The 111,693-nt window shown below is 65.3% G+C and carries 109 protein-coding genes, 1 tRNA gene, 1 other RNA gene, 4 pseudogenes and 1 riboswitch (2 of these 116 cut by a window edge); of the genes and pseudogenes, 74 read left to right on the top strand and 41 right to left on the bottom strand.

Going from position 1 to position 111,693, the window contains the following annotated elements:
• The 3 genes in view from AC1ROK_RS09140 to AC1ROK_RS09130 are tightly spaced (at most 24 nt apart) and all read right to left on the bottom strand, a layout consistent with a single transcriptional unit that may run on beyond the window.
• Positions 1–1,231: the 5' portion of a hypothetical protein gene (locus tag AC1ROK_RS09140; protein WP_492845996.1), read on the bottom strand. It extends 323 nt beyond the left edge of the window; the window shows 1,231 of its 1,554 coding nt (coding positions 1–1,231); the start codon lies at positions 1,229–1,231; the stop codon falls past the left edge of the window.
• Positions 1,232–1,235: 4 nt separating this feature from the next.
• Positions 1,236–2,177 (bottom strand): DUF6384 family protein, encoded by a 942-nt coding sequence (locus AC1ROK_RS09135; protein ID WP_492845994.1) that lies wholly within the window; start codon positions 2,175–2,177, stop codon positions 1,236–1,238.
• A 24-nt stretch (positions 2,178–2,201) separates the two neighbouring features.
• Positions 2,202–3,389, bottom strand: coding sequence for a cell surface protein (locus AC1ROK_RS09130; protein ID WP_492845992.1), 1,188 nt, complete (start codon positions 3,387–3,389; stop codon positions 2,202–2,204).
• Between the two features lie 237 nt (positions 3,390–3,626).
• Here AC1ROK_RS09130 and AC1ROK_RS09125 point away from each other — a divergent pair, with 237 nt between their 5' ends.
• The 10 genes and pseudogenes from AC1ROK_RS09125 to AC1ROK_RS09080 all read left to right on the top strand — a co-directional run.
• Positions 3,627–4,088: an SRPBCC family protein gene (locus AC1ROK_RS09125; protein ID WP_492845990.1), complete on the top strand. Its 462-nt coding sequence runs from the start codon at positions 3,627–3,629 to the stop codon at positions 4,086–4,088.
• A 203-nt stretch (positions 4,089–4,291) separates the two neighbouring features.
• Positions 4,292–5,284 (top strand): BMP family lipoprotein, encoded by a 993-nt coding sequence (locus tag AC1ROK_RS09120; RefSeq protein WP_492845989.1) that lies wholly within the window; start codon positions 4,292–4,294, stop codon positions 5,282–5,284.
• A gap of 73 nt (positions 5,285–5,357) precedes the next feature.
• A complete protein-coding gene (locus AC1ROK_RS09115) occupies positions 5,358–6,932 on the top strand; it encodes an ABC transporter ATP-binding protein (RefSeq protein ID WP_492845987.1) in 1,575 nt (524 codons plus the stop codon).
• A complete protein-coding gene (locus tag AC1ROK_RS09110; RefSeq protein ID WP_492845985.1) occupies positions 6,929–8,065 on the top strand; it encodes an ABC transporter permease in 1,137 nt (378 codons plus the stop codon). Before AC1ROK_RS09115 ends, AC1ROK_RS09110 begins: the two co-directional genes overlap by 4 nt.
• Before the next feature lie 3 nt (positions 8,066–8,068).
• A complete protein-coding gene (locus tag AC1ROK_RS09105) occupies positions 8,069–9,034 on the top strand; it encodes an ABC transporter permease (protein ID WP_492845983.1) in 966 nt (321 codons plus the stop codon).
• Positions 9,035–9,192: 158 nt separating this feature from the next.
• The gene (locus AC1ROK_RS09100) at positions 9,193–9,600 is read left to right on the top strand and encodes a cytidine deaminase (RefSeq protein ID WP_492845981.1); all 408 of its coding nucleotides are present in this window, start codon (positions 9,193–9,195) and stop codon (positions 9,598–9,600) included.
• Positions 9,601–9,659: 59 nt separating this feature from the next.
• Complete coding sequence (gene deoC / locus AC1ROK_RS09095; RefSeq protein ID WP_492845979.1) at positions 9,660–10,697, top strand: deoxyribose-phosphate aldolase; 1,038 nt, start codon at positions 9,660–9,662, stop codon at positions 10,695–10,697.
• Between the two features lie 30 nt (positions 10,698–10,727).
• Positions 10,728–11,165, top strand: coding sequence for a hypothetical protein (locus tag AC1ROK_RS09090; protein WP_492845977.1), 438 nt, complete (start codon positions 10,728–10,730; stop codon positions 11,163–11,165).
• Positions 11,162–13,534 carry an aldehyde dehydrogenase family protein gene (locus tag AC1ROK_RS09085; protein ID WP_492845975.1) on the top strand — a complete coding sequence of 791 codons (2,373 nt, stop codon included), beginning with the start codon at positions 11,162–11,164 and terminating at the stop codon, positions 13,532–13,534. The genes AC1ROK_RS09090 and AC1ROK_RS09085 overlap by 4 nt, the downstream gene beginning before the upstream one ends.
• A gap of 107 nt (positions 13,535–13,641) precedes the next feature.
• A pseudogene (locus AC1ROK_RS09080) lies at positions 13,642–13,950 on the top strand (endonuclease domain-containing protein); the annotation flags it as partial.
• Between the two features lie 172 nt (positions 13,951–14,122).
• Here the strand turns inward: AC1ROK_RS09080 and AC1ROK_RS09075 are convergent.
• Positions 14,123–15,166, bottom strand: a complete 1,044-nt coding sequence (locus AC1ROK_RS09075) for an FUSC family protein (RefSeq protein WP_492845973.1) — start codon at positions 15,164–15,166, stop codon at positions 14,123–14,125.
• A 28-nt stretch (positions 15,167–15,194) separates the two neighbouring features.
• Positions 15,195–16,454: an HlyD family secretion protein gene (locus AC1ROK_RS09070; protein WP_492845971.1), complete on the bottom strand. Its 1,260-nt coding sequence runs from the start codon at positions 16,452–16,454 to the stop codon at positions 15,195–15,197.
• A 109-nt stretch (positions 16,455–16,563) separates the two neighbouring features.
• Between AC1ROK_RS09070 and AC1ROK_RS09065 the strand changes: the two genes are divergently transcribed.
• The gene (locus tag AC1ROK_RS09065) at positions 16,564–17,043 is read left to right on the top strand and encodes a MarR family winged helix-turn-helix transcriptional regulator (protein WP_492845969.1); all 480 of its coding nucleotides are present in this window, start codon (positions 16,564–16,566) and stop codon (positions 17,041–17,043) included.
• A 26-nt stretch (positions 17,044–17,069) separates the two neighbouring features.
• On the opposite strand, the gene AC1ROK_RS09060 is transcribed toward AC1ROK_RS09065, so the two are convergent.
• Together AC1ROK_RS09060 and AC1ROK_RS09055 are read right to left on the bottom strand one after the other, a co-directional pair.
• Positions 17,070–17,465, bottom strand: a complete 396-nt coding sequence (locus AC1ROK_RS09060; RefSeq protein ID WP_492845967.1) for an SRPBCC family protein — start codon at positions 17,463–17,465, stop codon at positions 17,070–17,072.
• Positions 17,466–17,597: 132 nt separating this feature from the next.
• Positions 17,598–18,029: a VOC family protein gene (locus AC1ROK_RS09055; RefSeq protein ID WP_492845965.1), complete on the bottom strand. Its 432-nt coding sequence runs from the start codon at positions 18,027–18,029 to the stop codon at positions 17,598–17,600.
• 38 nt (positions 18,030–18,067) lie between these two features.
• Here AC1ROK_RS09055 and AC1ROK_RS09050 point away from each other — a divergent pair, with 38 nt between their 5' ends.
• The 4 genes from AC1ROK_RS09050 (at position 18,068) to upp (ending at position 22,217) form a co-directional block, all read left to right on the top strand.
• Positions 18,068–18,934: a DUF6597 domain-containing transcriptional factor gene (locus AC1ROK_RS09050; protein WP_492845963.1), complete on the top strand. Its 867-nt coding sequence runs from the start codon at positions 18,068–18,070 to the stop codon at positions 18,932–18,934.
• A 143-nt stretch (positions 18,935–19,077) separates the two neighbouring features.
• Positions 19,078–20,391 carry a thymidine phosphorylase gene (gene deoA / locus AC1ROK_RS09045; protein WP_492846387.1) on the top strand — a complete coding sequence of 438 codons (1,314 nt, stop codon included), beginning with the start codon at positions 19,078–19,080 and terminating at the stop codon, positions 20,389–20,391.
• A 3-nt stretch (positions 20,392–20,394) separates the two neighbouring features.
• Positions 20,395–21,573 (top strand): phosphopentomutase, encoded by a 1,179-nt coding sequence (locus AC1ROK_RS09040; protein WP_492845961.1) that lies wholly within the window; start codon positions 20,395–20,397, stop codon positions 21,571–21,573.
• A gap of 14 nt (positions 21,574–21,587) precedes the next feature.
• The gene (gene upp / locus AC1ROK_RS09035) at positions 21,588–22,217 is read left to right on the top strand and encodes a uracil phosphoribosyltransferase (RefSeq protein WP_055877166.1); all 630 of its coding nucleotides are present in this window, start codon (positions 21,588–21,590) and stop codon (positions 22,215–22,217) included.
• 104 nt (positions 22,218–22,321) lie between these two features.
• Here the strand turns inward: upp and AC1ROK_RS09030 are convergent, their stop codons facing one another.
• The 4 genes from AC1ROK_RS09030 to AC1ROK_RS09015 all read right to left on the bottom strand — a co-directional run bounded on the left by AC1ROK_RS09030 (position 22,322) and on the right by AC1ROK_RS09015 (position 24,845).
• Positions 22,322–22,942, bottom strand: a complete 621-nt coding sequence (locus AC1ROK_RS09030; RefSeq protein WP_492845959.1) for an HAD family hydrolase — start codon at positions 22,940–22,942, stop codon at positions 22,322–22,324.
• Between the two features lie 190 nt (positions 22,943–23,132).
• Entirely contained in the window at positions 23,133–23,684 is a 552-nt protein-coding gene (locus AC1ROK_RS09025; protein WP_492845958.1) for a TadE/TadG family type IV pilus assembly protein, read from the bottom strand.
• Complete coding sequence (locus AC1ROK_RS09020) at positions 23,681–24,289, bottom strand: TadE/TadG family type IV pilus assembly protein (protein WP_492845957.1); 609 nt, start codon at positions 24,287–24,289, stop codon at positions 23,681–23,683. The genes AC1ROK_RS09025 and AC1ROK_RS09020 overlap by 4 nt, the downstream gene beginning before the upstream one ends.
• A gap of 109 nt (positions 24,290–24,398) precedes the next feature.
• Positions 24,399–24,845, bottom strand: a complete 447-nt coding sequence (locus tag AC1ROK_RS09015) for a pilus assembly protein N-terminal domain-containing protein (protein WP_492845956.1) — start codon at positions 24,843–24,845, stop codon at positions 24,399–24,401.
• A 357-nt stretch (positions 24,846–25,202) separates the two neighbouring features.
• Between AC1ROK_RS09015 and AC1ROK_RS09010 the strand changes: the two are divergent.
• The 8 genes and pseudogenes from AC1ROK_RS09010 to AC1ROK_RS08975 all read left to right on the top strand — a co-directional run.
• Positions 25,203–25,382: pseudogene (locus AC1ROK_RS09010) on the top strand (Flp family type IVb pilin); the annotation flags it as partial.
• Positions 25,383–25,574: 192 nt separating this feature from the next.
• Complete coding sequence (locus tag AC1ROK_RS09005; protein WP_492845954.1) at positions 25,575–26,087, top strand: A24 family peptidase; 513 nt, start codon at positions 25,575–25,577, stop codon at positions 26,085–26,087.
• Positions 26,088–26,214: 127 nt separating this feature from the next.
• The gene (cpaB, locus tag AC1ROK_RS09000) at positions 26,215–27,066 is read left to right on the top strand and encodes a Flp pilus assembly protein CpaB (RefSeq protein WP_492845952.1); all 852 of its coding nucleotides are present in this window, start codon (positions 26,215–26,217) and stop codon (positions 27,064–27,066) included.
• Positions 27,067–27,083: 17 nt separating this feature from the next.
• Positions 27,084–28,574 (top strand): type II and III secretion system protein family protein, encoded by a 1,491-nt coding sequence (locus tag AC1ROK_RS08995; protein WP_492845950.1) that lies wholly within the window; start codon positions 27,084–27,086, stop codon positions 28,572–28,574.
• 13 nt (positions 28,575–28,587) lie between these two features.
• A complete protein-coding gene (locus tag AC1ROK_RS08990) occupies positions 28,588–29,862 on the top strand; it encodes a CpaE/TadZ family protein (RefSeq protein ID WP_492845948.1) in 1,275 nt (424 codons plus the stop codon).
• A gap of 14 nt (positions 29,863–29,876) precedes the next feature.
• Entirely contained in the window at positions 29,877–31,358 is a 1,482-nt protein-coding gene (locus AC1ROK_RS08985) for a TadA family conjugal transfer-associated ATPase (RefSeq protein ID WP_492845946.1), read from the top strand.
• Between the two features lie 9 nt (positions 31,359–31,367).
• Entirely contained in the window at positions 31,368–32,345 is a 978-nt protein-coding gene (locus tag AC1ROK_RS08980) for a type II secretion system F family protein (RefSeq protein ID WP_492845944.1), read from the top strand.
• A 9-nt stretch (positions 32,346–32,354) separates the two neighbouring features.
• Positions 32,355–33,368, top strand: a complete 1,014-nt coding sequence (locus AC1ROK_RS08975; protein WP_492845942.1) for a type II secretion system F family protein — start codon at positions 32,355–32,357, stop codon at positions 33,366–33,368.
• A 74-nt stretch (positions 33,369–33,442) separates the two neighbouring features.
• Here AC1ROK_RS08975 and AC1ROK_RS08970 read toward each other — a convergent pair whose 3' ends face one another.
• Complete coding sequence (locus tag AC1ROK_RS08970) at positions 33,443–34,228, bottom strand: tetratricopeptide repeat protein (RefSeq protein WP_492845940.1); 786 nt, start codon at positions 34,226–34,228, stop codon at positions 33,443–33,445.
• Between the two features lie 161 nt (positions 34,229–34,389).
• Here AC1ROK_RS08970 and AC1ROK_RS08965 point away from each other — a divergent pair, with 161 nt between their 5' ends.
• Together AC1ROK_RS08965 and AC1ROK_RS08960 are read left to right on the top strand one after the other, a co-directional pair.
• Positions 34,390–35,733, top strand: coding sequence for a leucyl aminopeptidase family protein (locus tag AC1ROK_RS08965; RefSeq protein ID WP_492845938.1), 1,344 nt, complete (start codon positions 34,390–34,392; stop codon positions 35,731–35,733).
• 44 nt (positions 35,734–35,777) lie between these two features.
• Positions 35,778–36,683, top strand: coding sequence for a GNAT family N-acetyltransferase (locus AC1ROK_RS08960; protein WP_492845936.1), 906 nt, complete (start codon positions 35,778–35,780; stop codon positions 36,681–36,683).
• Positions 36,684–36,835: 152 nt separating this feature from the next.
• Here AC1ROK_RS08960 and AC1ROK_RS08955 read toward each other — a convergent pair whose 3' ends face one another.
• Positions 36,836–37,783, bottom strand: a complete 948-nt coding sequence (locus AC1ROK_RS08955) for a 2-hydroxyacid dehydrogenase (RefSeq protein ID WP_492845934.1) — start codon at positions 37,781–37,783, stop codon at positions 36,836–36,838.
• A gap of 72 nt (positions 37,784–37,855) precedes the next feature.
• Positions 37,856–38,563 (bottom strand): c-type cytochrome, encoded by a 708-nt coding sequence (locus tag AC1ROK_RS08950; protein WP_492845932.1) that lies wholly within the window; start codon positions 38,561–38,563, stop codon positions 37,856–37,858.
• Between the two features lie 347 nt (positions 38,564–38,910).
• Here AC1ROK_RS08950 and AC1ROK_RS08945 point away from each other — a divergent pair, with 347 nt between their 5' ends.
• Positions 38,911–39,741 carry a prephenate dehydratase gene (locus AC1ROK_RS08945; RefSeq protein ID WP_492845930.1) on the top strand — a complete coding sequence of 277 codons (831 nt, stop codon included), beginning with the start codon at positions 38,911–38,913 and terminating at the stop codon, positions 39,739–39,741.
• A gap of 24 nt (positions 39,742–39,765) precedes the next feature.
• On the opposite strand, the gene AC1ROK_RS08940 is transcribed toward AC1ROK_RS08945, so the two are convergent.
• Both AC1ROK_RS08940 and AC1ROK_RS08935 read right to left on the bottom strand, forming a co-directional pair.
• Entirely contained in the window at positions 39,766–39,987 is a 222-nt protein-coding gene (locus AC1ROK_RS08940) for a hypothetical protein (RefSeq protein WP_492845928.1), read from the bottom strand.
• Positions 39,988–40,131: 144 nt separating this feature from the next.
• The gene (locus tag AC1ROK_RS08935) at positions 40,132–40,527 is read right to left on the bottom strand and encodes a hypothetical protein (RefSeq protein ID WP_492845926.1); all 396 of its coding nucleotides are present in this window, start codon (positions 40,525–40,527) and stop codon (positions 40,132–40,134) included.
• 212 nt (positions 40,528–40,739) lie between these two features.
• Here AC1ROK_RS08935 and AC1ROK_RS08930 point away from each other — a divergent pair, with 212 nt between their 5' ends.
• From AC1ROK_RS08930 to recR, 5 genes are all read left to right on the top strand, one after another.
• Entirely contained in the window at positions 40,740–40,976 is a 237-nt protein-coding gene (locus AC1ROK_RS08930; RefSeq protein WP_492845924.1) for a hypothetical protein, read from the top strand.
• Positions 40,977–41,029: 53 nt separating this feature from the next.
• Positions 41,030–41,127: signal recognition particle sRNA small type (gene ffs / locus AC1ROK_RS08925), an RNA gene on the top strand.
• 82 nt (positions 41,128–41,209) lie between these two features.
• Positions 41,210–43,027: a DNA polymerase III subunit gamma/tau gene (locus AC1ROK_RS08920; RefSeq protein WP_492845922.1), complete on the top strand. Its 1,818-nt coding sequence runs from the start codon at positions 41,210–41,212 to the stop codon at positions 43,025–43,027.
• Positions 43,024–43,344 (top strand): YbaB/EbfC family nucleoid-associated protein, encoded by a 321-nt coding sequence (locus AC1ROK_RS08915; protein WP_492845920.1) that lies wholly within the window; start codon positions 43,024–43,026, stop codon positions 43,342–43,344. The genes AC1ROK_RS08920 and AC1ROK_RS08915 overlap by 4 nt, the downstream gene beginning before the upstream one ends.
• A 194-nt stretch (positions 43,345–43,538) precedes the next feature.
• Positions 43,539–44,132, top strand: a complete 594-nt coding sequence (gene recR, locus AC1ROK_RS08910; RefSeq protein ID WP_055877232.1) for a recombination mediator RecR — start codon at positions 43,539–43,541, stop codon at positions 44,130–44,132.
• On the opposite strand, the gene AC1ROK_RS08905 is transcribed toward recR, so the two are convergent.
• A complete protein-coding gene (locus tag AC1ROK_RS08905) occupies positions 44,129–44,587 on the bottom strand; it encodes a hypothetical protein (RefSeq protein ID WP_492845917.1) in 459 nt (152 codons plus the stop codon). The genes recR and AC1ROK_RS08905 overlap by 4 nt on opposite strands.
• A gap of 184 nt (positions 44,588–44,771) precedes the next feature.
• On the opposite strand from AC1ROK_RS08905, the gene AC1ROK_RS08900 reads away from it, so the two are divergent.
• The gene (locus AC1ROK_RS08900) at positions 44,772–47,174 is read left to right on the top strand and encodes a bifunctional diguanylate cyclase/phosphodiesterase (RefSeq protein WP_492845915.1); all 2,403 of its coding nucleotides are present in this window, start codon (positions 44,772–44,774) and stop codon (positions 47,172–47,174) included.
• Between the two features lie 76 nt (positions 47,175–47,250).
• Here the strand turns inward: AC1ROK_RS08900 and AC1ROK_RS08895 are convergent, their stop codons facing one another.
• Positions 47,251–48,429, bottom strand: a complete 1,179-nt coding sequence (locus AC1ROK_RS08895) for a DNA recombination protein RmuC (protein ID WP_492845913.1) — start codon at positions 48,427–48,429, stop codon at positions 47,251–47,253.
• 150 nt (positions 48,430–48,579) lie between these two features.
• Here AC1ROK_RS08895 and def point away from each other — a divergent pair, with 150 nt between their 5' ends.
• From def to truA, 3 genes are all read left to right on the top strand, one after another.
• Positions 48,580–49,101 carry a peptide deformylase gene (gene def, locus AC1ROK_RS08890; RefSeq protein WP_492845911.1) on the top strand — a complete coding sequence of 174 codons (522 nt, stop codon included), beginning with the start codon at positions 48,580–48,582 and terminating at the stop codon, positions 49,099–49,101.
• Between the two features lie 150 nt (positions 49,102–49,251).
• Positions 49,252–50,172: a methionyl-tRNA formyltransferase gene (gene fmt / locus AC1ROK_RS08885; RefSeq protein WP_492846385.1), complete on the top strand. Its 921-nt coding sequence runs from the start codon at positions 49,252–49,254 to the stop codon at positions 50,170–50,172.
• Positions 50,173–50,306: 134 nt separating this feature from the next.
• A complete protein-coding gene (gene truA / locus AC1ROK_RS08880; protein ID WP_492845909.1) occupies positions 50,307–51,044 on the top strand; it encodes a tRNA pseudouridine(38-40) synthase TruA in 738 nt (245 codons plus the stop codon).
• Between the two features lie 72 nt (positions 51,045–51,116).
• Here truA and AC1ROK_RS08875 read toward each other — a convergent pair whose 3' ends face one another.
• The 5 genes from AC1ROK_RS08875 to dapD are packed head-to-tail and all read right to left on the bottom strand — an operon-like array spanning position 51,117 to position 54,817.
• Positions 51,117–51,722 (bottom strand): hypothetical protein, encoded by a 606-nt coding sequence (locus tag AC1ROK_RS08875; protein WP_492845907.1) that lies wholly within the window; start codon positions 51,720–51,722, stop codon positions 51,117–51,119.
• Positions 51,722–52,261: a hypothetical protein gene (locus AC1ROK_RS08870; RefSeq protein ID WP_492845905.1), complete on the bottom strand. Its 540-nt coding sequence runs from the start codon at positions 52,259–52,261 to the stop codon at positions 51,722–51,724. Before AC1ROK_RS08870 ends, AC1ROK_RS08875 begins: the two co-directional genes overlap by 1 nt.
• The gene (locus AC1ROK_RS08865; protein ID WP_492845903.1) at positions 52,258–52,809 is read right to left on the bottom strand and encodes a hypothetical protein; all 552 of its coding nucleotides are present in this window, start codon (positions 52,807–52,809) and stop codon (positions 52,258–52,260) included. The genes AC1ROK_RS08870 and AC1ROK_RS08865 overlap by 4 nt, the downstream gene beginning before the upstream one ends.
• Positions 52,806–53,960 (bottom strand): succinyl-diaminopimelate desuccinylase, encoded by a 1,155-nt coding sequence (gene dapE / locus AC1ROK_RS08860; RefSeq protein WP_492845901.1) that lies wholly within the window; start codon positions 53,958–53,960, stop codon positions 52,806–52,808. The genes AC1ROK_RS08865 and dapE overlap by 4 nt, the downstream gene beginning before the upstream one ends.
• Before the next feature lie 17 nt (positions 53,961–53,977).
• On the bottom strand, positions 53,978–54,817 hold the full coding sequence (dapD, locus tag AC1ROK_RS08855) for a 2,3,4,5-tetrahydropyridine-2,6-dicarboxylate N-succinyltransferase (protein ID WP_492845898.1): 840 nt from the start codon (positions 54,815–54,817) through the stop codon (positions 53,978–53,980).
• 121 nt (positions 54,818–54,938) lie between these two features.
• On the opposite strand from dapD, the gene AC1ROK_RS08850 reads away from it, so the two are divergent.
• Positions 54,939–55,790, top strand: a complete 852-nt coding sequence (locus AC1ROK_RS08850) for an LOG family protein (RefSeq protein ID WP_492845896.1) — start codon at positions 54,939–54,941, stop codon at positions 55,788–55,790.
• A gap of 153 nt (positions 55,791–55,943) precedes the next feature.
• Here AC1ROK_RS08850 and AC1ROK_RS08845 read toward each other — a convergent pair whose 3' ends face one another.
• Positions 55,944–56,648, bottom strand: coding sequence for a pyrimidine 5'-nucleotidase (locus tag AC1ROK_RS08845; RefSeq protein ID WP_492845894.1), 705 nt, complete (start codon positions 56,646–56,648; stop codon positions 55,944–55,946).
• A gap of 338 nt (positions 56,649–56,986) precedes the next feature.
• Here AC1ROK_RS08845 and AC1ROK_RS08840 point away from each other — a divergent pair, with 338 nt between their 5' ends.
• From AC1ROK_RS08840 to AC1ROK_RS08825, 4 genes are all read left to right on the top strand, one after another.
• Positions 56,987–57,601 (top strand): TetR/AcrR family transcriptional regulator, encoded by a 615-nt coding sequence (locus AC1ROK_RS08840; RefSeq protein ID WP_492845892.1) that lies wholly within the window; start codon positions 56,987–56,989, stop codon positions 57,599–57,601.
• Between the two features lie 3 nt (positions 57,602–57,604).
• Positions 57,605–59,116, top strand: coding sequence for an MFS transporter (locus AC1ROK_RS08835; RefSeq protein WP_492845890.1), 1,512 nt, complete (start codon positions 57,605–57,607; stop codon positions 59,114–59,116).
• Positions 59,117–59,256: 140 nt separating this feature from the next.
• Positions 59,257–59,628: a YciI family protein gene (locus AC1ROK_RS08830; RefSeq protein ID WP_492845888.1), complete on the top strand. Its 372-nt coding sequence runs from the start codon at positions 59,257–59,259 to the stop codon at positions 59,626–59,628.
• Positions 59,629–59,777: 149 nt separating this feature from the next.
• A complete protein-coding gene (locus AC1ROK_RS08825) occupies positions 59,778–60,743 on the top strand; it encodes a hypothetical protein (RefSeq protein WP_492845886.1) in 966 nt (321 codons plus the stop codon).
• Positions 60,744–61,147: 404 nt separating this feature from the next.
• Here AC1ROK_RS08825 and argB read toward each other — a convergent pair whose 3' ends face one another.
• Positions 61,148–62,056: an acetylglutamate kinase gene (gene argB / locus AC1ROK_RS08820; RefSeq protein WP_492845884.1), complete on the bottom strand. Its 909-nt coding sequence runs from the start codon at positions 62,054–62,056 to the stop codon at positions 61,148–61,150.
• 199 nt (positions 62,057–62,255) lie between these two features.
• On the opposite strand from argB, the gene AC1ROK_RS08815 reads away from it, so the two are divergent.
• The 5 genes from AC1ROK_RS08815 (at position 62,256) to AC1ROK_RS08795 (ending at position 65,813) form a co-directional block, all read left to right on the top strand.
• Positions 62,256–62,804 carry a sigma-70 family RNA polymerase sigma factor gene (locus tag AC1ROK_RS08815; RefSeq protein ID WP_492845882.1) on the top strand — a complete coding sequence of 183 codons (549 nt, stop codon included), beginning with the start codon at positions 62,256–62,258 and terminating at the stop codon, positions 62,802–62,804.
• Positions 62,801–63,517 (top strand): anti-sigma factor, encoded by a 717-nt coding sequence (locus AC1ROK_RS08810; protein ID WP_492845880.1) that lies wholly within the window; start codon positions 62,801–62,803, stop codon positions 63,515–63,517. Before AC1ROK_RS08815 ends, AC1ROK_RS08810 begins: the two co-directional genes overlap by 4 nt.
• A gap of 236 nt (positions 63,518–63,753) precedes the next feature.
• The gene (locus tag AC1ROK_RS08805) at positions 63,754–64,317 is read left to right on the top strand and encodes a fasciclin domain-containing protein (protein ID WP_492845878.1); all 564 of its coding nucleotides are present in this window, start codon (positions 63,754–63,756) and stop codon (positions 64,315–64,317) included.
• A gap of 138 nt (positions 64,318–64,455) precedes the next feature.
• On the top strand, positions 64,456–64,953 hold the full coding sequence (gene msrB / locus AC1ROK_RS08800; RefSeq protein WP_492845876.1) for a peptide-methionine (R)-S-oxide reductase MsrB: 498 nt from the start codon (positions 64,456–64,458) through the stop codon (positions 64,951–64,953).
• A gap of 155 nt (positions 64,954–65,108) precedes the next feature.
• Positions 65,109–65,813, top strand: coding sequence for a glutamine amidotransferase-related protein (locus tag AC1ROK_RS08795; RefSeq protein WP_492845874.1), 705 nt, complete (start codon positions 65,109–65,111; stop codon positions 65,811–65,813).
• A gap of 21 nt (positions 65,814–65,834) precedes the next feature.
• Here AC1ROK_RS08795 and yihA read toward each other — a convergent pair whose 3' ends face one another.
• The 5 genes from yihA to rpmH form a co-directional block, all read right to left on the bottom strand.
• Entirely contained in the window at positions 65,835–66,485 is a 651-nt protein-coding gene (yihA, locus tag AC1ROK_RS08790; protein WP_492845872.1) for a ribosome biogenesis GTP-binding protein YihA/YsxC, read from the bottom strand.
• Between the two features lie 202 nt (positions 66,486–66,687).
• Positions 66,688–67,389: a sulfotransferase family protein gene (locus AC1ROK_RS08785; protein ID WP_492845870.1), complete on the bottom strand. Its 702-nt coding sequence runs from the start codon at positions 67,387–67,389 to the stop codon at positions 66,688–66,690.
• A gap of 16 nt (positions 67,390–67,405) precedes the next feature.
• Entirely contained in the window at positions 67,406–69,265 is a 1,860-nt protein-coding gene (gene yidC / locus AC1ROK_RS08780; protein WP_492845868.1) for a membrane protein insertase YidC, read from the bottom strand.
• Positions 69,265–69,624, bottom strand: coding sequence for a ribonuclease P protein component (gene rnpA / locus AC1ROK_RS08775; protein ID WP_492845866.1), 360 nt, complete (start codon positions 69,622–69,624; stop codon positions 69,265–69,267). The genes yidC and rnpA overlap by 1 nt, the downstream gene beginning before the upstream one ends.
• Before the next feature lie 10 nt (positions 69,625–69,634).
• Entirely contained in the window at positions 69,635–69,772 is a 138-nt protein-coding gene (rpmH, locus tag AC1ROK_RS08770; protein WP_055886015.1) for a 50S ribosomal protein L34, read from the bottom strand.
• A 266-nt stretch (positions 69,773–70,038) separates the two neighbouring features.
• On the opposite strand from rpmH, the gene AC1ROK_RS08765 reads away from it, so the two are divergent.
• The 3 genes from AC1ROK_RS08765 (at position 70,039) to AC1ROK_RS08755 (ending at position 73,140) form a co-directional block, all read left to right on the top strand.
• The gene (locus AC1ROK_RS08765) at positions 70,039–71,472 is read left to right on the top strand and encodes a dihydrolipoyl dehydrogenase family protein (RefSeq protein ID WP_492845864.1); all 1,434 of its coding nucleotides are present in this window, start codon (positions 70,039–70,041) and stop codon (positions 71,470–71,472) included.
• Between the two features lie 59 nt (positions 71,473–71,531).
• Complete coding sequence (locus AC1ROK_RS08760) at positions 71,532–72,962, top strand: sensor histidine kinase (protein WP_492845862.1); 1,431 nt, start codon at positions 71,532–71,534, stop codon at positions 72,960–72,962.
• A gap of 101 nt (positions 72,963–73,063) precedes the next feature.
• Positions 73,064–73,140, top strand: a tRNA-Arg gene (locus AC1ROK_RS08755).
• A 147-nt stretch (positions 73,141–73,287) separates the two neighbouring features.
• Here the strand turns inward: AC1ROK_RS08755 and AC1ROK_RS08750 are convergent.
• From AC1ROK_RS08750 to AC1ROK_RS08740, 3 genes are all read right to left on the bottom strand, one after another.
• Positions 73,288–74,376: a BMP family ABC transporter substrate-binding protein gene (locus AC1ROK_RS08750; protein WP_492846383.1), complete on the bottom strand. Its 1,089-nt coding sequence runs from the start codon at positions 74,374–74,376 to the stop codon at positions 73,288–73,290.
• Between the two features lie 129 nt (positions 74,377–74,505).
• The gene (locus AC1ROK_RS08745) at positions 74,506–75,177 is read right to left on the bottom strand and encodes a flavin reductase family protein (RefSeq protein ID WP_492845860.1); all 672 of its coding nucleotides are present in this window, start codon (positions 75,175–75,177) and stop codon (positions 74,506–74,508) included.
• Positions 75,174–75,911 carry a GntR family transcriptional regulator gene (locus AC1ROK_RS08740; protein ID WP_492845858.1) on the bottom strand — a complete coding sequence of 246 codons (738 nt, stop codon included), beginning with the start codon at positions 75,909–75,911 and terminating at the stop codon, positions 75,174–75,176. The genes AC1ROK_RS08745 and AC1ROK_RS08740 overlap by 4 nt, the downstream gene beginning before the upstream one ends.
• 207 nt (positions 75,912–76,118) lie before the next feature.
• Here AC1ROK_RS08740 and AC1ROK_RS08735 point away from each other — a divergent pair, with 207 nt between their 5' ends.
• The 9 genes and pseudogenes from AC1ROK_RS08735 to AC1ROK_RS08695 all read left to right on the top strand — a co-directional run.
• On the top strand, positions 76,119–76,262 hold the full coding sequence (locus tag AC1ROK_RS08735; protein ID WP_492845856.1) for a hypothetical protein: 144 nt from the start codon (positions 76,119–76,121) through the stop codon (positions 76,260–76,262).
• A 5-nt stretch (positions 76,263–76,267) separates the two neighbouring features.
• Entirely contained in the window at positions 76,268–77,182 is a 915-nt protein-coding gene (locus AC1ROK_RS08730; protein WP_492845854.1) for a DUF1989 domain-containing protein, read from the top strand.
• Positions 77,183–77,335: 153 nt separating this feature from the next.
• A riboswitch (guanidine-I (ykkC/yxkD leader) is annotated at positions 77,336–77,447 on the top strand.
• A 74-nt stretch (positions 77,448–77,521) separates the two neighbouring features.
• The gene (locus AC1ROK_RS08725; protein ID WP_492845852.1) at positions 77,522–78,589 is read left to right on the top strand and encodes a putative urea ABC transporter substrate-binding protein; all 1,068 of its coding nucleotides are present in this window, start codon (positions 77,522–77,524) and stop codon (positions 78,587–78,589) included.
• Positions 78,590–78,680: 91 nt separating this feature from the next.
• Positions 78,681–79,499: an ABC transporter permease gene (locus tag AC1ROK_RS08720; RefSeq protein WP_492845850.1), complete on the top strand. Its 819-nt coding sequence runs from the start codon at positions 78,681–78,683 to the stop codon at positions 79,497–79,499.
• The gene (locus tag AC1ROK_RS08715) at positions 79,496–80,332 is read left to right on the top strand and encodes an ABC transporter ATP-binding protein (protein WP_492845848.1); all 837 of its coding nucleotides are present in this window, start codon (positions 79,496–79,498) and stop codon (positions 80,330–80,332) included. The genes AC1ROK_RS08720 and AC1ROK_RS08715 overlap by 4 nt, the downstream gene beginning before the upstream one ends.
• Positions 80,329–81,144, top strand: coding sequence for an urea amidolyase associated protein UAAP1 (locus AC1ROK_RS08710; RefSeq protein WP_492845846.1), 816 nt, complete (start codon positions 80,329–80,331; stop codon positions 81,142–81,144). Before AC1ROK_RS08715 ends, AC1ROK_RS08710 begins: the two co-directional genes overlap by 4 nt.
• A gap of 1 nt (position 81,145) precedes the next feature.
• Positions 81,146–81,766, top strand: coding sequence for an urea amidolyase associated protein UAAP2 (locus AC1ROK_RS08705; protein WP_492845845.1), 621 nt, complete (start codon positions 81,146–81,148; stop codon positions 81,764–81,766).
• Positions 81,766–85,299: an urea carboxylase gene (gene uca, locus AC1ROK_RS08700; protein WP_492845843.1), complete on the top strand. Its 3,534-nt coding sequence runs from the start codon at positions 81,766–81,768 to the stop codon at positions 85,297–85,299. Before AC1ROK_RS08705 ends, uca begins: the two co-directional genes overlap by 1 nt.
• A 29-nt stretch (positions 85,300–85,328) precedes the next feature.
• Positions 85,329–85,718, top strand: a pseudogene (locus AC1ROK_RS08695) (allophanate hydrolase-related protein); the annotation flags it as partial.
• Between the two features lie 166 nt (positions 85,719–85,884).
• Here the strand turns inward: AC1ROK_RS08695 and AC1ROK_RS08690 are convergent.
• Positions 85,885–86,613, bottom strand: coding sequence for a GntR family transcriptional regulator (locus tag AC1ROK_RS08690; protein ID WP_492845841.1), 729 nt, complete (start codon positions 86,611–86,613; stop codon positions 85,885–85,887).
• Positions 86,614–86,877: 264 nt separating this feature from the next.
• Between AC1ROK_RS08690 and AC1ROK_RS08685 the strand changes: the two genes are divergently transcribed.
• The 5 genes from AC1ROK_RS08685 (at position 86,878) to AC1ROK_RS08665 (ending at position 92,169) form a co-directional block, all read left to right on the top strand.
• Positions 86,878–87,963 carry an ABC transporter ATP-binding protein gene (locus AC1ROK_RS08685; protein WP_492845839.1) on the top strand — a complete coding sequence of 362 codons (1,086 nt, stop codon included), beginning with the start codon at positions 86,878–86,880 and terminating at the stop codon, positions 87,961–87,963.
• A 28-nt stretch (positions 87,964–87,991) separates the two neighbouring features.
• The gene (locus AC1ROK_RS08680) at positions 87,992–89,287 is read left to right on the top strand and encodes an ABC transporter substrate-binding protein (RefSeq protein WP_492845837.1); all 1,296 of its coding nucleotides are present in this window, start codon (positions 87,992–87,994) and stop codon (positions 89,285–89,287) included.
• A gap of 230 nt (positions 89,288–89,517) precedes the next feature.
• Entirely contained in the window at positions 89,518–90,375 is an 858-nt protein-coding gene (locus tag AC1ROK_RS08675) for an ABC transporter permease (protein WP_492846381.1), read from the top strand.
• Between the two features lies 1 nt (position 90,376).
• Positions 90,377–91,198: an ABC transporter permease gene (locus AC1ROK_RS08670; protein WP_492845835.1), complete on the top strand. Its 822-nt coding sequence runs from the start codon at positions 90,377–90,379 to the stop codon at positions 91,196–91,198.
• Between the two features lie 149 nt (positions 91,199–91,347).
• Positions 91,348–92,169, top strand: coding sequence for a GNAT family N-acetyltransferase (locus AC1ROK_RS08665; protein WP_492845833.1), 822 nt, complete (start codon positions 91,348–91,350; stop codon positions 92,167–92,169).
• Positions 92,170–92,221: 52 nt separating this feature from the next.
• Here the strand turns inward: AC1ROK_RS08665 and AC1ROK_RS08660 are convergent, their stop codons facing one another.
• The 7 genes and pseudogenes from AC1ROK_RS08660 to AC1ROK_RS08630 all read right to left on the bottom strand — a co-directional run bounded on the left by AC1ROK_RS08660 (position 92,222) and on the right by AC1ROK_RS08630 (position 99,351).
• Positions 92,222–92,422, bottom strand: a complete 201-nt coding sequence (locus AC1ROK_RS08660; protein WP_492845831.1) for a hypothetical protein — start codon at positions 92,420–92,422, stop codon at positions 92,222–92,224.
• A 260-nt stretch (positions 92,423–92,682) separates the two neighbouring features.
• Positions 92,683–94,161: a mannitol dehydrogenase family protein gene (locus AC1ROK_RS08655; protein ID WP_492845829.1), complete on the bottom strand. Its 1,479-nt coding sequence runs from the start codon at positions 94,159–94,161 to the stop codon at positions 92,683–92,685.
• A 47-nt stretch (positions 94,162–94,208) separates the two neighbouring features.
• Positions 94,209–94,340: pseudogene (locus AC1ROK_RS08650) on the bottom strand (ATP-binding cassette domain-containing protein); the annotation flags it as partial.
• 39 nt (positions 94,341–94,379) lie between these two features.
• A complete protein-coding gene (locus tag AC1ROK_RS08645; protein ID WP_492845827.1) occupies positions 94,380–97,055 on the bottom strand; it encodes an ATP-binding protein in 2,676 nt (891 codons plus the stop codon).
• Complete coding sequence (locus AC1ROK_RS08640; protein WP_492845825.1) at positions 97,055–97,288, bottom strand: hypothetical protein; 234 nt, start codon at positions 97,286–97,288, stop codon at positions 97,055–97,057. The genes AC1ROK_RS08645 and AC1ROK_RS08640 overlap by 1 nt, the downstream gene beginning before the upstream one ends.
• A gap of 3 nt (positions 97,289–97,291) precedes the next feature.
• Positions 97,292–97,675 (bottom strand): response regulator transcription factor, encoded by a 384-nt coding sequence (locus AC1ROK_RS08635; protein WP_492845823.1) that lies wholly within the window; start codon positions 97,673–97,675, stop codon positions 97,292–97,294.
• A 53-nt stretch (positions 97,676–97,728) separates the two neighbouring features.
• Positions 97,729–99,351, bottom strand: coding sequence for a helix-turn-helix domain-containing protein (locus AC1ROK_RS08630; protein ID WP_492845821.1), 1,623 nt, complete (start codon positions 99,349–99,351; stop codon positions 97,729–97,731).
• Positions 99,352–99,531: 180 nt separating this feature from the next.
• Between AC1ROK_RS08630 and AC1ROK_RS08625 the strand changes: the two genes are divergently transcribed.
• The 12 genes from AC1ROK_RS08625 to AC1ROK_RS08570 form a co-directional block, all read left to right on the top strand.
• On the top strand, positions 99,532–100,881 hold the full coding sequence (locus AC1ROK_RS08625) for a substrate-binding protein (protein WP_492845819.1): 1,350 nt from the start codon (positions 99,532–99,534) through the stop codon (positions 100,879–100,881).
• A gap of 74 nt (positions 100,882–100,955) precedes the next feature.
• On the top strand, positions 100,956–101,984 hold the full coding sequence (locus AC1ROK_RS08620) for a branched-chain amino acid ABC transporter permease (RefSeq protein WP_492845817.1): 1,029 nt from the start codon (positions 100,956–100,958) through the stop codon (positions 101,982–101,984).
• 2 nt (positions 101,985–101,986) lie between these two features.
• Positions 101,987–103,132, top strand: coding sequence for a branched-chain amino acid ABC transporter permease (locus tag AC1ROK_RS08615; RefSeq protein WP_492845816.1), 1,146 nt, complete (start codon positions 101,987–101,989; stop codon positions 103,130–103,132).
• 6 nt (positions 103,133–103,138) lie between these two features.
• Positions 103,139–103,927, top strand: coding sequence for an ABC transporter ATP-binding protein (locus tag AC1ROK_RS08610; RefSeq protein WP_492845814.1), 789 nt, complete (start codon positions 103,139–103,141; stop codon positions 103,925–103,927).
• Positions 103,927–104,703: an ABC transporter ATP-binding protein gene (locus AC1ROK_RS08605; RefSeq protein ID WP_492845812.1), complete on the top strand. Its 777-nt coding sequence runs from the start codon at positions 103,927–103,929 to the stop codon at positions 104,701–104,703. Before AC1ROK_RS08610 ends, AC1ROK_RS08605 begins: the two co-directional genes overlap by 1 nt.
• Before the next feature lie 132 nt (positions 104,704–104,835).
• Positions 104,836–105,330 (top strand): GAF domain-containing protein, encoded by a 495-nt coding sequence (locus tag AC1ROK_RS08600; protein ID WP_492845810.1) that lies wholly within the window; start codon positions 104,836–104,838, stop codon positions 105,328–105,330.
• 91 nt (positions 105,331–105,421) lie between these two features.
• Complete coding sequence (locus AC1ROK_RS08595; protein WP_492845808.1) at positions 105,422–106,351, top strand: ABC transporter permease; 930 nt, start codon at positions 105,422–105,424, stop codon at positions 106,349–106,351.
• Positions 106,348–107,523 (top strand): ABC transporter permease, encoded by a 1,176-nt coding sequence (locus AC1ROK_RS08590; protein ID WP_492845806.1) that lies wholly within the window; start codon positions 106,348–106,350, stop codon positions 107,521–107,523. Before AC1ROK_RS08595 ends, AC1ROK_RS08590 begins: the two co-directional genes overlap by 4 nt.
• A complete protein-coding gene (locus AC1ROK_RS08585; RefSeq protein WP_492845804.1) occupies positions 107,520–108,536 on the top strand; it encodes an ABC transporter ATP-binding protein in 1,017 nt (338 codons plus the stop codon). The genes AC1ROK_RS08590 and AC1ROK_RS08585 overlap by 4 nt, the downstream gene beginning before the upstream one ends.
• Positions 108,533–109,534: an ABC transporter ATP-binding protein gene (locus tag AC1ROK_RS08580; RefSeq protein ID WP_492845802.1), complete on the top strand. Its 1,002-nt coding sequence runs from the start codon at positions 108,533–108,535 to the stop codon at positions 109,532–109,534. The genes AC1ROK_RS08585 and AC1ROK_RS08580 overlap by 4 nt, the downstream gene beginning before the upstream one ends.
• Positions 109,535–109,592: 58 nt before the next feature.
• Positions 109,593–111,179: a peptide ABC transporter substrate-binding protein gene (locus AC1ROK_RS08575; RefSeq protein ID WP_492845800.1), complete on the top strand. Its 1,587-nt coding sequence runs from the start codon at positions 109,593–109,595 to the stop codon at positions 111,177–111,179.
• A gap of 283 nt (positions 111,180–111,462) precedes the next feature.
• Positions 111,463–111,693, top strand: the beginning of a protein-coding gene (locus tag AC1ROK_RS08570) for an ABC transporter substrate-binding protein (protein ID WP_492845798.1). It continues 693 nt past the right edge of the window; only the first 231 of its 924 coding nucleotides appear in the window; it begins with the start codon at positions 111,463–111,465; its stop codon lies beyond the right edge, outside the window.

Below are 111,693 nucleotides of genomic sequence, written 5' to 3'. Positions count from 1 at the left end.
TGCCGCCGCGCAGGAAATCATTCAGCAGGTCGCCGACCAGCTTGTCCTCGCGGAAGGTCGAACGCGGGTTGTCGAAATTCTGCTTCTTGAACTCGTACTGGATGTCCTCGAGCTCGCGCCGCCGCGCCGCCAGCGTCTTCAGCCGGGCCTTTTGCTCGCGGCTGTCGCCGTCTTCCTCGGCGGCTCGCTGCCGCGACTCGTCGATCTGCTTGACGATGGTGTCGTCCTGCCCGGTCTCGGTGGCGCGCGCTTCGGCCAGCAGCGTCTGGATGTCCTCACGGCCCAGCGCTTCGGCCAGCCCGCTCACCGCGGCGCTGAACGCCGGATCGCTCCCTTGCGCCAGTTCACGCTGCGCCCGGGCGCGCTCGTCGCGCTTGTCCTCGGCCCCGACCATCTCCTGGTCGATTGCCGCGATACGCGCCTCCGCCTTCTCCAGCAGCTCCCGCGTCGGCCGCCCGCCGGCTGCGTCCACCGCCGCCTTTTCGAGCTTGGTCACTTCCTGCTGCGCCGCCACCGCGATCTGCTCCTGGCGGTCGGCATGCTCGCGCAGCCTGAGCGGGATCTCGTTCAGCATGGCGAAGTTCACCCGCGCCTCGGGGAAGCCGACCAGCCCGGCGATCAGGCCGTCGAAATACTGGATCAGGTTGTTTTCGCGGTAGTTCTTGGTGCCGAAGCCGCGCTCCCACAGGTACATGAACAGCGGGTCGTCGCGGTAGGGCTTGCCCTTCTGCTCGCGGTCCGCCTCGGCCTGCTGGGTCTTGCGCAGGCTCTCCTCGGCGACGTGCGCCAGTTGCTCGGCGGTCCTGCGCTTGGCCGCATACTCGGGATTCTTCACCGCTTCCACGGCTACCCGGTCCGCCAGCGCCTTCAGCTCCGCCTGCGCCTTGTCGGCTGCGGCCGCCTGCTCGGTCCGCTCCTTGGCGAGCGCCGCGATCTGCTGGTCGAGCCCCCTGAGCTCATCCTCCGCGGCGCTGAGTTCGGCGCCGTGCCGGCTCAGCATCTCGCGCGCCTTCACCTCGGCCTGGCTCAGCCGGCCGGCCAGCGCGGCCTGCGACGCCGGGTCGAGCCGCACTTCGGCCAGCTGGCGCAGCAGCTCGCTCTCGGTTTCCTTGAACTTGGTGACGAGTTCGGCCGAGCGCGCCAGGCGCTTGGCGATCTCATCCTCCTCGCGGCGGATGTCGCGCAGCGCCTCGTCGAGGGAACGCAGGGCTTCCGGGCCTGACAGGCTCATGCTGCTACCACCGCGTTACCGCCCCGCCCAGAACGGGCATGACATAGTCGACGTCAAGGAAGCCGTATTCCTTCAATCCCAGGATGTTGCGCTGCAGGATGCCGTCATCCTTCTTGTCGTTCTCTACCGAGCGGTAGGTGCTTTCCGGCACCCGCACGCCCCAGATGGCGACGTTCTCGGTCTCGCCGTTTTCCTCGTTGGTGACCGGCAGCGTCAGCGGCTTGCCGTCATCGCCGATCGCCTCGACTACCACGTAGTAGTTGGTCGCCGCGGTATTGATCTCGGGGAAGGTCCAGAACCCGGTTTTCTGCCCCTCGCGGTTGACGATCCGCAACTGGTATTCCTGCCGGATCTGGTCGCGCAGCCCGGTGAGCGAGGCGATCGCCTGCTCGGCCCCGGTGCGGTCGCCTTCGGCCGCGGCGGTCTTGCCGCGCGTCCGCACCTGCTCGGCCTCGGTCACCGCCTGCTGCACCTTGGTCTCTTCGAAGATCGACTGGTACAGCGCATCCATCTGGGCCGGCAGCTTCTCGCTGAGCTCGACCCGGGCCCCTTCGACCTGTGCCTGTTGGTATGGCCGGTAGGCGAAGAAATACCCACCCAGCCCCACCACCAGGATCAGCGCGATCGCCAGCGCTGCCGGGCCCCATTTCTTGCGGCCGACATAGAGCTTGGCGAGGCTGACGCCGAGGCTCGGCTTGGGCGGCGTGTAGACGAAGCGGCTCTCGTCGAGCGCCTTCACGCCCTCCATCAGCACCGCATCGGTCACTTCGATGCCCTGCTGCTGATAGATTTCACGCAGCTTTTCGATCAGCTGCTTCTCGCGGGCATCGCCCGCGAGTTCGCGTTCGACCAGGTCCTGCCGGTGACGGAGCGTGTCGACCACGTCCATCGCCAGCATTACCTCGTCCAGCGGGGCCTTCTCGGCGGTCGCCGTCGTCGTGCTCATGTTCGAGCCCGTTCGCGCTCCAAATCAGGCCTTCTTTTCTTCGAGGATCAGCGCGTTGCCATCGGCAGCCAACTGGGCAAGACGGCGCTTCCCGTCCTCGACCGCGTCGCGGATCTCGGCCGAGTTCTTGGTCGCCGCTTCGCGCATCTCGTTGATGATGACGCGCGACTTCTCCTGGAAGGTCACCACCGAGTCGACCAGCTTCTTGACCGCGTCGGCGCGGATGGTCGGGCCGTAACCGGCCTTCACCGCGGCTTCGCCCACCCGGTCGCCGATCTCCGAAAGCGTCTCGAGGCTCTTGGACATGCCTTCCTTCATCGCGTTCAGCGTCTCGGTCGATTCATGCAGGCCGAACAGTCCGGTGAACGAAGCGCTGAGCGCGGTGAACACCGTCTCATTGGTCGAAAAGAACGAGATCGCCTGCTGGTAGACCCGCTCCTTGGCCTGCGTCGTCTGCATCAGCCGCGCCATCACCACCTCCGACGTGGAGTAGGAGATGGTCAGGTTGTCGCTCAGATCCTTGGCGATCTGGTAGCGGCGTTCCTCGTTCTGCAGGTCGCGCAGCTTCTCGTCGCGGTCCATCTCGAGTTTGGCGCGGTCGGCCGGGGTGCCGGTGGTAAACGCTGCAAGCGCATCGCCCGCCGCCTTCAGGATCGCCTTCTTGTCGTCGAGCTTCTTGGTTGCGACGTCGAGCAGCTCGAGCGCCATCACTTCGGATTGCTTCAGCGCCCCGCGGAAATCGCGGTAGGCCTCGAGGATGGTGTGCTCGCGGTCGACCTGGTTCTTGGTCTCCTTGGAGACGTCGAGATAGATGTTGCGGATCTTGTCGAAGCGCGAGGCGATGTCGCCGCGGCTGACCTTCATCCAGACGTTGGAAACCCGCTCCATCAGGTCGAGCTTGCCGTCGTCGAGCTGGTCGACCATGCCCTTGGCATCGTCGCGGATCGAGTTGAAGCCGTTGGTGATGTCTTCGTAGCGCTCGCCGACATTCATCGCCGCGACCTGGCTGCGCACCACTTCATTGAAGGCGCTCGCCTGGGTCAGCGTGCGGCCGATCAGGATGACCTTGTTCTCGTCGAGTCCGGTGATCTCGTTCAACAGGCCGGTAATCGGCTGCTCACCGGCCTGCTCGGGCCAAATGCCGAGCTGCTTGATCGCCCCCATCGCCTTGTCGAGATACTGCAGGGGCTTTTCCATCACTTCAGTGGCCATTTGGATGCGTTTCCCTCTATCGGTCACCTTGGGGTGACATGATTCACGTTCTCGGCGTCAGTTGCCAATCTTGCTTATATCGGCCCCGCCTGTTTTGCGCGATATGGTGCTTAAAAGCCTCACGAAAAGAGCATTGCGAGAAGTTTGCGGCAACCGTTGCAGCGCTGCCGCGGTTGTCCATCCGGATCCCGCGCACTAGCTTGGTTTGAGACGGCACAATGGCGAGGAAATGACGGCATGGAATTCGGCGGCAGGTACCTCGTCTCGGCGCCCCGGCAGCGGGTCTGGCAGGCGCTCAACGACACCCAGGTGCTCAAGGCCATCATTCCGGGCTGCCGCCGCATCGACTGGACCGGCGAAACCACGCTCGAGCTGGAGATCGAGGTCAATCTCGGCCTGATGCAGCCGGTGTTTTCCGGTGATCTGGAGCTGCGCGACGTCGTCCCGGCCGAAAGCTACACCCTCGCCGGCAAGGGCCGCGGCGGCCTGCTCGGCAAGGCCGAAGCCGCCGCCGACATCGTGCTTTCCGATGCCGGCCCGCATACCCAACTGGTGTTCACCGCCAATGGCGGCGCTGATGGCGGCATCATGAAGCTCGGCAAATCCCTGATCGGCAACTCCGCCCAGAAGCTCATCGACGGCTTTTTCAAGCGCTTCGGCGAAGCCATGGGCGTCGAGGTGAAGCCGATCGCCGGTTGATCTCCCGCAGGCAAGCGCTTGGGCTGCGGCGGCCGCCAGTTCCTGCCGAGATAAACCTTCCCGCACGAATTTTGCCCACTTGGTCAAAATTTGCGCAGCGCCCTCTTGCAGAGCGCCGGTTTGCAGGATTGTATTCCTCCCAACGCGCCGGGCTGTCAGGGCGGCATGTGCCGTTGCCGGACGCGATACAGGGAGACTGATCCATGAACTATTTCACCAAGCGCATTTCTGCGCTCGCGGCTGGCGTGGCGCTGTCGGTGCTCGCCGCTGGTGTTGCGCTCGCCGATCCGGCGGTCATCTATGACCTGGGCGGCAAGTTCGACAAATCCTTCAACGAGGCGGCCTATAACGGCGCCGAGGCCTGGAAGAAGGAAACCGGTGGCAGCTTCACCGATCTCGAGCTGCAGAACGATGCGCAGCGCGAGCAGGCGCTCCGCCGCTTCGCCTCGCAGGGCGCCAACCCGATCGTGATGGCCGGCTTCTCCTGGGGCACCGCGCTCGCCACTGTCGCCGCCGAGTTCCCCGATACCCATTTCGTGGTGATCGACGCCGTTGTCGATGCGCCGAATGTGCAGTCGATCATCTTCGACGAGCACACCGGCTCGTTCCTTGTCGGCGCCATCGCCGCGCTGAAGTCGCAGACCGGCACCGTGGGCTTCGTGGGCGGCATGGACGTGCCGATCATCCACAAGTTCTACTGTGGTTACCAGCAGGGCGCCAAGGCTGCCAAACCCGACGTGAAGGTCATCGAAAACTACACCGGCACCACCCCGGCCGCCTGGAATGATCCGGTCACCGCCGGTGAACTGACCAAGGCGCAGTTCGATGCCGGCGCCGACGTGGTCTTCGCCGCCGCCGGCGGTTCGGGCCTCGGCGTGCTGCAGGCCGCTGCTGACGCTGGCAAGTTCTCGATCGGCGTCGACAGCAACCAGAACTACCTGCACCCCGGCTCCGTGCTGACCTCGATGCAAAAGCGTGTCGACGTCGCGGTGCAGAACGCCCTGACCGACGCGAACTTCAAGCCGGGCCTCACCGTCCTCGGCCTCAAGGAAAACGGCGTCGGCTATGCGCTGGACGACAACAACAAGGCGCTGATCACCGACGACATCAAGACGGCGGTCGACAAGTTCTCGGCTGACATCCAGTCGGGCGCGATCACCGTCCACGACTACACCGCCGACAACACCTGCCCGTAAGGTCCCCCGCGTGACCGAACCCGTGCAGAACGGCGACAATCAGCAGCGGTCCCAAGGGGCCGCTGCATCCGATTTGGCCCAGTCTGATCTGGCGATCGAGCTGATCGGCATCAACAAGCGCTTCGGCGCCGTGCATGCCAACAAGGACATCGACCTCAAGGTCCGTCGCGGCACGGTGCACGGCATCGTCGGCGAGAACGGCGCCGGCAAGTCGACGCTGATGTCGATCCTTTATGGCTTCTACACTGCCGATAGCGGCGAGATCCGCGTCAACGGCACTCCCCATGCCATCACCGACAGCCGCCACGCGCTGGCGCTCGGCATCGGCATGGTGCACCAGCACTTCATGCTGGTCGACAATTTCTCGATCCTCGAGAACGTCGTGCTCGGCGCCGAGGATAGCGCCCTGCTGGGCCCCAGCCTCGATCGCGCCAGGAAGGAACTGACGCGCCTCGCCAAGGAATATCGGCTCGACGTCAATCCCGATGCCATCATCGAGGATGTTTCCGTCGGCACCCAGCAGCGCGTCGAAATCCTTAAGGCGCTGTATCGTGGCGCCGATGTGCTGATCCTCGATGAACCGACGGGCGTGCTCACCCCGGCCGAGGCGGACGATCTGTTCCGCGTGCTCCGCACCCTGCGTGACCAGGGCAAGACCATCATCCTCATCACCCACAAGCTGCGCGAGATCATGGCCATTACCGACTACGTGTCGGTGATGCGTCAGGGCGCCATGGTGGATACGCTCAAGACCTCGGAGACCAACCCCGAGCAGCTCGCCGAGCTGATGGTCGGCCGCCATGTGCTGCTGCGCGTCGAAAAGTCCGCCGCCAAGCCGGGTGACACCTTCCTGTCGGTCGAGAATCTGGTGGTCAAGGACGACCTCGGCGTTACCCGGGTCAAGGATGTGAGTTTCACCGTGCGAGCCGGCGAGATCGTCGGCATCGCCGGCGTCGCGGGCAACGGGCAGTCCGAACTGCTCGAATCCATTTCCGGCATGCGCGACCAGACGAGCGGCATTGTCCGTTTGAAGGGCACGCCACTCTCGCTCGAAGGCGATGACGGCGCGCATCGCGCCCGTAAGGCCGGCCTCGCCCACGTGCCGGAAGACCGGCAACGCATGGGCCTGATCACCGCCTTCGAGGAGTGGGAAAACGCCATGCTCGGCTACGAGGACGATCCCGTCTACGGCAAGGGCGTCCTGCTCGACATTCCCGCTGCGCGGGCGAAGGCCCGCGAGCGAATCCAGCAGTTCGACATCCGCCCCGCCAACGAGCGGCTGAAGACCGCCAACTTCTCCGGCGGTAACCAGCAGAAGATCGTGCTGGCGCGCGAGATGTCGTCGGATCCCGAGGTGCTGATCGTCGGCCAGCCGACCCGCGGCGTCGATATCGGCGCGATCGAGTTCATCCACAATCAGATCATCAAGATGCGTGATGCCGGCAAGGCGATCCTTGTCGTCTCGGTCGAACTCGACGAAATCCGCTCGCTCGCCGACCGCATCCTCGTGATGTTCGATGGCCACATCGTCGGCGAAGCCGACCCCGCCACCGCCACCGAAGGCGAGCTTGGCCTGATGATGGCCGGCGTTACCGACAAGAAGGCGGCACCCCAGGCGCGCGTCGCGGCCGAAGGACAAGTGCCATGAGTAGCGCCATCCTCAAACCGCTGCCGCGCTGGGCCGACGTGGTCCTGTTGCCGCTCCTCAATCTGGCGCTCGCTTTCATCGTTTCGGGCCTTGTCGTTCTTGCCATCGGGCAGGATCCGCTGGCGGCGCTCAATGCCATCGTCACCGGCGCCTTCGGCAACGGCTACAATTTCGGCTACACGCTCTACTACTCGACCAACTTCATCTTCACCGGCCTCGCCGTGGCGGTCGCCGCGCATGCTGGGCTGTTCAACATCGGCGGCAACGGCCAGGCCTATATCGCCGGCCTCGGCGTCATCGCGGTGGCGCTGCCGCTGCAGTTCCTGCCCTGGTGGATTACCTTCCCGATCGCCATCGTCGCCGGTGCGGCAGTGGGTGGGCTGTGGGGCTTCATCCCGGGCTGGCTGCAGGCCAAGCGCGGTTCGCACGTCGTCATCACCACCATCATGTTCAACTTCATCGCCGCGGCGATCATGGTCTACATGGTGGTGAACGTGTTGAAGCCGGCCGGTATCCTCGCGCCCGAATCCGCGATGATCGCCCCCGAGGGGCGCATGCCGAAACTCGGCGCCTTCATCCCGTGGTTCAAGAATACCGATGTCAATTTCACGCTGCTTCTGGCGCTCGTCTGCCTCGTCGGCGCCTACATCCTGATCTGGCATACCCGCTTCGGCTTCGCCATGCGGGCGTTGGGGCAGAACTCGACCGCCACCCGCTATGCCGGCATGTCGAACAGCCGCATCATCATGATCGTCATGACCATGTCCGGCGCGCTCGCCGGCATGGTGGCGGTCAACCAGGTGGTCGGCGTACAGTACCGGCTGGTGCTCGATTACGTCGCCGATGCCGGTTTCGTCGGGATCGCCGTGGCACTGATGGGCCGCAATCACCCGATCGGCATCCTCCTCGCCGCGGTGCTGTTCGGTGCGCTCTACCAGGGCGGCAACGAGCTGCAATATGTCATCCCGGGGTTATCGAAGGAAATGGTCGTCGTCATCCAGGCGCTGGTCATCCTGTTCACCGGCGCCATGGAAGGGCTGTTCCGCCCCGGCCTGCAGCGCATCTTCATGACGTTGTCGCCACGCCAAAGGGCGGCCGCCATCGAAGCCAACAGCGTCAAGTCGGGGAGCTGAGCCATGGACCTTGGTCTCATCCTCTCCACCCTCGACGCGACGCTCCGGCTGTCGACGCCGCTGCTGCTCGCCTGTCTCGCCGGGCTCTACTCCGAGCGGGCCGGCGTGTTCGATATCGGCCTTGAGGGCAAGATGTTGGCCTCGGCTTTCGCTGCGGCTGCGGTCGCGGCGGTCACCGCCAATGTCTGGCTGGGCCTGCTCGCCGGCCTTGCCGTCTCGATCACCACGGCGGGCCTCCAGGGCGCCGCTGCCATCACGCTCAAGGGCAACCAACTGATCGCCGGTGTCGCCATCAACATGCTGGCCGCCGGCCTCACCACCTTCCTCGGCATCCAGTGGTTCGGGCAGGGCGGGCGCACCCCCCAGCTCAAGGCCGGCGAACGCTTCACGGACATCACGCTGCCGTTCGCCGACGAACTGCAGGGTATCCCCGTGCTCGGCCCGATCTACCACGACCTGATCTCCGGCCATAACCTGCTCGTCTACATCGCCTTCCTTGCCGTGCCGATCACCTGGTTCGTGCTGTTCCGCACCCGCTTCGGCCTCCGCCTTCGCGCTGTTGGCGAGAACCCCAAAGCGGTCGACACCGCTGGCATCTCGGTCACCAAGCTGCGCTATCAGGCGGTGCTGATCACCGGGTTCCTCTGCGGCCTCGCCGGGGCGTTCTTCTCGATCGCCCAGGGTTCCGGCTTCGGCAACAACATGACCGCCGGCAAGGGCTTTATCGCGCTCGCCGCGCTGATCTTCGCCAAGTGGAAACCGGTGCCGGCAATGTTCACCTGCCTGCTGTTCGGTTTCCTCGATGCGCTGCAGATCCGCCTGCAGGGCGCCGAGATTTTCGGCGTCGGCGTACCCGTCCAGGCCATTCAGGCGCTGCCTTACCTGCTGACGGTGATCCTCCTGGCCGGCTTCATCGGCAAGGCCGTCGGCCCCAAGGCCGGTGGCGTCGCCTACACCAAGGAACGCTGAGTTGGGCTCCGTCTCGCACCGGGCACCGGCCCCCACCTCCCCCTCGACGGGGGAGGCAAGCGAAGCTTGTGAGCAGAGCGAACTAGCGCAGCTCGGAGGGGGTGCGCGGAGCCAGCGTGCCTGCGTCGCACACAGAAGCCCTCAGCAGAAGATCGACCATGCCGCACCCTAAGGACACCGAACTCCTCGCTGCCGCCGAAGCCGTTCGCGCCAAGGCCTACGCGCCCTACTCGAACTTCCACGTCGGCACCGCCATCCTTGCCGATGACGGCAGGATCTATGTCGGCTGCAATGTCGAGAACGCCGCCTATCCGATCGGCAACTGCGCCGAGCCCTCGGCCATTGCCGCCATGCTCGCCGGCGGCGCCAAGCGCATCAAGCGCGTCTACACCACCGGCCCGGGCACAACGCCCGTCACCCCGTGCGGCGGCTGCCGCCAGCGCATCCGCGAGTTCGCCGATCAGGATGTCGTCGTCGTCTCGCACGGCATCGACGGCACGCCGCTCGAGCAGACCATCGCACAGCTTCTCCCGCACTCTTTCGGCCCCGAGTTTTTGGGCCGATAATGGCAGTCAGCAAAGTGCCGCAAAATCCCGCTAAGGGTCCGCGGCAAGGAGGCCATCCCATGGAATTGCGCGTCGTCGATCAACCGGCTGGGACCAAGCCGGCAGCCGCAGCCAAATCGAAAGACCCCGCTGGGTCGCCCGCTGGCTCCCATCGCCGCAATCCCGGCTTCCCGCTCGATCTCGATTGGGTCGAACGCGTGCGCATGAACCGTTCGGCGCTCGAGCGTCGCGCGTCGACGCTGCCGGCCCGCCGTACGGTGAAGAAGGACTGGCAGGCCGCCTGGCTGTTGAAGGCCATCACCCTGATGGACCTGACGACGCTCAATTCCGACGATACCCCCGGCCGCGTCGAGCGGCTCTGCGCGAAGGCCCGCCACCCGGTCCGGCAGGACATCATCGATGGCCTGGGCGTCGCCGACCTCCAGGTGAAACCGGCAGCCGTTTGCGTCTACCACTCCTTCGTCAAGACCGCCGTCGAGGCGCTGAAGGGCACCGGCATCAATGTCGCGGCAGTCTCCACGGCGTTCCCGCACGGCCTCGCGCCGCTGAGCACGCGCCTCGCCGAGATCGAAGCCTCGGTGGCTGACGGCGCCAGCGAGATCGATATCGTCATCGAGCGCGGCATGGTGCTGCGCGGCGATTGGCAGGCGCTCTATGACGAGGTCCGCGCCATGCGCAAGGCCTGCGGCGATGCCCACATCAAGACAATCCTCGGCACCGGCGAACTGGCGACGCAGACCAATGTCGCCAAGGCCTCGCTGGTGTGCATGCTGGCCGGCGCCGATTTCATAAAAACCTCGACCGGCAAGGAAAAGGTCAACGCCAACCTGCAGACCTCGCTGTCGATGGTGCGGATGATCCGCTGGTTCCACGAGGAAACCGGCATCGAGATCGGCTACAAGCCGGCCGGCGGCATCGCCACGGCGAAGCTGTCGCTCGATTACATGGCGCTGATCAAGGAAGAGCTCGGCACCCACTGGCTGCGGCCCCACCTGTTCAGGTTCGGCGCGTCGAGCCTGCTCACGGACATCGAGCGGCAGCTTGAACACACGCTGACCGGCCACTATGCCGCCGATTACCGGATGCCGATGGTCTAGCCATCTCTTGCGAACTGAGGGGCAGTTGCGATGATGCGTGCTGTTGCGTACGCGGCTACACTCTGGCTCTCCTCGCTGGTGAGTTCCCTGGCGTGCCAGATCGACGCCGACTATCGGCCGCCGCCCTGGGAAGCGCAGATCGACAAGGCGTCCGTCGTCTTCATCGGACATGTGACGGCGATAAGGCCGAACGCGAAGCCAGGAGGTTGGCCAGACCGGGTGTTCTTCAGCGTTGAAACACCCGTTAGCGGTCAGCTAGGCCCGTCCTTCGAGGCTACGCAGGCAGGTGACGGCAATTGCGGCATCACGTTTCAAGTCGGAGATTGGGTCATTTTCGCCGGAGATTACGAGCTAGACCCGACGGTCTTCCTGGCTGATCCGCTTACAAGAGATCAGAAGATGAAGTTAGGCTACCTGAAAAAAATGCTCGCCAGGGCGGCGCACGATGCCGAGGGAAGAACGAAATGAACAAGATCGCTGAAATCTTCACCTCCCTCGACTATGGCCCGGCTCCCGAGTCCGCCGATGTGGCGCTGGCCTGGCTGAGCGCGCACGACAACACGTTCGGCCACTTCATCAACGGCGCCTGGACCAAGCCGGGCAAGACCTTTGCCTCTGAGAACCCCGCCAACGGCAAGAAGCTCGCCGACGTCACCGATGGCACCGCCGCCGACGTCGATGCGGCGGTGAAAGCCGCGCGTGCCGCGTTCCCGAAATGGTCGGCCCTCTCCGGCTACCAGCGCGGCAAGTACCTCTATGCCATCGCCCGGCTGATCCAGAAGCACAGCCGCCTGTTCGCGGTGCTCGAGACCATGGACAACGGCAAGCCGATCCGTGAGAGCCGCGACGTCGATATCCCGCTGGTGGCCCGGCATTTCTACCACCACGCCGGTTGGGCCCAGCACCTCGAGCGTGAGTTCCCCGATCACGTGCCCTATGGCGTCTGCGGCCAGATCATCCCGTGGAACTTCCCGCTGCTGATGCTGGCCTGGAAGATCGCCCCGGCACTCGCCGCCGGCAACACCGTGGTGCTGAAGCCGGCCGAGTTCACCTCGCTCACCGCGCTGCTGTTCGCCGAAATCTGCGACAAGGCGCACCTGCCCAAGGGCGTCGTCAACATCGTCACCGGCGAGGGCGATACCGGCGCCGCCATCACCGGCCACCCCGATATCGACAAGATCGCCTTCACCGGCTCGACCGAGGTGGGGAAGATCATTCGCCGCGCCACGGCCGGCACCGGCAAGGGCCTGTCGCTCGAGCTTGGCGGCAAGTCGCCCTACATCGTCTTCGACGATGCCGATATCGACAGCGCCATCGAGGGCCTCGTCGATACCATCTGGTTCAACCAGGGCCAGGTCTGCTGCGCCGGCTCGCGCCTCTTGGTCCAGGAATCGATCGAAGAACGCTTCATCGAAAAGCTGAAGAAGCGCATGTCGACCCTGCGGGTCGGCGATCCGCTCGACAAGGCGGTGGATATCGGCGCGCTGGTCGCTCCGGTGCAGGTCGAACGGGTCCGCGACCTGGTCAAGAAGGGCGTCGCCGAAGGCGGCCAGCTCTACGAGCCCGATATCGACGTGCCGGGCGGCGGCTGCTTCATCAAGCCGACACTGATCACCAATGTGTCGACCGCCAACATCGTCGCCAACGAGGAGATCTTCGGGCCGGTGCTGGTCGAGATGAGCTTCCGCACCCCCGAGGAGGCGGTAGCGCTGGCCAACAACACCCGCTACGGCCTCGCCGCCACGATCTGGACCGAGAACGTCAACCTCGCCCTCGACATCGCGCCCAAGCTCAAGGCCGGCGTGGTGTGGATCAACTCCACCAACAATTTCGACGCCGCCGTCGGTTTCGGTGGCTACAAGGAATCTGGCTTCGGCCGCGAAGGCGGCCGGGAAGGCATGGCCTTCTACCTCAAGGCGAAGTGGGAGAAGGAACTGAAGCCCTTCGTCGCCGCGACGCCCAAGCCAGCCAAGTCGGCCAATCCGCTCGACGATGCCGGCGGCATTGATCAGACCGCCAAGATGTATATCGCCGGCAAGCAGGCCCGTCCGGATTCCGGCTACTCGCGTCCGGTTCATGGACCCTCTGGCGCGCTGGTCGGCGAAGTCGGCGACGGCAATCGCAAGGATATCCGCAACGCCGTGGAAGCTGCGCGCGCCGCGCTCGGCTGGGCCACGACCTCAGCGCACAACCGCGCACAGATCCTCTATTTCCTCGCCGAGAACCTCGAGTACCGGGCCGACGAATTCGCTGCCCGCATCAAGGCGCAGACCGGTGAGGATGGCGCCGCCGAAGTTGCCGCCAGCGTCGAGCGCCTGTTTGCCTTCGCCGGCTGGGCCGACAAATATGATGGCGCGGTACACAACCCGCCGCAGCGCATGGTAGCGACAGCCATGGTCGAGGCGCTCGGCGCCATGGCTATCCTCGCCCCCCCGTCGCGGCCGCTGCTCGGGTCCATCGCGCTTGTCGCCCCAGCGCTCGCCATGGGTAACACCGTGGTGTTGGTGCCGTCCGAGAAATCGCCGCTGTCGATGACCGATTTCTACCAGGTGCTCGAAACCTCCGACGTGCCCTCTGGCGTCCTCAACATCGTCACCGGGGAAAGCAAGGTGCTGGCCAAGACGCTGGCCGAACACGACGGCATCGACGCCATCTGGTTCGCCGGCGACGCCGAAACCTCCGCCATGGTCGAAAAAGCCTCGGCCGGCAACGTCAAGCAAACCTGGACCAGCCGCGGCCTCTACTACGACCTGAGCGACAAGGCGAAATTCGAAGGCGACTACTTCCTGCGCCGTGCGACGCAGGTGAAGAACGTGTGGATCCCGTACGGGGCGTAAGGGCGGCATTGAGAACCTGCTGCAACCGGCCGTTGTGTGAGGGTCTCCCTCCCCGTTCTTAGGGGGAGGGGACAGGGGTGGGGGTCGGCCAGCGCCGGAGCCAGGGCATGAGCACAACGCGCGCGCGCCAGCTCCGCCGCGATCCGACGATGCCCGAACGCCACCTCTGGGCCATCCTCCACAGCTTCCGACAACGCGGCTATCACTTCCGCCGCCAGTACCCGATCGGTCCCTACTACGCCGATTTTGCCTGCATCCACGCCAAGCTGATCATCGAAGCCGACGGCGACAGCCACGCATCGCAGGTCGCCAACGATCGTGAGCGTGATGCCTTCCTCCGTGCCCGCGGTTTCCGCGTCCTGCGCCTGTGGAACAACGAGATCATGGGCAACGCCGAGGGTGTGTACGAGGTCATTGCCCAAGCACTGGCCGAAGTGCCCTCACTGACCCCCACTCCCCCTCAGAAGGGGGAGGGAGGCCCCGACTGCGAAAACAGCGGTCCGGCCTCAAGAATCTCTCCGCCCGCACCGGTGACAGCAGCTAACGTCTCCCTCCCCCGGTTGAGGGGGAGGGGACAAAGGGCGGGGGTCAGGCCGCACCGGCAACTGAGGGAGAAGCGGTGTCCGCCTTCCGCGGCAAAAACACCGCCTCCAGCAGCGACAGCAGCGCGATCGCCCCGACCATCGCTCCGCTCGTCAGCACCACGCGCTGCACCACCACTTCGAAGGCATCTCGGGCGCCGAAGGTCGACGACAGCAGCATCACCAGCGCCACCGAGCAGATGTACTGGTAGTAGAGCGGCCGGCTCTCCCCGGTCGTCATCTTGTCGATCAAGACGAAGGTGATCAGCGCGAGCAGCGCCACCAGCACCGGGAACTGCGGCACCACGTAGTAGATCGCCATGGCGCCCACTGCCACCACCGCGCCGACGATGGTGCCGCCGCCGCGGTCGATCAACTGCTGCAGCCGCCCGCCGCGATCCGGCTCGGCGCAGATGAAGGCCAGCATGATCGGCACGATCAGCAGGTTCATGTCGCCGGTCGCATAGGTGGCGATCATGATCGGCACGTAGACGGCGAGCCGGATCAGCAGCTCGGCGGCGGGGTTCTCGGTCTCGAACGGCTTCGGCTGCTCGACATGCACGCGGGTGGTCTGTGGCGGGAACAGGATGTTGAGCACCACCGCGGTCACCCCGACGATCAGGCCGCCCGTCGCCATCGAGTCGCGGATCGCCACCAGCGCCTGGTCGCTGTAGAGCACCGACATCGACATCATGGCGGGGAACACCGTCAGCATAACGCCCAGGCGTGAGCCCCTGAACAGCATCAGGCCGATGCCCGCCGCCGCCAGGGCCACGTTGACGATGACGAACAGCATCGGTTCGCTCACCGTCGCCGCCGCCAGCCAGCTGAACACGAACGCCATCACCGGCAGCATCACCGGGCCCATGAACGAGCGAAGGTTGAGCGCGCCGCGCTGGTTCGACATCAGGCTCATCCCCAGCACGACCGGCATCATCGGCTGCGTGACGCCGAGCGGGTCGGCGAGGATCACGCAGATCGCGACGCTGAGCGCGGTGCGGAGCGCCAGGTACGGATCCTCGTTGGGGTCGACGCGGGTCAGCTCTTCCATTTTCGCCTCCTCGGTTCGCGAAGGATTGCTAGTTGAGGCCCGACAGCAGGCCGCTGATGCCCATCAACCCACGGGCGATGGCCGGCACGATGCCGTCTTCCGGCACGATCAGGACGCTCGCTTCCGAGCCGAGCCGCACATTGGCGGGGAGCGCACTCATGTCGTCGATGCTGACCCGCACCGGGATCTTTCGCGCCGGCGGGAACCAGCGGGTATCGTTCGACGACTGTGCGAGGCCATTGGCCGTGGTGCGGCCGCTATTGATGCCCCAGGCGATGCTGTCGACCGTGGCTTCGAATTGCTTGCCCGGTGCGGCCTCGAACATCACCACGGCCTTGTCGCCCGGTTGGACGTTGACCAGCTGGTTTTCGCGCAGGTCCGCGATCACCATCTGCGTCTTGGGGTTGATGAAGGTGAGCGCCGGCGTGCCGGCGGCAACGAACTGCCCCTCGGCCAGCGACAGGTTCGAGACATAGCCGTCGGCCGGCGCCACCACCGTGGTGTTACGGAGCGCGAACTCCGCCTTGTCGACCGCGGCCTGCGCCGCGCGCACGTTGGGGTTGCTGGCGTCCGCCGTGCTGGCCGACGCCTTGATCCGCTCGAGATCGGCCTTTGCCGCCTCGACGTTGAGCGCCGCGGTCCTGGCGTTGGCGTCCGCCGTGTTGAACTTCGCCTGTGGCAGCAGCCCCTTGTCAAAGAGCTGTGTGGCGCGCTCCAGTTCCTGTTGGGCGATGGTCAGCGCCACCTCGGTCTGCGCCAGCTTGGCCTCTGCCGCGGGCACCGCCGCGACACCCGAAGTCACGCTATTCATCGCCTGGTCGAGCTGGCCCTTGGTCTGCGCCACGTCCATCAGGAACGTCGCGTCGTCGATCTCGAACAGCGGCTGGCCGGCCTTCACCTCGGCATTGTCCGCGATCAGCACGTGCTTGACCGGCCCGGCGACGCGCGGCGCCACCTGGGTCACCTCAGCGGTGATCGAGGCGCCAGAGGCGAATGGCGCATAATGGTCGGCCAGCGGATACCAGGCGACCACGCCGCCCAGCGTCACCAAGAGGCCCATGCCGAATAGTTTCGCCTTCCTGCGGCTTATGTTCGGCACCTCGGTCGGTGCTGCCGCGGCCTCCGCCGCAACGGCGGCGGGCAGGGGAGTCGGTGTCGGTTCCGCCACCCGCTCCACGGGAATGGTCACCACCCTGGATTCGTTGGCCGCGCGGCCGATGGCGGGAAGCCCCGCCTTGTCGGCGCTCACAGCCTCTTTGTGGTCCATCGTTGCCTGTGCCTGTGCCATAGTCCGCTCCATTGGCTGCATTGGTTCGACCCCCATCTAGTGCCGCCCATTTAACTTTGCAACAAAGATACTATGTTGCATAGCTATATTGCGCATGAGGAATGAGACGTTGGAACGAAAGCCCGAGATGGATGAGCTGCTGCGCGACCTCACCGCCGAGGTGACGCACGTCTACCGCTGGCTGGCTGAGCGGGCCGGCATCAACCACACCGATCTGATGTGCCTGTTCTTCGTGCGCTCGTCCGGCGGCAAGGCGACGCCCAAGGCCATCTCGCAGCATCTGGGTCTGACCACCGGCGCCACCGCCATCATGCTCAACCGGCTCGAGGCGGCGCGCTTCATCGAGCGCCATCCGCACCCAACCGACCGACGCGGCGTGCTGATCATGCTCGGACCCGCCACCGAGGAATCGGGTCTGTTGCAGCTGCGCGACTATGTGCTGCGCATGAACCAGCCAGTGATCGCCTCATACTCCGAGGCTGAGCTGGCGATTGTCCGCCGTTTCATCGGCGACATGCTGGCCAACACCCGCGACACGCTGCGCAAGACCCGCCTCGACAAAGGCGCGCCGGTGCCCACGGGCGAGTAGTGGGCTGGTACACGCGCCTGCGCGCCTCAGACCTCGAGCAGCGACTTCAGCGCCGTGAAATCGGAGCGGATCCACTCGAGCGCCGATGCCAACTGCTCGTCGTCCATCTCCGGCCGGCGGTAGAACACGAAGGTCACCAGTGTCCGGTTGCCATCGGCGGTGACCCGCATCGGCATCATCACCGGCTCGTCGCCCAGCTTGTACACGGCATGGTCGAGGATGCCCTCGCCATTGGGCGGGCTGAACTTGACGATGCGCGGTCCGAACTCGGTGTCCCCAGACCACTCGAGCGGGCCGATCTGGTGGAAGGTCGCCGCGTCCACCGCCGCCCAGCGCGGGTAGTTCCATGGCGAGGCCAGGAACCGGTAGACCTCGGTCACCGGCTTGTCGATATAGGTTTCGATCGGATGGGGCTCGAGCATGGCGTCTACCGTTGCCGCCTGCGGGGCGGGACGTATCCTAACCCGCCCCGCGTGAACGACGCGTTGACGCCGGACACACAAGGGCCGCCTGCACGAACCGAACAGCCGGCCCTTGCAACGAACGGAACGAGCTCAGGCGGCGTGGCCGGCTACCGTCTCCACGTAATGCGGGTTGTACATGATCCCCAGCACGTTGCCGAACGGGTCGACCACCGATGCGGTGACGAACCCGGTCTCACCGCGCTTGGTGATTGGGTCGTACTCCTTCGCGCCCAGTTCCTTCAGTCGCGCGAACGCCGCCTCGATGTCGTCGACATGCCAGAGCAGGATCGCCCCGCCTGGGCCGGGCTGCATCGCCTCGGGCGCATAGCGGCGGTCGATGATGCCGAACTCATCAGCGCTGTCGCCGATGCGGAACTCGACATAAGCAGGCTTTTCGCGGCTCGGCATCTGGAAATAAGCCTCGACACCGAACAGCTCGGCGTACCAGTCGCGGGCCGCGATCATGTCGTCGGCGAAGAAGTTGACGGTGGCCATGCCACGCAGGAAGTGATTGTTGCTCATCTGGAATTTCCCTTCATCGCTAAGCTGATGCCAAGACAATGACCGATGCGCCGAGGCCCGTATTTCAGAAACCCGCAGCGCCCGGCGAGCCGCGCGAGCTCGGCGAGCCACGCGAGCCTTACGAGCCGCGCGGTCGCCTCGATCCCCTGGGTTTCGATCGTCACGTGCAGTTTCGCACCGTGCCGCCCCCAGCCGACCTCCGGCGCTTCATCGAACACTTCTGGGTCATCCGCTGGGACGGCGCGCTGGGCCCCTACGATTCCGACCAGGTGATGCACCGGCCTTACGTCGATATCTTTCTGTCGGCCCAGGACTCCGGCATCCAGGGCACCTTCCGCGGTAAACGTACCTACTCGGCGGCTGGCAGCGGCCGGATCGTCGGTGTCCGCTTTCGTCCCGGCGCCTTCCACGCTTTCTGGGCCGGCGAGATGGCCGACCTGCAGGACAAGGTAGTGCCGCTGACATCGGTCTTTCCCTGGGCCGACGCCAAGGGCCTCGCCGCCATTCTCGCGCAGGATGACGACGGGGTGATTGCCACCCTGCTTGAGCGCCTGCGCAGCGCCTCGCCGGTGGCCGACGGCACGCTCGAGGAGATCAACGTCATCATCGCCGCCGTCGAAACCGAAGCGGCGCTGACCACCGTCAGTGCGGTCGGCGAGGCGTTCGGTCGCAGCGAGCGCTGGCTGCAGCAGGCGTTTCGCGATTATCTGGGCATCGGCCTCAAATGGCTGCTGCTGCGCAAGCGCCTGCTCGCTGCCGCCGCCGAAATCCGCTCGAGCGATGAACCCGACTGGGCCGGCATCGCCTACGATCTCGGCTACAGCAGCCAGCAGCACTTCATCACCGATTTCCGCACCGTGTTGGGCGCAACGCCGGTGCAGTACCACAAGGGCCTCACCCGCTAGCCGCGGTCACGCCGCTTCGGGGCGCACGGGTAGTCGTCCCGGCCCGGATGAAGGCGTAACTGCCCCGCCTTGCGCCGATCACATCGTGTCGCCGCCCCCACCTTGCCTTCGCCCGGCTGTCAGCGCACAACACCGCCATGACCCTGCTCCCGCAAGAAATCATCATCCGCAAGCGCGATGGTCTCGCCCTCGCCACCGACGAGATCGGCAGTTTCATCGCCGGCTTGACCGATGGCTCCGTCAGCCACGCCCAGGCTGCCGCCTTCGCCATGGCGATCTACTTTCGCGATATGTCGACAGCAGAGCGCGTCGCCCTGACCGAGGCGATGCGGGACTCGGGCACCGTGCTGGATTGGTCCGATCTCGCCGGCCCCGTCGCCGACAAGCACTCCACCGGTGGGGTAGGGGACAACACCTCGCTGATGCTGGCGCCGATCCTCGCGGCCTGCGGCGTCTACGTGCCAATGATCTCCGGCCGTGGCCTCGGCCATACCGGCGGCACGCTCGACAAGTTCGATGCCATCCCCGGTTACTCTACCAGCCCCGACAACGCCTTGTTTCGGAAGGTGGTGCGCGAGGCCGGCTGCGCCATTATCGGCCAGACCGCCGATCTCGCTCCTGCCGACAAGGTGCTCTACGCTATCCGCGACGTCACCGGCACGGTCGAATCCATCCCGCTGATTACCGCCTCGATCCTTTCGAAGAAACTTGCCGCCGGCCTCGGCGCGCTGATCCTCGACGTGAAGACCGGCTCCGGTGCCTTCATGCCGACCCTCGAGAAATCCCGCGCACTGGCCGAAAGCCTCGTCTCGGTCGCCAACGGCGCCGGCCTCCGCACCGCGGCGCTGATCACCGACATGAACGAGCCGCTGGCCTCGGCCGCCGGCAACGCTCTCGAGGTTCGCAACGCGGTCGATTTCCTTACCGGTCGCCACCAGGACCCGCGCCTCCGCCAAGTCACGCTCGACCTCTGCGCCGCCGCCCTGCAACTCACCGGCTACGCCGGCGACGCCGCGGCTGCGGTCGAAGCCGCGCTCAGCAGCGGCAAGGCGACCGAGCATTTCGCCAGGATGGTTGCCCTGCTTGGCGGCCCCGCCGATTTCGTCGAGCGGATGGACGCACATCTATCCCCCGCGCCCATCGTTCGCGATATCCTGGCTCCCGCCGCCGGTACCATCACCGCCATCGACACCCGTGGTGTCGGCATGGCTGTCGTCGCCCTCGGCGGTGGCCGTCGCCTCCCCACCGACAGCATCGATTTTGCTGTCGGCTTCGACCAGATCCTCGGTCTTGGAGCAAGAACCGACGCTCGCACCGTGCTGTGCCGCATCCATGCGCGCACTGAAGAGACGGCTGCCGATGCGACGCAACGGCTGCTGGCCGCCTACACCATCACCGACGGCCCGGCGCCAGATCATCCGCTGATCGCCGACTACGTCCCACCCACGGAGGCCTGAACAATGCCCCGCGCCATCCTCTGCATCCTCGACAGCTTCGGCATCGGCGGCGCCCCCGATGCCGCCGACTACGGCGATACCGGCGCCGACACGCTCGGCCACATCGCCGCCAACTACCAGATCTCGTTGCCGAACCTGGACGCGCTCGGGCTGGGCGCGGCCGCAAAGCTCTCCACCGGCCAGATCCCGCGCGGCCTCTCCGACCAGCCGCGTGGCGGCCGCTGGGGCGTTGGACGCGAGGTTTCGAAAGGCAAGGACACTCCGTCCGGTCATTGGGAGATCGCCGGCGTGCCGGTGCCGTTCGACTGGGGCTACTTCCCCCAGACCGAGCCGACCTTCCCACCCGAGCTCATCGCCCAGCTGATCGAGAAGTCCGGCATTCCCGGTATTCTCGGCAACAAGCACGCCTCCGGCACCGCCATCATCGCCGAACTGGGGGAGGAATCGATCCGGACCGGCAAGCCGATCTGCTACACCTCGATCGACAGCGTCTTTCAGATCGCCGCGCACGAAACCCATTTCGGCCTCGAGCGGCTTTACAAGCTCTGCGAAACCGCCTTCGAGCTCACCGCGCCACTCAATATCGGCCGCGTCATCGCCCGGCCGTTCGTCGGCGAGACGGCCGACACTTTCAAGCGCACCGGCAACCGCCGCGACTTCGCCATCGCCCCGCCCGCGCCGACGCTGCTTGACCGTGCTAAGGATGCCGGCCGACAGGTCTACGCCATCGGCAAGATCTCCGACATCTACGCGGGGCACGGCGTCACCCACAAGATCAAGGCCACCGGCAACATGGCTTTGTTCGATCGCACTCTCGAGGCCATGGAGATGGCCGCGGATGGGGCCTTCATCATGGTCAACTTCGTCGATTTCGATCAGGATTTCGGCCATCGCCGCGATGTGCCGGGCTATGCTCAGGCGCTCGAGGCCTTCGATCGCCGGCTGCCCGAGTTGATCGCGGCGCTGCGGCCCGACGATCTGGTCGTCCTCACCGCCGATCACGGCAATGACCCGACCTGGCGGGGCTCCGATCACACCCGCGAACAGACCCCGATCATGGTCTTTTCCCCAGCCCTCACGCCCGGAACCATTGGCATCCGGCCGACCTTTGCGGATATAGGAGAGAGTATCGCCCGCTGGCTTGGTCTTGCGCCCGGCCCCCACGGCAAATCCTTCCTCTAGCCCTCGAGGTATCCATGCGCGGCGTAACGGTGATCGACCACCCGATGGTGCAGCACAAGCTCACCATCATGCGCGACAAGGATACCTCCATCGCGGGGTTCCGGCGCCTGTTGCGCGAGATCGCGCACCTGATGTGCTACGAGGTGACGCGCGACCTGGAACTCGAAATGGTCGAGATCGAGACGCCGATGACCAAGATGGATGCGCCCACCATCAAGGGCAAGAAGCTGGTCTTCGCCTCGATCCTGCGCGCCGGCAACGGCCTGCTCGATGGCATGCTCGATCTGGTCCCTGCCGCCCGCGTCGCCCATATCGGCATCTACCGCGACCATGAGACGCTGCAGCCGGTCGAGTACTACTTCAAGGCGCCGTCCGAGCTCGACAACCGCCTGATCATCGTCGTCGATCCGATGCTGGCGACCGCCAACTCTTCGATCGCTGCCGTCGATAAGCTCAAGGAGCGCGGCGCCAACAACATCCGCTTCCTCTGCCTGCTCGCCGCCCCCGAGGGCATCGAAAAGTTCTCGACCGCCCATCCCGATGTGGCGATCTTCACGGCCGCCATCGACAGCCATCTCAATGAGAAGGGCTACATCATCCCCGGCCTGGGCGACGCCGGCGACCGGATGTACGGCACCAAGTAGTTCTTTCTTATCCTCCCCCGCGTGGCGGGGGAGGGGGACCAGCGAAGCTGGTGGAGGGGGCGGTCAAAGCCGCAGTCTTCCCCGAGCTCCGCAACTGGAGCGTTTCAGCTCTTCTTCAGCGGCAACCCAAGCCCGATCAGTTCCTTGCGGAGCGACTTCGGGTCGGTGAAGTGGATCGCGTGCATGCCGAACTTGCGGGCCGAGATCACGTTCGGCTCGCTGTCGTCGATGAACACGCAGGTCTCCGGCGCGAGGCCGTAGCGCTCGCAGAACACCCGGTAGAGGCGCGGATCGGGCTTCACCAGCCCCTCGAGGCCGGACACCACGGCGCCGTCGAACTTCTCGAGGAACGGCCATTCCGGCAGGCAACTCACCCACTTTTCCCACGAGAAGTTGGTGATGGCGAAGGTCGGGATATCCTCGGCGATCAGCTCGTTATGAATATCGATGGTGCCGGTGATGAATTCGCCGACCGTCTCTTTCCAGCGCAGATCGAACGCCTGGATTTCGCGCCAGTAGCGCGGATAGCGGGTGATGAGCTTGGCCACGCCCTCGGAGAAGATGTCGCCGGCGTCGAACTCGAGGTTCCAGTCCCGGGTGCAGATATTGTCCCAGAACCACTGCGCTTCCTCTTCGGTCTCGAAGAGTTTGCGGAACAGGTACATCGGGTTCCAGTCGACGAACACGCCGCCGAGGTCGAAGACGGGGATCAGGGTATCTTGCATCGGGCTGGCCTCGTAGAGCACTTACAGGTGAAGTTGCAGACTTTGCCGCGCGAAAGCCCGACAATGATCGGTGACCTCGAGCGTTTCGGAGAAACGCTCTGGCGTTTCGACGTTTCAGTGAAACCGTGAAGCGCTCTGGGGAACGTGGCCCGGGCTATGCCATGCCGGGCGTGCCACGGCAAGCTGCCGGCTACTCCAGCTTGATCTCACCGTTGAAGCGGGGCAGGAAGTACTGCGTGTGCTTCAGCGTGATCGTGCTCGGGATGACGAGGCCGATAAGCGGCTGGTGCGGGTAGGTGATCTCGGAGGCCACGAGCCAGCCGCTGGCGCCACGAGCCAGCGCGTTGATCTTGGCGGCCGCATCCAGCGGAAATTCGCTGGCGACCTCCCGCCCCGCTTCGGCACCGTGCGCCCGACTCCACTTGACCGTGGCAACACCCTCAGAGTCGATGTTGAGCAGCGAGACGACCTGTACCAATCCGGAGGTGGTATAGGGATGCATGATCGTTTCGGCCGCGAGGAAGTATTTGTCGAGGGTCGTCGTCGAGATCGCGCCCTTCTCGCGCGACACCAGGTCCGCCATCGTGCTCGCGACCGTCGCCACCTTGTGGTCGGCCGAATAGAGCGTCGCCGCTTCGATGGTGCCGATATAGAGGGTCAGCAGCAGCGGCAGGATCAGCGCGAATTCCACCGCGGCGACGGCGCGGATATCGTCGCGGAACTGCTGCAGCCGGCGGATCATGTGCAGCTCGCGCAGACGAACGGCTCGTTGCGGAATACCCGCGAGGCGCCCAGCAGGCGGGTGCCGTCGGGCAGCGTCTGGAAATTGAATCCCGGCAGGTTCACCACCGTGGGCCACTTGTAGTAGGCCTGCACCAGCACCACCTCGCCACCCTTCCCGGGCTTATATTCGTCGGCCAGGGTCCAGTCGCACTTGTCTTCCTTGCAGTCCTCGCCGGTCTTCAGCGGGTAGTCTAATGCGGCAGCGCCGAAGTCGCTGATCACCGTGACGCTGATCCGCAGCTTGTCGTCGGCCAGGTTGCAATCGAACATATTGTAGAGGCCGTCGCAGATCGCTTCGCGGTACGCCTCGGCAGTGTATGCAGGCGTGCCCGTCTGCGCCTGCCCGGTGCGGATCAGCCGGGACGAGTCGTTTACGGCGCTGTCGAGAATCTGGCCCGCGAGAAAGACCAGGGCGGTCTCGACGATGGCCAGGATGATGGTGAAGAACGGCAGCGCCAGGAGTCCGAATTCGACCGCCGTCACCCCGCTATCGTCGCCGCCAAAGGCTCGCGCCCGGCCCAATGCCGGCGACTGCAGCCATTTCAGTGGGGACCGTGGAAACATGCGAGGCCGGAGTTCCGTTTACGGACGGAAAACTAGCGGTTCCTACCTAGTGATTGGTTAGTAGCCGGGCCGCATTTTCGTGCGATGCGAAGGCTTGGTTAATCGGCGGTTAGTTTGCTGCCGTTTCGACCGCGTCCGAAGTATCGATGGTCTGAAGGGTATAGGCCTTGTCGTCGCCGAGCATGATGATCGGCTGGCATACTGGCTCACACGCCATGCTGGTCCGTCTGTCGCCCAGGTACACCGTTACAAGGCCAGTCTGTTCCTGCACCACTTCGATCATGGTGTCGGCAATTGGGTTTCCCTTTGCGTCCAGCACGATCAGGTTGGTCTGCCCATAGCTCTTGCCGGTCAGCACCAGCGTCTGCGGATCCTGGATGGCGGCGTCGGCAATGCCGGGGTTGCCGATGATCACGGTCGAGGCCGGCGCGTTGATCCTGAGGATGCGCGCCATGTTCACCTTCACCGTCACCGGGGCGCTTTCCGCCAGCGCAGCGACAGGAGCGGCGAGCATCAAGAGGATGGCTAGGGCAGCAACGCTGGGGTGGAACGGCATGACGGGCCCTTGGCAGGAGATACGCTATGGCAAACGGAGTGTTGCGCGGAATGGTGAAGAATTCGCAAATGGCTGCATGTCGCTCCGCGTTCGGCGGCCGAGGTCGTTCGCGACCGGCGCGGCTGATCGCCTCCCGCGTATTACTTTGCTGGCGTTCAGAACAATTGATCGAGTTGCTTTAACGATCTGCTCAGCATGCCGGAAAGCCTTGCAAACCGGGGCGCTCGGGCTCCCACAATTAACTCAATTTCAATCCGCGCCGCCTAGCGTGAAGCCATGTTCGATGTGTGACGTATCGAACGGTGCTGACGCATCACCTGATGCAGTCACAGTATGACGTGTGCAAGGAGCCAATAAATGAACACTGTCGCTCGTTTCGTGAATGACGAGTCCGGCGCTACCGCGATCGAATACGGCCTGATTGCCGCGCTCATCGCCGTTGCGATCATCGTCGCCGCAGGCCTTCTCGGTGGCAGCCTGTCCAATATGTTCTCGGGTATCTCCACCAAGCTCAACAATGCCTCCACTGCCGGTGGCCTCGGTACGGGTACGGGTACGGGTACGGGTACTGGTACGGGTACGGGTACTGGCGGCTGATACAGCTCGCTGGGGCTACGAGTAAGAAGGGGACCCCGACGGGGTCCCCTTTGCATTTGGGCTTTCTTAACTACGATGCGCCGACACTGCGCTTGGGACCGAAGCCCCGGCCCGCTGCAATTGTCGACGCCGATGCCCTCATTTATCACTCTTCCCGCCATGCTCGTGTTTCCGCTGCTGATGGCCTTTGCGGCCTCCTCGGACCTGCTGACCATGAGGATCTCGAACAAGCTGGTATTGCTGGTGGCGGGGTTCTTCTTCGCCATCGCGTTCCTCGCCGGTTTCTCGCTCGAGTTGCTGGGCATGCATGTCGCTGCGGCGGCGCTGGTGCTGGCGGTATCGTTCAGTTTCTTTGCTCTCGGCTGGATCGGCGGCGGCGATGCCAAGCTGATCGCCGCGACCACCCTGTGGTTCGGCTTTGAAGGCATGCTGATGTATCTCGTCTTCGCCTCGCTGCTCGGTGGGGCGTTGACACTGTCCCTGCTTGCCGTTCGTCGCTGGCCATTGCCCCTGCAGCTCAAGCAGGTGCTGTGGATCGACCGGCTGCACGACAGCAAAACCGGCGTTCCCTATGGTATCGCGCTGGCTGCCGCCGGCCTGCTTGTCTACCCCAGCAGCCTGATCTTCCAGCGCCTCGTCGGCTGAAGACTTCGAAACCATTCGTTAACTGTCTTCGGCAAGCAACGATTAACCAAACTTTGACCCTTTGTCGCGATAGTCGATCACAAGAGTAGCCGGGCTCTTTCGGGCCCAGCGTGTGGAGTTTGGGGCGATGGGAGTCTCGCGTATCATCCTGCTGGTTGTCGCGCTTCTGGCAGGCGGGCTCGCAGCCTTCCTCGCCATGCGTGGCACGGCTCCGCAGCAGGTCGTGGTCGAGGGGCCAACCCAGGTCATCGAGGAAAAGAAGGCCAAGGTGCTGGTGGCCAAGGCGCCGATCGGTGTCGGCCAGCGGATCACCGCGGAAACCATCGAGTGGCAGGCCTGGCCGGAGTTCGCCGTCCGCCCCGAATATATCAGCGAGGCCGTGCTGCCCGATGCACCGACCAAGCTGCTCGACGCCGTCGCGCGCTTCGAGTTCTTCCCAGGCGAGCCGATCATCGACAAGAAGCTGGTGCACTCCGACCAGGGCTATCTCTCGGCCGTTCTGACCAAGGGCATGCGCGGCATCTCCGTGCCGGTGAGCGCCGACGCCGCGGCCGGCGGTTTCGTGCTCCCCAATGACCGCGTCGACATCGTGCTCAGCCGCGGCGGCATCAGCCAGACCATCCTCTCCAACGTCAAGGTGCTGGCCATCGGCACCCGTCTCGGCGAAGCCGGCACCACGGGGGAGAAGGCAAACCCTGAAGACCCCAAGGCCGACGTCTTTCAGGGCGGTACGATCGCGACGCTCGAGCTGACCCCGGCCCAGGGGGAGGTGATCATCAACGCCTCCAAGAACGGCGTTCTCTCGGTGGCGCTCCGTTCGATCGCCGACTTCAAGCCGTCCCCTGGCGATGATCTGCAGGGCAGCCGCGCCGTTCGCATGATCCGCTTCGGCGTCGGCAGCGACGTGATGCCCGGCTCCAACCCGAATGTTGCCCAGGCGTCCTTCGACAACGCCAGCTCAGAAGAGCAGGTCCAATGATGCGTGAGGATTACGTGATGTCCCCGGCTCTCACCACCCGTTCGCCGCGCAGTCTCATGGCCAGCACGCTGCGCCTGGTGGCGGCGGCGGCGGTGATCGGCGCAGTGCTCGGGCTCGCCCCCCTTGGTCCTGACCAGGCGCACGGCGCCGATTCCAATCATTTGCGCATCGGCGCCAGCGCTTTCGGCTCCACTCAGCCGGTCAGCATCGGGATCAACAAGTCGATGATCATCGACCTGCCGGTCGACGCGCAGGAGGTCATCGTATCGCAGCCAGGCGTTGCCAACGCCATTCTGCGCAACAAGCGCCGAGCCGTCATCCAGGCGGTGAGTTCGGGCGACACCAATATCTTCTTTCTTGACGGGGCGGGCCGCACCATCGTCGTCGTCGACGTCAGCACCACCGGCGCCGCCAACACCGGCGGCTCCAACGTTGCCGCGGTCCTGCGTGAAACCTACAGCAAGATCATGCCCAACTCGGACATCCAGGTCGAGGCGGTCACGCTGACCAACCCGGACGGCGCCGTCGTCAACCGTGTCGTGCTGTCGGGCAATGCCGGCAGCACCGACGATGCCGACAAGGCGCTGGCGATCGCCGGGCAGTTCGCCGGGGGAGCCGACAACGTCACCAGCGTGATCGCGGTAGCCGGCCCGCAACAGGTGATGTTGAAGGTCACCGTCGCCGAGGTCAACCGCAGCCTCGCCAAGCAGTTCGGCATCGACCTGACCGGTAGTTATTCCAATGGCGGGCTCAGCACCCAGCTCATCAGTTCGCAGCCGATCGGCGGCGCGTCCAACCTGTTCAGCAACAACGGTCTGAAGGTGGGTGTCGATATCGGCCCGCTCAGCATCGATGCACAGATCCGTGCCATGGAGCAGCGTGGCGCGGCCCGCACCCTGGCCGAGCCGATCCTGACCGCCATGTCGGGGCAGAGCGCCGACTTCTTTGCCGGCGGCGAGTTCCCAGTGCCGTCCGGCATTGAGGATGGCAAGGTGTCGGTCGAATACAAGGAGTTCGGCGTCAAGCTCAACTTCACTCCAACGATCAAGTCCAACGGCAACATCGCGCTCGTCGTCGATACCACCAGCAGCGAACTCAGCACCGAGGGCAGCATCACTGTCGGCGGCTCCACCTTGCTCGGCGTCAAGCGACGCACCGCCAAGACCTCGGTCGAGATCGGCACCGGCCAGACCCTCGCCATTGGCGGACTGATCGAGGAAAAGACCCGCACGCAGATCCACCGGCTTCCCGGCCTCGGCGATATCCCGATCCTGGGATCGCTGTTCCGATCGCGAGACTATATCCGCTCACAGAGCGAGCTGGTGATCCTGGTCACTCCCTATCTTGCCCAGCCGACCAACAAGACACCCGAATTGCCAACCGATCGTATGCAGTTTGCTAACGACGCCGAGGCAATCTTTCTGGGCCACATCGAGACGATGTACGGCGTCGGCCCCGCCGGCACCCGCGGCAGCTATGATGGGTCCGTCGGCTTCCTGCTGGATTGATGGAGTAGTAGTTATGAGTTTCCTCTCCCGCGATAACGCCCGGCAGGCCGATGAACCCGCGCTCGAGATCGCTGCCGGGACGCGGCTGATCCCGCGCATCACCATCCAGGCGTTCTGCGAACATTCCCAGACGGCGCAACTGGTCGAATCCGCCGTGCACGACCGACGCATGTCGAAGGTGGCGCTGACCACCCACAATGGTGGCCTCGACGGCGCTATCGAGACCTATCGTTCGAATCCGACACCGAACCTCATCATCGTCGAGACCTCACTGCAACCCGAGGAAATCCCCGGAGCGCTGGAGCGCCTTGCCGAGGTCTGTGATGCCTCGACCCGGCTGATCGTGCTTGGGCACATCAACGACGTGCTGCTCTATCGCGAACTTATCCGTTCGGGCGTTTCCGAGTACATCGTGCTGCCGGCATCGGCCCAGTCGATCGTCTCCGCCATCAGCGAGCTCTTCGCCGCCGAGGGTGCGGCGCCTATTGGCCGCACCATCGGCTTCATCTCGGCCAAGGGCGGTGCCGGCGGCTCGACGGTGGCGCACAATGTCGCCTGGGCCGTCAGCCAGGCGCTGCGCCAGGATACGCTGATCCTCGACCTCGACTTCGCATTCGGCACCGCCGGGCTGAACTTCAACCAGGATCCGCCCCACGGCATCGCTGACGCAATCGGCCCCAACGCCAAGCTCGACCAGACCATGCTGGACCGGCTGGCCAGCAAGGCCGCCAATCACGTCAACCTGCTCACCGCACCCGTGGTACTCGACCGCACCTTCGATTTCGAGGAGCGCGAGTTCGAGCAGCTTGTCGAGCTGAGCCAGAAGTCGACACCGATCGTCATCCTCGACATCCCGCATATCTGGAGCGCCTGGGTCCGCCACACCATCTCGACCGTCGACGAGCTGATCATCGTCGCCGAGCCCGACTTGGCGAATTTGCGGAACGCCAAGAACCTCGCAGACACCATCAAGGTTCTGCGTCCCGCCGAGAGCGAGCCGCTGCTCGTCATCAACAAGGTCGGCATGCCGCGCCGTCCCGAGATCGCGGCCAATGAGTTCGCCACCTCGGTCGAGTGCCAGCTGCTTGGCCAGATCGGTTTCGACGCCGCCACTTTCGGCACGGCTGCCAATAACGGCCAGATGGTCGCCGAGGTCTCCGCCAACAATCGCGCCAACGAGGTGTTCCGGCTGATCGGCATGCACGTCACCGGTCGCAGCGCCCCCGAGAAGAGTGCCTCCAGGAAGCCGGGCCTCAAACTCCCGTCCTTCATCAAGAAGCGCGCCTGAAAGGCCAGTCCTAGATGTTCGGCAAGCGTACCAGTTTCGGAGGCAACACTCCCGGCGCCGCGCAGCCCGCGCGTCCGGCGGCGGCTCCGCTTGTCCCCGCCGCGCCCCGTCAGGAGGTGGCGCGCGCGCCTGACAGCAGACGCAGCGGCGACGACGGCGGTGTGCTCGATGTGCGCAGCCCCGAGGCAGTGGCGCGGGACAAGGAGTACTTCCAGACCAAGTCGGCGATCTTCAACGCGCTGATCGACTCGATCGATCTGAGCCAGCTCGCGACCATGGATCAGGAAGCGGCGCGCGAGGAAATCCGCGACATCGTCGCCGAGATCATCGCGCTCAAATCGATCATCATGTCGATCTCCGAGCAGGAGGACCTGCTCGAGGACATCTGCAACGACGTGCTGGGCTATGGTCCGCTCGAGCCGCTGCTGGCCCGCGACGACATCGCCGATATCATGGTGAACGGCAGCCAGAAGTGCTACATCGAGGTCGGCGGCAAGGTGAAGCTCACCAATGTGCGCTTCCGCGACGATGCGCACCTGATGAACGTCTGCCAGCGCATCGTCAGTCAGGTCGGCCGCCGCGTCGATGAAAGCTCTCCGATCTGCGACGCCCGCCTGCCCGACGGCTCGCGCGTCAACGTCATCGCTCCGCCACTTGCCATCGATGGCGCCGCGCTCACCATTCGCAAGTTCAAGAAGGACAAGCTGACCCTGCAGCAGCTCGTCAAATACGGCTCGATCTCGCCTGAAGGCGCCGAGGTGCTGCGCATCCTTGGTCGTGTCCGCGCCAACATCCTGATCTCCGGCGGTACCGGCTCGGGGAAGACCACGCTACTCAATTGCCTCACCGGCTTCATCGAGAAAGACGAGCGCGTCATCACCTGCGAGGACTCGGCCGAGCTGCAGCTGCAGCAGCCGCACGTGGTGCGCCTCGAGACCCGCCCGCCCAATCTCGAGGGCGAAGGCGAGATCACCATGCGCGATCTGGTCAAGAACTGCCTCCGTATGCGACCCGAGCGCATCATCGTGGGCGAAGTGCGCGGACCCGAGGCGTTCGACCTGCTGCAGGCGATGAACACCGGCCACGACGGCTCGATGGGTACGCTCCACTCCAACAGCCCGCGCGAGGCACTGTCACGCCTCGAATCGATGATCACCATGGGCGGCTATTCGCTGCCCAGCCGCACCATCCGCGAAATGATCGTCTCCTCGATCGATGTGGTGGTGCAGGCCGCCCGCCTGCGCGATGGCTCGCGGCGCATTACCCACATCTCAGAGGTGCTGGGCATGGAAGGCGACGTCATCGTGACCCAGGATGTGTTCCTCTACGATATCCTCGGCGAGGACTCGAACGGCAACCTGGTCGGCCGCCACCGCTCGACCGGTATCACCAAGCCGAACTTCACCGAGCGCGCCCGCTACTTCAACGAAGAAGCTAATCTCGTCGAGGCGCTGGAGAAGTCCAACGTCGAACAGCACGAGATCCTCGGTGCATAAGGTCCAAAGATGACCCCGCTGATCCTCGCCTTGCTCGCCGCCGTCGCCGTGGGGGCCGCCGGCTTCGCCCTGGTCCCGGCCCTGCTGGGCGGCGGCCGCGCCAACAAGCGCGTGAAGGCGCTGCAGGGCGATATCCAGGCCAACCGCCGCAATGCCGATGCGACGCGCAACCGCGATACGCGCCGCAAGGAAATCCAGCAGACGCTACGCGCCCAGACCGCGGCTCTGGAGCGCAAGAAGAAGCACATCCCGCTGCAGGACCGGCTGTATCAGGCCGGCATGAAGCTCAAGAAGGGGGCCTTCATCCGCAACTCGGTGATCTTCGGCATCATCGTCTTTGTGGTCTGTTTCGTGCTGCAGCTCGAACTGATCTACTGCCTGGTCTTTTCGGTGGCCGGCGGCTACCTGCTGCCACGCATGTATGTCGGGCGTCGTCGCAAGAAGTACCAGAACGCCTTCCTGGACGAATTGCCCAATGCCGTCGAAGCGATCGTCCGCGGCGTGAAGTCCGGTCTGCCACTGAACGACTCGATGCGCCTCGTCGCCAAGGAGGCCAAGGAGCCGATCAAGTCGGACTTCCAGCGCATCCTCGACCAGCAGGCTGTGGGCAAGACCATCCAGGAAGCCGTGGTCACCCTCTACGATCGCGTGCCGCTGCCGGAAGTCAACTTCTTCGTCGTGGTCATCACCGTGCAGGCGCAGGCGGGCGGCAACCTGTCCGAAGCCCTGGGCAACCTGGCGCGCGTGCTGCGTAACCGCAAGAAGATGAAGGCCAAGGTCAAGGCGATGTCCGCCGAAGCCAAGGCCTCGGCCGGCATCATCGGCTCCCTGCCGATCATCGTCGCCTTCCTCGTGTCGCTGACCTCACCGAGCTATCTCTTGCCGCTGATCCAGACGCCGGTCGGCAATCTCATGCTCGGCATAGCCGCCGTCATGATGTTCCTCGGCGGGTTCATCATGAACCGCATGATCCAGTTCGATATCTAGGGGCCGGCGATGGAAAATCTCGTCGCGACGCTGACCAACACGCAGTTCCTGGTCGCAGTGCTGGCCGCAGTGGCGGCCGCTGCCGTGGTGTTCTCGATCGGCGCCACCTTCTTTTCCGGCGGCTCGCAGATGCGCCAGCGCATCCGCCGCGTAGCGCTCGAGCGCGAAAAGATGCGGGCTGAGGAAATGGCCCGCCTGCGCGGCAATGGCGGCGGCGCCGAGCAGCAGACACGGACCATCCGCCAGGCCGCCGGCCGCGATTACATGAAGAACGTCGTCGAGCGCTTCTCGCTCGAAAAGGCATTCCTGGACGACAACACCGCAGAGAAGCTGGCCCGCGCCGGCTACCGCGGGCAGGCAGCGATGACCACCTATCTGTTCCTGCGTTTCGTGACGCCGGTGGTGCTTTTTGTCATCGCTTTTGCCTATCTCGGCCTCGTCGCGTTTACCGACAAGCCGCTCTGGCTGAACGCCGTCTACGCGCTGGGCATCGGGCTGATCGGCTCCTTCCTGCCAAACATCCTGCTCAGGAACCAGACCATCAAGCGCCAGCAATCGATCAAGCGCTCCTGGCCCGACGCGCTTGACCTGATACTGCTCTGCGTCGAAGCCGGCATGTCGGTGGAGCACGCGCTGAAGCGCGTTGCCAAGGAGATCGGCGCCCAGAGCATCGAGCTCTCCGAGGAGATGACGCTCACCACCGCCGAGCTCGCCTTTCTCGAGGACCGCACCCGCGCCTTCGAAAACCTGGGCCGTCGCACCGGCCTCGACAACGTCAAGTCGGTGATGCAGGCGCTGATCCAGACCGAGCGCTACGGTACCTCCGTCGGCTCCGCCCTCCGCGTCATGGCCGAGGAAGGCCGCGAAGCCCGCATGATGGAGGCCGAAAAGAAGGCCGCCTCCCTGCCGCCCAAGCTCACCGTGCCGCTGATCGTGTTCTTCCTGCCGGTGCTGTTCATCGTCATCCTGTCTCCGGCCATGATCCGCGTCTTCTCGAACAGCTTCATCAACGGCGGCGGCTGAGCCGACGCTGGATGCCAGAAACAAGAAGGGCGCCCGTTACGGCGCCCTTTGCATGTGTCGGCGTGGACGACCGCTCACCCGGAGTTCTTCACTGCATCCCAGCGATTCTGCTGCGTCAGCAGCGCCCGGATATAGCTCATGTTGGCTTCTACCCGGTCGGCTGGCAGCTCCGCCGCGAACAGCGCTCGGCTTTCGTCGAACCGCCCCTGCAACCCGACGACCAGTGCGAGGTTCTGTCGGATCTGGCTGTTGGCGCCGCGCAGCTTCACCGCGATGCGCAGCTCCGCCTCGGCTTTGTCGAGCTCGTTGGTCATCGAGTAGGAGAGGCCGAGATTGGCGTGCAGCGACGCCTGATCGGGCGCAATCTTCAGCGCCTGGCCGTAAGCCAGACGGGCTTCCTGGTTGCGGCCGCTCTGGTCGAGGATCGCGCCTTTCACCATCAGCGCGTTCCAGTCCGGCGAGGTGGGGTTGATCGCCCGCTCGACCACGTTGAGCGCCTGCTCGAAGCGTCCGGCCGCGGCCAGCGCCTTGGCGTAGCCAGTGAGGATTTCGGGGTCGTCGCGGAATTTGGCGACGCCGCTTTCGAGCACCGCCACCGCCTGCTCGTTCTGGCCATTCGCCCTTAGTGCCGCAGCGTAATAGATAATCGCCGAGCGGTCGCCTGGCGACTTCTTGTAATGCGCGGCGAGCTGCGCCAGCGCCTGCTGCTTTCTGTCCATCGGCTGGCCGGCCTGGTCGCCGCCGATGCTGCCGGTGGTCATCGGGTTTGAAGCGCAGGCGGAAAGCGCCAGGGCAGCCACACTCGCAAACAGCAGGGCGCGCAATGGCTTGAGTTCGTTCTGGATCAGGCGGAGCGACACGAAACACTTCCCTTGGGGCTTTGCAACTGGCAATTCCCGAGCCCACAAAGCAGCAATAATTGATTAACCCTAATAGGGGGTTAAGGTGCGCTTCCGAACCGTTGCCTCAGCTGCGACCGCGGCGTAAGCAATGCCTCTCGCCCTCGCTACGGATCCGCCAAATGGCCAAGTCGAAGTCGCTGCCGCTCATCGCCGTGGAGCAGGATATGTTGCCCGCCACCCTGACGGCGGCCGACCTGCAATGGGCCAAGGCCAACGGTTTCACCGGCCAGCGCGGACGTCTCCTGGCGCTGCCGGGGGAGGGCGGTGCGCTCGGTGGTCACCTGTTCGGGCTCGGCAAAGCCGCTGATCGCCCGGCGTTGATCCTCGGGCAGGCCGCTGCGGCGTTGGAGCCCGGCAAGTACAAGCTCGCCGGCAGCTTCGGCGATCCCACGCTCGCCGCGCTCGCCTTCCGCCTCGGCGCCTATCGTTTCGACCGCTATCGCAAGCCACGCGACCCGGTGCTGCTGGAGCCGGTCGAGGGCGCCGATGCGGCGGAGGTCGACCGCCTGGCCGAGGCTGCCTACCTGGCGCGCGACCTGATCAACACGCCGGCCAACGAACTCGGTCCGGAGGCGTTCGAAAAGGAGATCCGGGCCTTCTGCAAGCGCCACAAGCTGGACGTGAAAGTGATCGCCGGCGATGAGCTGCTGAAGCAGAACTTCCCGATGATCCACGCGGTCGGCCGTGCCGCCGCCGAAGCGCCCCGGCTGGTCGAATTCACCTGGGGCAAGGCGAAGGATCCCAAGGTAACGCTGGTCGGCAAGGGCGTCACCTTCGATACCGGCGGTCTCGACATCAAGCCGTCGGCCGGCATGCTGCTGATGAAAAAGGACATGGGCGGCGCCGCCAACGTGCTCGGCCTCGCCCACGCCATTATCGATGCCGGGCTGCGTGTGCGGCTGCGGGTGCTGATCCCGATCGTCGAAAACGCTATCTCCGGTCCGGCCTTCCGTCCCGGCGACATCCTCAGAGCCCGCAACGGCTCGACCGTCGAGATCGGCAACACCGATGCCGAGGGCCGGCTGATCCTCGGCGACGCGCTGGCGCTGGCCGACGAGGAGGGCCCGGAGCTCATCGTCGACATGGCGACGCTCACCGGCGCTGCCCGCTCGGCGCTCGGTCCCGACCTGCCGCCGCTCTACGCTACCGATGACGCACTGGCCCGCGACCTGATGGCGGCCGGTGCAATCTCCGACGATCCGCTCTGGCAGATGCCGCTCTGGGCTCCCTACGATGCGATGATTTCCTCCAAGATCGCCGATGTGAACAATGCAGGCGCCAGCGCCTTCGCCGGCTCGATCACCGCGGCTCTGTTTCTCAAGCGCTTCGTCAAACAGGCCAAGGCCTGGGTGCACCTCGATATCTACGGTTGGGCCCCCGAGGCCAGGCCAGGCCGGCCCTTCGGTGGCACCGATCAGGGCATCCGCGCCGTCTACGGCTACCTCAAGCACCGATATAGTTGACAAGATCAACGATATCGGTGCCTATCCCATTCATTATGGATGCGATGCAGATTGCCGAGATTCGCCGCTTCAACCGCGCCTTCGCGCGCTGGCTGGGGCTGTTCGATGAACATTACTCGAAGACCGATTACAGCCCGGCCGAGAGCCGGCTGTTCTATGAGCTTGCTGCGGCCGGCCATACCAACGGCGCCAACCTTGCGCGGTCCATGGGGGTCGACCCGGCCTATCTGAGCCGCTTGCTGCAGAAGTTCGTCGCCGAAGGGCTGGTGGCGGTATCGCCCAGCGTCTCGGATCGGCGCCGCAACCAGCTGGCGCTCACCACAGACGGCGACAAGGCTGCAGCTCGTGTCGAGGCCGCGGCCGATGGCGCCATTGCCGAGCTGATTGCGCCCTTATCCGAAACCGAACGACGCGAGCTGGTCTCCGCCATGCAGACCATCGTCCGCATCCTCGATGGCGACGATAGCGGCGCCTCCATCGTCCTCAGGCCGCACCGCATCGGCGACGTCGCGCATGTCGTCGCCCGGCAGGCCCAGATCTACGCCGGCGAGTTCGGCTGGGATGGCAGCTACGAATCGCTGGCAGCCGAGATCGGCGGCAAGTTCCTCGCGGAGTTCGACCCGGCGACCGATAGCTGCTGGATCGCCGAACGCGATGGCAAGATCATCGGTTCGGTGTTCGTCGTCGATGCCGGGCAGGGCGTGGCGCAACTGCGCCTGCTCTATGTCGAGCCCGACGCGCGCGGCCTGGGGGTGGGCAAGCTCCTCGTCGACCAGGTCGTCCGCTTCGCCCGCGACAGGCGCTATGCGAAGATCCGCCTGTGGACCCAGGCCAGTCTCATTGCGGCGCGAAAACTCTACGCCGCCGCCGGCTTCACCCTCACCGAGAGCAAACCGCACCACAGCTTCGGTAAGGACCTTGTCGGCGAGTACTGGGAGCTGAAGCTCTAGCGGGGCGCGAACCTCACTCCGCCAACCACCGGGTCATTCCCGCGAAAGCGGGAACCTCTGTCTGGCAGGGCTGCACCATCGCAAACGGAGGTCCCCGCTTTCGCGGAGATGACGCCGGTGTGGGTGGCGAAGGCGGGAAGGCAGTGCCCCCCTCAGTAGCCCCGCCCGAAGTCGATCACGTTGGGCAGCGGCAGGCCTGCTTCGTGGTCCTTGATCACCTTGGAGAAGTACGCGACGCCCGTACGCTCGCTCGAGGCGGCGGCGATGTGCGGGGTGATGTAGACACTGTCCATCTCCCACAGCGGCGATTCCTGCGGCAGCGGCTCGACTTCGAACACGTCGAGGCTTGCCGCCTTCAGTGTGCCGTCACCCAGCGCCCGAACGATATCGGCTTCCTTCTGGTGCCCGCCGCGCGCCGCGTTGATCACTACCGGGCCCTCGTTATCGATGCCGCCGCGTTTCAGCTTACTGAACGTGTCGTAGTTGAGGATGCCTTGCGTCTCCGGAGTCAGCGGCAACAGGTTGACGAGGATGTCGGTGCCCGAGAGGAACGCCTCGAACTGCTCGGGACCGGTGAACACCTCGACGCCCTCGACCTGCTTGGCGGTCCGGCTCCAGCCCCTCAGCTTGTAGCCGAACACCTTGAGGTGCCGAATCGCATCGAGCCCCAGCGCCCCCAGGCCCATGATGCCGACAGTCGCGTCCCAGGCCGGCGCCGGGTAGAGCTGCCGCCACTGCTTTTTCGCCTGGTCGCGCTTGAAGCGCGTCATCAGCCGCTGGTGCATGGTCACCTGCGAGACGACATAGTCGCTCATCCGCTGCGTCAGGTCCTCGTCCATGAACCGGGCGATCGGCACATCCTTGGGCCGTGACGGGTTGCGCAGCAATGCATCGACGCCAGCGCCCAGCGACAGGATCGCCTTGAGATTATGGAGCCCCTCGAACGCATTCGGCTTCGGCTTCCAGATGAAGATGTACTCCACCTCGTCCGGATCATAGCTGTCGGCGCGGGTCACCACCTTGCGGCCGGGCAGGGCGGCGGCAAAGCCATCGGCCCAGCGCCGCTCGTTGAAATCGGCGAGGTGCAGCAGCAAGGTCATCGGTCGTCTCCCCAAAAACAAACGAGCCGCACCAATGGCGCGGCTCGAAATCAAACAGACCTCAGTCGAGGATCAATGGCTGGCAGCCGGCGCTTCTGCGGCCGGCGCCTCGGCAGCCGGAGCTTCAGCCGCAGGAGCGGTCTCGGCCGCAGGTGCGGCGGCGCCTTCGGCCGGAGCAGCAGCGCCCTCGGCTGGGGCCGCGCCTTCAGCCGCCGGCGCGGCCTCCGGAGCCGGGAACGGCACCGGCGTCGGCGACAGCGTCTGCAGGTAGGCGAGGATGTTGGCGCGCTCCGCCGGATCCTTGACGCCCGCAAAGCTCATCTTGGTGCCCGGGGTGTAGGTCTTGGGCGAGGTCAGGAACGCATCGAGGTTCTCGTAGGTCCAGGTATCGCCATTGGCCTTGTGGGCCAGCATGCCGTCCGAATAGGCAAAGCCCTCGTGGCTGCCTTCGACGCGGCCGACGACGCCGTAAAGCAGCGGGCCGGTCTTGTTGGATTCGCCCTCGCCGAAATTGTGGCAGCTCGAGCACTTCTTCACCGAAGCCTGGCCGGCGGTCGCATCGGCGCTGGCCAGCAGCACGCCCAGCGGCACGGCCGGCGCTTCCGGCTCGGCGGGGCCGGCGCCATGCTCGCCGGGAGCCTCTGCCTCGGCCAGGGTCAGGCCCGGCCCGCGACCTTCGATCGGGTGGTAGATGGCCTCTGCCAGGAACCCCACGCCCATGACGAACAGGAGGGTACCGAGAACGGCGCCAATGATCTTGTTGAGTTCGAACGAATCCATCGCGGGTATCTTTAGCCTTTGACGCCGGTTTGATGAACGGCGGAACAGCGATAGGCCATAGCTGGCCAACCCCGGCGCTTCAAGCCCTGTCCCGACGCGGGCGGAAGATAGTCTGTCCCCACCTGTGGTGCAACGGGGCAGAAGCGCACTGCGACAACAGGGCGAGATCAGGAAAGGCTGCAGACCTTTCCGGTTCGATCTCGCGACAAAACAAGCACTTGCAGCAGAAGTGCGATGCAACCGCACGCCATCCTGCTCCTATGCAAACAGGATGGTTTCCCTCAACATTGACTTGGCTCGCACCGGGTCGCATTAAGGCGCGCATTTCGATTACGGAGCTCCAGCACATGTCCAGAAAGATCGCGTTCCAGGGTGAGCCCGGCGCCTTCAGCCATGCGGCGGCACATGCGCTGTTTCCGAGCGACGAGGCGCTGCCCTGCATCACCTTCGAGGATACCATTGCAGCGGTGCAGAACGGCGATGCCGAGTTCGGCGTCGTGCCGGTGGAGAACTCGCTCTATGGCCGCATCACCGACATCTATCACCTGCTCCCCAAGAGTGGCCTGTTCATCACCGGCGAGCACTTCCTGCGCGTCGAGATGAACCTGCTCGGCGTGCCGGGCGCCACCCTCGCTGACATCAAGGCGGTGCAATCGCTTTCCGTGGCGCTCGGCCAGTGCCGCAAGTTCATTGCCAAGCACAAGCTCAGGACCATCAACGGCGTCGATACCGCCGGCTCGGCCCGCGAAATCGCCGAAAAGGGCGACAAGTCGGTCGGTGCCATTGCCTCGCTGTTCGCCGCCGAGGTCTATGGGTTGAGCGTTCTCGCCCAGAACATCGAGGATGCGGCGCACAACACCACGCGCTTCCTGGTGGTTTCGAAACAGGCTGAGGAACCGGCGCCGGATGCGGGCAAGGTGAAGACCACCTTCGTCTTCCGCGTCCGCAACGTGCCGGCGGCGCTTTACAAGGCCATGGGTGGCTTTGCCACCAATGGCGTCAACATGACCAAGCTCGAGAGCTACATGCTCGACGGCTCGTTCACCGCCACCCAGTTCTACGCCGATATCGAGGGGCATCCGTCGGATCGCTCGGTGCAGCTCGCTTTCGAGGAGCTGAAGTTCTTCACCGACCACTTCCACGTGCTGGGCGTCTACAAGGCCGCATCCGCGAGCTGATGTACTCGCCCGGGGACGGCGGCGTCAGTAGAAGTCGTCGTCCTCGTCGGCGCCGATGGTAAGGCCACCGGCTGCTACGCCCCAGTCGAGATCGTCGGCCTTGTCGTCTTCGCGACGGGCTTCCGCCTCTAGGATCTGGTGTTCGAATGCCGGCAGGTAGAGCGGCGCGCCGACTTCGCGGATGGTGGCGCGCTGCATCTGGCTGAGCGCGATGAGTTCGAGGGGAACGCGGACTGACTTCAGCATGACAAGCCTCCTTCAGGCTCGTGAAGTCCTTAGAATGCGCCCGAGTTTGTTAACAAGGTCTGAGGGATGCGTTCAGGGTAGGACAGGGGCTTTCCGTGGCTTGGCCACCTCCACCGGCGACGGGGAGTATCAGGTCCGGGTGCCCTAAGCCCCGAGCCCGGCGTCCTGCTTCAATGCGCTCAGCAGGTACTTGAGCCCGGCGACGTTCTGGCTGGCTTCGATCCGCGGTCCCATCTGTTCGGCCGAAATCGCAATGCTCTCGCTCAGCGCTTCCAGCGCCCAGTCGATCTGAAACAGGTCGCGGCGCATCTCGTGGCCGGGGGGCAGGTTGTCGATCAGCCGGTCGCAGAGCTCGAGTGCTTCGCCGATGCGCTGGTGCGTGCGGTCGGCTTCTCGCTGCATCTGGGCACTGACCTGAGCCCGGCCACGCGCCGCATCGCGGTATTCGTCGGCGATGACGTTCCAGTGCCGGATCATGCCCTGCAGCAGCGCAATATGGCGCCGCGCCTCGGCTTCGTCATTGCTGCCTTTGGCGATCATCACCGCCTCCACGCTTCACACCAGCGCAATAACGGTGGCCGGGGCGCGTCGGTTGCATCGTGTGCAATGGCCCCTCCGATCGGAGGGAGCGGCGGTCCTCGTGCTTCGCCATGGTGACGCCTGCGGGGGGCTCCGCCTCGCTGCGGCGAGCATAACGAGATCGAGATCGAAATGAACACGACGAGCTCCCTCGGTTGCGTGGACGCACGGTCGTGAAAGCCCCCCGCTGGCTTCAGGCCTGGTGGCGGAGGCGGCGCGTCCGTGTCGCCATGCATCGGATCGCCGAGATGAGCCCCGAGTTCCGGCGCGACCTCGGCCTCGACGACACGACGATCGACGACTTGATCGCTCATGAGGGCGGTGGCGACTGTGCGGCGGCGCGGCAGGTAGGATTCGCCGGCGGCAAAGCAGCGACGCCAGGGCCCTGCGCACCCGGCACCGCCCCGTGAAAACTGCCGGCGCGCGGCCTTGCGTTTGCCGCGATCCTCTTCCATATAGGCGACGGGAGGTTGGTGCGGACGTGTTCCTCGCCAACCGGGTCAGGACCGGAAGGTAGCAGCCCCAACGAGACCTTCACGGGTCGTTGCCAGCCTCCTACTTCCCACATCTTTCTGGCCGGGCACCGCCGCTTTGATGGCATGAGCTTTTGCGATCTGCGCCCGCGCTCGCTATATGCTCTGCCATGGCTGACGGAATGTTCCCCGACGATCCCCCTGCGCCCGCCGCTCAATCGGCGAAGTCGCCCTATCTGGTGCTGGCGCGCAAGTACCGGCCGCTGAGCTTTGCCCAGCTCATCGGTCAGGACGCGATGGTGCAGACGCTGCGCAACGCCTTCAAGTCGGGCCGCATCCACCACGCCTTCATCCTCACCGGGGTCCGCGGTGTGGGCAAGACCACCACGGCCCGCATCCTCGCCCGCGCCTTCAACTACGAGGACGAGACCGGCCGCCATCCGACGCTCGATTTCGACAAGGAAGGCATTCACGACCGCGCCATTATCGAAGGCCGCCACGTCGATGTGGTCGAGATGGACGCCGCCTCCAACACCGGCATCAACGATATCCGCGAGATCATCGACTCGGTGAAGTACGGCCCCGTCTCGGCGCCCTACAAGGTCTACATCATCGACGAAGTGCACATGCTCTCGACGGCCGCCTTCAACGGTCTGCTGAAGACGCTCGAAGAGCCGCCGCCCTATGTGAAGTTCATCTTCGCCACCACCGAGATCCGCAAAGTCCCCGTCACCATCCTGTCGCGCTGCATGCGTTTCGATCTGCGCCGCGTGCCGCCCGAGACGATGACCGCCCACCTCATCGACCTGCTTGCCCGCGAAAACATCGGTTACGAGCCCGAGGCGCTGGCGATGATCGTGCGCGCCGGCGAGGGCTCGGTGCGCGATAACCAGTCGCTGCTCGACCAGGCGATCAGTCATGGCGACGGCAAGGTGACGACAGCAACCGTCAAGGCCATGCTCGGCCTCGGCGATCGCGCCCGCACCATCGACCTGTTCGAGGCGCTGATGGCCGGCCGCATCGGTGATGCGCTCACCAACCTGCGCGAGCTCTACGACGCCGGCGCCGACCCGCAGACCATCATCGCCGACCTCTGCGATTTCACCCACCTGGTCACCCGCATCAAGGTGGTCCCGGCTGCCGCCGATGACGTGTCGCTGACCCCGGACGAGCGCACCCGCGGCGCCCAGTTGGCGCAAAAGCTCGGCATGCGCGCGCTGAGCCGCACTTGGCAGATCCTGTTCAAGGGGTATGACGAGGTGCAGCAGGCAGGCAATGCGCTGCAGGCCGCCGAAATGGTGTTGGTCCGCCTCGCCTATGCGTCGGACCTGCCGACTCCGGACGAGCTGATCGCCAAACTCGGCAACCTGCCGCCTCCGGCACAGCCGCAACCGGCTCCGGTGGCGCGCGGCAATGGCGGCGGTGGTGGCGGCGGACCGTCCGCCGCCCGCCAGTACCAGCCCGAAGTGGCGCCGCGCTTCGATGCCGCGCCGACGCCGCAGGTCATGCCGCAATCGGCGCCCCAGGCTATCCCCCAGGCAACGTCGCAGGTCTTCGCCAACCCGCGCAGCTATGCCGACCTGGTGGCGCTGGCCGGCGAGAAGCGCGACCTGATCGTCAAGCACGCCCTTGAAAGCTCGCTCCGCCCGGTCTCCATCGGCGATGGCCGGCTCGAGGTGGCGCTGGTCCCCAATTCCGATCCGGGAATCATCCAGACCCTCAGCGCCAAGCTCAAGCTGTGGACCAACCGGCAGTGGATGATCACCCTCAAGAATGACGCACAGCACGTGCCGACCATGCGCGAGCAGCGCGAGGAGCGGCAGGAGGTTGTGCGGCAACAGGCGCACGAGGATCCGCTGGTGCAGGCCATCCTTGATACCTTCCCGGGGGCGAAGCTGCTGCCGCCGCGGATAAAGCACGAAGAGATCCCGATCGAAGCCTACGCGGACATGATGAACCGCGACAGCGATGAGGAAGACGACGAATGAAAGACCTGATGGGAATGATGAAGGCCGCCCAGGAGATGAAGGGGCGGATGGAGGAGTTCCAGAACAAGGTCGCCGAGATGACCGTCGAGGGCCGCTCCGGCGGCGGTCTCGTGGTGGTGACGCTCAATGGCAAAGGCGAGATGAAAGGGTTGAAGATCGACCCCAGCCTCGTCTCCGACGACATCTCGGTGCTCGAGGACCTGATCCTCGCCGCCCACAACGATGCCAAGGGCAAGGCCGAATACGAGATGAACGCCAAGATGCAGGAAATGACGGCGGGCTTGCCGCTGCCCCCGGGCATGAAGTTTCCGTTTTAGCGGATCGTGCTCCAAACAGCCTCTCACGCGCCTTTTCCTTCTCCCCTTGAAGGAGAAGGTGCCCGCAGGGCGGATGAGGGGTATCGCGTCGCTTGCGATGCGCGATCCGGGCGACAGCGAGGAGCGATTCTGCCCCTCACCCGGCGCTTCGCGCCACCCTCTCCCTCAAGGGGAGAGGGAAGGAAGAACCTCTGATGGCCAATGGCGGACCCGAGATTGAACAGCTGATCCTGCTCTTGGCGCGCTTGCCGGGGCTTGGGCCGCGCTCGGCCCGGCGCGCCGTGCTGCAGCTGATCAAGAAGAAGGAACAGCTGATGATCCCGCTGTCGGCAGCGCTCGATCGCGCCGTCGCGGCAGTGACGGTGTGTGAGACCTGCGGCAACGTCGATACCCGTTCGCCCTGCCACATCTGCGCCGATCCGCGCCGCGACAACGGCCTGTTGATCGTGGTCGAAGATGTTGCCGACCTCTGGGCGCTGGAGCGCGCCGGAGTGGGGGCGGTGAAGTATCACGTGCTCGGCGGCGTCCTCTCACCGCTCGACGGCGTCGGCCCGGACGACCTGTCGATCGATGCCTTGCTGCGCCGCGCCCCGGAGTTCTCGGAGATCGTCCTCGCCGTCAACGCCACCGTGGAAGGCCAGACCACGGCCCACTACATCACCGACCGGCTTGCCCCCAGCGGCGTCAAGATTACGCGCCTGGCGCATGGCGTGCCGGTTGGCGGCGAACTCGACTATCTCGATGAAGGCACGCTCAGCCAGGCGCTGAAGGCGCGCACCGCGCTCTAGCCCTCGTCCCGGTCGAGCCCGTCGCCGTCGATCCACTGGCCCTTGTCGATGGCGCTTTCGGGCTCGTCCTCGAGCGAGGCTTCGTCCGCCGCCTCGATCGCTTCCAGTTCGTCGGAATCGGGGGACAGCGTCTCGCGATGCGCCGCCGGATCGTGGTCGACCGAGGTCGGGTCCATGCCCTCGCCGGCGAGCCCGTTGAGCTGGGCGACCGCTTCGTCGATGGCGCCGATCAGGGTGCGCGGATCGTCGTCGCCGAAATCCGTGGCCTCGAGGTTGCTGAGTTCATCGCGGATCGACAGCAGCCGGGCCAGCCGTTCCCCTGCCGGCCAGTCGTCGCCATAGAGCAGTTCTTCGATCTCAGTCTGACTTACCGGCTGGGCGAAGCCAGGCGTATCGCCGTCATTGCCGGCCGGAGTGTCTTCGGCAATCAGTCCGCGGAAGTGGTTCGAGATCATCGGCGCCTCCCTCAATGAGCACTAACGCACACACCCATCGACGGGTTCAGGGGATATCTTAAGCCTCCATTTACGCCGTCTCCAGACGTGAGCGGTTAAGTACAAGTCACAGGTCCCGGCACAAGACTCCTTTCACCACTGGAAGCCGAGAGCAGTCGGATTGGCTCCAGAAGGACGCGCCATCTTGCAAACCGTACTGACTACGCTCTTCGAGCAACACGACCTCCGCCTGGTGGCCCTGGCGGCTTTGGTCTGTGCGCTCTCCGCTTTTGCCGGCATCACCCTGCTCAATCACGCCCGCCGCACTGTCGGCGCCATGCAACGGGTCTGGCTGGCAGTCGCCGCCTTCTCCGTCGGCTTCGGCATCTGGGCGACGCATTTCGTCGCCATGCTCTCATTTCATGCCGGCATGCCCGTCGGCTACGACCTGCCGCTGACGCTGGTTTCTCTCGGCATCGCCATCATGATCGTCGGCGGCGGCCTGTGGTTCGCCGCACTGGGGACCCGCAGCTCCGATGCGGTGCTCGGCGGCGCCATCATCGGCATCGGCATCGCCTCGATGCACTATACCGGCATGGCCTCGCTGCTGATCGGCGGCGGCATCGTCTGGGCTTCGCCGCTCGTCGTCGTGTCGGTGATGCTCGGCGTCGCCCTTGCCGGGGCTTCTATCTACTTCGCCGTGAACGGGCACACGCTGCGCCACCGCATCCGCGCCACTATCCTGCTCACGCTCGCCATCTGCGCCATGCATTTCACCGCCATGGGCGCGGCAGGGCTGGAGAACTGCTTTCCCGTCGTCTCCGCCGAAGACCAGACGCCGCAATGGCTGTCGATCGTCGTCGCGCTGGTCTCGGTGATGATCCTGGTGTTTGCGCTTGGCGGTTCCTATCTCGATCTGCTCGATCGTCGCCGCACCCTCGCCGAGAGTGACCGCATGCGCGGGCTCGCCGATGCGGCGGTGGAGGGCCTCCTGGTGGTGCGCGATGGCGAAATCGTCACCGCCAACCAGAGCTTCCTCTCCATGGTCGACCTGCCGCAGGCCTCGGTCAGCGGCCGGCAACTTTCGGAATTCCTCGGTTCGACCGTCTGCTCCATGCTGATCGAGCGGCCCAGTATTGCGGTCGAGGCCGACCTGAAAACCGGCTTCGGCGCTGTGCCGGCCGAGGTCATCCTCCGCCAGGTGGATTTCGCCGGACAGCCGCATCAGGCGATCGCCATTCGCGATCTCTCGGCCCGCAAGCAGGCCGAGCAGCACATCCGTTTCCTTGCCCATCATGATGCACTGACGGGCCTTCCCAACCGGGTGAGTTTCTCGCGCAAGCTCGAGGACGAGATCAGCCACGCCCGACGCCATGAGCAGAGCTTCGCCGTGCTCTGCCTCGACCTTGATCGCTTCAAGGAGGTCAACGATCTCTTCGGTCACGCCGCCGGTGACGCCCTGCTGCAGCGCGTCGGCCAGGCGCTGCTCGGCGCCATCGAGGGTGTCGGCGACGCCGCCCGCCTCGGCGGCGACGAGTTCGCGGTGCTGCTTGGGGACATCGGCACGCCGGCTCGCGCCGGTCGCATTTCCGAGCAGATTCTCGACGCCTTCCGCCGCAACAACGAGCAGTCGACCGGCGGCGCGCTGATTTCGGCTTCGATCGGCATCGCACTGTTCCCCGACAATGCCGATACCGCAGAACAGCTGATGACCCATGCCGACACGGCGCTCTATCGCGCCAAGCAGGATGGACGCGGCATCTATCGCTTCTTCGAGAACGCCATGGGCGCCGAGGTGCGGGACCGTCGCATGCTCGAGCACGACCTGCGCCACGCGGTGTCGCGCAACCAGTTGCGCCTGGTCTACCAGCCGCAGGTCGATATCCAGTCGGGCGAAGTCACCGGCTTTGAGGCACTGGTCCGTTGGAAGCATCCGGAACGCGGCGAGATTCCGCCGTCGGTGTTCGTGCCGGTGGCCGAGGAAAGCGGGCTGATCCTGCAGATCGGCGAGTGGGTGCTGCGTGCCGCTGCCAGCGAAGCCGCGCGCTGGAAATCGCCGCTTTCGGTAGCGGTCAATGTCTCTGCGGTGCAGGTGCACTCGCCCACCTTCGCGCAGACCGTGCATGAGGTGCTGATCAGCACCGGCCTGTCGCCGGCCCGGCTCGAGGTGGAGATCACCGAAACGGCGTTGATCCGCGACATGATGCGGGCGGTGACGACCCTCAGGCAGATCCGGGCGCTCGGCGTCCGCATCGCCATGGACGATTTCGGCACCGGCTATTCGTCGCTGGCGAACCTCCGCGCCTTTCCGTTTTCGAAGATCAAGGTCGACCAGTCCTTCATCCGCGCCGTCGACAATAACGATCAGTCGGCCGCCATCGTGCGGGCGGTGCTGGGTCTGGGCAGCGGCTTGAACGTTCCGGTCGTCGCCGAAGGCGTTGAACGGGCCGAGGAGCTGGCGTTCCTGAAGAGCGAGGTCTGCCAGACGGCGCAGGGCTATCTGCTGAGCCGCCCGGAAGACATCCGAACCTTTGCGGCGCTCACCGAGGGCAGGACCAAGCTGCTCGACAGCACGCTGCCAACGCCGTTGCAGGCCCTCGCCAGCTAGAAGGGGGCGGGAGACTATAGCCTGGCGGTGCGAGGGGCAGTGGGCAGCCCGCACCGCTTCGTTCGCCGGGGGCGCACTATTCGCCGGCGAGCCGCTGCGGCTCGGGTCGTGCTTCGTCGAACTCCATCGCCTCGATGCGCTCGCCGCGCTTTACGATCTTGGAGGACGAGGTGACGATGTCGCCGATATCTCCGGCGGCCTGGGTGAAGTGGGTCTGGAGCTTCCGCACCCGCTCGTCCAGTCGGCCGACATCGGCGAGCAGCGCCCGCACTTCGGTCTGGATGCGATAGGCCTCTTCGCGCATCTTCACGTCGCGCAGCAGCGCTTGCACCACCTGGATCGAAAGCATCAGGATCGACGGCGAGACGATGACGATGCGCGCCTTGAGCGCCCGCTGCACCACATCCTCGAAATGTTCATGCAGGTCCGCAAAGATCGATTCCGACGGCACGAACAGGAATGCCGTGTCGGCGGTCTCCCCGGCGATCAGGTACTTTTCCGAGATGGCCTTGATATGAACGCCCATGTCGGTGCGGAACCGGCTGGCCGCGAAACGCGGGTCCTCGCCGTCACCGGCAGCTGAAAAGCCTTGCCAGCTCTCCAGCGGGAACTTGGCGTCGATCACCAGCGAGGGCGCGCCGTTCGGCATATAGACCAATGCATCGGGCCGGCTGCCGTTCGACAGCGTCGCCTGGAAGGCGTAGGCATTCTGCGCCAGCCCGTCGCCGATGATCGCTTCCATCCGGCCCTGGCCGAACGCGCCGCGCGTCTGCTTGTTGGCGAGGATCGACTGCAGTGACACCACGTTCTGGCTGAGCTGGGTGATGTTGGATTGCGCCCGATCGATCACCGCCAGCCGCTCCTGTAGCTTGGCGAGGCTCTCGTTGGTCTTGACGTTGCTTTCCTGCATCACCGCGCCGATGCGCTGGCCCTGGCTGTCGAGCCGTTCGTTTACCAGCCGTGCCAGGTCCGAGGTGCGCGAGCCGAAAATCTCGCTCATCGTCTGCATCCGGCCGGTCATCTCCGACTGCACGCGCAACATGTCGGCGATGTAGCGCTCGGTCTCCTGCGCCTTGAGCTGCGCCGCCGCCGCCTCCTCGGCCCGCTGCGCTGCCTCTTCCGCCCGGGCGCGCGATTGCCTGATCACCACGACGAGCAGCGCCACCAGCAGGGTTGCGACGACTCCCACAGCCGCGTAGGCGGCGATTTCAAGCGTGATGGGAAAGTCGGCGATGACGAAGAGCACTCGATCCATCGCTTCAGCCTACACGATTCGACGCCGTTGTTCCTGCATTGTTCTTCGGCGCCGCAATTGGGGTAAACAGAGCGTAAACCGGCTGGCCGTTGACCGGCGCCCGGGAAATACCATATTCAGCGGCAACCCCCGATGAAGGACTGCACGTTCATGGCCAAGCGCCCCATCCTGATCCTGCCCGACGAGCGCCTGCGCGCCATTGCAGAGCCGATCGAGAAGATCGACGATGGCATCAAGCAGCTCGCCAAGGACATGCTCGAAACCATGTACGACGCGCCGGGCATTGGCCTCGCCGCGCCGCAGATCGGTGAGCTGAAGCGCATCGTCGTGATGGACCTCGCCAAGGAAGGCGAGGAGCCCACCCCGCTGGTGATGGTGAACCCGGAGATCCTCAAGTACTCCGACGAGACTGTCACCACCGAGGAAGGTTGCCTCTCCATCCCCGAGCTCTACTACGACGTCGAGCGCCCGGCCGAGGTGACCGTGCGTTACACCGATCTCGACGGCAAGGAGGTCGAACTCGACGCCAAGGACCGCCTCGCGGTCTGCGTCCAGCACGAGCTCGATCACCTCGATGGTGTGCTCTATATCGACTACCTGAGCCGGCTGAAGCGCGACCGCGTGCTGAAGAAGTTCCAGAAGGCCGAGCGCCTGGCCAAGAAGGCGGGCTGACCAGGGCGAAGCCCTCTTCCTTCTCCCCTTGAGGGAGAAGGTGGCGAGCGCAGCGAGACGGATGAGGGGCCGTTTGGCTGAACTTCCCCTCACCCGCCCTTCGGGCACCCTCTCCCTCAAGGGGAGAGGGAAAGAAGAGGAGCTCCTCCACTGAAAATCATCTTCATGGGCACGCCGGAGTTCGCCGTGCCAACCCTCACCGAAATCGTTTCGACCGGCCACGAAGTGGTTGCGGTCTACACGCGTGCGCCAAAGCCGGCGGGCCGAGGCCAGGCCGAGCGCAAGTCGCCGGTGCATGAGGCGGCCGAGGGCTTCGGCATTCCGGTCTTCACCCCGCGCAGCCTCAGGCAGGCGCCCGAGCAGGAGGTGTTCGCCTCGCTCGATGCCGATGTGGCGGTGGTCGTCGCCTATGGCCTGATCCTGCCCAAGCCGATCCTCGAAGCGCCGCGGCTTGGCTGCCTCAACCTCCACGGTTCGCTCCTGCCGCGCTGGCGCGGCGCAGCGCCGATCCAGCGCGCGGTGATGGCGGGCGACGAGCGTACCGGCATCATGGTGATGCAGATGGATGAGGGCCTCGATACCGGCGCCGTCGGCCTGATCGAGGAAATGCCAATTGGGCCCGACACGACCTCGGGCGAGCTGCATGACCGGATGATGCTGGTCGGCGCCGACCTGATGGGCCGCGCTCTCGCCGCGCTCGAGCGCGGCAGCCTGCACTTCACCCCGCAGCCGGAAGTGGGCGTTACCTACGCCAGCAAGATCGACAAGGCGGAAGCGCGCATCGATTGGAGCAAGCCGGCGAGCGAGGTGCACAACCTGATCCGCGGCCTCTCGCCGTTCCCCGGCGCCTGGTTCGAACTTGAACTCAACGGTACGCCCACCCGCATCAAGGCGCTGCGCTCGACGCTGGTCGCCGGGCAGGGCGCCCCGGGCAGCATCCTCCCCGATCTGACCATTGCCTGCGGCACGGGCGCCGTGCGCCTCACCATGGTGCAGCGCGAAGGCAAGGGCGCCATGGACGCGGCGACGTTCCTCCGTGGCGCAGGGGCGCTGCCGGAGCGGGCGGGCTAGAGGGTGCACGCCGTCGTTTCCAGGCACTCAGTGTCATCCCCGCGAAAGCGGGGACCTCTGTTTTCTTTGCCGGCACCGCAAACGGAGGTTCCCGCTTTCGCGGGAATGACCCGGTGGATGGGGCTCATATCCTGATGCCCCGCTACCGCCTCAGCATCGAATATGACGGGCGCCCCTTCTGCGGCTGGCAGCGGCAGGCACACGATCTCTCGGTGCAGCAGCTGCTTGAGGAGGCGATCGAGCGGTTCTCGGGCGAGAGTGTCGTCACCCAGGCAGCTGGCCGCACCGACGCGGGCGTGCATGCGCTCGGCCAGGTGGTGCATTTCGACCTCGAGCGCGACTGGGATCCGTTCAAGGTCCGCGAGGCGTTGAACTTTCACACCAAGCCCCACCCGGTGGCGATCCTCACTGCCGATCGCGTCGACGAGAGCTTCGAGGCCCGCTTCTCGGCCATCGCCCGGCACTACGAGTACCGCATCCTTAACCGCCGCGCGCGTCCCGGGCTCGACGCCGGCCGCGTCTGGCATGTGCCAGTGCCACTCGATACCGACGCGATGCACGCGGCAGCGCAACTGATCCTCGGCAAGCACGACTTCACCACCTTCCGCGCGGCCGAGTGCCAGGCCAAATCGCCCGATCGCACTCTGGATATCTTCACCGTGTCGCGGCAGGCCGAGATGATCGTCGTCACCGCCAAGGCGCGGAGCTTCCTCCACAGCCAGGTGCGCTCGATGGTCGGTTCACTGAAGCTGGTGGGCGATGGAAAGTGGCGCCCAAGCGATTTCCGCGCCGCCTTGGACGCGCGTGATCGGGCCCGCTGCGGCCCGCTGGCCCCGCCCGACGGGCTCTACCTCACCAGGGTGGATTACTAAGAGCGCTTTCAGGAAAGGTTGCAGACTTTTCCGGTTCGAAAGCGCGACAAAATCAATGGCTCCAAGAGCGCTTCAGGGGGCCGTCGCCGCGCCCGCGCCTGCCGTCAGCTCCGCCAACTGCTCGGGCGACAGCGGGAACACCGCGCTCACCACGAACAGCGCAATCACGCCGCTCACCAACTGCACCACGAGGAACGAGGCGATCTGCCACGGTGTCAGCGTCAGGATCAGCCGGGCAATGTTGATCATGATGATGATGATCACGATGCCCGTCGCGATGAACATCAGCTCGCCGCCGGCGCCCACCAGCCCGAGCAGCGTCGTGGCGATGGTCAGGTAAAAGGTCGCCCAGTTGTCGACCACGATGTAGGGCACCAGCGCATCGGGCCGCTTCAGCTGGCGCAGCACGAGCGCCGCCGCCCCGATCTGCAGCGCCAGCACGATGATCACCGTGGCAATGGCCCGGAACACCGTGCCGCTCGTTCCAGGCACGCCCAGCAGCAGCGGCACCGCCGTGTTGAGCAGCGCCACCACCAGGAAGGCGATGAAGCTGCCGACCAGCCCGCGATCGGAGAAGTCGAAATAGCCGTTGGCCCGGCGATCACCAATGACCAGCGCCACAACGCCGCGGGCGGCCGAGGCCACCTCGTTCCAGATATCGTTGCTGCGTTCAGGCACTAGCCGACCCCGTTCAATCCGGTGGTCAGCATGTAGAGCCCGACTCGGGTGGCGACAAGCGCGGCAATGGAAAGAATGGCAAACGCGACGGAAATGCCGAGATGCAGTTTGCCGACCTCGCGCGCCACGCGGAACAGCATGAAGCCGATGACCCCGAGCGTCGCCGTAAGGATGTTCGATCCGCCGAGGTAGGCCAGCGGCAGCGACGCCCCGAGGACGAACGCCATCGCATAGGTCGCCGGCACCGCCATCGCTACTACCGGCGTACGAAACACCCGCGCCGTCAGCCAGATCACCACCCATACGACGCCGAGCTGCAGGGCATTGGCGACAAGGCTGAGGACGACCGTTGCCCAGCCGGGAAAACCGCTGAGCGAACTCTCGATGAGGATCAGCGCCAGCACCACGGCAAAGAAACAGCCGGTGGCGTTGATAAGGCCGAGGCCGGTGAGGTTGAATTTCTCCGCCGCGCCGGGGCGCGCGGTCAACAGGTCAAGCCAGCCGACAATGGCGCGCCACAGCTCGCCGAAAGCGTTCATGGCGCCGCCAGCATCGCCTGCCCGGTGGGCAGCGCCAGCAGCACGAAGCTCGCTGCGAAGCTGCCGAGCGCCACCAGCGTGCCGATCAGGATGGCGCCGCCCCAGCCGATGCCGAACAGGCTCTTGGAGGCCCGCGCCGAGAAATAGCCGAGGATGCCGATCATCGCCGTACCGGCACCGACCCCAAACGCCCCCAGGATAATGCCGACCAGCTGGCTCAACGCCAGCACCAGCGCCAGGAACAGGAACAGCGCCGGCAGCCGGTCGCGCTTGTCGAGCAGCAGCCCCGCTCCACCCACCACCACGTAAGGCACTGCCGTCATCACCAGCGCCAGCAGCGCGAAATCGATGATTGCCCGAAGCGCCTCAGGCAGCGCTTCGGCAAACGGCACCACCAGCAGCACGGCCTGCAGCAACAGCATCGCGACGATGCCGGTCACCGCGTGGGTCCAGCTTACGCCGGATGCCGCGGCGTCGTTCGCCGGCGTCCGGCCGAACGCGGCCTGCGTTGCGACGCCCACAGCGCTGAGAAAGCCTGTCGCCATCATTCGGTCGCCAGATAGTCGGCAATGAACTGCGCATAGAGCGCCGTCAGCTCCTCGACATCGCTGACGCGCACGTTCTCGTCCATCTTGTGCATGGTCGGGCCGGGGAGGCCGAACTCCACCACCGGGCAGTATTCGGCAATGAACCGCGCGTCCGACGTGCCGCCGCCGGTGGAAAGCTCCGGCGGAATGCCGGTACGACGGGCGATGGTTTCGATCAGCGTCTCCACCCCGCCACCCAAGGGCGAGAGGAATGAACGCGACGGGCGCCCCACCACCGAAAACTCCACGCTGCAGCCGCGCAGATCCTGGTTGCCGATCACCTCTTCGATGGCCGCGATCAGGCTCTCCGGCGTCCAGCGGTCATTGTAGCGCACGTTGAAGCGCAGCAGCACGGCAGCGGGAATGACATTGGTGGTCTCGTTGCCGACATCGGCCGAGGTGAATTCGAGGTTCGAGGGCGGAAAATGCTCGGTGCCGTCATCGAGCTTGCCGGTCAGCGCCCCGATCAGCAACGCCGCCACCGGCAGCGGGTTGTTGGCCTTGTCGGGATAGGCGACATGCCCCTGCGTGCCGGTGACCCGGATCTGCCCGTTGAGCGAGCCGCGGCGCCCCACCTTGATGCTGTCACCCACCCGCGCCGTGGCGCTCGGCTCGCCGACGATGGCGAAGTCGAAGCGGTGCCCCCGGGCTTCGGCCCAGGCCATCAGCTTGTCGGTGCCATTCACCGCGTCCGCTTCCTCGTCATTGGTGATGGCGAGCGAGATGCGCCCGGCCTCCGGCGCCCGAGCGATCGCCGCGATGAACGCCGCGATCCCCGACTTCATGTCCGCCGAGCCGCGCCCATAGATCGTTCCGTCGACAATCTCGGCGGCGAACGGCGCATGCCGCCATGCCGCGGTGTCCCCCGGCGGCACCACATCGGTATGCCCGGCAAACAGCAGGTGCTTGCCGCTCACACCGCGCGTCGCAAACAGGTTGTCGACCGGATAGGACCCATCCCCGTCGAACCGCACCCGCTCGCAGGTGAACCCCAACGGTGCCAAAGCCGCCTCGAGCACGTCGAATGCCCCGTGCAGTTCCGGTGTCACCGAGGGCTGGCGGATCAGGTCCTGGAGCAGTTGGACGGGGTCAAGCCCCTCTGAGAGTGTCATTATCCCGTCCGTCCCTGTCAATCGCGCAGCAGCTCGTTGATGCCGGTCTTGCTGCGAGTCTGCGCGTCGACGGTTTTGACGATCACCGCGCAATAAAGGCTCGGGCCCGGCTGGCCGTTCGGCAGCGGTTTGCCTGGCAGGTTGCCGGAGACCACGACGGAGTAGGGCGGCACCTTGCCGATATGGATTTCGCCGGTCGCTCGGTCGACGATCTTGGTCGAGGCGCCGATATAGACGCCCATCGACAGCACCGAGCCTTCGCCGACCACGACGCCCTCGACCACTTCGGACCGGGCGCCGATGAAGCAGTTGTCCTCGATGATGGTCGGGCCGGCCTGCATCGGCTCCAGCACGCCGCCGATGCCGACGCCACCCGAAAGGTGCACGTTCTTGCCGATCTGCGCGCACGAGCCGACAGTCGCCCAGCCATCGACCATCGAGTTCTCGTCCACGAAGGCGCCGATATTGACGAAGCTCGGCATCAAGACGACACCACGCCCGATATGCGAGCCGCGTCGCACGATCGAGCCGGGCACCGCCCGGAAGCCGGCCTCGCGAAAACGGTTCTCGCCCCAGCCTTCGAACTTCGAGGGCACCTTGTCCCACCAGGTGGTGCCGCCGGGGCCCTGGATCACCGCGTTGTCGTTGAGCCTGAAGCTCAGCAGCACCGCCTTCTTCAGCCACTGGTTTACCACCCAGCCGTCGGCCGACTTTTCCGCGACGCGGGCCTTGCCGCTGTCGAGCAGTTCGAGCGCGGTTTCCACGGCCTCGCGCACCGCACCCGCAGTACTGGAGCTGACCTCGGTGCGCGCCTCCCAGGCGGCATCGATGGTCTGGGCGAGATCGGCGTGCGACATGGGCAGAGCTTTCGGTCGGGTGGCAGGAAGGCGCGCCGGACATTATCCGGCCCGGTCCTGCTGTCAACGATCCTTAACCCCGGCCGTGACAAGCTCAGGGCCACTATTCGGAGACGCCAGAATGGCCAGACGCGCCCATACCCCGCTTCGTACCTCGGTCGAGGACCTGGATGCGGCAAAACGCGCGCCCTCGACGCCGCAGACCGAATCCGCCGCGTTCCGGCTCGCCTTCTCCGACGAAGAGTTCATGACCAGCGAGGATACGCGCGGCGTCCGCTTTCAGCTGGAGTACCTGAAGACCGAGTTCCGCCTGCGCGAGCACGGCATCCGCTCGACCGTCGTGCTGTTCGGCGGCGCCCGCATCCCTGAGCCTGGCAAGCCCGCCTGGGCCGCCCGCAACGAGACGCAGAAGAAGAACCTCGAGGCGGCCTCGCGCTACTATGACGAAGCGCGTCGCTTTGCCCAGTATGCCTCGCTCACCTCACGCGCCCTAAACTTCCGCGATTACGTGGTGGTCACCGGCGGTGGGCCCGGCGTCATGGAAGCCGGCAATCGCGGCGCTGCCGATGTCGGCGCGCCCACCATCGGGCTCAACATCGTCTTGCCGCACGAGCAGGCGCCCAACACCTACATCACGCCCGATCTCTGCTTCAATTTCCACTATTTCGCGACCCGCAAGATCCACTTCCTCTTGCGCGCCCGCGCCGTTGCCATCTTCCCCGGCGGCTTCGGCACGCTCGATGAGTTCTTCGAGACGCTGACCCTGATCCAGACCGGCCGCATGGAGCGCGTGCCGCTGCTGCTGTTCGGCAAGGAGTTCTGGAACAAGGTGATCAACTTCGAAGCCTTGGCCGAAGCCGGCACCATCGCCCCCGACGACCCGCATCTGTTCACCGTCGTCGACAGCGCCGAAGACGGCTGGAACGTCATCCGCGAGCATTACAACCTGCCGGAAGTGACGCTGGCGAGCTGATCCAGACTGACAGAGACGGCCCCCTCCCGGCCTCCCCCATGAAAGGGGGAGGTGAAGAAGGGCCGGTGCTTTTGATCAGATCGAGCCCAAACCTCGATGCGGCACCTCCCCCCTTGTGGGGAGGATGGGAGGGGGCCGTGCTTTAGTCGGCCCCTATGGCAGCTTCCGCAAGAAACCCGCCAGGTCCGCCGTCATGTGGTGCACATGCGCACCGCCGGTGCGTTCCAGTTCCCAGGCTTCCACCTGCTCGTGGGCGAATGCCTCGCCGGCGATCACCTGCACCGTGGTCATGCCGGTATCGTGCGGCACCACCAGGTTCTTTTCGAGATCGTCGAACATCGCGGCGCGGCGCGCATCGATGCCGTGCTTCTGAAAGAATGCCTCATAGGCTTCGGGCAGCGGCTTGGGTTTGTAGCTCATGGCGCGGATATCGAAGATGTCCTCGAACAGTTCGTCCGCATGGCCCAGCCGGTTTAGTACCGAACGCGCGTGCCCGACATCACCATTGGTGAGGATGAACTTCCGGCCCGGCAGCGCGCGGATCGCCTCGACCAGATCGGGGTGTGCCTGCACCGGGGAATAGTCGATGGCGTGCACCGTGTGGAGGAAGTGGTCCGGATCCACCTCATGCAACTGCATCAGCCCGTTCAGCGTCGTGCCGTAATCCCGGTAATAGGCTTTCTGCAGCGCCCGCGCCTCGTCGAACGGCAGCTGCGTGACGCCGACCATGTAGTGCGAGATCAGCATGTCGATCTGCGCGAACAGGTTGCACTCACGCGGATAGAGCGTGTTGTCGAGGTCGAACACCCAGTCGGTGACGTGGGAAAGCGAGCGGGGCGGGGGAGTAAGATCGTTCATCGCACCAATATGGCAGCTTTTGCCCGAACTTTCACCCTGCGCAGTCTGCAAGGCAGCGCGGCTCGGCCATCAGGGGCTCGATGATCGCATGGCGCCTCCCCACACGGCGGGCGAGGCGCCGCATGACCGTGCAGGGCCGCATCGAGCCGGCCTGAAAGCCATCGGGCAGTCGAGGCAGCTGCACCGGCCACTCGCTCATCTTCTTGTCGCCGGGAAATCGCATTTTCTGCTCAATCAATCACTTGATTGACAATTCGGCCGGGTGTATGTGGCTGCGCTGCCGGGCACCAAACGTCGAAATCACGGCCTCTGGCGCACATGTGGCGAGCCAGGAAACCATGACTGTCACCAGTACTGCCCCGCGACGCGAAAACACTGACGATCGTCGCCGCGCCATCGCTTCGGCGGCGCGCGAGCTCATCGCCGAGAAGGGATTTGAAGGACTTCGCACCCGCGACATCGCGGCGCGCGTCGGCATCAACGTCGCGACGCTGCACTATCACGTGCCGACCAAGGAGGCGCTGATCGGGCTTGTCGCCGATGCGATGCGCGAGGATTTCCGCGCTCAGTCGCTGGTGCGGCCGCGCGCCCACCTGTCGCCGTCGGAGCGGCTCGAGCACGAGTTCTTCGACTTCCATGAGATGTTCTACCAGCAGCGCGACACCCTCGCTGTCATGTCCGAGCTGATGGAGCGGGCCCGGCGCGACACGGTGATCCAAGCCGCCATGCAGCCGATTCTGCGCAAATGGCACGAGCTCGCTGCCGCCATCCTCGCCGACGGCGTTGCCGACGGCAGTTTCCGCCCCGACCTCGACCCCGAGGCCGGCGCCAGCATGCTTCTGGGCGCGCTGACCGGCTTTGCCCGGGGCCCCGATACCTCACCGCAATATTTCGAACGCCTGTGCGCCGAGCTGCGCCGCGCCGTTCGCTCAAACACACCGACCAGGAACTAGTTCATGTCTTCGCAATTCCCCTCTTCGCAGTTCCATCCGCCGCAGTCCAAGGCGGATGCCGATCCCCGCCGCTGGGTGGCGCTCGCCGTGCTGCTGCTCGCCAGCTTCATGAATCTCATCGACGTCACCATCGTCAACGTTGCGCTCCCCAGCCTTCAGCAGAACCTGGGCGCCGACCCGACGCAGATCGAGTGGGTCATCGCGGCCTATGTGCTGGCCTTCGCGCTGGGCCTCTTGCCCTTCGGCCGGCTCGGCGACATCGTCGGCCGCACCCGCATGTTCCTGATCGGCGTCGCCGCCTTTACGGTGGCCTCCGCCTTTTGCGGGCTCGCTCCTTCGATCGAGTGGCTGATCGTCGCCCGCGTGTTGCAGGGTCTCGCCGGCGCCTGCATGACCCCACAGGTGCTCGCCATCGCCCAGGTCACCTTCCCGCCCGAGGAAAAAGGTCAGGCCTTCTCGTTGTTCGGTTTGAGCTCCGGCCTTGCTGCCGTCGCCGGCCCCATCGTCGGTGGCTTGCTGATCGGCGCCAATCTCTTCGATCTCGACTGGCGCCCGATTTTCCTCGTCAACGTCCCGTTCGGCATCTTCGCCGTTATCGCCGGCTGGTACCTGATCCCCCGCACGCCCGGCCACCCGACGCTGAAGAACGATTTTGTCGGCATCGGCCTGTTCGGTATCGCCATGGTCGCCATGGTCTTCCCGCTGGTCGAAGGCCACGCGCTGGGCTGGCCGACCTGGCTGTGGGGCCTGATGGCGGTGGGCCTCCTGTTTGCCGGCATCTTCATCATCTGGGAGCGGCACCGGGCTCGCATCGATCAGCCGCAGCTGCTCAATTTCAGCCTGATCAGCAACCCGAACTATCTGCTTGGCCTGCTTGTCACCACCATCTTCGCCTCCGGCGTGCCGGCCATGTTCATGGTCATCTCGCTGCTCCTGCAGTCGGGCTACAATTTCACTCCGCTCGAGTCCGGCCTCACCAACACGCCGTTCTCGGTCGGCGTGCTCGCCGTCTCCCTGTTCATCGGCCGGCTTGGCCAGAGGTATCTGCGCACCCGGCTGGCGCTCGGTGCGGCGATCCTCGTGGTCGGCATCACCTGGCTCGATTTCATCATCCGCGGGCTTGGCGACAGCGTCGACCACTGGGCCTTCCTGCCGCCGCTGCTGCTTGCCGGCCTCGGTCTCGGCCTCGGCTTTTCCGGTCTCTTCCAATCGGTATTGGCGGGCGTGCCGCCACGCGATGCCGGCGCCGGTTCCGGGGCGCTGCAGGCTTTCCAGCAGGTGGGCGGCGCCATCGGTGTGGCGCTGGTGGGGCAGATCTTCTTCAACCAGCTCGCCGCCGGTTTCGCCGCCGGCGATCCGCCGCACGTCGCCTTCGCCGAGGCGGCGGCGCCGGCCATCGTCTACCAGATCATCTCGTTCGGCCTGGTGGTGATCCTGGTGCCGTTCCTCAAGATCAAGCGCCCCGACCAGAGCGCCGGCGTGCCGGCGGCGCCGCCGGTCGTCGCCGAGGCCTGATACGAAGGGGCGCCACTGGGCGCCCTTTTCTTTTGCGCCGCCCATGGGGCGCCGCTCGGCGCCCCTTTTCTTTTGCGCTGCCAATGTCGATTCTGCCGTCCACGCCTCGACCACTCCGGTAAGCCGAAGGAGAGAGACCCATGCGCTACGTTTGCCTCGTCCACGTCGACCCCGCACTGATCGACGCCGCCACCCCGGAAGAACTCGCCGCCATGGACCGGGACAACCAGGCGGCGAATGCCGAGCTGACCGCCAGCGGCCATCTCATCCTCGACCTGGCGCTGAAGGAGCCCGGCACCGCCCGGATCGTTCGCTCCCGCGGCGGCAAGGTCTCGGCCACCGACGGACCCTACATCGAAAGCAAGGAGCACCTGGGCGGTTTCTTCGTCATCGAGGCGCGCAACCTCGACGAAGCCGTGGCGATTGCCCGCCGCGAGCCCATGGCGCGCTTCGGCAGCATCGAGGTGCGAGCTGAGATGGGCATCTCCTGGCAGCAGCCGAAGCCTGCCTAGCGCGCTTTGGGAGCGCGCCAATCGAAGACCTAGCCCGTTTGCAATTGGCTAACCACTGCTGACGACTTTCCATAAAATGCCACATGTCGGTCGCTGTGCCGGCCAAGTGCGGCTCCATCTCGCGTCTCACCAAACGCACAGGAGTCGTCGTGAACAGCCTCGCCATCTTCGGCATCACCGCCGCCACCATCTTCGGGCTCGCCACGGCTCTCGCCGGCAACGTCCAGGCTGCCGAGAACTTCATCTACACCGGCAATGGCGACCTCGCGGCGGCAGCGGCGATCCTCGAGCGCCCCGACATCGCCGGAGCTCAGGTCGTCTACAACTGGCGTGCGCTGGAGCCGGCAAAGGGCGAGTATGACTTCTCAGCCATCGAGCGCGACCTCGAGCAGACCGGCAAATTGAACAAGAAACTTTTCATCCAGGTGCAGGACCGCTTCTTCTCGCCCGAAGCCCGCAACATCCCCGACTACGTGCTGGAAGGCGCCGAGTATGGCGGTGGCCTCGTGCCGCAGCTCGATAACCCGGGCGAGGGCAAGGCCGAGGCCTATGGCTGGGCCACCATGCAGTGGAACCCCGCCGTGCGCGCCCGCTACCAGGCATTGCTCAAGGCGCTGGCGACCCGTTTCGACGGCAAGGTCTACGGCGTCAACCTGCCCGAAACCGCGATCGATATCGACATGAAGGCCGACAAGACCGGCTTCAGCTGCGACGCCTATTTCGCCGCCGAGCTGGAGAACCTCACCGCCGCCCGCGAAGCCTTCGCCAGCTCCAAAGTGATCCAGTACGTGAACTTCTGGCCCTGCGAGTGGGAGAACGACCACAACTACATGGGCCGCCTGTTCGAGCGCGCCGCTGCCACCGGCATCGGGCTCGGCGGCCCCGACATCGTGCCTTACCGCAAGGGGCAGATGAAGAACTCCTACCCGTTCTTCAACCAGTACAAGGGCAAGCTCGATTTCGTCGGCATGGCGGTGCAGGAGCCGACCCTTACCTACAAGAACGACAAGACCGGCAAGCCCTTCACCAAGGACGAGTTCACGGCCTTCGCCACCGACTATCTCGGCGTCGACGCCATCTTCTGGAGCATCGAATCCCCGTGGCTCAAGCCGTGAGCGCGATCATGAACAGCCGCACCGAAAGCCGCCCGCTGCCGCACACCAGCCGCCAGCCGGGCGAGGCCCGCCACGCCCGGCGGGTGGGACACGATCTGACGGCGAGGTCCGAGAGACCGAGCGATTGGATGGGGTTAAATAATCCCGCCTGACTGCGCCGTCTCGCCGCCGCCGCGTCCACCGGCCTCCTCTCCCCCTTGGCGGAGGAGAAAGCGAAAACTTGGGCTTAGCGCAGCTAAGTCCTTAGTTTTCGCCAGAGAGGGGGGCGTGGGGAGGCACCGTGCTCGCCCAAAATCCCCTCTCTTGGAATTTCTAAGGCTTAGCGAAGTAGCTAAGCCCAAGAATTCCATTCCCCCCCGCAAGGGGGGAGATGGGCATCGAGCTTGTCTGCGAAGGCTGCGCTCTTACCTTACGATCAGCGTGCCGGCGCCATGGGCGGTGAACAGCTCGACCAGCACCACGTGCGGGGTCTTGCCGTTGAGGATCACCACGCCCTCGACACCGTTGTCGAGCGCTTCGAGGCAGGTCTCCACCTTGGGGATCATGCCGCCATTGATCGTGCCGTCGGCGATCAGCGCCCGCGCGTCACGGGCCGAAAGCTCGGGGATCAGTTTCTTGTTGGCGTCCAGCACGCCGTCGACATCGGTGAGAAACAACAGACGCTTGGCGCCGAGCGAGCCGGCAATGGCGCCGGCAAAGGTATCGGCATTGATGTTGTAGGTCTGGCCATCGCGGCCCGGCGCCACCGGCGCGATCACCGGGATCATCTCCGAGCGGGCGAGGAGGTCGAGCAGCGTGCGGTCGACTTCCACCGGCTCCCCGACAAAGCCGAGATCGAGCACCCGCTCGATGCTCGAGCCGGGGTCCTTGACGGTCTTGGTGGCCTTCTTGGCGAAGACCATGTTGCCGTCCTTGCCGCACAGGCCGATGGCCCATTCGCCCTCGGCGTTGATCAGCGCCACGATCTCTTTGTTGATCGAGCCGGCCAGCACCATCTCGACGACTTCCATCGTCCGCTTGTCGGTGACGCGCAGCCCGCCCTCGAACTTCGATTCGATGCCGAGATTCTTCAGCATCGAGGCGATCTGCGGGCCGCCGCCATGCACGACGATCGGGTTGACCTTGGATTGTTTGAGCAGCGCGATGTCGCGCGCAAAGGCCTGGCCCAGCGCCACGTCGCCCATCGCGTGGCCGCCGTACTTCACCACGACGGTCTTACCCTCGTAGCGCTGCATATAGGGCAGCGCCTGCGACAGGACGGCGGCGTCGCGGGAAAAGCTCTCGATGTCAGGCATGGCGCGCTGTGTATCCATTGTGTCCCGTCCTATAGCGCATTCCATTGGAGTCGAAAGCGCTTTTGAGCCCCTGCCCAAGCGGATCAGGAAAAGTTCAGAGGCTTTTCCATCTCGATCCCACGACCAGGCATGGGCATCAACAGAACAAACACGAAGATTTCGTGACCGGCAGCAGCGGGGATAGGCATACCCACAGCCTTTGGCTAAGTTCGCGGCTATGAGCAGCAACGCCAGCCTCGAGATCGCCGACCTCATTGCCCGTTGTGCCTTGCGGGATCGGGCGGCATTTCGTGATCTCTACACCCGCACCAGCGCGAAACTTTTCGGCGTCGTGCTGCGTATCCTCAAAGACAGATCGGAAGCCGAAGAGGCGCTCCAGGAAGTGTACGTCAAGATCTGGCAGCGCGCCGACCGCTACGTGGCGGGTGGCTACAGCCCGATCAGCTGGCTGGTGGCGGTCGCCCGCAACCACTCGCTGGATGTGCTTCGGGCGCGTAAGCCGGTAAGCGATGATATCGACCTCGTGCTTGACCTCGCCGATGGCGGGCCTGACCCAGAGCAGGCCACCATCGACAGTTCGGAGCGCACGCGCATCGATGGCTGCCTCGATGAACTCGAGAGCGACAAGGCCGATTGCGTGCGCGGGGCCTATCTCGACGGCTTCAGCTACGAGGAACTGGCGACGCGCCATAGCGTGCCGCTGAACACTATGCGAACCTGGCTGCGGCGCAGCCTGTTGAAACTGAGAGAGTGTCTCAAGGCATGAGCACGGAAGGTCACAGCGGCGGCAGGGAGGACGACCAGGTTCTGGTCGCCGAATACGCGCTCGGCCTGTTGGAAGGCGGTGAGCGGGCGGCCCTCGCGCGCCGCATCGCCGCCGAGCCGGCGCTCGCCTCCGACCTGCGCTTGTGGCGCTCCCGCCTCGCGACGCTCGACGACGAGTTTGCCGAAGTCGCGGCGCCCCAGGGCGTTCTGCCGCGCATCGAGAACCGCCTGTTCGGCGCCACTGCCGCTTCGTCCGGGGGCTGGTGGAACTCGTTGGCCTTGTGGCGCGGTCTCACGGCAGCTGCCGCGGCGGTGGCGGTGGTCGCGATCGGCGTCAACCTGCTGCAGCCACGCGTCGATCCCAATGTTCTGGCCACCCAGTTGGTCGCTGCGATTCAGGCGCAGGAGGGCAGCGGCGTCGAGTTCGTCGCGCTTTACGATCAGGCTTCCGGTGAAGTGCGCATCACTTCGCTCAAGGGCGCCGCCATACCCGACAAGGATTTCGAGCTCTGGTACATCAAGGGTGAGCAGCCCGCCGTGTCGATGGGCGTGATCCCGGTCGACGAACGCCTGGAGATCCCTCTCGATGCCGCTGCCAAGGCCAATATTGCGCCGGGCACCGTCCTCGCTGTGACGCTGGAGCAGAAGGGCGGTTCGCCCACCGGCGTCGCCCAGGGACCGATCGTCGCTGTCGGCACCGTCACGCCGATCTGACGTCGTTCAACGCCATTCGGCAGCGGCGGCCCGCCTCCCCCGAGGCGGGCCGTTTCCGTTCATGTTGCCGGCCGCTGCGCGCATACGAGCCGAGGTCGCGAATAGTTTCGCGCCATGTCGCGAATAAAGCGCTCCGGACGAAAATGTGATCCGAAACTGCCGCGAGACCCCTTCCGTATCTCCCGCTGTCCCATCGCAAGAACACTGCGGACACTGCCAAAAGGAAGGAACCAACAATGAAGCTCTCCACTCTTCGCGTACTCGCCGTCTCGGCCATGCTGTCGGTCTCTGCTCTCTCGGGCGTCGCCTTTGCTGAGAACCCGATGGTGGGCGGCGCGCCGATGTCCGAGACCAAGGACATCATCGATAACGCCGTGAACTCGGCCGATCACACCACGCTGGTCGCGGCGGTGAAGGCCGCTGGCCTGGTCGAGACGCTGAAGGGCGCCGGGCCGTTCACCGTGCTCGCCCCGGTCAACGCCGCTTTCGATGCACTGCCGGCCGGCACCGTCGACAACCTGCTGAAGCCCGAAAACAAGGATCAGCTGGTGAAGATCCTCACCTGCCATGTCATCGCGGCCAAGGCCATGGCTGCCGACATCACCAAGATGGCGATGGACGACGGCGGCACCCATGAAGTGACCACGGTCGGCGGCTGCAAGCTGTGGCTGAAGGCGGATGGCGGCAAGGTGACGATCACCGACGAAGCCGGTGGCGTCGCCAATGTGACCATCGCCGACGTGGTGCAGTCGAACGGCGTGATCCACGTCATCGACAAGGTGCTGCTGCCCAAGATGTAACCTTCGCAGTCCGCGCTGCGAATATCACATCGTGAACCGCTTCGTGTCCCGCGGGTTGCCTCGTGGGACACGCGCTTTTGAGATGCACCCGCCGGCAGGGCGGATAGACTGCCGGCAACCGCTGAAAGGCCTCATCCCATGCAAGTCGATCGCCGCACTTTCCTGTTTGGCGGCACTGCCGTAGGCGTACTTGGCGTCGCGGCCCTGATGTTCCGCCCGATGGGCTCGAGCCGTGCTGCCGAGGGCACCTTCGAGATCAATCTCACCGAAGACGAGTGGAAGGCGAAACTGCCGCCAAAGGTGTTCGAGGTGCTGCGCCACGAAGCCACCGAAGCCCCGGGCTCCTCGCCGCTGCTCTACGAACACCGCGCCGGCATCTTCAACTGCGCCGGCTGCGAGCTGCCGCTGTTCGATTCCAAGACCAAGTACGAGAGCGGCACCGGTTGGCCCAGCTTCTACCAGCCGCTCGACAACGCGGTCGGCGAAGCCACCGACACCACCCTCGGCATGAGCCGCACCGAAGTGCACTGCCGCCGCTGCGGCGGCCATCTCGGCCACGTCTTCGACGACGGCCCACAGCCCACCGGCCTGCGCTACTGCATGAACGGCCTCGCCTTGACCTTCACCCCGGCCTGACCGGGGTCTCGATTTAGTGCCTACCCTCCGACTGGCCCTTCATCCCCGCGTCAAAGTTTGACGCTTCGGGATGGAGGGCCTTCTTCCATGCAACAGGGCATTGCCGTTCGGCCATCTTGCCAAGCCCGGCAAACCGCCCCATTTCTTGCCGCGCCATGAAGCTCACCATCATCCAGACCGGCGACGTCCCCGCTTCCCTCAGGCCGCAGTTCGGCGCCTATCCGCCCATGTTCAAGCGCATGTTCGACGAGGCAGGCCAGCCGTTCGAATACGAGACGGTGGCGGTTTGTGACGGTGCCGAATTCCCTGATGCGGCGAAACTGGATGGCATCCTGATCACCGGCTCCGCCGCTGGCGTCTACGACGACCATGCCTGGCTCGATCCGCTCCGCGCCTTCATCCGCTCGGCTTACGCCGCCAGTACCCCGATGCTCGGCATCTGCTTCGGCCACCAGATCATGGCCGACGCGCTCGGCGGCGACGTGCGCAAATCCGACAAGGGCTGGGGCCTCGGCCGCCACACCTACGAAGTGAAGTCCCGTCCCGGCTTTCTCGCCACCGACCTGCCGGCGCTTTCCATTGCCTGCTCGCACCAGGACCAGGTGATCGTTCCGCCCAAGGAGGCGGACGTGTTCCTCGGCTCCGAGTTCACCCCCAATGCGGGGCTCGTCTATGCCAACGGCAGGGCCCTCAGCCTGCAGCCGCACCCCGAATTCCTCGACGACTACACCCTGGCGCTGGCCGAACTCCGGCGCGGCAAGGCCCCGGATGTCGTGGTGGATACGGCCCTCGCCTCGGTCGCAACGCCATCGCACAGCAGCGATGTAGCGAGCTGGCTGGGAGCATTCCTCAGCCGCTAATGCGCCAAGCACGCGGAGCCCTCAGTGCTCCATCAACTGCCGGATCTCGGAGCGTAGCTGCTCGAGGCCGACCTTCTCCTCGCTCGAGGTCAGGATGATCTCGGGATGCGCCGCCGGGCGCTTGGCGATCGCCGCACGCGTCTTCGCCAGCGCCGCTTCCAGCTCGGTCTTGTTCGGCTTGTCAGCCTTGGTGACGACGATCTGGTAGCTCACCGCCGCCTTGTCGAGCTCGTTCATCACCGTGGTGTCATTGGCGTTCGGGCCATGCCGGCCATCGATCAGCACATAGACGCGGCGGAGGTTCGGTCGGCCCGTGAGGTACTGGTGGATCAGCCGCGTCCACTGCTTCACCTTGTCCTCTGGTGCCCTGGCATAGCCGTAACCGGGCATGTCGACGATCCGGAGTTCGTCCGACTGGCTCTCGAAGATGTTCAGTTCCTGCGTCCGCCCCGGCGTGTTCGAGGTGCGCGCTAGCCCGGTGGTGCCCGTCAGTGCATTGATCAGCGACGACTTGCCGACATTGGAGCGCCCGGCAAAGGCGACCTCCATCCGGTCGGCCGGCGGCAGGTCGGCAATGCGCACACAGCCCTTGATGAAGACGAACGGCCGCGCGAACAGCAGCCGCCCGGCCTCGATCTGATCTGCGCTGAACTTCGATTGTGTCTCGCTCATTGGCGTTCAATAGGGGAGGGCGGCGGAGAAGGGAAGGGGAGCGGAGCGTAGACTGAAGCAGACGGCCCCCTCCCGACCTCCCCCATGAAGGGGGAGGTGAAGAGTCGAGGCTCTGTCTCAGATCGTGCCCACAGCTCGATGCGGCACCTCCCCCTTCATGGGGGAGGATGGGAGGGGGCCGTCTCTATCGGTTGGCCGCCCCTCACACCGGATACCCGAAAGCCCGCTTCTCCAGCCCCTGCGCCACCAGCGCCCTGGAGAAGGCCGGCCAATTGTCGACCTTGTCGGCGGCGGCCTTCACCCGGTCCTGCTTGACGAGCCCGGTTGTCGTCAGCGTCGCCGGGACCCTGAGCGTCACCCCCACCTGCGCCGCCGCCGCCGAGAACCGGCGCAACGCGCCCTCCGGCGGCAGGTCGATATCGGTCTCGTAGCGGAGGATGGGTGAGGGCAGGAACCGCCGGTTCAGCCAGTTGCGCCAGTGATCGAACCAGCGCTCCTGCGCGTCCATCCAGGCGGCGAAATCGGCGATGTCGAGGCTGAGGCGCACGGCTGAGGTATCGACCTCCTGCCACTTGTGCACGTTGATCGCCTTGCACCAGCTGACATAGGCGTCGATCTGCCGGCGCACCACGAAGATCACCCGCAGGCCGGGGCGCGACAGCACCAGCTGCTCGACCGTCTCGGGTTCGAGCGTGTCGTGCCAGAGCTTGAAGGCGAGGACGCGCTTGTGCTCGGCATGGGCCAAGGCAACCGCCTCGTCGAGCACGTGGTCCGGCTCGATCCGCTCGGCGAGGCTGTTGAACAGTTCGGGGAAGGTCTTGAGCTCGGCGAAGTTGGCGCCGAGCTGCATCAGGTGATTGGCCCCGCTGCGGGGGCCGGTGATCAGGCAGAGGGTGTCCAGCACCTGATCACCTGTTGCGTCAGCTGGCCTTGCCGCCGGCCGGCTTTTCTTCGACCTTGGGCTTGCGCTTGAAGGTCGCCGCGATGTTGCCGAGCAGGTCCACTTCGGCGCCGTGGCGCTTCATGATGAACCACTGCTGCGTCACCGAGAGCAGGTTGTTCCAGGCCCAGTAGATCACGAGGCCGGCGGGGAACGTGCCCAGCATGAAGGTGAAGATGATCGGCATCCAGTTGAAGATCATCGCCTGCGTCGGATCCGGCGGCGGCGGGTTGAGCTTCATCTGCACCCACATGGTGATGCCCATGATCACCGGCCACACGCCCAGATGCAGTAGTCCGCCCACCACCGGCAGGGCAACCGGGTTCCACGGGATCAGGCCGAACAGGGTGAAGATGTTGGTCGGATCAGGCGCCGCGAGGTCGACGATCCAGCCGAAGAACGGCGCATGCCGCATCTCCAGCGAGATGAAGATGACGGTGTAGAGCGAGAAGAACACCGGGATCTGGATCAGGATCGGCCAGCAGCCCGACAGCGGGTTGATCTTCTCTTTCTTGTAGAGCTCCATCATCGCCTGCTGCTGCGCCGGGCGATCATCCTTGAAGCGTTCCTGGATCGACTTCATTTCCGGCTGCACGCGCCGCATCGCCGCCATCGAGGCATACGAGCGGTTGGCCAGCGGGAAGAACAGGCCCTTGACGATCACCGTCACCGCGAGGATGGCGAGGCCGAAATTGCCGAGGATCCCGTAGAGGAACTGCAACAGGAAGAACATCGGCTTGGTGAGGAAGTGCAGCCAGCCCCAGTCGATCAACAGCTCGAGCCGGTCGAAGCCGTAGGTCTTCTCATAGCTGGCGATGACGCCTTCGCGCTTGGCGCCGGCAAACAGGTAGGTCTTGTTTTCGGCAGTGCCGCCTGCCGGCACCAGCACCGGCGTGGTCTCGACGAAGCTAGTCTGGAAGATGTTCTGGGCGCCCGAGGGCGTCGCCGAGAAGCGGGCATTGAGCGGCGCGCCCGGCACCGACAGCACGGCCGTCGCCCAGTACTTGTCGGTGATGCCGACCCAGCCGCCGGTGGTGCTGGAGACGTCGATCTGCTTCTCGTTGACGACGTCGTCGTACTTCTTGGAGACGAGGTTGTTGGAGCCGAGCACCCCAAGCGGGCCCTCGTGCTGCACGAAGAAGTTCTGCACGTGCGGCTTGCCCTGGCGCACGATGCGCGAGAACGGGTAGAGCGCCACGTCACCCGAGCCGGTGTTCTCGACCGACTGCGCCACTGTGAACAGGTAGTTGTCGTCGACGCTGATGGTGCGGCGGAAGATCAGCCCGGCGCCATTGTCCCACTTCAGCGTCACCGGCGTCGCGACGGTCAGCGTCTGCGCGTCGCCTTCGACCGACCACACCGTGGTCTCGCTTGGCGTTGCCGCAGTGCCGCCGGCCGCCGGGACCCAGCCGGTCTCGGCGTAGTAGCCCCCGGGGGCGCCCGAGGGGATCAACAGGGTAATGATCGGCGAATTGGGATCGACCGTCTCGGTGTACTGCTTGAGCTGCAGGTCATCGAGGCGGGCGCCGGTGAGGTTGATCGAGCCCGACAGCGATGGGGTATCGATCTTCAACCGCTGCGGCGACGCCGCCAGTGCGGCCGCGCGGTCGGCGAACGTTCCCGTGGCTCCGGTCGCAGCCGCCGCCGCGGGCGTGCTGCCGTCGGCGGCCGGGGTCGCGAGCCCGGTATCGGTCGCTGGCGCCTGTGCGGCCTGCTCGAGCGCGGCGCGCTTCTGGGCCTGCTCCAGTTGCGGGCCGGCAATGAAGAACTGCCATCCGAACAGCACCACGACGCTGAGCACGATCGCAATGATCATGTTGCGGTTGTTATCGGACTGCATCAGCTCTTCTTCTTCAGGTGGACTTTGGAAATGGCGGCGGCCAGGTCGTTGACCAGCTGGCCGTACGGAATGCTCAGCGCCTCGCGGCGACCGACCAGCACGTAATCATGTTGGGGTTCGAACCCGCCGGCGCAAGCCTTCGCGGCAGCCCGGAGGCGCCGGCGGATGCGGTTGCGTTCGGGCGAGTTGCCCATCTGCTTGGTAACCGTGAAGCCGATGCCGGGCTCATCGAGGTCACGCGCGTTCGCCTGCAGCGAAAACGCAGCGCGCCCGACGCGTTGGCCCCGGGCGGCTTTCAGGAATTCGGACCGGTTCTTGAGGCGCCGCAAGGCGCCGTCCCGTGGCATGGCCGTGTTCACGGCCAAAACCTTAGGCCGAGAGCTTGGCGCGGCCGACAGCGCGGCGGCGGTTCAGGATCTTGCGGCCGTTCTTGGTCGCCATGCGGGCGCGGAAGCCGTGCCGGCGAGTGCGGACGAGCGTGCTCGGCTGGAAAGTGCGTTTCGACATACGATCTGACCACGCCGGCGCGCGGTTCCTCTTATACTTGAGAGCAGCAAGGTGCTTGCCGGCTGGGCCCTTGTCTGGGCGCCTACGGCAGATTGGGGCGGCTTATAGGGAATTGGTTCGGTGAAGTCAACGCGAGGACCGTGCGGCAGAACGGCATTGGCCGCCCCCGAAATCCGCTGATTTCCACACTGCCTTGATCCCGCCCACTATTGTCCGGCTACCAGCCGGTGATAATGAGGCGCGGGGCCTTAGTCGAGAGAGCGAGATTGGCCGATATCCTTACGCCCGACCTCTGTGTCATCGGGGCCGGATCAGGCGGCCTGGCCGTCGCCGAGGCCGCTCGCGCCTATGGCGCCTCGGTTGTGCTGGTCGAGAAGGCTCGGCTGGGTGGCAACGCTCTCCATGCCGGCGCGATTCCGGCCAAGGCGCTGGTTGCCGCTGCGGCCCACGCCCAGGCACTGCGTGATGGCGCTGCCTTCGGCATCGCGGCTGACGAGCCCAAGATCAATTTCCGCCGGGTGCACGACCATGTCGAGCAGGTGATCACCGCGCTTGCGCCGCACAATGCCGCCGGCCGGCTCGAGGCATTGGGCGTCGAGATCGTGCGCGGTACCGCTCGCTTCACCAACCGCAAGGCCCTTGCGGTCGGCGATACCGAAATCCGTGCCCGCCGCTTCGTCATCGCTACCGGCGCGCGGCTGCCGATTCCCTCGATCCCGGGGCTCGACGCGGTGCCGTATTTCACCAGCGAGACCATTCTCGACAATACCAGGAAACTCACCCACCTCGTGGTCATCGGCGGGAGCGGCGTGGCGCTCGAACTGGCCCAGGCCTACGCCCGGCTCGGCACCGAGGTCACGGTGATCGAGAACGGCCCGATGCTGGCGGGCTTCGACCCGGAACTCGCGGCTGTCGCCCTGAAGCGGGTCGAGGAGGAGGGCGTCAGCCTCCGCCCGCACGCCACCGTCACCGCCATCCAGGCCCGCTCAATGGGCATCGGCGTCGCAGTGCAGAACGGCGAAACCGACCAGTTGCTCGACGCCTCGCACATCCTCGTTGCCGCCGACCGCATGCCCAACCTTGCCGGCCTCGACCTCGACAAGGCCGGCATCCGGATGAACAAGGCCGATCCGCGGCTGCTGCAACTGTCCCCCAGCCTCAAGACCACCAATCCGCGTGTGTACGCGGTCGGTGATGCCGCCGGCGGCCAGTCAGTGCAGGCGGCGGTGCGCCAGGCCGAGGCGGTGGTTCGCAGCGTCCTCCTCGGCGCCATGGCCAAGCCCGATGCCCTGCGCGTCCCGCGTGTCGTCTCGACCGACCCGGAGCTCGCCGAGATCGGCCTCAACGAAGCGCTGGCCCGTACCAGGCATGGCGTCGGCTTCCGCGTCACCCGCTGGTCCTATGCCGACAATGATCGGGCCCGGACCTCTCGTGCGACCTATGGCCTCGCCAAGCTCGTCACCGATCGCTCCGGCAAAATCCTCGGCGCCGGCGTTGTCGGTCCCGGCGCCAGCGAGCTGGTCTCGCTGTTTTCGCTCGCCATGACCGGCGGGCTCCGGGCCGACAAACTCGCCGAGCTGGTCGCGCCTTATCCCTCTTACGCCGAGATCGCGGTGCGGCTCGGCGAGGAGTTCCGCCGGGGCGAGACGAACAAGCCGCTCATCCGGCAGTGGATCAGCCTCAACAAGCTGTTCGGCTAGCCCCGTTTGTCACGTGTTGACGCTGGAAAGCGACGGCTTTCCCCGTTAATCATCGCCCAATGGCCAAACAAAACCGCGCGATGCCGGGTCCGTTCTCCGGGCTGTCCGTCAAGATCATCGCCACCATCATTGTGGTGATCCTCGCGGTCGAGATCGTGATCTACCTGCCATCGGCCGCCAACTTCCGCCAGAGCTGGCTCAACGACCGCCTGCGCGTCGGCGTCGTCGCCGCCCGCGTGCTCGACGCGGTGCCCGACGCCATGAACCTGCCGCGCGTGCTGACCGACCGGCTGCTCACCTCGGCCGGCGCCCTCGCCATCGTCTATCGACGCGAGGGCCAGAGCCAGCTGATCGAACTCGAGAACGTCACCATGCCGCGCGAGGCGGTGACGGTGGATCTGCGCCAGCGCGATCCGGCCTCGCTGATTCTCGGTGCGCTGGAGACCCTGGTGCTGGGCTCCAACCGCACGCTGCGCATCGTCGGCGAAGAAGACGGCATGCCCGACCGGGTCATCGAGGTGCTGATGCCCGAGGCGCCGTTGCGCAGCGAGTTGCTGCTCTATTCGCGCAACCTCTTCTTCCTGTCGCTGATCCTCGCCATCATCACGTCGGCGGTGCTTTACGTCTTCGTCTCGCGCATTCTGATCGCGCCGATCCGCCGCCTCACCGGCAACATGGTGGAGTTCTCCGAGGCACCCGAGAACGCCGCGCTGATCGTCACCCCCTCTGATCGGCGCGACGAGATCGGCATCATGGAGCGCGAACTGGCGGCGATGGAATCGGACATCTACTCGATGCTGCGCCAGCGTCGGCATCTCGCCGATCTCGGGCTTGCCGTCGCCAAGATCAACCACGACCTGCGCAACACCCTGACCTCGGCGCAACTGCTCAGCGACCAGGTGGCCAATCTCGACGATCCCAAGGTACAGCGCCTCGCGCCGCGCCTGGTGCAATCGATCGACAAGGCCATCGGCTTCGCCCAGTCGGTGCTCGATTATGGCCGCCAGAGCGCCACCCCGCCACGGCCGGTGCCGGTCGACCTGCACCTTCTGCTCGACGAGGCCGCCTTCGATGCCGGCCTCGTCGGCCACCCGTCGATTCGCTGGACCAACCACGTGCCCGACGCGGTCTCGATCTCCGCCGACCCCGACCAGTTCGCCCGCATCTTCGACAACCTGCTGAAGAACGCCCGCGAAGCGCTCGAGGCCGCCGGCAGCAAGATCGAAGGCCCCGAGGTCGAGATCACTCTCGCCGAAACGCCCGACTGGCTGACCCTGTCGGTCACCGACAACGGCCCCGGCCTGCCGCCGCGGGCCCGCGAGAACCTGTTCGTCGCCTTCGAGGGCTCCGCCAAGGCCGGCGGCACCGGCCTCGGCCTCGCTATCGCCCGCGAGCTCACCGAGGCGCATGGCGGCAAGCTGAGCTTCGTCGACCAGCCGCTGGGCACTCGTTTCGACGTCACACTGCCGCATTCCATCCGCATCGCCTGAACTGTCACACCCGCGTCAAAATTCCTCGCGCGTCGATGCTTGCAATGCTGCGGCGGCCCATGTATGGGTCACGCCGTTCGCCGGAACACCACCGGCCGTGCGCGCCCTTAGCTCAGCTGGATAGAGCACCAGACTACGAATCTGGGGGTCAGGAGTTCGAATCTCTTAGGGCGCGCCAATCCCTCCCCGAGCCAGGCCGGGGCCCTCCGAATAGCTCTTTCTTGCAGACGGCTCGTTGCCGGCAGGTTGGTGATATCACGCCGCTGCTTGCCGCAGTTGGCTCGGTACGCGGGCCCGCCATGGCAGGACCCGCGTACCGACGGCCTCAGGTGATCGAGCCGACCACACCTTCGATCAGGTAGTCGGTGCCCCACAGGGCGCCGTCGTAAAGGCCGAGCGTGCCTTCGATGACGAGTTTGCCGGTGTTGTCCTTGAGCGGGCCGACAAAGATGGGGGCGCCGGCCTTGGTTTCGGCGATGGCGTTGGTGGCTGCGGCGATCGCCGCTTCCGTTGCCCCCGCGCCGAACGGAGTGGAAAAGACCATGTCCTTGTCGTAGCCGCCCTCGTTGACGTTGGGCAGTTTCTCGCCGGCGGCGATCAGCCTGGCGTACTCGGTGTAGACCGTGCCCCACTTGAGCTCGGCGCCGGTGATGAAGCCGTTGGGCGCCAGCGACGCCTGGTCGGCATTGTGGCCGCAAGTCTTGGCGCCGCGCGCCTCGGCCGTCTCGACGATCACCTTGGGGCTGTCGACGTGGCAGGCGATGACGTCGCAGCCGGCATCGACCAGTGCATTGGTCGCCTCGGCCTCGCGGACCGGCAGGCTCCACTCGCCGGTGATGATGAGACGCACTTCGGCGTTGGGGTTCACCTTCTTGACGCCCAGCGTGAAGGCGTTGACGTTTCGCAGCACCAGCGCGATCGGCTTGGCGGCGATGAAGCCGATCTTGTTGGATTTGGTCGAGAGGCCGGCAGCCACGCCGTTCACATAGTGGCCCTGGTCGAGGTAGCAGAAGTAGCCGCCCAGATTGAGCGGATCGGTATCCTTGTTCCACAGCGAGGTTGGGTGGCGGAACTCCACATCCGGATGCTTCCTGGCTGCCTCTTTCATGAACGGGTCGAAATAGCCGAACGAGGTCGGAAACAGCAGCTTGGCGCCGTCGAGGTTGATCATCGATTCCATCGATTGGGCGACCGCGTCGGTCTCGGGGACATTCTCCTCCTCCACCACGGTGACGTCGGGCAGCGCCTTCAACGCGGCCGCGCCGACCGCATGGGCCTGGTTCCAGCCGAAATCGGTGACCGGCCCGACATAGATCATGCCGATGGTCAGCGGCGTCGCGGCTTGCGCCTTCATGCCGCTGGCGAGCAGCAGCGATCCGGCAGCAGCAGTGCCGAGGAAATGTCGGCGGTTCATCGAGAAGTTGGACAAGGTTGCACCCCCATGAGTCCAGGTTTCATCGTCCGGGGAGCGCGGGATGCGCTCACCGTCTCGGCCACGCGTGCGCGCGGGCGTTCGGCTTAGTCGGGTCGTTCCTGCGCGCGGCTAGGCGGCGCCGGTTTCAGTCACAAGGCGGTCGGCCTTGAGCTGTTCGTATTCGCCCACGCTGAGCGTCCGGATGTCGAATTGGTCGCGCGTGCGGGCATAGCCATGGCCGCCGAGACGGCCGATCGCGTCCATCTTGATCTGGTCGACGTGCAGGCGTGCCGCGTCGACGAGGTCGGCGCGGATATGGATGCCGAGCACCTGGCCCAGCACGATCTCGCGCGCCTTGCCCACTTCGATAATCATATGGCGGCGGCATTCGAGCGCCGCGGGGGCCGAGACGATGCGCGGGCTGCGCACGGCCTTGCCGGGCACCGTCTCGAGACCGGCCTCGGTGAGTTCATCGACATCGGGGCCGAACTTGATGGCGCAGATCTCCATCTGCGCGGCCAGCGCGTCATCGACGATGTGGACCGTGAACTCCTCGGTCTCGCGGATATTGCGCGCCGTGTCCTTGAGGCGCATGTCCTCGTAGTTCTCGATGCCGATGGCGACGATCGCCGGATCGTGGGTGAGAACATTGAAGAAGCTGAACGGTCCCGCGTTGCGCCGGCCGTCGAGGCTCAGCGTGGTGATGAAGGCGATGGGCCGCGGGATCACTGTCCCGATCAGCAGCTTGTAGCGCTCGCGCGGGTCCAGTTCGGCAAAGTCGAAATGCAGATGGCCGCTCATTTGGCGCGCTTGCGCTTGAGCGGGATGGCGCCGGCGGGCGCGGCGATCGCGCCGGCATAGCGGGCAAGGACATCGCCGAGCGCTGTGCCGGCCGGGTCGGACTCATGCAACGCCCGGCGCTCGACGGCGGCCATGTGCACATCCATGATGGCGAGCGCCTTGGCGGCGTCGCCGGCGCGTAGCGCAGCGATGATCTCGGTATGCTCGTTGGGGCCGCCATGATCGTGCGTGTGAGGCGAACCGTAAACCGCGAGGATCAGCGAGCAGCGGGTCACCAGCTCGGACATGTACTGTTCCAGCAGCACGTTGCCGCTGAGCTTGGCCAGCCGGATATGAAACTCGCCGCCGAGGCGCCCGGCGACATGTTCTTCGTGCCGCTCGCGCGCTGCATCTTCCTCGCGCACCAGGCCCTCGAGTTCGGCCCCGAAGCTGGGCTTCCAGCGCTTGATGACAAGGCCGACCGCCTGGGCCTCCAGCGCGCGCCGCACTTCGAAGACGTCGCGGGCTTCCGCCAGCGTCGGCTGCGCCACGATCGCCGTCCGCTTGGGGCGGGCGTCGACCAGCCCCTCGGACTGCAGCTTGGCCAGCACCGCACGCACCAGCGTCCGGCTCATGCCGAAATGCGCACCGATCTCGTCCTCGGGCAGTTTGGTGCCCGGCTGCAGCGCGCGCTCCAGGATCGCCTGCTTCAGCGCCTCATGAGCGATATTGATGCGTGGAGACGGTAGGGTCATTCAAGCCTCGCGCTGTTGACCTCATTCATGCATACGAGATTGCGCGTGACAAGTATGCAGGAATTGGTGCGGTTCCGACCTAAATGTGCCTGAATGTCAGTGGGTTACCGCTGGAATGCGAGAATCGCATGGCTGATTTGCGCGAAATCGGATCGTCACTCGCCCAATCAGGTATACAGTTTTGGTATCCGAGAAATGGAGAGACGCATGCCGGCCAGAACCATCATTCTCAAGCTCAACCAGCAGCAGCTCGAACTGATCGATCGCACGATCGCCCAGGGCGCGGCAGTCGATCGGGCGGCGCTGGTGCAGCGCGCCATACGCGAACAGTCGGGGAAACTCGCCAAATGAGGACGATGCTGCAGACCCTCATGCTCGAGCCGGGCACCGGCAAGGCGATCGAACTGCTCGCCGGGCAGATCCTGCGCATCGAGCAGGTGGAGGGTGGCCAATGCGTCGATTTCAACGCCTTCAACCTGCACGACTACAAGGAGTTCATGCATTGCGGCCGTACCCGCACCGTGCATGGCTTCAATCCTACCGAAGGTGCGTTCCTGTGGAGCCAGCCGCCGCGGGAGCGGGCGCTGCTCTATATCCTCAAGGATACCGTGAAGCGTAACGACGTGCTGTTCCCGCGCTGCTCGGCCTATCTCTACGAGAGCGCCTATGGCTTTCACGACCACACCAACTGCCACGATATCCAGTCCGAGGCGCAGCGCGAGTATGGCCTGACCCCGGACGACGTGCATGACAGCTTCAACTTCTTCATGAACACCGAGATCGGCGCCGATGGGCGGGCGACGATCACCCGGCAGTCGAGCCGGGCAGGGGACCATGTCGATCTCCTGGCGCTGACCGATGTGCTCGCCGTGCCCAATGTCTGCGGCGCCGACGTCATGCGCACCTCCAACTTCTCGCTGAAGCCGATCCGCCTTACCGTGTTCGAGGCGACCGAAGCCGATCTCGCCACTGTCCCGCCGACGCCGGTCCTGCGCAGCCAGCGGACCCCCAGGGACTTCCGGCAGCCCCACATCAAGGCCGACCGCGAACTCACCCGCGACCCCGCCTACACGCCGGCCTTCACCAACGTGCCGATCCGCGTCGAGGAACTCGCTGTCACGCTGACCGAGGAAGAGGCCGCCCTGTTCGACGCGGCGCGGCTGCCGCTCTACGGCGACGATGAAGGCGCGGCGCTCCGCGACCTGCTCTTCACCTGGTGGGAGGAGCGCTACCTCGGAGCCAATGCCGGAGCTCCTGCCATCACGAAATGACTTGCACTGCACAACGCAGGGGCAGCGCCTACATTATGTGCACGGTGCCCCTGCATTCGACGCCAGGCGTAGCGTCCGGTAACCGGTGAACTCTCCAGTGCACTGAAATATAACGATATTCAATTCTGGCACGGCCCTTGCTCCATTGTATGCAGAGTTAGGAGCTAGGGTTCCGGCGCCATCTTTCCGGCGTGTCTGGTCCGAGAGCACCCACCGGAGCGGGAGACATCCCTCCGGGACACGGCGGGACAAAAGCCCGGGAGACCTCGTAAGCCAAGGGATTGGCAGCGCGGGTCTTTACGCGCTTCGCCGATCCCCAAGTCGAAACAGGGGATGCGCATGAAGTTCACCAGACTGGTTTCCGCCCTCGCCCTCGCGATGCTCGTTGCCGCCGCAGGCACCGGCGCTGAGGCGCAGCAGAAGAACGACTTCAAGGTTGCCTGGTCGATCTATGTCGGCTGGATGCCCTGGGGCTACGCCGCCGACAACGGCATCGTCAAGAAATGGGCCGACAAATACGGCATCACCATCGAGGTCACGCAGTTCAACGACTACGTCGAGTCGATGAACCAGTATACCGCCGGCGCCTATGACGCGGTAACCCTCACCAACATGGACGGCCTCTCCATCCCCGCCGCCGGCGGGGTCGACACCACTGCCGTGATCATCGGCGACTTCTCGGCCGGCAACGACGCCGTGATCCTCAAGGACAAGACCTCGCTGGCCGACATCAAGGGCCAGCCGGTCAACCTGGTCGAGTTCTCCGTCTCGCACTATCTGCTCGCCCGCGCCCTCGAAAGCGTCGGCCTGACCGAGCGCGACGTCAACGTCGTCAACACCTCCGACCCCGACATGGTCGGCGCCTTCCAGACCCCTGATGTCAGCGCCATGGTCACCTGGAACCCGATGGTCTCTGAAATCGTCGCGTTGCCCGGCGCCACCAGCGTGTTCGACAGCGCGCAGATCCCCGGCGAGATCATCGACATGATGGTCGCCAACACGCAGGTGCTTGCCGACAACCCCGCTTTCGGCAAAGCGCTGGCCGGCATCTGGTACGACACCATGGCCATCATGACTGCCCAGACGCCCGAGGGCGCCGCGGCGCGCGCTGCCATGGGCGCAGCTTCCGGTACCGATCAGCAGGGCTTCGAAGCGCAGCTTGCGGCGACGAAACTGTTCCCGACGCCCGCCGAAGCCGTGACCTTCGTCACTTCTCCTGACCTCCAGACCACCATGGACAAGGTCCGCGCCTTCCTGTTCGACAAGGGCCTGCTTGGCTCCGGCGCCGCTTCCGCCGACGTCATCGGCATCGAGCTCCCCGGCGGTGAACTGCTGGGGGATCCGGCCAACGTCAAGCTGCGGTTCACCGACGTCTACATGAAGGAAGCGGCGGCAGGTACGCTGTAAGTCCGTGCTCCCCACCCGTCTCGCCGCGCTCGGCGCCCTCGCCCTCAGGGGCGAGGGAAGTCGGTGACGTCTCAATCATCCGAGCCACTCCATGCGTCTCATCAACCTCAAGCCATCGCGAACCAACCAGTTGATCCTGGCGCTGCTGCCGTTTGTTGCGCTGCTGGTGGCCTATGCGCTTGGCTCTGCCGCCCGGCTCGCCGACAACCCCTCCGACAAGCTGCTGCCGGCGCTGACCAGCCTCGCCGACGCGATCAACCGCATGGCTTTCGTCCCCGATACCCGCACCGGCGAATACCTGCTGTGGTCCGATACCTGGGCGAGTCTCGGCCGCCTGTTCTCGGCGCTGGGCATTTCAACGCTCATCGCCCTGGTCTTCGGCATGATCGTGGGCATGTTCCCCTACGCCCGGGCCCTGCTGGCGCCGTTCTTCGCCGCCGTCTCGATGGTGCCACCGCTGGCGCTGCTGCCGATCCTGTTCATTGTCATGGGGCTGGGCGAAACATCCAAGATCACCCTCATCGTCATAGGTGTCGCGCCGATCATGATCCGCGACCTGGCGCTCAAGGTCATGGAACTGCCGCGCGAGCAGACGGTGAAGGCTGAAACGCTTGGCGGCAACTCATGGCAGATCGCCATCCGCGTGGTCCTGCCACAGGTGCTGCCACGGCTCATCACCTGCCTCCGCCTGCAGCTTGGCCCGGCCTGGCTGTTCCTGATCGCGGCCGAGGCGATCTCGGCAGATTCCGGGCTTGGCTACCGGATCTTCCTTGTCCGCCGCTACCTGTCCATGGACGTGATCTTTCCGTACGTGATCTGGATCACGCTGCTGGCCGTGCTCACCAACGTCCTGCTCGATCTGCTCCGCATCCGGGTCTTCCCCTGGTCCGACCTGGGGAAGGCGTCATGATCGTCGTCGACAATGTCTGGAAGGAATACGGCGACCAGATTGTGCTCGAGAAGGTGTCGCTCACCATCGAGGACCGGGCCTTCGTCGCGCTCGTCGGCCCCTCGGGCTGCGGCAAGACCACCTTCCTCAAGCTGCTGCTCGGCGAGGAACGACCGACGCAGGGGACCATCACGCTCGATGGCGAGCCGCTGTCACCCGAGCCGGGACCCGACCGTGGCGTGGTGTTCCAGCGCTATTCGGTGTTCCCGCACCTGACCGTGCTGGGCAATGTGCTGCTCGGCAAGGAATTCGCTGCCTCCCGCTTCCGCGCCCGGCTCGTCGGTCCGGCGCGTCGCGCCGCCGTCGAGGAAGCCAGCGAACTCATCGCCGAAGTCGGCCTCGCCGGCAGCGAAACAAAGTTCCCGGCCCAGCTCTCGGGCGGCATGCAGCAGCGCCTTGCCCTGGCGCAGGCGCTGATCATGAAGCCGCGCGTTCTCCTGCTCGACGAACCATTCGGCGCGCTCGATCCGGGCATCCGCGCCGAGATCCACGTGCTGATGAAACGGCTGTGGAACGAGACCAACCTCACCGTGGTGATGGTCACCCACGACATGCGTGAGGCCTTCACGCTCGGTACTCGCGTCATTGCCTTCGAGCGGCCACGCAACCGACCCGATGAGCGTGAGCGCTACGGCGCCTCGCTCAGCCGCGACATCGATATCTGGCCGCCGCGCCGCGCCGGCCTCATCGATCCAGACGCATTTGCCGACAGCCCCGATCGGGACGACCCGATCCACCAGGTGGGCACCGGCCGGGACGACCCGGCGCTATCCCCTCAAGGAGATCCGGCATGAGCCGAACCCCAGAGCAGATCGCCGCCGACCGCGCACGCTACGAGGAGCACCAGAAGAAGGGGCTCGCCTTCGCCACCAGGGCATTGCCCGAGGCCAGCGCCCTGCCGGCCGCGCCTATCGCCCCGGGCAGCATCGTTGCGACTGAAACCATCGCCGGCGGCTGGTACTGGTCGACCTTGCTGCGCAAAGGCGAAGCGCTGCGCGTCGCGCAACCCCTTGGTCCGGTCTCGGTCGCCCTGGTCTGCTGGAATGCGCACGATACCAGCGAGCGGCTCAATCTGCCGGACACCGTCAAGGTGCAGTGGGACACCCGAACCCAGAAGGGGCGAGTGCTGTTTTCCGATATGGGCCGGGTGATGCTGTCGATCACCGAGGACTCGTCCGGCGGCGCCCATGATGTGCTCCTCGGCGGCTCCACCGCCGCTGCCAACGCCGCGAAATATCCAGGGACAGCCACCCGCAACACCCGCGACAATCTCGTTCTCGCCGCCGGCAAGCTTGGCCTGTCGCGCCGTGACATCCCGATGGCGCTGACCCTGTTCGCCCCGATCCGTGTCTCTGACGACGACGGCCATTTCGCCTGGCAGACAGGCCTGCTCAACGGCAACGATTATGTCGACCTGCGCGCCGAGATGGACCTGCTTGTCGCGTTCTCCAACTGCCCGCACCCACTCGATCCCGGGCCGGCCTATGCGCCGAATCCCGTCGAGGTGACCCGTTATGTCGCCGAGGTCACGGCTGATGATCTCTGCCGTATGGCCACCGCCGAGGCCGTTCGCGGCTTCGAGAACAACGCCCGCGCGGAGGCCTGAGATGCGCACCGAGGATACCGCCGTCCAGTCCCACCTGATCCCTGCCGAAGCGCCGTGGTCCGGCATCGTCAAGCAGGGCCAGACCATTCGTATTGTCGACAGCGAGGGCCAGCAGGCCGTCGACACCATCTTCTATCGTGCCGACGACTTCGCTGAACGCTACAGCGCTCAGGATACCCTGCGCACCCAGGGCTCGGCCTATATCGGGGTCGGCACCAAACTCGTCTCCAACGAGGGCAACACCATGCTCACCGTGGTCGCCGACACATGCGGCCGCCACGACACCATGGCCGGCGCCTGCTCATGCGAGAGCAACACCGTCCGCTTCGGTCACGACACGCGCTACCTGCACGCCTGCCGCGACAACTTCCTTATCGAGGTGACCAAACACGGCATGAGCAAGCGGGACATCGTTCCCAACATCAATTTCTTCATGAACGTGCCGATCTCGCCCTCGGGCGAAATGACCATCGTGGATGGGCTGAGCGGACCCGGCGACTACGTCGAGCTCGTTGCCGAGATGGACGTCCTCTGTGTCATCTCCAACTGCCCGCAGATCAACAACCCCTGCAACGGCTTCAACCCGACGCCCATTCAGGTCCTGATCTGGGACGCCCAGTAATGTTCACCAAGGTCCTGATCGCCAACCGCGGCGAGATCGCGGTCCGCATCATTGGCACGCTGAGGCGCATGGGGATCGCCTCGGTCGCGGTCTATTCCGATGCCGACCGCTTCACCAAGGCGGTGCAGCTCGCCGACGAAGCCGTGCGGCTTGGGCCGGCTCCGGCCGCTGAGAGCTACCTCGATGTCGAGGCCGTCATCGCCGCCTGCAAGGCGACCGGGGCTGAGGCTGTTCACCCCGGCTACGGCTTCCTGTCGGAGAACACCGGCTTTGCCCGCCGCCTCGAAGTCGAGGGCATAACCTTCATCGGCCCGACGCCCGAGAACATCGAAGCGTTCGGCCTGAAGCACACGGCGCGCGAACTGGCCAAGGCCAACGGTGTGCCGCTCCTTCCCGGCACGGAGCTTCTCGCCACCGCCGCGGAGGCGCTCGCCGCGGCCGATGCCATCGGCTACCCGGTCATGCTCAAATCCACCGCCGGCGGTGGTGGCATCGGCATGTCACTTTGCGCCGACGCCGCGGCGTTGCATGCTGCCTTCGACGGCGTGCAGCGCACCGCCCGCGCCAGCTTTGGCGATGCGCGCGTCTACCTCGAACGCTTCGTGTCGGATGCCCGCCATGTCGAGGTCCAGCTGTTCGGCGATGGCAAGGGCAGGGTGATTGCGCTGGGCGAACGCGATTGCTCGCTGCAGCGCCGCAACCAGAAAGTGGTCGAGGAGACGCCGGCGCCCGGCCTCTCCACCACCACCCGCTATCGGCTGCACGAGGCCGCGGTGAACCTCGGCCGGGCTGTCGGCTACCGTTCCGCCGGCACCGTAGAGTTCATCTACGATCCCGATCGCGAGGCGTTCTATTTTCTCGAGGTCAACACCCGGCTGCAGGTCGAACATCCGGTCACGGAAGCCGTTTTCGGCATCGATCTGGTCGAGTGGATGATCCGCCAGGCCGCCGGCGAGGAGGTGATCCCCACGCTGCCGCTTTCCCCTAGGGGCGCGGCCATGGAAGTTCGGCTCTATGCGGAAATCCCGCACGCCGACTTCCAGCCCAGCGCGGGCCTCCTGACCGAGGTGAAGTTCGGCGACGCGCGGGTCGACACCTGGGTCGAGACCGGCACCGAGGTCACCAGTTACTACGACCCGATGCTCGCCAAGATCATCGTCGCTGCGGCTGATCGCCCCGCCGTCATCGCGAGGCTCCAGGCCGCTCTTGCCGATACCAGCATCGCCGGCATCGAGACCAATCTCGACTATCTCCGAGCCATCGCGGCGTCCGACCTCCTCGCCTCCGGCAAGGTGGCGACCACCGCGCTGCGCAGCTTCGCCTTCACGCCCGAGGTCGTCGAAGTCATTGCACCCGGCGCGCAATCCTCGCTGCAGGAACTGCCCGGTCGGCTCGGCCTCTGGCATGTCGGCGTGCCGCCTTCGGGGCCGATGGACGAGCGCAGTTTCCGCCATGCCAACCGGCTGGTCGGCAATGCCGACGAGACGGCCGCGCTGGAGCTCACCGTCTCCGGCCCGACCCTGCGCTTCCACGCCCCTGCCATCGTCGCCCTCGCCGGGGCGCAGATGCCGATGAAACTCGATGGCGCACCGCTGCCGCACAACCAGCCGATCAATGTCGGCGCCGGACAGGTTCTGAGCATCGGCGCGATCGAGGGGCCCGGCCAGCGATCCTATCTCGCGATCTCCGGCGGTCTCGCTGCTCCGCTGGTGCTCGGTTCCCGCGCCACCTTCGCCCTCGGCAAGTTCGGCGGGCATGCTACCGGCACCCTGCGCACCGGCGAGGTGCTGCATCTCGCCGGCCTGCCGCAGGTGGGCCGGCCCGCCAACGACCCGGTAGTGTTGACGCGCGCCTGGGACGTCGCCGTGCTCTACGGCCCGCACGGCGCTCCCGACTTCTTCCTCGAAGCGGATATCGAGGCGCTGTTCTCGACGGCCTACGAAGTCCACTTCAACTCGGCCCGCACCGGCGTGCGGCTGATCGGCCCGGCGCCGAAATGGGCGCGCCGGGATGGTGGCGAGGCAGGGCTGCATCCCTCCAACCTCCACGACAACGCCTACGCCGTCGGAGCCATCGACTTTACCGGCGACATGCCGATCATCCTCGGCCCGGACGGGCCAAGCCTCGGTGGCTTCGTCTGTCCCGCCGTCATGGCGCGGGACGAACTGTGGAAGCTCGGGCAGTTCAAGCCCGGCGACACCATCCGCTTTGTCCCCGTCGCTCGCCCTGATGACAGGATCGCCGGCCCCGCGGTTCATCGGCCAGCTGAAGCCGGCTCCCCGATTGTAGGGTATTCCGACAACGGGCCTGTGCCGGTCGTCTACCGGCGGCAAGGCGACGATAACCTCCTGGTCGAGTACGGTCCGATGGCGCTCGATCTCGCCCTGCGCCTGCGCGTTCATCTGCTGATGGAAGCCGTTCACGGGGAGGGCAGGCTCGGCGCCGGGAACGGGATCATCGATCTCACGCCCGGTATCCGTTCGCTGCAGGTCCACTACGATTCGACCCGCCTCTCCCGCGACCGCCTCCTCGGCCTGCTGGCCGAGATCGAGCAGTCCCTCCCCGCTCCAGAGCAGGTCACCGTTCCCTCCCGCACCATCCATCTGCCGCTCAGCTGGAACGACCCAGAGGCGCAATTGGCCATGCGGAAGTATCAGGAGCTGGTTCGCTCCAATGCCCCGTGGTGCCCTGATAACATTGAGTTCATACGCCGTATCAACGGCTTGCCCGACCTCGGAGCGGTGAGGAAAACCATCTTCGATGCCAGCTATCTCGTGCTCGGTCTCGGCGATGTCTATCTCGGTGCGCCCGTGGCGACCCCGATGGACCCGCGTCACCGGCTCGTCACCACCAAGTACAACCCGGCCCGCACCTGGACCCCCGAAAACGCCGTCGGCATCGGCGGCGCCTACATGTGCATCTACGGCATGGAGGGCCCGGGCGGCTACCAGCTGTTCGGCCGTACGATTCAGGTCTGGAACACCTGGCGAAAGACGCCTGCCTTTGCCAGGTCCCCGTGGCTGCTCGACTTTTTTGACCAGATTCGCTTCTTCCCGGTCAGCCATGACGAACTGACGGAAGCTCGCGCGGCCTTCCCGCACGGCGGCTATCCGATCCGCATCGAGGAGACCAGCCTCTCCTATGCCGATTATGCCGCCGAACTCGCGCGCAACGCCGGCAGCATCGCCGCCTTCAAGCACACGCAGCAGACGGCGTTCGAAGCCGAGCGCCAGCGCTGGAAGGACGAGGGTCTCGACAGCTTCGTGGCGGAGGAGGGCGCAAGTGCTTCCGATACCGCCGAAATGCCGTCCGGCCACTTCGGCGTCGCGAGCTCGGTCCCGGGCAATATCTGGAAGATCCTGGTCGAGACCGGCGCGCACGTCGAAGTCGGACAGCCGGTCGCCATCATCGAGTCCATGAAGATGGAAATCACCGTCACTGCTCACGCCGCCGGCGCCGTCCGCGACGTCCGCGCCGGCCCGGGGCGCAACATCAAGACCGGCGACGTCATCATCGTCCTAGAGGAGATCTGAACATGCCCCAAAGCCAGGCTGAGAGCCCGCTCCCCATCGTGGTCGTAGGTGCCCACCTCACCGGTCTGCCGCTCAATACGGAACTCACCTCCTCGGGCGGACAACTGCTCAAGCGCTGTCGCACCGCCCCGGATTACCGGCTGTTCGCACTCCCCAACACCACCCCACCCAAGCCGGGGATGGTGCGCGAACCGGGCTTCGACGGACCCGGTCTCGAGGTCGAGGTGTGGTCACTGCCGTCCGACGCGTTCGGCCGCTTCGTCGCCAGGATCCCCGCGCCGCTCGGCATCGGCAAGATTTCCCTCGATGACGGCACGGCGGTTTCGGGGTTTCTCTGCGAGTCCCATGCCGTAGCCGAGGCGGAGGAGATCACCCGCTTCGGTGGTTGGCGCGCATTTCTGGCGGAGCGCGCACAATGAAGGCGCTCAGCCGTGCCGTGCGGTGGCTTCTGCACCGCCTGCGCGACGGTCTCGCCGCGCGCAAAGGCATCGTCCGGCCAGGAAAACTCCCGACGACGAGATAGCCTCCCCGTCCCTGCGCCGTCCTGGAGAAGTCGTTCTGGTGCCGGTCAAGCCTTACCGAAAGCTACGACCCTCGCGCCGGCGGCCGCCCCGTCAGGATGTCTGCCAGCTTCTTGCCCGAGCTTTCGCGCTCCGACAGGTCGAGCCCGGAAAGCAGGTCCACCAGGTGACTGGTCATCAGTTCCGACGCATCGAGCGCGCTGCGCTTGGCGATGGCATCGACCAGCGCATGATGGGCGTGACTTTCGCAGATCGTGTCGCGCCGTCGCCAGTAGAGCGAAATGATCAGTGACGAACGCGAGCAAAGATCGCGCACCATTTCCGTGAAGATCGACTGACCGGCGATCTCGGCAATGGCGACGTGGAACTGCGCCGAGAGCATCACCGCCTCGCCATCCTTGCCGGCGCGCACGGCCTCGTGCTCCTCCTCGAGGTGCTGGTGCAGCCGCTCGACATCGGCATGCGTCGCGATCCCTGCCGCGAGTGCGGCGACCTTGGGCTCGACCAGCGCTCGTGCCTCAAAGACTTCACGGGCTTCGGTGCGTGTCGGCTTGGCGACGAAGGCGCCCCGATTGGGCTCGAGCCGCACCAGCCGGTCATGCGCCAGCGCCTGCAGTGCGGCGCGAACCACGGTGCGACTTACCGAATAGATCGCGCCCAGCTCGTCCTCGGGCAACTTGGTGCCCGGGTCGATCCCGTGCCCCAGGATGCCGTTGCGCAAACCGAGATAGAGCGCGGAGCGACGCACCGCAGGGCGCCCCTCCCGCTTATCGATCTCGTCGCTTTCCAGCATGCCGAACTCCCAAACCCGTTGGAACCTAGCCGAGAACTGAACACACCGCTATCGGCGTTTCGTATACAAAATCTGCCAATATCGCATGCAGTCGCCTATGTTTTAGGCAATGCGAAGAAATGGTGCAGATGGGCGGGCGGCCTTTCGCCCGTGAACCATCGCGTGATTTCAATGGCATACGGCAACACCCATGGGGCGCCGCGCACTGGCACAGCTCTTGCAGTTGCTAACCCGACGGCCAAGAGGTGGCCTACGGGGCGGTGCATGGCGCAGGGCGACCTGGAAGTTGTGAAGCTGACCAAGCGCTACGGCGACGTGCTTGCGGTGGATTCGATCGATCTCAAGGTGCCCGCCGGCACCTATTGCTGCCTGCTCGGACCATCGGGCTGCGGCAAGACCTCCACTCTGCGCATGGTTGCGGGACATGAGGCCGCGACCGACGGCGACATCATCCTTTCGTCGACCAATGTCACCGACCTGCCGCCGGCCAGGCGCGGCACGGCGATGATGTTCCAGTCTTATGCGTTGTTTCCGCATCTCGACCTGATCGACAATGTGGCCTTCAGCCTCAAGATGAAGGGCATCGAGAAGGCGCCGCGACAGGCCAAGGCGCTCGAGCTGCTCAAGCTGATGCAGATGGATGGCTACGCTTCGCGGCGGCCGGCTCAGCTTTCCGGCGGCCAGCAGCAGCGCGTGGCGCTGGCCCGTGCCCTGATCACTGATCCCGAGGTGCTGCTGCTCGACGAGCCGCTCTCGGCGCTTGATCCGTTCCTCAAGATTCGCATGCGCGCCGAGCTCAAGAAGCTGCAGACGCGGCTGGGCATCAGTTTTGTCCATGTCACCCACAGCCAGGAAGAGGCCATGGCGCTGGCTGACCTCATCGTGGTGATGAACAACGGCCGGGTCGAGCAGGCGGCGGCGCCGCGCGAGGTGTTCGAGCGGCCCGCAACGGCCTTCGTCGCCCGCTTCATGGGGGATCACAACGTCGTCTCCGGCAGCGCCCGATCGGTCGCCGATGGCGTCGTCAGCGTTCAGGTGCCGGGCGGCAGCAGCTTTGCCGCCTCGGGGGCGCCGCTCGCCGTCGGCTCACCCGTCGATGTCGGCATCCGCACCGATCACGTGCGCGTCGGGACGCCTCCGGCCGATGGTCTCGGCTTCACCGGCATCGTCTCCAACATCGAGTATCGCGGCGCCTCGGTGAAGCTCTCGGTCGACGGCGCCGGCATCGAGGATTTCACCGCCATCGTCGACGACAAGAGCTTCTTTGCGAAGCCGGTCGCCGTCGGAGACGCGGTGCCACTCCATTGGGATGCCGAGGATGCCATCATCCTCGGCCGCCCCAATTCGTAAAAGCCATCAGCAACAGGGGTTTTAGGCTATGACTGAATCCAGCAAGACGGCCAAAGCGGCCATGATTTCGCGACGCAGCATGCTCAAGGGAGCTGCCGCGTTGGCCGGCGCTGCCGCCGGCGCCGGCGCCCTGGGTGGCTTCCCGACGGTCTGGGCGCAGAACCCGATCACGCTGCGCCAGTTCGGCACCGGTGTGTCGAACCTCAACGCCATTGCCGAAAAGTGCAAAGCCGATCTCGGCATCACCCTTGAGATGACCGCGACCGATTCCGATGCCGCCGCACAGCGCGCCGTCACCCAGCCCGACAGCTACGACATCGCCGATATCGAGTACTGGATCCTCAAGAAGGTCTACCCGACCGGCGTGATCCAGCCGATGGATGTGACCAAGCTCAAGTACTACGACAAGATCGTGCCGCTGTTCAAAACCGGCAAGCTGACGCCCGACAGCGTTATCGCCCAGGGCACCGCGCCGCACACCGTCGGCTATGTCGATGCACCGGATTCGAAGGAATTCGCCAAGGCGGAGACCGGCTTGTTCACCATGGTCCCCACCATCTACAACGCCGACACGCTGGGCATCCGCCCCGACCTCGTCGGCCGCGAGATCACCACCTGGGCCGACATTATGGACCCCGCCTTCAAGGGCAAGACCTCGATCCTCAACATCCCCTCGATCGGCATCATGGACGCGGCCATGATCATGGAGGCGATGGGCAACATCAAATATGCCGACAAGGGCAACATGACCAAGGCGGAGATCGACGCGACCATCGATTTCCTGATCAAGGCCAAGCAGGATGGCCAGTTCCGCGCCTTCTGGAAGAGCTTCGACGAAAGCGTCAACCTGATGGCGTCGGGCGAGGTGGTGATCCAGTCCATGTGGTCGCCGGCGGTCGCTGCCGTGCGCTCCAAGGGCATCGCCTGCAAGTACCAGCCGCTCAAGGAAGGCTATCGCTCGTGGGGCGGCGGCCTCGGCCTTGCCGCACACCTCTCGGGCGCCCAGCTCGACGCGGCCTATGAATACATCAACTGGTACACCTCGGGCTGGGTCGGTGGTTACCTCAACCGTCAGGGCTACTACTCGGCGGCCATGGACACCGCCAAGGAGTACATGTCGGAAGACGAGTGGGGCTTCTGGATCGAGGGCAAGCCGGCGGTCGGCGACATCCTGTCGCCTGATGGCGCGGTGATGGAAAAGGCAGGCGCCGTGCGCGATGGCGGTTCCTTCCTCGAGCGCATGGGCCATGTCGCCTGCTGGAACTCGGTGATGGACGAGGACCGCTACATGGTCACGCGCTGGAACGAGTTCATCGCAGCCTGATGAGTCACCGACTGCCACCCTCCCCTCGCGGGGAGGGTGGCGCAGCTGGGACCGACAGGTCCGTAGCGAAGCTAGGGTGGGGGGCTCATGCTCGGAGCGTACTGCTCCCCCCACCCCGTCCCTCCCCGCAAGGGGGAGGGTGACCCGACTGATCCACCGAGGAACAGACGATGGCCGTCGCCGAAGGCACCACCACCGCGATCCCAGCCGCCAAGCCCAGGACGCGGAGAATGCCGCTCTCCTTCGGCCGCCTCGCTTCATACCTCCAGTCGATCCCGCTCTGGCTGATCCTCGGGTTTTTCCTGCTGCTGCCGATCCTGCTGCTCGTCTTCGTCAGTTTCTGGGACTATGATTTTGCCCGGATGTATCCGGGCTTCGTGCTCACCAACTATGTCGAGACGCTCGGCTCCTGGGTCACCTGGAAGACCTATCTCAACACGCTGAAATTCGCGGCCATCGTCTGGGTGCTGACGCTCTTCATCGGCTTCTGGGTCGCCTATTTCCTCGCCTTCCACATCAGGTCGGCGACCATGCAGATGGTGCTGTTCCTCGTCTGCACCGTGCCGTTCCTCACCTCCAACATTATCCGCATGATCTCGTGGATTCCGGTGCTGGGCCGTAACGGCCTGGTCAATTCGACGCTGGTCGAGATGGGGGTCATCTCGCAGCCGATCGAATGGCTGCTCTATTCCGATTTCGCCGTGGTGCTGGCCATGGTGCACCTGTTCACGCTCTTCATGGTCACCCCGATCTTCAACACGCTGATGCGTATCGACCGCTCGCTGATCGAAGCGGCGCGCGATGCCGGGGCCAGCGCCTGGCAGATCATGTGGAACGTCATCCTGCCGCTGGCCAAGCCCGGCATGGCGATCGGCACCATCTTCGTGGTGACCCTGGTGATGGCGGATTTCTCCACCGTACAGGTGATGAGCGGCGGGCAAAGCGCCTCAGTGGCGCTGATGATGAAGAACCAGATGTCCCTGCTGCAATATCCCGCCGCCGCGGCCAATGCCGTCGTGCTGCTCGTGCTGGTGTTGCTGCTTGTCGGGGGCATCCTCCGCATCGTCGACATCCGCAAGGAGCTTTGAGATGCAGCAGCGCGAGAAACGCCCGTTCAGCTTTTATGTCCTCGCCGCCTTCTTCGTGCTGTTCGTGCTGTTCCTTTACGGTCCGATGTCGGCGATTTTCATCCTCTCGTTCCAGGGGCCCAACGGCGGTCTCACCTTCCCGCTCAATGGCGTTTCGGTGCACTGGTTCGGCAATCTGTTCGAAAAGCAGGCCGTCGGCGATTTCGGCGCCAGCTTCAGCCGTTCGCTGCTGCTCGGGCTGATGGTCATGGTCTCGACCGTCCTCGTCGCGCTGCTTGCCGGTCTCGCCTTTCGTCGCAGGTTCCTCGGCGGCACGCCGCTCTTCTACCTGACCATCGCCAGCCTCGTCGTTCCGTCGATCATCGTCAGCCTCGGCATCGGCGTGCTGTTCCAGCAGATCGGCTTCCGCCCCGCCTGGTGGACCTCGGGCTTCGGCGCGCATCTGACCTGGACGCTGCCCTTCGGCGTGCTGATCATGTTCGCCGTCTTCAATCGCTTCTCGCCGTCCTATGAGGAGGCGGCGCGCGACCTTGGCGCCTCGCCATGGCAGACCTTCCGCCACGTGCTGTTGCCGATGATCGCCCCCAGCCTGATCGGCGTCGGACTGTTCGGCTTCAGCCTGTCCTACGACGAGTTCGCCCGGACCCTCATGACCGCCGGCACGTTCAACACGCTGCCGCTCGAGATCTATGGCATGACCACCAACGTCACGACGCCGGTCCTTTACGCCCTGGGAACGGTGACGACGCTGTTCTCCTTCGCCGTGATCCTCGTGACGCTGGGGATCATCCTGCTCATCAGGCGGCAGCGGGCGCGGGCCTAGTTGCGGCTGTTGCTCCTCAACCTGCCGGTGATCCGATGGTGTCGCCGCTGCAGTCAAGCTTGCCGAAAGGTTGGGGGTGCTGCGCCCGACACCTCGCGATCGGGGCCGTTTGCGCCTACGCTGGCGGCATGAACCTGACTATCCGACCAATGACCCTGAGCGACCTCGAAGTGGCGCTCGGCTGGGCCCGCGACGAGGGCTGGAACCCGGGGCTCGACGATGCCGGCGCCTTCTACGCGCAGGATCCCGGCGGCTTCCTGATGGGCTGGCTGGGCACCGTTCGCATCGGCTGCATTTCGGTCGTCAGATATGGATCGGACTTCGCCTTCCTCGGCCTCTATATCGTCCACCCGGCGCACCGCGGCAAAGGCTACGGCAAGGCCATCTGGGACGCCGGCATCGCCAGCGCCGCCGGCCGCACCATCGGTCTCGATGGCGTCGTGGCGCAGCAGGACAACTACCGCAAATCCGGCTTCGTCTTCGCCCATAGGAGTGTGCGCTGGGGCGGCTCGCTTCGCGGCCTGGTCACGACCCGCTCCTTCGTCCGGCCGATCGAGGCCACCGACATGGACGCTGTGCTGTCCTATGACCGCAAGCACGTCGCCGCCGACCGCCAGCGCTTCCTCAAAGCCTGGCTTGCCCCGTCGCCGTCGCGCCAGACCGAGGGCTATTTCGAAGACGGGACGCTGCGCGGCTTCGGCACCATCCGCCGTTGCGTCGCTGGCTGGAAGATCGGCCCGCTCTTCGCCGATACCCCGGCGATTGCCGAGACCCTGCTCGCGACGCTGGTGACTCCCGCAGCCACCGACATGATCTTCATAGACATTCCCGAGCCCAATCGCGCCGCCATCGCGATGGCCCGCCGCCTCGGTCTCACCCCGGCCTTCGAAACCGCCCGCATGTATCTCGGCGCAGCGCCCCAACTGCCGCTCCACGAGATATTCGGCGTCACGACACTGGAGCTCGGCTGAGATCAACGGCGCGGCCGGGCGCCGCTCCCGCTGGAGATCGGTTGCGCCGACCTCAACCCGTCGCACCGAGCGTGACCAGCTCTGCGCGATGCCGCTGCATGGCCAATTGGATGCGATAGTCGCGTTCGAGGCCCATCCGCGCTTCGGGGTGAGGCGAAAGCTCAGTGCTGGGCTGCGCCATTGCTGCGCAAGCCGAGGGCAGATCGGCATGCAGGCCCGCCGCGGTGACCGCCACCATGGCGACGCCGAGCAAAGTTGGATCCTCCGCCGTCGACACCACCACCGTGTAGCGCGCTGCGACATCCGCTTCGGCAAGTTATGGAGTCAGCGCCCTATGTGGTCTAGCTGACCACCGCAATCGCCCCATCCACGGGGGCATCCCAGCGAAAGCTGGAACCCATCCCACCGCCTGCGCCAACTGATGGTCGGGTCCAGCTTTCGCTGGGATGACAGTCGGTAGGTGGGATAGATCGAGCCCAACCACGGCGTCGGTGACTACATAAGTAGGCCCGCCTAGAGGGTCCCACCGAGATACGCTTCGAGCGTCGCTTTGGTCCCACGTGACCAGAGGCTCGACAGCGCCGTGGTGAAGGCCGCGACATAGGTCGGGTTGGTGGCGAGCGACCCGAAGATATCGCCCATCGACAGCCACGCCACCGGATCGGATTTGGCCTCGGTGGCCAGCGCCGTCAGCCGCTCCCAGTTCGGGTCGTTCGGTGGGATCGGCTTGCCGCTGTCGCTTTCGCCGTAGCAGTAACGGGCCCAGAGCGCCGAGACCAGCGCCAGCCCGGTCACCGATTGGCCCGCCGCCAGCCGATCCGCCGCTGACGGCAGGATGAATTTGGGCTGCCGGTTCGAGCCGTCGAGGCAGAGCCGCTGGATGGTGTCGCCGATCTTGGGGTTCGAGAACCGCCGCTCGATCAGCTTGTAATAGTCGCCGAGATCGGTGTCGGGCACCGGCGGCACCACCGGCACGATCTCCTCGCGCTCGACCTTTTCGAGGAAAGCCCGGATCAACGGATGCTCCATCGCCTCGTGCACGAAATGGATGTCGAGCAATCCGGCCGGGTAGGCGATGGTGGCGTGCCCGCCGTTGAGAATGCGGATCTTCATGTGCTCGTAGGGCGCCACGTCGGGGACGAACTGCACCCCGACCTTCTCGAGCCCCGGGCGACCGGCCGGGAAGTGATCCTCCAGCACCCACTGCTTGAACTCTTCGCAGAACACCGGCCAGGCATCGACGATGCCGAAATCGGCCTCGAGCGCATCGCGCTCGCGCTGCCCGGTTGCCGGAGTGATGCGATCGACCATGCCGTTGGGGAAGGCCACCACCTCGCGCACCCAGGTGGCGAGCTCCGGGTTGATCAGCTCGGCGAGCCCCGCCACGGCATTCTCAGTGACGTGGCCATTGCCGGGGATATTGTCGCAGCTCATCACCGTGAACGGCTGGATGCCGCGCTCCCGGCGCAACTGCAGGCCGAGGAGGATCAGCCCGAACACCGTCCTCGGCGCCTCCGGGTTGACACTGTCGGCGACGATATCTCGATGGTTGGCGTCGAACCGCTGCGAGGCCGGATCGATATAGTAGCCGCCCTCGGTGACGGTCAGCGAGACGATCCGCACTTTCGGGTCGGCCAGCGTTTCGCTGATCGCGGCGAGGTCTCCGATCGGCAGGAAGTCGATCATCGCGCCGGTGACGCGGGCGCTGGCTTTGTCCGCTTCCTGCTCCACCACCGTGGTCAGGTAATCCTGCCCCAGGAGCTTTTCGCGCATCTCGGCATCGTTGGCCCGCACGCCCGCGCCGACCAGCGCCCAATCGTGGTCAAGCCCCAGGTTGAACAGGCTGTCGAGATAGACGGCCTGGTGGGCGCGATGGAAATTGCCGACGCCGAAATGCACGATGCCTGCGGTCAGCGAGCCGCGCTTGTAGTGCGGCACGCTGGCGCTGGCAGCGATCTCCGGCAGGGCTTCGGCGGAGAGTGGAATCGGCATGGCGGTCTATCCTGGGTGGTTAGCGGAGCGCCTGGCCGGTGCGGTCGAGTCGACTTGCCGCACCCCGAGGGCCCGACGAATACGACGAACTCGCCATCCTCGATTTCGAGCGAACATCGGGACGAGCCATGAAGCTTTGCCCTCCGAGTGGGCGGATACTCATCGAGCGGGCGAATAATCGCAAGCCCAAATCGCCCCGCCGCCTTCCAAGCCCGCTTCTACAGCAGGGGCAGGGTGATGCGGAAGCAGGCGCCCTGGCCACCTCCCGGCAGCAGTTCCAGTTTGCCGTTCATCCGCTCGATCAGCTGGCGCGAAATGGCAAGGCCGAGGCCTGCGCCCGCGGGGGCGGTAACTCCACCCGATTGGCCGCGCGCGAACTTCTCGAAGATCAGTTTGCGCTCGGATTTGGGGATGCCGGGACCGTTATCGGCGACTTCGATGAGATAGCGACCGCGCCCGGTGCGGGAGCGGATTTCCACCATCGGTTCGGCCGCATCATTGTACTTGATGGCGTTGGAGATCAGGTTGATCAGCACCTGACACAGCCGATCGGGCTCGCCCGAGATCACCGCGCTGGGCGCCCGGGTGCCGATGGTCAGTTGCATGCGGCGCTGCCGCGCCAGCGCCGAGCAGACTTCGATGGCGCGATCGATCGAGTGTTCGGCCTCGATCGCGGCGTTGTCCCAGCCACGCTCACCGCGGTCGAGCGCGCTCATCCCCAGGATGTCGTCGAGCAGCTTGGTGAGCCTGAGGCTCTCCTGATGGATGGTCCTGACGAAGCGCTGCCGCTCGTCGGCGGTCAGCCTCTGCTCGTCGAGCAGGATTTCCGAGAACGAACGGATCGAGGTCATCGGGGTACGCACCTCGTGGCTGACCTGGCTCAGGAACTCGTCCTTCTCGGTGTCGATGGCGCGCAACTGCACGTTGGCTTCCTCGAGCTTCTGCGCCGTCGACCGCAGCTCGGCAGAGGTTCGCTCCAGCTCCTGCGAATACTCGATCACCTGTCGGGTCTCGCCGGCCATCTCGAAGACTTCCTCGAGCGACACGGCGTCGCCCGAAACCACCTTGCTGAGCATGACATGCGCCGACGCAGAGCCGATCGAGCCGGCGAGTTCGCGCTCCAGCCGATCGATGAACTGCGGCGGCGGCGTACTCCCGACGCCGTCGAACAATGCCTTGGCGCGCGGCGAACCCAGCACCCGCTCAGCGACGAAGTAGAGATCCTCGACCGTCGCCGAGCCGCGGATCACCGCCGGCGCGCCGGTCCCTGGGCGGCGGAACAGATCGGCAAACAGCGCGGCCTGCACCCGTTCGAGCGCCGATTGCGAGGTGAAGAGCGAAACGACCACCAGCGTTGCGGTGTTGAGCAAAAGGCTCCAGAACACCGCGTTGACCAGTGGGTCGATATCCTCGATGCCGAACAGCGCCTCTGGCCGCAGCCAGGTGAGGCCCCAGGGCCCTTCGGCCATGATCTCAGCCACCAGTGGCGATGAGCTCTGGAACGACGGCATGAAGCTCGACCAGGCCCAGACCACGAAGCCGACCGCCACCGCCGATGTCGCGGCCTTGAGCGAGGCCTCGCGCCAGAACAAAGCCGCGATGATGGCGGGGAGGAACTGCGCCACGCCGCAGAACGAGATCAGCCCGATCGGCGCCAGCGCGTCGGAATCGCGCGTCAGGTAGAAATACAGGAACCCCAGTAAGAGGATCAGCGCGATCGAGAAGCGTCGCGAATTGAGCAGCAGGCGACTGACGCCGCGGGCACTGGCAACGCCATGCCCCTGGGTAACGCGCAGCACGATCGGCATGACGATGTGGTTGGAGACCATGATCGAGAGCGCGATCGACTCGACGATGATCATCGAGGTGGCCGAGGAGAAGCCGCCGATGAAGCTGAACAGCGCCAGCCCTTCCTGCCCGGCCGACAGCGGCAGGGTGAGGACGAACATGTCCGGGTTGGCGCCCGTCGGCATCGAGGTCAACCCGAACAGCGCAATCGGCAGGGTGAAAAGGCTCATCAGCAGCAGGTAGGCGGGAAAGGCCCAGCCGGCGGTGCGGAGGTGATTTTCGTTGGAGTTCTCGACCACGGTGATCTGGAACTGTCGGGGCAGGCAGAGGATCGCCGCCGCCGAGAGCACGTTCATCGCCACCCAGCGGTCGTCGAAATTGCCGGTCGAGTAAATGTCGATGCCGGCGGCCTCGGCGCGCGAGAAGATCGCTTCGAGCCCGCCGCCCGCATAGATGACGAAAATGCCGATCGCCAGCAGCGCCGCCAGCTTGACGACGGCTTCGAAGGCGATGGCGGCGACGACGCCGTGATGCTGCTCCTTGGCATCGACATTGCGCGTGCCGAAGAGGATCGTGAACAGCGCCATCCCGGCCGCCACCGCCAATGCCAGGCCGACCTCGTCGATGCCGCGCAGCGTCCGGCCGGGAAACTCGCCGACGCCGGCAATGGCCTGCAGCGACGAGGTCACTGCCTTCAGCTGCAGCGCGATATAGGGCGCGATGCCGATCACCGCGATGACGGTGATCAGTACGGCGAGCCGGCTCGACTTGCCGAACCGCGCCGATAAGAGGTCAGCGATCGAGGTGATGCGCTGCTTGTGGCTGATCCGCACCAGCCGCCGGAGCACGAACCACCAGCCGATGAACACCAGCGTCGGCCCGAGATAGATGGCGAGATATTCGAGCCCGTTGCGCGCCGCCGAACCGACCGCGCCGTAAAACGTCCAACTGGTGCAATAGACCGAGATGGCGAGCGTGTAGATGAAGGGCGAGCGCAGGAACGCCGCCTTGTGGTTACGCGCCTGGCGGTCGCTGACATAGGCGATGAGGAAGAGCAGGCCGACGTAACCGATGGCGACGGCAATGACCACGTCCGGCGTCAGCATCAGCCCTCGCCCTCGGATGGCGGTTCGGCCTCGGCTTCGCGCGGCAGGCGGCGACCGAGCCAGAACGCGGCGACGATCAGCCCCAGCCAGCAGACGAACAGGTAGATCACCTCGAGCGGCACGCCGAACAGGCGGCGCTCGAGCTGGAACACCACGGCGAGCGGCGGCAGGATCAGCAAAACACCCAGGAGGCTGAGGAACAGCGCCGCGCTTTCGAGCTTCCGGCGCTCCATGGCCTACTCCACCGCCGGAGCGAGGCCCATCAGTTCGCGCACCGCCCCGACCACCTCGGCATTGGCATAGGGCTTGGTGACGAACCGGTCGGCGCCGAGCTCCTCGGCGGTGCGGCGATCCTGTGCCTGCCCCTTGGCGGTGAGGATCAGCACAGGCAATTGCCGCAAGGCGTCATCGGCGCGGATCTGCTTCAGTACATCGAAGCCCGAGCGCTTGGGCAACATCACGTCGAGCACCAGCACCCTCGGCATGCTGCGGCGCACCGCGCTGAGCGCGGCGTCGCCATCGGTGACCGCTTCGATCGACCAGCCGGCGCGGCGCAGGATGAAGTCGAGCGATCTCAGAATGCTCGGCTCATCCTCGGCGATGAGAACATCGACAGCCAAATCTCCCCCTCCTGCCCGACCTCCCAATCAGGCTTTACTTAACTTAGGCATATCTAGTCCGGCTCGCCAATGTCGAAACGCCGAGGCACCAGCGGCGCCCGAATGGCGGCCGGCTCGCCCGCCGTGGTGAAGGCTTCTTCCTGCCGGTCGGCGCAATCGCGCCGCGGGCAGAGCCGGCAGCTCGGACCCACCGGCACGTCGGCGCTGCTGTCGCCGAGATCAAGGCCGGCGCCATAAACCGTGCGATCGGCATGCAGCACATCGCAGGCGAGCATCACAGAGGTCGGAATGGCGTGGTCGGCATAGCCGGCGCCGGAGCGGGCCTGGGCGCTGGCGATGAACAGGTAGCGCGAGCCGTCGGCGAACTGCGCGATCTGCCGGGCGAGCGTCCGCGGCGTGCGGAAGGCGCCATAGATCACCCAGCGCGGGCAGGCATGGCCGGCGCTCGGTAGCGGTAGGCCGGGCAGGGGGAAGTGCTTGGTCAGCCGCCCCGCCGCATCGGAGCGGAGAAACCCGAACGGCAATCCGGGCTCGCCCGGTTTGCGCAACGAAACCAGGCGATGCGCCACCTGCTCGAAGCTCGCGGTATAGAGCTGGCGCAGCGTCTCGATGTCATAGCGCTGCGCTTCGGCGTCGGCGAGGAAGCGCGCATAGGGAAAGACGATGGCGCCCGCGAGATAGGAGCTGAGCGCCCGATAGCCGAGCCGTCGCGCCGTGCCGGTCGAGAGCTGCGGGGTGTCGACTTCGCGCTCGATGGCGTCGGCGGCACTGAGTTCGGCATAAAGCCGGGTGAGCTGGAACTGCCGGGTGGCAGCGCCTGCACTCGCCTGGAACCACATGGTGCGGGTGTTGGCGTTGAAGTGATACTGGCCCGGGAACCCTGCGGCATCCACCTCGCGCCCGGCGCTGCGGGCAATGCTGACCCCGAACTTCGCTGTCAGGCAGGCGGAAAGCGCCGCTTCCCCGAACGGCGCCTCGGCTTCGATCTCGGCGCGCAGCTCGGCGGCGACGGCCTCGAGCCCCGGGAAGTAATTGTCGCGCTCGAAGATCAGGTCGTCGAGTTCGCGGATCGGCGACAGGCTGCGCCGCGCGCTGGCATCGACTTCGAACTGGCCGATCAGGCTGCGCGCCACGTCGGTGAGCCCGCGCGTCTCGCGCGTGATGGTCGCAACGAACCGGTTGCGCTCCCCCTCTTCGAGATCGGTGACATCCTCGAGAATTTCAGCGGTGGAGCGGACGGCGGTGATGCCGGAAAGGATGCGGTGCAGTAATTGCGCCAGCAGCGGATCGGTCCGCAGCCGGTCGGCGTAGCTGTCGGCATTGGCAGTGGCGCCGAGATAGGCGCGGCGGAGGCGAGCGATGGCGCGTGCGGCGGCCGGCTGCTGCGCCACCAGATCGCGCGCGGCCGGCAGGTCGATGCCCTCGAGGATTGGATCGGCGAAGGCTTCGTCGAGTTCGGCGATCAGCCGGTGCTCGGCATCGCCGCTGAGTTCGCTCAGTTCAACGCCGAGTTCTTCGGCCAGGCGGATCAGCAGCGAGCCGCCGACATGGCGTTTGTTGCGCTCGATCAGGTTGAGATAGCTTGCGGAAATCCCGGTCCGGCGGGCGAGCGCAGCCTGCGACACGCCCAGGGCCCGGCGACGTGAACTGATCTTGAGGCCGATCGGCGCGCGCATGCATCCCCCTTGGCTTGTCAATGTATTGACACATCTGCAGTCGAGCAAGGCCAACGATTTACAGAAATGCTGAGCAATATCAGTCACGTATTGCGCAGCTTTGCAGGTCGCCGGATAGTGGTGCATCGCTGTGAGGCGCATGGCAATGCACCGTGCCCCGCCGCGCATGAGGAGGAGCTAATGACCAATTCTGGGAACTTCAGCCGCCGTGGCGTGCTGAAGGGCGGCCTTGCCGGCATTCTGGCGACCGGCGTCTCGCCGCTGATTTTCACCCGGGGCGCCTATGCCCAGGAATTCTGCAACGCGCCGACCGGTGACACCGTCACCATCGGCTTCAACATGCCGCTGACCGGCGCCTACGCCGATGAGGGCGCCGACGAGCAGCGCGCCTACGAACTCGCCGTCGAGCACCTGAATGGTGGCGGTGACGGTGGCCTGATCCCGTTCTTCTCGTCGAAGACTTTGAAGGGCAACGGCATTCTCGGCAAGAAGGTGGTGGGCGTCACCGGCGACGACCAGACCAAGGCTGACGCTGCCCGCGACTCGGCCCGCCGCATGATCGAGCGCGATGGCGCGGTGATGATCACCGGCGGCTCTTCCTCGGCAGTGGCGATCGCCGTGCAGGGCCTGTGCCAGGAGAAGGGCGTCATCTTCATGGCGGCGCTCACCCACTCCAACGACACCACCGGCAAGGACAAGAAGCGCTACGGTTTCCGCCACTTCTTCAATGCCTATCAGTCGGGCATCGCGCTTGGCCCGGTGCTCGGTGAGGCCTATGGCAAGGATCGCGTGGCCTATCACCTGACGGCCGATTACACTTGGGGCTGGACCCAGGAAGAGTCGATGAAGAACGCCACCGAGGCGCTCGGCTGGAAGACCCTGGCGCCGGTTCGCACTCCGGTGGGCGCGGGCGACTTCAGCCAGTATCTGACGCCGGTGCTGAACTCGGGCGCTGACGTCTTGATCCTCAACCACTACGGCTTCGACATGGTGAACTCGCTCACCCAGGCGGTGCAGTTCGGCATGAGGGACAAGCAGGCCAACGGCAAGCAGTTCGAAATCGTCGTGCCGCTGGTCTCCGACCTGATGGCCAAGGGCGCCGGCGATGCCATGAAGGGCATTTACGGCACCTCGAACTGGGATTGGCAGCTGCCCGACGATGCGTCGAAGGCCTTCACCAAGTCGTTCGGCGCCAAGTTCGGCCAGCCGCCGAGCCAGGCCGCCCACACCTCCTACGTGCAGGCGCTGCTCTATGCCGACGCCTGCGAACGCGCCGGCACCTTCTATCCGCCCGAAGTCATCAAGGCGCTGGAAGGCTTCGAGTTCGACGGCATGGGGAATGGACCGACCAGCTACCGCGCCGCAGACCATCAGTGCTTCAAGGAAGTCTATGTGGTGAAGGGCAAGGAAGCGCCGGCCAACCCGTTCGACCTGCTCGAAGTGGTCGCCACCGCCTCCAAGGAGAGCGTCACCTACGATCCTTCGATCTTCGGCGGCGAACTCGGTCCCGACACCGCGGTCGCCTGCTGACCGAAACCCTGAGGCCCGCTCCGGCTGCGACCCAGCCGGAGCGGATATTCCGGACATCAACGGGGCAGCGGACCATGGACGCCATACTCGCGCAACTTCTCAACGGCCTCGACAAGGGCGGCGCCTACGCGCTGATCGCGCTCGGGCTGACACTGGTGTTCGGCACCCTCGGCGTCGTCAACTTCGCGCATGGCGCGCTGTTCATGCTCGGCGCCTTCTGCGCCGTCACCTTCCGCTACCTGATCACGCTCGAAACCGTCACGGTCGACCCCACCCAGACCACGGCCTGGGGGACCGCGCTCGAGGTGCGCACGCCGCTCGCCCAGACCTGGTTCGGCGATTGGGGCGCCGTGCTGATCGATTGGTCGGTGCCGCTCTCGATCCTCCTCGCCATCCCGGTGATGCTGGTCATCGGCATTGTCATGGAGCGTGGCCTGATCAAGCATTTCTACAAGCGCCCGCATGCCGAGCAGATCCTCGTGACCTTCGGCCTCGCCATCGTGCTGCAGGAGATCGTCAAGGCGATCTTCGGGCCCAACCCGATCAGCCAGGCTATGCCCACTGCGCTGCGCGGCGCCGCCGATGTCGGGGCGCTGATCGGCCTCGCGCCGGGCGCGCTCACCTATCCGCTTTGGCGGCTGGTGTATTTCCTGTTCTCGGCCGGCGTCATCGCCGCGGTGTTCGCTTTCCTCCGCTTCACCACCTTCGGCATGGTGGTGCGCGCCGGCATGGCGGATCGCGAGACGGTGGGCCTGCTCGGCATCAATATCGATCGGCGCTTCACCATCATGTTCGGCCTCGCCGCCGTGGTCGCTGGGCTCGCCGGCGTGATGTACACCCCGCTGCTGCCGCCCAACTACCACCAGGGCATGGATTTCCTGGTGCTGAGCTTCGTCGTCGTGGTGGTCGGCGGCATGGGCTCGCTGCCGGGCGCCGTGGCCGCCGGGTTCCTGCTCGGGATCCTGCAGAGCTTTGCCTCGATGAACCAGATCAAGTCGATCATTCCCGGCATCGACCAGATCATCATCTACCTGACGGCAGTGGTGATCCTCCTCGTCCGTCCGCGCGGGCTGTTCGGCCGCCGCGGCATGATGGAGAACTGACCATGGCGCTGTTCCAGCTCTCCCGCCGCGACGCGCTGATCCTCGCGATCTTCGCCCTGGTCGTGGTCACCATGCCGGTGTGGACGGCGCCGTTCGGCGCCAACTATCCCGGTCTGATGCAGAAGTTCGCGATCTACGCGATCTTCGCCATCGGCTTCAACATCCTGTTCGGGCTCACCGGCTACTTGAGCTTTGGCCACGCGGCATTTCTCGGCGTCGGCTCCTACACCGCCGTGTGGTCGTTCAAGCTCCTGACCATGGATGCGCTGCCGGCGCTGCTCCTCGCGGTACTGATTTCGGGGCTGTTCGCGCTCGCCATCGGTTTCCTGAGCCTCAGGCGGTCGGGGATCTATTTCTCGATCCTGACACTGGCCTTCGCGCAGATGAGCTACAATCTCGCCTACTCGGTGCTCACCCCGATCACCAACGGCGAGACCTCGCTGCAACTGACCTTGCAGGACCCGCGCCTCATCGATCTCGCCTTCGCTTCCCGCGGCGCGGGCCTGCCGACAGCGAGCCTGCTCGGCATGCCGCTGAGCGGCCTCAGCGGCTTCTATTTCTGCGCCGTGGTGCTGATGATCGCCTTCTTCTTCGCCCAGAAGGTCTTCGCCTCACCCTTCGGCATGATGCTGCGCGGCATCAAGTCGAACCAGATGCGGATGAGCTACACCGGCTTCAACACCCGCCCCTACGCGCTCACCGCCTTCGTCATTTCCGGCATGTATGCCGGGCTTGCCGGGGCCTTGCTGGCGGTCACCGATCCGCTCGCCGGGGCCGAGCGCATGCAGTGGACGGCGTCGGGCGAGGTGGTGCTGATGACCATCCTCGGTGGCGTCGGCACGCTGATCGGGCCGGTGATGGGCGCCTGGCTGATCAAGTACTTCGAGAACATCTTCTCGTCCTTCAACGAGGGCATCCTGAGCCGCTTCTTCGACTTCATCCCCGCCCCGCTGCACGACACCATCGTCGCCATTGCCAGCAAGTTCGTCGGCGAAGGCTGGCAGTTGACCCTGGGGCTGCTGTTCGTGCTCGTCGTGGTGTTCCTGCCGGGCGGCATCATGGAGGGCGTGCGCCGCATCGGCGCCTTGTTCCGCCGCCGCGGCAGCCCCCCGAAAACCGGCGCCATACGCGTCCAGCCGGCGGAGTAGCATGAGATGACAACTTCCGAGCGCAATGTCGTTCTGCATGTCGACGACGTGAGCAAGAATTTCGGCGGGTTGCATGCCCTGTCCGATATCGACCTCGAGGTCGAGCAGGGCAAGACGCACGCCATTATCGGGCCGAACGGCGCCGGCAAATCGACCCTGCTCAACGTCATCATCGGGCGGCTCGCGCCGACCAGCGGCGCCGTGGTGTTCGATGGCCAGGTGCTCACCGGCCGGAAGCCCTACCAGATCAACCAGCTCGGCGTGGCCCGGGTGTTCCAGACGCCGGAGATCTTCCCCGAATTGACGGTGCTGCAGAATGTCATGGTGCCGGCATTCGCCAAGCGCGACGGGGCCTTCCGGGTCAATGTCCTACGGAGCGTCGATGGCGAAGCGGCGCTGCGCGACGAGGCCGAAGCGATCATCGAGGATGTCGGCCTTTCTGATCGCCGCCTTTCCCATGCCGGCGCGCTCAGCCGGGGCGACAAGCGACGCATGGAACTGGCCATGTGCCTGATCCAGCATCCGCGCCTGCTGCTGCTCGATGAGCCCACCGCCGGCATGTCGCGGCACGACACCAACACCACCATCGACCTCTTACAGAAAATCAAGGCGCGCGGCATGACCAAGGTGATCATTGAACACGACATGCATGTCGTGTTCTCCTTGGCCGACAAGATCTCCGTCCTGTCGGGCGGCAGGATCATTGCCGAGGGGCTGCCCGATGAGGTGCGTGGCAATATCAAGGTGCAGGAGGCCTATCTCGGCGGCGCCCACCGGCTCGAGGCGGTGCACTGATGAGCGCGATCGCCATGGACGCTGATCTCACCACCACCGCCCGCAGCACCGAGCGTGTCGTGCCGCACGACACCCCGTTCTTTGCGACGAAGGATATCCACGCCTATTACGGCGAGAGCTACATCGTGCAGGGCGTCAGCTTCGACATCCGGCACGGCGAAATTCTCGCGCTGCTTGGCCGCAACGGCGCCGGCAAGACCTCGACGCTGCGCACCATTGCGCGCGTCGACAACCCGACGCTGCAATCGGGCGAAATCTGGCTCGACGGCCAGCCTGTCCACAAGATGAAATCCTTCGAGGCGGCGCGCGCCGGTATCCAGCTGGTGCCCGAGGATCGGCGCATCATCCAGGGCCTGACGGTCGAGGAAAACCTCACCATCGCGCAGGTCGCCCCCGGTCGCGGCTGGGAGCTCGAGCGGATCTATTCGCATTTCCCCAGGCTTGCCGAACGCCGCCGGCAGGAAGGCGTGACGCTGTCGGGCGGCGAACAGCAGATGCTGGCCATCGCCCGGGCGCTGGCGCGGGACCTGAAGCTCCTGCTGCTGGACGAGCCCTATGAAGGGTTGGCCCCGGTCATCGTCGAGGAGATCGAACGCATCCTCAACGAGATCAAGGCGCTCGGCATCACCACCATCATCGTCGAGCAGAACGCCGTCGCCGCGCTCCGCCTCGCCGATCGCGCCGTGATCCTCGACACCGGCGAAGTGGCCTTCACCGGCCTCGCCGCGGACGTGCTCGCCGACGAAGCGCTGCGCCGCGAGTACCTCGCGATCTGAGGGCTTGCGCCACGTGCCATGGGGTATCGCGCGACAGGGGGCGGCCTTGCTGCATCACGCCGCACCCTGTTCCCTTTCCGACCCGAGTCTGATTTGACAAGTGCGATCAACGCCTTCTCGGGAGACCACGCCTTGACCCAGTCGCCGCTCGATGCCTTTGCCGAAGCGCTCGCCACCTACCGGACCGAGCGCGATGTCGGGCTGGCGCTGCATCGGCTGGCCGAGGCGCTGGTCGGAGTGAAGCTCTTCACCATGACCGCCGACAACCCGGCGGGCGGTTATGTGCGGCGGGTCTATTCGAGCGACGAGGTGGCCTATCCGGTGCTCGGCACCAAGCCGATCGTCTTCGATGACACCTATGAGAAGATGCGCACCGAGCGCTTCATCTACTCGGCCAACTCGGTCAAGGCGATGGAGCAGGATTTCCCCGACCTGACGCTGATCCGCTCGCTCGGCTGCGGCTCGGCCATCAACATCCCGGTGGTCGCCGGCGGCGAAATGCTGGGGAGCGTCAACCTGCTGGAGGTCGAGGGCGCCTATCCGGCCGAAAAGGTCGAAGCCGCCCGTGCCCTCGTCATCCCGGCCGCCGCCTGCTTCCTGATCCTGCGCAGCCGTTTCACCATCTGACCAGTTGCGCCGGCGCGGCCAAGGTGCTGATATGTCCCGATTATAGTGGGGCTAAAGTTTTGCGAGTCCGGAGCCAAGCGGGCCCGTCCAAGTGACGGCCTATGTTGCGCAGCGCCTGTTGCTGATGCTGGTGACCTTGTTCGCCATCATCACGCTGACCTTCTTTCTCATGCACGCCGTGCCCGGAGGCCCGTTCACCTCCGAAAAGATGCTGCAGCCCGAGATCCAGGCGGCGCTCAACGCCAAATATCACCTCGATGATCCGCTCTGGCTGCAATATCTCAACTACCTCCGGGGCGTGCTGAGTCTCGATCTCGGCCCGTCGTTCAAATATGCAGGGATGAGTGTCAACCAGATCATCGCCGAGGGCCTGCCGGTCACCATGAAGACCGGCGCCTTGGCGCTGATCTGCGTGGTGGCGCTCGGCGTGCCGCTCGGCATCGTCGCGGCGCTCAACCGCAACCGCTGGCCCGATACGCTGGTGATGGTGATCGCTACCATCGGCGTCGCCGTCCCCTCCTATGTCATCGCCACGGTCGCGCTCTATGTGTTCGCCTTGCGGCTCGGCTGGGTGCCGACCTTCGGGCTCGATGACTGGCGCGGCTATTTCCTGCCGGTCTTCGCGCTGTCGGGGTTCTGGATTTCGTTCATCGCCCGGCTGGCCCGCTCGAGCCTGCTCGAAACGCTGCAGCAGGACTACATGATGACCGCCAAGGCCAAGGGGCTGAAGCGCGGCACGGTGCTGTTCAAGCATGGCTTGCGCAACTCGCTGATCCCGGTGGTGACGGTGCTCGGCCCGGTGGTCGCCAACCTCCTCACCGGCTCCTTCGTCATCGAGCAAATCTTCGCGCTGCCCGGCATCGGCCGGCACTTCGTGCTGTCGATCACCAACCGCGACTACACCGCCATCATGGGCATCACCATCTTTTATGCCGCGGTGCTGATGGTGATGATCTTCATCGTCGACATGCTCTATCTCGTGCTCGACCCGCGCATCAAATATCGGGCCGACGCCAAATGACCGACATTGAGATCGCGCCTGAAATGTGGGCCCCGGCGACGCGCGACGGCGCCGCCGCCGAGTATATCGCGGCGCCCAGCCTCACCTTCTGGCAGGATGTGCGCAAGCGCCTCTGGGCCAACAAGCCGGCCATGCTGGGGCTCGGCTTCATCATCCTGCTGGTGCTCGCCGCGATCTTCGGGCCGATGCTGTCGCGGCACACTTATTTCGAGCAGAACCTCAAACTCTCCAACGTGCCGCCGCTGTTCCAGACCTATGCGGTGACCGACGGCACCGGGGCGACGACGCGCTTCTTCTTCAACTCCGGCAACCTCAACCTCTACGAGGTGACCCCGTCAGGCGAAGTCGCCGGGCTGATCCGGCCGGCGAAGAAAGACCTCATCAAGAAGCAGCAGCAGTTCAAGTTCGGCGATCGCGAAGTGCTGCTCGATACCGCCAAACAGCAGCTGAGCTTCGCCGATGGCGCCGCGCTCGCGCCCAGCGGCTGGCAGTGGAACATGAGCAACCTGCTGGGCACCGATCAGCTCGGCCGCGACGTGCTGGCGCGTCAGCTTTATGGCGCCCGGATCTCGCTCACCGTGGCGTTCGTCGCGACGCTGGTGAACTTCTTCATCGGTGTGTTCTACGGCGGCCTCGCCGGCTATCTCGGCGGCAAGGCCGACACCATCATGATGCGCATCGTCGAGGTGATCTCGACCATCCCGCTGACGCTCTATGTCATCCTGATCATGGTGGTGTTCAACTCTGGTTTCCTGTCGGTGGTGCTGGCCATCGGCTCGGTCTACTGGGTCGACATGGCGCGCATCGTGCGCGGCCAGATCCTGACGCTGAAGCAGCAGGATTACGTCGCCGCCGCCCGCACCATGGGCGCCTCGACGCCACGCATCCTCGTCCGGCACCTGCTCCCCAACTCGGTCGGCCCGATCCTCGTGACGCTCACCATGCTGATCCCGAGCGCTATCTTCATCGAGAGCTTCATGAGCTTCATCGGCCTCGGCGTCACCCCGCCCGAAGCCAGCTGGGGCACGCTGACCTCCGAGGCGGTGGAGACGCTGCGCGCCTATCCCTACCAGCTGTTCTTCCCGGCGGCTGCCATCAGCCTCACCATGTTCGCCTTCAACTTCCTCGGCGATGGCCTGCGCGATGCGCTCGACCCGAGGCTTCGCACATGACCACGCCCTTGCTTTCGGTCAGCAACCTCTCGACCAGCTTCTTCACCTCGCGCGGTGAGGTGCAGGCCGTCCGCGGCGTCTCGTTCGAGCTGCGTGCCGGGGAGATCCTCGGCATCGTCGGCGAGTCCGGTTCGGGCAAGTCGATTACCTGCATGAGCCTGATGGGCCTGTTGCGCAGCAGCGGCCGTGTCATCGACGGCAGTGCGCTGTTCGAGGGCCGTGACCTCTTGACGCTCGACGAGAACGAACTCAGCGCTTTGCGCGGCAACGACATCTCGATGATCTTCCAGGATCCGATGACTTCGCTCAACCCGACGCTTACCGTCGGCGAGCAGGTGATCGAGACCATCCTGAGGCATCGCCAGGTCACCCGCGCCCAGGCGCGCGCCCGCGCCATCGAGCTGTTCGAGCTGGTCCGCATTCCCTCGGCGACGAAGCGCTTGAAATCCTATCCGCACGAGTTCTCCGGCGGCATGCGGCAGCGGGTGATGATCGCCATCGCGCTGGCCTGCGATCCAAAACTGCTGATCGCCGACGAGCCCACTACGGCGCTCGACGTCACCATCCAGCGCCAGATCTTGGCGCTGCTCAAGGAGTTGCAGGGCCGGCTCGGCATGGCGGTGATCCTCATCACCCACGATCTCGGCGTTATCGCCGAGACCGCCGACCGGGTGCTGGTGATGTATGGCGGCATGGTGATGGAAGAGGGGCCGGTGCGTGAGCTGTTCGCGCGGCCGTCGCATCCCTATACGCGCGGCCTCCTCGCCTCGATCCCCGACCTCCGCGACGACACCCACCACCGGCTGACGCCGATCCCCGGCTCGCCCCCCGATATGCTGCGCCCGCCCAAAGGTTGCCCGTTCGCGCCGCGCTGTCCGCACGCCATGGCGCAGTGCAACGCTGCGCTGCCGCCGCTCTATGACGCTGGTCCGGCGCACCGTGCCCGCTGCTGGCTGCACCACCCTGAAGCGCCGCGTGTCGCCGGCATCACCGCCGAGCTCGTCCCCGCATGACCGATACCCCGCTGGTCGAACTCAGGAACCTCACCAAGCACTTCTCGCTGCCGGGCGATCTGCTCGGCCGCAACCGGCCGCTGCTGAAGGCGGTGGATGGCGTCGATCTCGAAATCCGCCGCGGCGAGACGCTCGGGCTGGTCGGCGAAAGCGGCTGCGGCAAATCCACCCTGGCGCGCACCCTGATCCGGCTGTTCCAGCCGACCTCCGGCCAGATGCTGTTCGATGGCGTCGATATCGCCGACCTGCCGGAGCGGCAGCTGGTGCCCTATCGGCGGCGCATGCAGATGATCTTTCAGGATCCCTATGCCTCGCTCAACGGCCGCATGACGGTACAGAGCCTTATCGCCGAGCCGCTGGACATCGCCGGCATCGGTACCGCTGCCTCGCGGTCGCAGCGGGTCGCCGAGCTCCTGGCACGGGTCGGGCTCAATGCCGATCATGCGCATCGCTTTCCGCACGAATTCTCCGGCGGCCAGCGCCAGCGCATCGGCATCGCCCGCGCCATCGCGCTGAACCCCGAACTGGTGATCTGCGACGAGCCGATTTCGGCGCTCGACGTGTCGATCCAGGCGCAGGTGGTCAACATGCTCGAGGACCTGCAGGCCGAGCTTGGCCTCACCTACCTGTTCATCACTCACGACCTGTCCATGGTGCGCCACATCTCTGATCGCATCGGGGTGATGTACCTGGGCAAGATCGTCGAGCTCGCCTCCAACGACACGCTCTATCGGGCGCCGGCTCACCCCTATACCCAGGCGCTGCTCGCCTCGATCCCGGTGGCCGATCCGGAAGCGCGCCGCGACGTTGCGCCGATGCGCGGCGAGATCCCGAGCCCCATCGATATCCCGTCCGGGTGTCGGTTCCGCACCCGCTGCCCCTTCGCCACCGAGCTCTGCGCCCGCGTCGAGCCGCCGCTCAGCGATGTCGGCGGCGGTCATCTGGCCGCCTGCCATTATGCGGCTGAGGTGATGGCCGGCCGGGCGGTTGCCGCCTGAACCGCTTTTTTGACTTTCAACAGGGCCGGACAACGGCCGCAAAACAGGAGAGAAACTTATGCTGAAGCGATTGCTGCCGCTGGTTGCCGCGGCTCTGCTGGCCTCGGTCGGTCCGGTCTGGGCCGCCGGCGAGCTGACCTACGTGGTCAACAACGAAGCCGCCGCCTACGATCCGGGCACTACGGCCGAGACCTTCGCCACGCCGATCATCGGCAATGCCTTCGAGGGCCTGGTGAAATACGCCTCGGATGGCGCCGTGGTGCCGGCTCTGGCCGAGAGCTGGACCATCAGCGATGATGGCCTCACCTACACCTTCAAGCTGCGTGCCGATGCCAAGTGGTCGGATGGCAAGCCGGTCACCGCAGGCGATTTCGTCTATGCCTGGAAGCGCGTCCTGACCCCCGCCTCGGGCGCCAAGAACAGCCAGATGCTCTATGGCATCGTCGGCGCCGAAGAGTTCTACGCCGATCAGTCCAAGGACAACGTCGCGGTTTCGGCCACCGACGACCACACGCTGACCTTCACCCTGAAGCAGCGCGTACCCTACATGCTGCAGCTGCTCGGTTTCTCCACCTTCTACCCGGTGCGCGAGGATATCGTCGCCGCCGATCCCGAAGGCTGGACCCGCAAGCCCGCGACCTATATCGGCACCGGCCCGTTCCGCGTCACTGCGATGAACTTCGGCGAGTCGATCGTCCTCGAGAAGAACCCCGAATACTACAACGCCGCCAATGTCAGCCTCGACAAGCTGACCTTCCGGCTGATCCCCGATCCGGCGACGGCGCTTGCCGCCTATGAAGCCGGCGATGTCGATGGCGTCGAGGCCGTGCCGGCGCCGGAGATTCCGCGTCTCGCTTCCGAGGACAATAACGGCTTCCTGGTCGTGCCGGCGCTCGGCACCACCTACGCCTTCTTCAACCCGCACCAGAAGCCGCTCGACGACGTGCGCGTCCGCAAGGCGCTGTCGATGGCGATCGACCGTGAGGAGATCGTCGAATTCGTGCTGCAGTCGGCCGATATCCCGGCCATGGCGCTGGTCCCGCCCGGCATGAACGTCGCCGGTGAAGATTTCCGCGACGGCTCGGACAGCTTCGGCCTCGCCCCCACCGCCGAAGTCGATGCCGCCAAGGCTTTGCTCGCCGAAGCCGGCTACCCGGATGGCGCCGGTTTCCCCGACACGGTGTTCGTCACCTACTCGTCGCCGCCGATCGAGAAGCTGCTCGAAGCCATCCAGCAGATGTGGAAGAAGAACCTCAACATCGACGTCAAGATCCAGGCGTCCGAGTGGCAGGTGTTCTACCCTGAAGTGCAGAAGGTCGAGTACCAGATCGCCCAGATGGGCTGGGGCGCCGACTATCCGCACCCGATGACCTTCCTCGACAACTTCGTCACCGGCAGCCCCAACAACCTCGCCAACTGGTCGAACGCCGATTACGACAAGCTGATCGCCGACGCCAAGGCGACCAATGACGAGAAGCAATCTCTCACTGACATGCGCCAGGCCGAGGCGCTGATCATGAACGATGCAGTGATCCTGCCGCAGTATCACCGCAACCAGTACATGATGATGAAACCCTACGTGAAAGGCTTCTGGCGCTCGCCGCTGAACGTGCCGTATTTCGACGCGGTCACCATCGAAAAGTAAGCGCGCTGGCCCTGCTTGCTACGACCCCGGTCTCGCTAGAGGCCGGGGTTCTTTGTTTGTGGGCACTGGTCGGCGAGCCGGCTGGGTGCGCCGGTGCTTACCCACTGCGATAACCCCACGCTCGCTGTCATCCCTGCTTTCGCAGGGATGACAGCCGGTGGGTGGAACGAGACCAAGCCCAACCAGCTTCCGGCTCGCACGACAGCCCTTCATCCCATAAACATGAGTTGACAAATCATGTTTTCGGCCAGAGAACATGCCGCCAATCAGCCTGGGGTCATCCATGTTCAGCAGAGCCATCCTCGCCGCGCTCGCGGGCGTCATCATGCTGGCCGTCGCGCCTCTGGCGCAGGCGGTCGAAATCAAGCACGACCTGGGCACCACCGAGGTGCCGGATGCGCCCAAGCGCATCGTCGTGCTCGAATACAGTTTCGTCGACAGCCTCGCTGCAGTGGGCGTCGCCCCGGTCGGCATCGCCGACGACGACGCACGAGAGTCGATCGTGCCTGCCTAT

The sequence above is a fragment of the Devosia sp. GW821-FHT12F11 genome (assembly GCF_058806655.1).
Note: the sequence above shows the minus strand (reverse complement) of the source record. Positions and strands in the feature narration are given on the sequence as shown.

Excerpts from the sequence above, each read along its gene's own strand:
- AC1ROK_RS08980 (WP_492845944.1), top strand. The coding sequence starts at position 31,368 with ATGACCCCGCTGATCCTCGCCTTGCTCGCCGCCGTCGCCGTGGGGGCC.
- AC1ROK_RS08995 (WP_492845950.1), top strand. The coding sequence starts at position 27,084 with ATGTCCCCGGCTCTCACCACCCGTTCGCCGCGCAGTCTCATGGCCAGC.
- AC1ROK_RS08915 (WP_492845920.1), top strand. The coding sequence starts at position 43,024 with ATGAAAGACCTGATGGGAATGATGAAGGCCGCCCAGGAGATGAAGGGG.
- AC1ROK_RS08750 (WP_492846383.1), bottom strand. The coding sequence starts at position 74,376 with ATGAACCGCCGACATTTCCTCGGCACTGCTGCTGCCGGATCGCTGCTG.
- AC1ROK_RS08985 (WP_492845946.1), top strand. The coding sequence starts at position 29,877 with ATGTTCGGCAAGCGTACCAGTTTCGGAGGCAACACTCCCGGCGCCGCG.
- AC1ROK_RS08670 (WP_492845835.1), top strand. The coding sequence starts at position 90,377 with ATGCAGCAGCGCGAGAAACGCCCGTTCAGCTTTTATGTCCTCGCCGCC.
- AC1ROK_RS08840 (WP_492845892.1), top strand. The coding sequence starts at position 56,987 with ATGACTGTCACCAGTACTGCCCCGCGACGCGAAAACACTGACGATCGT.
- AC1ROK_RS09030 (WP_492845959.1), bottom strand. The coding sequence starts at position 22,942 with ATGCAAGATACCCTGATCCCCGTCTTCGACCTCGGCGGCGTGTTCGTC.
- AC1ROK_RS08990 (WP_492845948.1), top strand. The coding sequence starts at position 28,588 with ATGAGTTTCCTCTCCCGCGATAACGCCCGGCAGGCCGATGAACCCGCG.
- argB (WP_492845884.1), bottom strand. The coding sequence starts at position 62,056 with ATGGATACACAGCGCGCCATGCCTGACATCGAGAGCTTTTCCCGCGAC.
- AC1ROK_RS09025 (WP_492845958.1), bottom strand. The coding sequence starts at position 23,684 with ATGATCCGCCGGCTGCAGCAGTTCCGCGACGATATCCGCGCCGTCGCC.
- AC1ROK_RS08950 (WP_492845932.1), bottom strand. The coding sequence starts at position 38,563 with ATGGATTCGTTCGAACTCAACAAGATCATTGGCGCCGTTCTCGGTACC.
- AC1ROK_RS08865 (WP_492845903.1), bottom strand. The coding sequence starts at position 52,809 with ATGATGGCGACAGGCTTTCTCAGCGCTGTGGGCGTCGCAACGCAGGCC.
- AC1ROK_RS09125 (WP_492845990.1), top strand. The coding sequence starts at position 3,627 with ATGGAATTCGGCGGCAGGTACCTCGTCTCGGCGCCCCGGCAGCGGGTC.
- AC1ROK_RS08710 (WP_492845846.1), top strand. The coding sequence starts at position 80,329 with ATGAGCCGAACCCCAGAGCAGATCGCCGCCGACCGCGCACGCTACGAG.
- AC1ROK_RS08585 (WP_492845804.1), top strand. The coding sequence starts at position 107,520 with ATGACCACGCCCTTGCTTTCGGTCAGCAACCTCTCGACCAGCTTCTTC.
- AC1ROK_RS09055 (WP_492845965.1), bottom strand. The coding sequence starts at position 18,029 with ATGAGCAACAATCACTTCCTGCGTGGCATGGCCACCGTCAACTTCTTC.
- AC1ROK_RS08690 (WP_492845841.1), bottom strand. The coding sequence starts at position 86,613 with ATGCTGGAAAGCGACGAGATCGATAAGCGGGAGGGGCGCCCTGCGGTG.
- AC1ROK_RS08620 (WP_492845817.1), top strand. The coding sequence starts at position 100,956 with ATGGACGCCATACTCGCGCAACTTCTCAACGGCCTCGACAAGGGCGGC.
- dapE (WP_492845901.1), bottom strand. The coding sequence starts at position 53,960 with ATGACACTCTCAGAGGGGCTTGACCCCGTCCAACTGCTCCAGGACCTG.
- cpaB (WP_492845952.1), top strand. The coding sequence starts at position 26,215 with ATGGGAGTCTCGCGTATCATCCTGCTGGTTGTCGCGCTTCTGGCAGGC.
- AC1ROK_RS08850 (WP_492845896.1), top strand. The coding sequence starts at position 54,939 with ATGGCCAGACGCGCCCATACCCCGCTTCGTACCTCGGTCGAGGACCTG.
- AC1ROK_RS08810 (WP_492845880.1), top strand. The coding sequence starts at position 62,801 with ATGAGCACGGAAGGTCACAGCGGCGGCAGGGAGGACGACCAGGTTCTG.
- AC1ROK_RS08815 (WP_492845882.1), top strand. The coding sequence starts at position 62,256 with ATGAGCAGCAACGCCAGCCTCGAGATCGCCGACCTCATTGCCCGTTGT.
- AC1ROK_RS08615 (WP_492845816.1), top strand. The coding sequence starts at position 101,987 with ATGGCGCTGTTCCAGCTCTCCCGCCGCGACGCGCTGATCCTCGCGATC.
- dapD (WP_492845898.1), bottom strand. The coding sequence starts at position 54,817 with ATGTCGCACGCCGATCTCGCCCAGACCATCGATGCCGCCTGGGAGGCG.
- AC1ROK_RS09130 (WP_492845992.1), bottom strand. The coding sequence starts at position 3,389 with ATGGCCACTGAAGTGATGGAAAAGCCCCTGCAGTATCTCGACAAGGCG.
- AC1ROK_RS08580 (WP_492845802.1), top strand. The coding sequence starts at position 108,533 with ATGACCGATACCCCGCTGGTCGAACTCAGGAACCTCACCAAGCACTTC.
- AC1ROK_RS08725 (WP_492845852.1), top strand. The coding sequence starts at position 77,522 with ATGAAGTTCACCAGACTGGTTTCCGCCCTCGCCCTCGCGATGCTCGTT.
- AC1ROK_RS08575 (WP_492845800.1), top strand. The coding sequence starts at position 109,593 with ATGCTGAAGCGATTGCTGCCGCTGGTTGCCGCGGCTCTGCTGGCCTCG.
- upp (WP_055877166.1), top strand. The coding sequence starts at position 21,588 with ATGCGCGGCGTAACGGTGATCGACCACCCGATGGTGCAGCACAAGCTC.
- AC1ROK_RS08675 (WP_492846381.1), top strand. The coding sequence starts at position 89,518 with ATGCCGCTCTCCTTCGGCCGCCTCGCTTCATACCTCCAGTCGATCCCG.
- AC1ROK_RS08605 (WP_492845812.1), top strand. The coding sequence starts at position 103,927 with ATGAGCGCGATCGCCATGGACGCTGATCTCACCACCACCGCCCGCAGC.
- AC1ROK_RS08655 (WP_492845829.1), bottom strand. The coding sequence starts at position 94,161 with ATGCCGATTCCACTCTCCGCCGAAGCCCTGCCGGAGATCGCTGCCAGC.
- AC1ROK_RS08895 (WP_492845913.1), bottom strand. The coding sequence starts at position 48,429 with ATGGATCGAGTGCTCTTCGTCATCGCCGACTTTCCCATCACGCTTGAA.
- AC1ROK_RS08625 (WP_492845819.1), top strand. The coding sequence starts at position 99,532 with ATGACCAATTCTGGGAACTTCAGCCGCCGTGGCGTGCTGAAGGGCGGC.
- AC1ROK_RS08610 (WP_492845814.1), top strand. The coding sequence starts at position 103,139 with ATGACAACTTCCGAGCGCAATGTCGTTCTGCATGTCGACGACGTGAGC.
- AC1ROK_RS09110 (WP_492845985.1), top strand. The coding sequence starts at position 6,929 with ATGAGTAGCGCCATCCTCAAACCGCTGCCGCGCTGGGCCGACGTGGTC.
- AC1ROK_RS08735 (WP_492845856.1), top strand. The coding sequence starts at position 76,119 with ATGCCGGCCAGAACCATCATTCTCAAGCTCAACCAGCAGCAGCTCGAA.
- rpmH (WP_055886015.1), bottom strand. The coding sequence starts at position 69,772 with ATGTCGAAACGCACTTTCCAGCCGAGCACGCTCGTCCGCACTCGCCGG.
- yihA (WP_492845872.1), bottom strand. The coding sequence starts at position 66,485 with ATGAGCGAGACACAATCGAAGTTCAGCGCAGATCAGATCGAGGCCGGG.
- AC1ROK_RS08805 (WP_492845878.1), top strand. The coding sequence starts at position 63,754 with ATGAAGCTCTCCACTCTTCGCGTACTCGCCGTCTCGGCCATGCTGTCG.
- AC1ROK_RS09060 (WP_492845967.1), bottom strand. The coding sequence starts at position 17,465 with ATGCTCGAGCCCCATCCGATCGAAACCTATATCGACAAGCCGGTGACC.
- msrB (WP_492845876.1), top strand. The coding sequence starts at position 64,456 with ATGCAAGTCGATCGCCGCACTTTCCTGTTTGGCGGCACTGCCGTAGGC.
- AC1ROK_RS08680 (WP_492845837.1), top strand. The coding sequence starts at position 87,992 with ATGACTGAATCCAGCAAGACGGCCAAAGCGGCCATGATTTCGCGACGC.
- AC1ROK_RS09075 (WP_492845973.1), bottom strand. The coding sequence starts at position 15,166 with ATGGAAGAGCTGACCCGCGTCGACCCCAACGAGGATCCGTACCTGGCG.
- AC1ROK_RS08920 (WP_492845922.1), top strand. The coding sequence starts at position 41,210 with ATGGCTGACGGAATGTTCCCCGACGATCCCCCTGCGCCCGCCGCTCAA.
- AC1ROK_RS08845 (WP_492845894.1), bottom strand. The coding sequence starts at position 56,648 with ATGAACGATCTTACTCCCCCGCCCCGCTCGCTTTCCCACGTCACCGAC.
- truA (WP_492845909.1), top strand. The coding sequence starts at position 50,307 with ATGCCCCGCTACCGCCTCAGCATCGAATATGACGGGCGCCCCTTCTGC.
- AC1ROK_RS08835 (WP_492845890.1), top strand. The coding sequence starts at position 57,605 with ATGTCTTCGCAATTCCCCTCTTCGCAGTTCCATCCGCCGCAGTCCAAG.
- AC1ROK_RS08965 (WP_492845938.1), top strand. The coding sequence starts at position 34,390 with ATGGCCAAGTCGAAGTCGCTGCCGCTCATCGCCGTGGAGCAGGATATG.
- deoC (WP_492845979.1), top strand. The coding sequence starts at position 9,660 with ATGGAATTGCGCGTCGTCGATCAACCGGCTGGGACCAAGCCGGCAGCC.
- AC1ROK_RS08730 (WP_492845854.1), top strand. The coding sequence starts at position 76,268 with ATGCTGCAGACCCTCATGCTCGAGCCGGGCACCGGCAAGGCGATCGAA.
- AC1ROK_RS08945 (WP_492845930.1), top strand. The coding sequence starts at position 38,911 with ATGTCCAGAAAGATCGCGTTCCAGGGTGAGCCCGGCGCCTTCAGCCAT.
- AC1ROK_RS08955 (WP_492845934.1), bottom strand. The coding sequence starts at position 37,783 with ATGACCTTGCTGCTGCACCTCGCCGATTTCAACGAGCGGCGCTGGGCC.
- AC1ROK_RS09070 (WP_492845971.1), bottom strand. The coding sequence starts at position 16,454 with ATGGCACAGGCACAGGCAACGATGGACCACAAAGAGGCTGTGAGCGCC.
- AC1ROK_RS08590 (WP_492845806.1), top strand. The coding sequence starts at position 106,348 with ATGACCGACATTGAGATCGCGCCTGAAATGTGGGCCCCGGCGACGCGC.
- AC1ROK_RS08685 (WP_492845839.1), top strand. The coding sequence starts at position 86,878 with ATGGCGCAGGGCGACCTGGAAGTTGTGAAGCTGACCAAGCGCTACGGC.
- recR (WP_055877232.1), top strand. The coding sequence starts at position 43,539 with ATGGCCAATGGCGGACCCGAGATTGAACAGCTGATCCTGCTCTTGGCG.
- AC1ROK_RS08720 (WP_492845850.1), top strand. The coding sequence starts at position 78,681 with ATGCGTCTCATCAACCTCAAGCCATCGCGAACCAACCAGTTGATCCTG.
- AC1ROK_RS08870 (WP_492845905.1), bottom strand. The coding sequence starts at position 52,261 with ATGAACGCTTTCGGCGAGCTGTGGCGCGCCATTGTCGGCTGGCTTGAC.
- AC1ROK_RS09105 (WP_492845983.1), top strand. The coding sequence starts at position 8,069 with ATGGACCTTGGTCTCATCCTCTCCACCCTCGACGCGACGCTCCGGCTG.
- AC1ROK_RS08640 (WP_492845825.1), bottom strand. The coding sequence starts at position 97,288 with ATGGAGCGCCGGAAGCTCGAAAGCGCGGCGCTGTTCCTCAGCCTCCTG.
- AC1ROK_RS08630 (WP_492845821.1), bottom strand. The coding sequence starts at position 99,351 with ATGCGCGCGCCGATCGGCCTCAAGATCAGTTCACGTCGCCGGGCCCTG.
- AC1ROK_RS08740 (WP_492845858.1), bottom strand. The coding sequence starts at position 75,911 with ATGACCCTACCGTCTCCACGCATCAATATCGCTCATGAGGCGCTGAAG.
- AC1ROK_RS08905 (WP_492845917.1), bottom strand. The coding sequence starts at position 44,587 with ATGATCTCGAACCACTTCCGCGGACTGATTGCCGAAGACACTCCGGCC.
- AC1ROK_RS08745 (WP_492845860.1), bottom strand. The coding sequence starts at position 75,177 with ATGAGCGGCCATCTGCATTTCGACTTTGCCGAACTGGACCCGCGCGAG.
- AC1ROK_RS08760 (WP_492845862.1), top strand. The coding sequence starts at position 71,532 with ATGGCCAAACAAAACCGCGCGATGCCGGGTCCGTTCTCCGGGCTGTCC.
- AC1ROK_RS09120 (WP_492845989.1), top strand. The coding sequence starts at position 4,292 with ATGAACTATTTCACCAAGCGCATTTCTGCGCTCGCGGCTGGCGTGGCG.
- AC1ROK_RS09090 (WP_492845977.1), top strand. The coding sequence starts at position 10,728 with ATGATGCGTGCTGTTGCGTACGCGGCTACACTCTGGCTCTCCTCGCTG.
- AC1ROK_RS09050 (WP_492845963.1), top strand. The coding sequence starts at position 18,068 with ATGACCGATGCGCCGAGGCCCGTATTTCAGAAACCCGCAGCGCCCGGC.
- def (WP_492845911.1), top strand. The coding sequence starts at position 48,580 with ATGGCCAAGCGCCCCATCCTGATCCTGCCCGACGAGCGCCTGCGCGCC.
- AC1ROK_RS08830 (WP_492845888.1), top strand. The coding sequence starts at position 59,257 with ATGCGCTACGTTTGCCTCGTCCACGTCGACCCCGCACTGATCGACGCC.
- AC1ROK_RS09100 (WP_492845981.1), top strand. The coding sequence starts at position 9,193 with ATGCCGCACCCTAAGGACACCGAACTCCTCGCTGCCGCCGAAGCCGTT.
- AC1ROK_RS08795 (WP_492845874.1), top strand. The coding sequence starts at position 65,109 with ATGAAGCTCACCATCATCCAGACCGGCGACGTCCCCGCTTCCCTCAGG.
- AC1ROK_RS09020 (WP_492845957.1), bottom strand. The coding sequence starts at position 24,289 with ATGTTTCCACGGTCCCCACTGAAATGGCTGCAGTCGCCGGCATTGGGC.
- AC1ROK_RS09085 (WP_492845975.1), top strand. The coding sequence starts at position 11,162 with ATGAACAAGATCGCTGAAATCTTCACCTCCCTCGACTATGGCCCGGCT.
- uca (WP_492845843.1), top strand. The coding sequence starts at position 81,766 with ATGTTCACCAAGGTCCTGATCGCCAACCGCGGCGAGATCGCGGTCCGC.
- yidC (WP_492845868.1), bottom strand. The coding sequence starts at position 69,265 with ATGCAGTCCGATAACAACCGCAACATGATCATTGCGATCGTGCTCAGC.
- AC1ROK_RS09040 (WP_492845961.1), top strand. The coding sequence starts at position 20,395 with ATGCCCCGCGCCATCCTCTGCATCCTCGACAGCTTCGGCATCGGCGGC.
- AC1ROK_RS08975 (WP_492845942.1), top strand. The coding sequence starts at position 32,355 with ATGGAAAATCTCGTCGCGACGCTGACCAACACGCAGTTCCTGGTCGCA.
- AC1ROK_RS09015 (WP_492845956.1), bottom strand. The coding sequence starts at position 24,845 with ATGCCGTTCCACCCCAGCGTTGCTGCCCTAGCCATCCTCTTGATGCTC.
- AC1ROK_RS08940 (WP_492845928.1), bottom strand. The coding sequence starts at position 39,987 with ATGCTGAAGTCAGTCCGCGTTCCCCTCGAACTCATCGCGCTCAGCCAG.
- AC1ROK_RS08665 (WP_492845833.1), top strand. The coding sequence starts at position 91,348 with ATGACCCTGAGCGACCTCGAAGTGGCGCTCGGCTGGGCCCGCGACGAG.
- AC1ROK_RS09135 (WP_492845994.1), bottom strand. The coding sequence starts at position 2,177 with ATGAGCACGACGACGGCGACCGCCGAGAAGGCCCCGCTGGACGAGGTA.
- AC1ROK_RS08935 (WP_492845926.1), bottom strand. The coding sequence starts at position 40,527 with ATGATCGCCAAAGGCAGCAATGACGAAGCCGAGGCGCGGCGCCATATT.
- AC1ROK_RS08645 (WP_492845827.1), bottom strand. The coding sequence starts at position 97,055 with ATGCTGACGCCGGACGTGGTCATTGCCGTCGCCATCGGTTACGTCGGC.
- AC1ROK_RS08715 (WP_492845848.1), top strand. The coding sequence starts at position 79,496 with ATGATCGTCGTCGACAATGTCTGGAAGGAATACGGCGACCAGATTGTG.
- AC1ROK_RS08705 (WP_492845845.1), top strand. The coding sequence starts at position 81,146 with ATGCGCACCGAGGATACCGCCGTCCAGTCCCACCTGATCCCTGCCGAA.
- AC1ROK_RS08960 (WP_492845936.1), top strand. The coding sequence starts at position 35,778 with ATGCAGATTGCCGAGATTCGCCGCTTCAACCGCGCCTTCGCGCGCTGG.
- AC1ROK_RS09005 (WP_492845954.1), top strand. The coding sequence starts at position 25,575 with ATGCCCTCATTTATCACTCTTCCCGCCATGCTCGTGTTTCCGCTGCTG.